Source organism: Flavobacterium melibiosi, assembly GCF_048158545.1.
Lineage (GTDB): Bacteria > Bacteroidota > Bacteroidia > Flavobacteriales > Flavobacteriaceae > Flavobacterium > Flavobacterium melibiosi.
The window spans coordinates 230,687-346,029 of record NZ_JBLNKU010000004.1; the positions used below are offsets into that span (position 1 = coordinate 230,687).

The following is a 115,343-nucleotide window of genomic DNA, read 5'->3' on the forward strand; positions in this document are numbered from 1 at the left end:
TTCACTCTCAGTAGAACGTTCCTTTAATCTTCTTTTGAGTTCATCCACGCTTGGTGGTTTCACGAAAACAGCTAAAGTTTCATCAGGGAATTTATGTTTGATACGCAATCCGCCAGATACATCAATATCAAAAATCACGTTTTTTCCTTTGGCCCAAATGCGTTCCACTTCACTTTTTAAGGTTCCGTAGAAATTATCGCGATAGACTTCTTCCCATTCTACAAAATCTTCGTTTTTGATGTGCGTTTTAAATTCTTCTAATGACATGAAATAATAATCTTTTCCATTTACTTCTTCGCCACGTGCTTCACGTGTCGCTGCGGAAATAGAAAATTCAAGATTCAAATCTTCTTTGCTTAATAAATGCCTAACTATGGTAGTTTTTCCAGATCCTGATGGTGCCGAAAAAACGATTAATTTTCCTCCTGTACTCATGTTGTTATTTAATTCTAGTCGCAATGAATGCTTCTATCTTTATGCATAAAGACGCGATGAATCGCGTCTCTACCTAATATGTTTTACAATACGTTCAATACCTGTTCCTTAATTTTTTCCAATTCGTCTTTCATCTGAACGACTAATTTCTGCATTTGTGCGTGATTGGATTTAGAACCCATCGTGTTGATTTCACGTCCCATTTCCTGGGTGATGAAACCTAGTTTTCTACCGTTGGCTTCGGTTCCGTTGATGGTTTCCAAGAAATAATCCAAGTGATTCGTCAAACGTACTTTTTCTTCGGTGATGTCTAATTTTTCTAAATAATAAATCAATTCCTGCTCAAAACGATTTTCGTCTACATTAACTTTAAGTTCTGAGATAGCAGTTTGTAAACGGTCTTTTATGGCTTGAACACGCTCTGGATCAAGTGCCAAAGCTTCGGTCATGTATAGACGAATATTGCCAATTCGCAATTGAAATTCTTTTTCAAGAGACATTCCTTCATCTCTTCTAAAGTTCAAGATATTTTGTAACGCTTCTTCGATAACAGTTTGGATTTGAACCCAGTCGTTTTCATCAATTTCATCACGTTCTATTTTCATGGTATCCGGCATGCGAATAGCCATTTTCATTAATTCAGTTTCATCAGCATCAGCATAAACTTCTCTCAACTGGTTAATGTATGCTTTTATAATTGGCACATTAACTTTGGTAGAAGTTTGTTCAGCGGTACTTTCGATAAAAATAGAAAAATCTACTTTTCCTCTTTCCAGTTTTAGGGCAATTTGGTTGCGTAAACCCAATTCCATTTCGCGGTACAGCGAAGGCATTCTCACATTCAAATCCAAACCTTTACTGTTTAAGGATTTTACTTCTACCGTGATTTTTTTGGTTGGTAATTGCAAAGTCGCTTTACCAAAACCCGTCATTGATTGTATCATATAATTTTCTAAAAGAGGTCAAAGATAATAAAAAAGTGGTCAGTGGTCAGTTTTCAGTTGTTTTTGAACAGATTGGATTTGTTTAAAGCTTCTATTTTTTCAAATGCCTTCTATGGTTAAATTTTTAATGTGTTTTTTAAACATATAAGAAATGAAAGGACATTTAAGAAGAAATGTTTTTTATTAAGGGAATTTTATCAGGTATCTTTTTTGGTTTTTTACCGAGATTGAAAACTAATTTTTTCTTCTGTGTTACCAAATAAACGCCGACAAATATTAAAACTGCGGAAACAATTTTCACCAAACTCAATTCGTCTTTGCCTAAGCTTATCGCAAAAATAGTTGCGAATAGCGGTTGTAAATAAATAAAAACGGCAACCGTGGTTGGTTTTAATTCTTTCATCGAAAGCAAATTCAGCAAATAGGTCAGGAATGTTGAAAAAACAACCACAAATCCTATTTTCCAGCAAATATCCATTGGAACCAAAGCCCATTCAACAGTTTGAAATTGGCTCCAGCCAAAAGGCAAAACCATAATAAATCCGAACAAATAAATCCATTTTACAAAGGTAAAGGCATTGTATTTATCCATTAATTTCTTGACGATAATCAGGTAGAATCCATAGGAAATGGCGTTGACCAAAACCAGAAAATTCCCCAATCCGGCGTTTGTGGCGGTGCCAATGGATTTCCCATACAGAATGAGAAATGCAGTTCCTATCAGACCAAGGATAATCCCAAAAACCATTCGTTTTTGCATGCGTTCCTTCATAATCAATGCCGAAAGCGTCAAAACAATCATCGGTGTCGAAACCATGATCACCGCAGCACTAATGGGAGAAGTAAGGCTTAATCCTTTGAAAAATGTAAGCATATTAAACGCCACACCAAAAAATGCGGCTGCAATAATTCGAGGAAAATCATTGAGCGCAATTTTCTCGTTGCGAGTAAGGCGAAGCAATCTCATTATAAACCAAATTAGCCAAAACAAAATCATCGAACCACCAGCGCGCAACAAGATAAAGCCATAGGCGTCAATGTACAAGGGCATGACATCTTTGGCAATGGTAAACGTAACGCCGTAAATCAAGGAAACAATGGTGGCACAGATAAGCGCAATGTTTCTTTTGGACATTATGCCAAAGCTTTCATTACTTGTAGCATGTTTTGTTGCGTATTACCTATGAAAATTTTGCCATCAATAATAAAAACTGGACGACTCAAAAAAGTATAATGCTCAAGAATATATTTTTTGAAATCATCTTCAGTTAAAGATTTATTCTTAAAATCCATTGATTTGTACAATTGTGCTTTTTTGCTGAAAAGCGCTTCGTAACTTCCGGAAAGTTCGCGCATTTGCTCCAATTCTTCCACTGTAATTGGATCTTGTTTGATGTCGTGAAACTTAAAATCATGGTCTTTCGGTAATGATTTTATGATTTTCCTGCAGGTATCGCAAGAAGCGAGATAATATATTTTGTCCATGTAAATAGCGATTTCTTTGTGCAAAGAAAAATCATTTGAGACGTAAAATGATTATTTTTATCAAAAAATTAGAAAAATGAATCAAACATTTGACGTCAACGCTACCAGCAGAAATATGGTTTCAAAATTTCTGGCTGGTTACACTTTAGAGCAACTCAACACGATTCCTGAGGGATTTAGCAATAATTTGATTTGGAATATTGGCCACATTATCGTGACGCAGCAACTGTTAGTGTACAAACTCTCAGGTTTACCCATGATGATTTCAGACGAATTAGTGGAAAAATATAAAAAGGGAACTAAGCCGGAACATATTGCCATACAAACTGAAGTAGATGAAATAAAATCTTTATTATTTGAAACTATTAATCAAACCAAAGCTGATTATGACAATCAAATCTTCAAAAATTACAATGAATATCCAACCTCTACTGGTTTTATTTTAAAAAGTGTTGAGGATGCCTTAGCTTTTAATAATCTCCACGAAGCGCTTCACATTGGGATTATGATGAGCATTAGAAAGTTTATTTAGGAGTTATTTTCGGTATAATCGATATTATAGTCTCGTTAAAAAAACGAGACTATAAATAGGATTTTCGCTGTATTGCGACTAAACATATTGCAACTTCCGGCATTTTTCAATTCTTCAGCAAAGTTTTGTTTTATTTTGCGAGTAAATAATCATTTACTTCTTTATAAGAGAATAACAATTCTTTTGGTCCGTCAGCATACGATGCCGCTTCATAGGAATTGTAATAAAGGAGTAATCCTTTATCGGTATAAAAAATATTTTGGGGCAGATAAAATTTCTCATCCTCAAACATCAATCCAGTTGAATTTATAGATTTGTTTTCCGGAATTTTATATTTGGCTCTGAATTTTTTTTCGGCGAAAGCGGTAAAAGCATTCTTATCTTTAAATAATTTATTGTTCGAAATAAATTTTCCGGTGTTAGGATCAAACAGCAGCGAACGCAACCCCTGATAGCCATGAGCGCCACCAGTATAGGTGTAATGTTTTATTTCTATATTCAATATACTGTCGGATTGGTATTTTATACTTCCTTCAATGTCGGCTTCCCAACCAAATTTGTCATTCGGAAATTCTTTCTGAATTTTTTCATAGGAACCGATAAAAGAGGTTAACAGTCCGTTATAATTCGTTGAAGTATATGGCTTTTCGCCAAAATAAATAATCTCCTTCAATACTGAAAACACTTTTTTATTGATGCTGTCCGCAACAACGGGAACATCCTTTGCGACAGGAATTTTTACAGTTATCTGAGGGCAATTTTCCTTGCAGGGCAAAGTCGTTTTTTTCTTGAAAGATTGGTCTTCAAAAACCAATTCGTTAGAACAACGCGCCACAGAAAAAAGTAATAAGGAAAAAAGGATAAAGTGTTTCATTTCAAAATTGTTAATTATATACAAAGGTATCAACTTGTGACTTGGTTAGAATAAATTAAAAGGTAAATTTGTAAAACAATTCAGCATTTGAAAATTAAACGATATGAAATCGCCATGATTCAAAATCACAAAATAATAATGAAAAATGGCGATACCATATTCCATTAAAAAATAAATATTATCTACATATGAAATTTAATACTAAAGTTATTCACGGTGGTCAGCATCATGATCCTAGTACGGGAGCAGTAATGCCACCAGTATATCAAACGTCAACATTTGTACAAACAAGTCCTGGGCATCCTATAAATCCGGATTATGAATACAGTAGGGCTGCAAATCCAACTAGAAGCGCGCTTGAAAACGCATTGGCAAGTATTGAAAACGGAACACGAGGATTGGCTTTTTCATCAGGATTAGCAGCCACGGATTGTGTTTTACGTTCTTTTAAAGCTGGTGACGAAATCATAGCGATGGATGATTTGTATGGCGGAACCTATAGAATGTTTACCCGTATTTATAAAAATTCAGGTATAAAATTCCATTTTGTAGATATGAATGACATCGAGAAATTCAAGTCATTAATCAACGAAAACACAAAATTGGTTTGGGTTGAGACACCTACGAATCCTTTGATGAAATTAGCCGATATTCAGGAAATTGCAAAAATTACTGCAGCCAATAAAATCCTTTTTGCAGTAGACAATACTTTTGCAACTCCCTATTTACAAAAACCATTAGATTTAGGAGCTGATATTGTGATGCACTCTGCGACCAAATATCTTGGAGGACATTCTGATGTTATTGCAGGAGCATTGATTGTAAAAGACGAAGCACTGGGAGAACAATTGCATTTTCAACAATTTGCAACGGGAGCAACACTTGGGCCAATGGATAGTTTCTTAGTGCTTAGAGGAATAAAAACCTTGCATTTACGCATGGAAAGACATTGTGAAAACGGTGGAAAAGTGGTGGAGTTTTTAAGTAAGCATCCGAAAATTAAAACGGTTTATTATCCGGGATTACCGAGTCATCCGTATCATGAAATTGCCAAAAAGCAAATGAGTGGTTTTGGAGGTATGGTTTCGTTTACTTTTGTTTCGGGTAAAAAAGAAGATGCGATTGATTTTCTGGAGAAACTGAAAGTTTTCACCTTAGCAGAATCGCTTGGTGGAGTGGAATCATTAGCGAATCATCCCGCGTTAATGACGCATGCATCTATTCCGGAAGACAAACGAAAAGAAGTTGGAATCACTGACGATTTAGTTCGATTGAGTGTTGGTATTGAAGACGCCGAAGATTTAATCGAAGATTTAAAACAAGCATTAGCTTAAAAATATAGTTAAAAAAGAAACCCCAATTCTAATTTTAGAATTGGGGTTTCTTTTTTAAACGCTTGTGTTGCTATTGTAAGTAATAAATATAACCCACATTCAACCAAACTAACCAGTCGTTCGCTTTGTTTTCTTTAAAAAATTCGGGATTAGGATTTAAGCCATCTACCCAATTGGAAAAATAATATTGGAATCTTAAATCGATCATTAAATCTTGTAAAGGAGTCAGTTTATAACGGGATCCTACACTTGATACTACTGACCAAACCGATCCGCCTTCAGTAGAAAATCCATAAGGACGATCATCAGTAGGGACTAGATATTTAGGAAATGTAGTTAAAGGTGTTCCTAAAGTTCCCATTGTTGAATAAGCTTCGGCATTATAATAACTGAATTGGGCTCCAAGACTTACGAACGGCCCTATACTACCAATTCTTGCGGTAAAGTCTCTAATACTCAATGGGAAATATTCCAGTTGCATTCCAATATTTGTAACGGCGGTACTTCCTTTCATTGCACGTAATTGATCTGCTCCAAGAGAGGTTTTATTTGGTTCGACCCATTCTCCAAAATGCTCTAATTTGGTTTTATTATAAGAAAGTTCAGATCTTAATTTGAAATGGTCGTTAAAATAAGTTTCTGGAGTATAACAGTTACATTCGGCTTTATAAGAAAAGTTTAGGTAATGAATAATTCCAATTCCTATACCTGTATTTCCGGAGTTAGTGTCTAAATCGTAACGTTCACCATAGTCGGATTGAAAGGCCACAGGGCCAGCGATAATCCCTACTTCATGAGAAAATCCAAATTGTGCGCTTGAAATATTTGAAAATCCAAATAAAATAAATAAAGTAAAAATTGTTTGTTTGATCATTAGATGAAAAATTGTCAAATCTTGACAAATATATAAAAACATCATTCATTAAATTTAAAAAAGGAAGATTAAAAAATAAGTAAACAAATTCGTATTTACTTATGGAAACTATAACGATTTCGTAATAAACACTGTTGTAAATGTAGATTTCTTTAAAATAGGTTAATAAATAGATAATTCTATTGATAAAATAAAAATTTTACGCCAAATATTCTTTTTAGATGTATCTTTGTGAACACAAACGAAAACGTTTTCTTAAATGTTTATAATCTAATTATTATGTCACAAAGCATTACTACTTTTATCGAATCGGTTGCCAAAAAAAACCCGAACGAGCCGGAATTTATGCAAGCAGTTGTAGAAGTTGCTGAAACAGTAATTCCTTTTATCGAAGAGAATAAGAAATACCAAAACAAGATGCTTTTGGAAAGAATGGTTGAGTCAGATCGAATTATTACGTTTCGTGTAACTTGGATTGATGATAAAGGAGAAATTCAAGTGAATAGGGGATATCGTATTCAGATGAATTCTGCAATTGGACCATATAAAGGAGGAATTCGTTTTCATCCTTCAGTGAATTTAAGTATTCTGAAGTTCTTGGCTTTCGAACAAACTTTCAAAAATAGCTTAACTACATTGCCAATGGGTGGTGGAAAAGGTGGAGCAGATTTTGATACAAAAGGGAAATCGGATAATGAAGTGATGCGTTTTTGTCAAAGTTTCATGACGGAATTATGCAAACATATTGGTGCAGATACGGATGTTCCTGCTGGAGATATTGGTGTTGGAGGAAGAGAAGTGGGTTATATGTTTGGTCAATATAAAAGAATCAGAAACGAATTTACTGGTGTTTTAACAGGTAAAGGAATCTCTTTTGGAGGATCATTGGTTAGGCCAGAAGCAACAGGTTATGGAGCAGTTTATTTTGCTCAAAGTATGTTGGCTACAAAAGGGGATAGTTTTACAGGAAAAACAGTTGTGATTTCCGGTTCTGGAAATGTAGCACAATATGCTGCTGAAAAAGCGACTCAATTAGGAGGAAAAGTAGTGACCATGTCAGATTCAGGAGGGTATATTTATGATGCTGATGGAATTGATGTTGATAAATTAGCTCATGTAATGGTAATTAAAAATGAGTTAAGAGGTAGGATTAGTGATTATATCACTAAATATCCAAATGCAAAATACGTTGCAGGAAAACGTCCTTGGGAAGTAAAATGTGATGTTGCATTGCCATGTGCTACTCAAAACGAATTGAATGAAGACGAAGCAAAAGCTTTAGTGGCACACGGATGTATCTGCGTAGCCGAAGGAGCAAACATGCCAACAACGCCAGATGCAGTACTCGTTTTTCAACACGCAAAATTATTATTCGCACCAGGAAAAGCATCTAATGCAGGTGGAGTTGCAACTTCGGGTTTAGAAATGTCTCAAAACTCATTAAGACTAAGCTGGAGTGCTGAAGAAGTTGACGAAAGATTAAAAGGAATTATGTTGAATATTCATGCTTCTTGTGTGAAATATGGTTCTGATGCTAATGGTTATGTTGACTATGTAAAAGGAGCCAACATTGCAGGATTTGTAAAAGTAGCTGATGCTATGCTAGCTCAAGGAGTGGTATAGATCAGGTTTAATTATAATTTAAAATGCCTTCTACCTACTTAAGGATAGAAGGCATTTTTTTGTGTAACAAAATTCTAATACTTTCGTTTGTTCTATATTTGTAAACCAATATTTATGCAAATAATGAAAAAGAGCGTTTTATATTTTTTGCTTTTACTTTTTACCCAAATGTGTTTTGCCCAAAGTAATCTGTTGTGGCAAGGATATTTCTCTTACAATGAAATTAAAGATCTATCAGAATCTACTTCCGCAGTTTTTGCTGCTTCAGAAAACGCCTTGTTTTCTAAAAATATAGCGACAAGCCAAATTAAAACCACCAACACTGTTGATGGGCTTTCCGGAGAAACTATTTCGGCATTATACTATAGCGCAACATTTAATAAAACAATTGTAGGATACGAAAACGGGTTGATAATAGTCATCAATGAAGCCGATGGAAGCATGCTCAATGTGGTCGATATTATCAATAAACAACTTCCTTCAAACATAAAAAAAATCAATCACTTCATGGAATTTGAAGGTGTTGCTTATGTTTCCTGTGATTTTGGAATTGTTCAATTCAATTTGGCTACCATGCAATTTGGGGATACCTATTTTATCGGTACAAATGGAGCTGAAATAATGGTGAACCAAACAACATTATTTAATGGTTTTGTTTATGCAGCTACAAATAGTGGTATAAAAAGAGCCGATATCTCCAATAAAAACTTAGTTGATTTCAGCCAATGGGAAACAATTGCTGCCGGAAATTGGTCTGGTGTAGCAACATTAGGCACAGATTTATTTGCTGTTAATGCTGCAGGGTACATTCATAAATACGATGCGGATGCTAATTTGTTTATGGGATATTTAGCACTATCATCACCAGCTTTAGATATGAGAGCAACTACTGGTTATTTGTTAGTAACGACTCTAAACAGTATTTATATTTACAACAGTCAGATGGCAATGGTGCGTCAAATAAGTACAAACCAAATTACGGAAAGAACTCCAAGTTTTAATTGTGCGACAATAATAGGGGATGCTATTTTTATTGGAACAACAGAAAATGGATTGATTACTACTTCCCTTTCTTCAGCTACGACTTTCGAAAATACGACTCCAATTGGTCCTTCTCGGAACAATATATTTGCGCTTGAAGCTACGACAAGTTCACTTTGGACGGTTTACGGAGATTATTCAGCAGATTATAATCCGTATCCGCTAGACAGTTATGGTATAAGTAAATTTAGTGCAACAGGATGGTTGAATATCCCTTATGAAGAAGTTTTAGGGGCACAATCGATGACCCGAATTACTGTTAATCCAAGCAATGAAAACGAAGTATATGCGAGTTCTTTTTTTTCGGGTTTGCTAAAAATTGAAGATGATACCCCTACAATTTTGTACAATCAAACCAATAGTGGTCTTGAGTCTTTGACCTTTGTAGGTCCTAATTATATAGATATAAGGGTTAACGGAACGGCATTTGATAAATCAGGAAATCTTTGGGTTACCACCAGCCGAATAAAAAATGGATTGAAAGTGTTCAAATCTAATGGACAATGGCAAAGTTATGCGATGGATGCTATTCTGGATTCGGCTATTGACAATAATTTTGGAACAATAGCTATTGATAAAAATGGAACTAAATGGCTTTCTACTAGTGAAGATGGGGTTATTGGTTTTAATGAAAGCAACAATGTCTTCAAAAAAATAACAACTGGACCAGATACTGGAAATTTGCCTGTTTCAAATGTAAACGTAGTTGCGGTAGATAGTAGAAACCAACTTTGGATAGGTACCACAAAAGGATTGCGGGTTTTGCGGAATGTAGGTAGTTTTCAAACAGAAGATCAGATGACGACGGACCCCATAATTATTTTAGACGATAATCTGGCGCAAGAATTATTATACGAACAATTTATTACTGATATTGTTGTTGACGGAGCAAATAATAAATGGATTGGCACCGCCGATTCGGGTTTGTTTCTTGTTTCGCCAAACGGTCAGGAAACCAAATATCATTTTACGATAAATAATTCGCCGTTGCCCAGCAATGTTATAAATGATATTGATATCAATAGCGCTACGGGCGAAGTTTTTATAGCAACAGCTAAAGGTTTGGTTTCTTTCAAAGGAACTGCGACTGCGCCAAATGATGATTTAAGCAATGCCTTTGTGTATCCAAATCCAGTGCGGCCGGAATACCAAGGAACCGTTAAAATTGCCGGATTGTTGGATAAAGCCCATATTAAGATCACGGATATCGAAGGGAATCTGGTTCATGAAACCATTTCTGAAGGCGGAACAATAGAATGGGATACCACTGCTTTTGGAAAACACAAAGTAGCTTCGGGTGTGTATATGATTTTTATTTCGGCGCAAGACGGAGTGGAAACAAAAGTTAAAAAAGTAATGATAATTAGATAGTGGTCAGTGATCAGTCCCGAAGCTTCCGGATAGTGGTCAGTTCTCTAAAATCTAAAAATCTAAGAAGTCTAATAATCTAAAAATCTAAACTTGTTAGTAAAAACTAAAGCGATTGTTCTTTCATCTTTAAAATTTCAAGAAAAAAGCTTGATTGTGAAATGCTTTACGCTGTCACATGGTTTGAAATCTTATTTCGTTCGGGATGCTTTTTCGAGTCGAAAAGCCAATCAGAAAATTGCTTATTTTCAACCATTGACCATTCTCGAAATTGAAGCAGTTCATAAGAACAAAGGCACTTTAGAAAATTTCAAGGAAATAAAAATAGGATCTCCTTTTCATTCCATTCATTCGGATATTTATAAAAGTACGATTGTGATGTTCATTTCGGAAATGCTGCATCATTCGATTCATGAAGAAGAAAAAAACGAGCCGCTGTTTACCTTTTTAGAAACCGCTATGCATTGGCTGGATAACCACGATGAAATTGCTAATTTTCATTTGATTTTATTATTGGAAACTACAAAATATTTGGGCTTTTACCCCGATATTTCTGATATGGATATGCCTTTTTTCGAAATGAACGAAGGTGTTTTCACGCCCTTTCATGCCATTAGTTCACTCACGGAACATGAAAGCAATTTATTCAAAAAATTGATTGATTTAAAATTTGATAATAATCAAAAAATATTCCATGTCATTGAAAGACAAATCGTTTTGAGAATACTGATTGATTACTATAGTTTTCACTTGGATGGCTTTAGAAAACCAAAATCGCTGGATGTTTTAAAAGAAGTTTTCTCATAGAAATTTGGGCGTGACCCTACGTAAAAACTTCGGGTCGGGCTGTTCGTTTCAATCTTTTATTCCGTAAACTCCATAAAAGGATTTCCTCTTCCATCCCTCACGCAAAAACTCATAACTCATAACTCATAATTCATAACTATTTCTTACTTTCGCACCTCGATTTAGAAAAGGATAAAATGAGCACAAAATTTACTGAATACAAAGGACTTGACTTACCAACTGTAGCGTCAGAAGTACTTGATTTTTGGAAGAAAGAAAATATATTCGAGAAAAGTGTAACCACTCGTGAAGGAAACCCACCATTCGTGTTTTTTGAAGGTCCGCCTTCGGCAAATGGTTTGCCTGGAATTCACCACGTAATGGCGCGTGCGATTAAAGATATTTTTTGCAGATATAAAACTCAAAAAGGGTTCCAAGTGAAGCGTAAAGCGGGCTGGGATACGCATGGTTTGCCAGTGGAACTGGGTACTGAAAAAGAATTAGGAATCACCAAAGAAGATATTGGAAAGACCATTTCCATCGAAGAATACAACGAAGCGTGTAAAAAAACTGTGATGCGTTATACCGACGTATGGAATGATTTGACCGAAAAAATGGGATATTGGGTTGATATGGAAGATCCATATGTGACGTACAAATCCAAATATATGGAAACGGTTTGGTGGATTTTGAAACAAATCTACAACAAGGATTTGATGTACAAAGGCTACACCATCCAACCGTATTCTCCAAAAGCAGGAACAGGATTATCTTCTCATGAAGTAAACCAACCGGGAAGTTATAGAGATGTGACGGATACGACAGTTGTCGCACAATTTAAAGTAATCGAAGCACATAGAGAATTGTTGTTCTCTAAGTTTTACGATTATATCACTTCAAAAAACTTACAGCATTACAAATTAGAAGCTTTAGATTTAGAGGAAATCTATTTCTTGGCTTGGACAACAACGCCTTGGACATTGCCAAGTAATACGGCTTTGACTGTAGGTCCAAGAATCGAATATGCTTTAGTAAAAACATTCAATCAATATACTTTTCGTCCGGTAACATTGATTTTGGCTAAAAATTTAGTTGGAAAACAATTTGGGAAAGGGTTCTTCGAAAGTGCTGAACCCGCTGATTTTGAAAATTTCAAAGAAGGCGACAAGAAAATTCCATATCAAATCCTTGCTGAATGCAAAGGAGCGGATTTAGTTGACATTCGTTACGAGCAATTATTGCCATTTGTGTTACCGTATCAAAATCCAGAAAATGCTTTTAGAGTAATTTCAGGGGATTTCGTTACTACAGAAGATGGAACAGGAATTGTACATACTGCGCCAACATTTGGTGCGGATGATGCCAAAGTGGCCAAAGAAGCTACGCCAGAGGTTCCACCAATGTTAGTTTTGGACGAAAATGGAACTCCAGTTCCGTTAGTAGATTTACAAGGAAAATTCACTTCGCATATGGGTGAATATGCCGGTAAATATGTGAAAAACGAATATTATAACGATGGTGAAGCGCCGGAACGTTCTATAGATGTTGAGATTGCCATTCGATTAAAAGAAGAAAATAAAGCCTTCAAGGTGGAGAAATACGTGCACAGTTACCCACATTGTTGGAGAACAGACAAGCCTATTTTATATTATCCTTTGGATTCGTGGTTTATAAAAATTTCTGAAGTTAAAGACAGAATGTTTGACCTGAACGAAACCATCAACTGGAAGCCAAAAGCGACTGGAGAAGGACGTTTTGGGAATTGGTTGAAAAATGCCAATGACTGGAATTTATCGCGTTCAAGATTCTGGGGAATTCCGTTACCAATTTGGAGAACTGAAGAAGGAACCGAAGAAATCTTAATAGGTTCCGTTGAAGAATTGTATAACGAAATTGAAAAATCAATCGCTGCAGGTTTCCAAAAAGAAAATCCTTTCAAAGGTTTCGAAATCGGAAATATGGCGGAAACAAATTATGACTTAGTTGATTTACATAAAAATGTAGTCGATGAAATTACTTTGGTTTCTGCTTCTGGAAAACCGATGACGCGTGAAGCGGACTTGATTGATGTTTGGTTTGATTCGGGTTCCATGCCTTATGCGCAATGGCATTATCCATTTGAAAACAAAGATAAAATTGACGAAAACAAAGATTTTCCTGCTGATTTCATTGCAGAAGGGGTGGATCAAACCCGTGGGTGGTTTTATACTTTACACGCTATTGGAACTTTGGTCTTTGATAAAGTAGCGTATAAAAATGTAGTTTCTAATGGATTGGTTTTAGACAAAAACGGACAAAAAATGTCCAAACGTTTAGGGAATGCAGCAGATCCATTTGAAACATTAAAAGAATATGGTCCAGATGCGACGCGTTGGTATATGATTTCCAATGCGAATCCTTGGGACAACTTGAAATTTGACCTAGAAGGAATCGCTGAGGTTCGCAGAAAATTCTTTGGAACATTGTACAACACGTATTCGTTCTTTAGTTTGTATGCTAATATTGATGGTTTCAAATTTGAAGAAGCGGAAATTCCGTTAAATGAAAGACCCGAAATTGATCAATGGATTATCTCGGAATTGAATACCTTGATAAAAGATGTTGATAGTTATTATGCGGATTACGAACCAACAAAAGCGGCCCGAGCAATCTCTGAATTTGTACAGGAAAACTTGAGTAACTGGTACGTTCGTTTGTGCAGAAGACGCTTCTGGAAAGGGGAATATGCACAGGACAAAATCGCGGCTTATCAAACCTTATATACTTGTTTGTTAACCATAAGTAAACTGGGAGCGCCTATCGCTCCGTTCTTTATGGACAAACTTTACAGAGATTTAACTTTAGCAACACAGTCGGAAAAATACGACAGTGTACATTTGGCGGAGTTTCCAAAACACGTTGAAAACTTTGTTAATAAAATGTTAGAGAGCAAAATGCAGAAGGCGCAGACCATTTCATCACTGGTTTTATCACTCCGAAAAAAGGAAATGATAAAGGTGCGTCAACCATTGCAAAAGGTAATGATACCAGTACTTGACGAGAATCAGAGAGCTGAAATCGAGGCCATTTCTGACCTTATAAAAGCAGAGGTAAACGTAAAAGAAATCGTACTTTTGGATGATGCTTCGGGTGTTTTGGTGAAACAAATTAAACCGAATTTTAAAGCGCTCGGACCACGTTTTGGAAAGGATATGGGGTTGATTTCTAAGCAAATACAAGGGTTTTCTAAAGAGCAGATCAGTCAATTGGACAAGGAAGGAAGCCTGGATATTGTTATTGCAGGAAATAACGTAACTTTAACATTAGAAGATGTAGAAATTACATCACAAGATATTGAAGGCTGGCTGGTGGCCAATTCTAACGGAATAACGGTTGCGCTTGACATTACAATTTCTGAAGAATTAAAGCAAGAAGGAATTGCCAGAGAATTGGTAAACAGAATTCAGAATATCCGTAAAGATTCAGGATTTGAAGTTACTGATAAAATTAAAGTTCAGCTGAAAAGAAATGGACTTTTAGAAGAGGCAATTCTTAAAAATGAAGCGTATATAAAATCAGAAACATTAACCAGCGATTTGGTTTTTGTAGATGAAATAGAAAACGGTACGGAAATTGAATTTGACGATATAAAAACAATGATATTAATTTCAAAATAATATAAAAATGGTAGATGAAGCTACAAGATACTCAGAAGCTGATTTAGCAGAGTTCAAAGAGATAATCCTTAACAAAATTCAAAAAGCACAAGCAGATTTAGATTTGATAAAAAGTGCTTACATGAATGATTTGAATAATGGGACTGATGATACTTCGCCTACATTTAAAGCCTTTGAAGAAGGAAGCGAAACGATGTCAAAAGAGGCAAACTCACAACTGGCAATTCGTCAGGAAAAGTTTATTCGTGATTTGAAAAATGCACTTTTCCGTGTAGAAAATAAAACATACGGAATTTGCAAAGTAACAGGCAAATTAATCGGTAAGGAAAGATTGAAAATCGTTCCTCATGCAACAATGAGTATCGAAGCAAAAAACTTGCAACGATAAACCTCTTGTTAAGCAATATTTAACGCTCCATTGGGAGCGTTTTTTTTGATTAAATTGTTACTTTTGCGCCATTAAAATTTATAAAATGTCATTAAGAAAAGCGTATCTCCTTATTTTTATCATATTACTTGTCGATCAAGTTTCAAAAATATACATCAAAACTAATTTTATTTTAGGCGAAGAAGTTGAAGTATTCAAATGGTTCAAAATTCTTTTTATTGAAAATGAAGGGATGGCATGGGGAACTAAAATCCCGGGAGCGTATGGAAAATTATTTCTGACACTTTTTAGATTGGCTGCTGTTGGCGGAATTGGGTATTGGTTGTGGGATTCTGTAGAAAGAAAACACAGTTCTACTTACTTAATTGTAGCCATAGCATTAATTCTTGCAGGTGCTTTTGGGAACATCATAGATTCTGTTTTCTATGGAGTTATTTTTGATGACAGTCACCAGCAATTGGCTACTTTATTTACTGACAAACCTTATGGAACTTGGTTTCATGGTCAAGTTGTCGATATGTTTTATTTTCCTTTTTGGCATGGAATTTTACCAAGTTGGGTGCCAATTTGGGGTGGAAACGAATTTACTTTTTTCAACGCTATTTTCAACGTTGCCGATATGGCTATTTCAACAGGAGTTGGAATCTTAATTTTTTTCAACAAAAAAGCATTTCATCACAAAACAGCCTAAATTTTCAACTAAGAATTCACAAAATAAAAATGACCTATTTCATATTTGAATAGGTCATTTTCTTTTATGGATTTATTTGTTTTGTCCCGGAGCATAACGTTTAGCGCTTTTTCCACCATATATTTTTTTAGCTTGTCCCGGTGGAAGTTTTTTGGCTTTATATGTTGATCTGCTGGTTCCGGTGTGAATGCTACAGTTTGAAAATGAAACTGCAAATAGAATAACCATAACGCTTACGGCAAATCTTGAATTTTTAAATGTTCTCATAACTTGATTAGATTTTATCTGTTGCGAAAGTACGGATTAAAAATTAAAACAAGTGAACTTCATTCGGAGTCACACAATAATCCAGTTTTATATCGCCTTCAAAAACATCGGTGATCAATTCTTCGGGTTCAAAGAAAGAAAGACCAATTTTGATTACATCCGGTTTGCATTCCGATAAAAATTTATCGTAAAAGCCTTTGCCGTAACCCACGCGATGTCCTTTTTTGTCGAAAGCCAAAAGCGGTACAAAAACCACATCAATTTTATGCGAAGGAACTTCAATTCCATCTACAGGTTCCGGAATGTTATATTCATTTTTTTTGATTTTGGTGTTGTCCGTCAAAAGATAATGAACCAAATTACAAGTTTTAAAATCACATTTGGAAAGAACGATTTCCTTGTCTTTTCCGGATAACAAGTGTAGAATAAATTCGGTGTTCACTTCCTTGTGTTCCGTAATGGGAAGGAAAATATGGAAATAGGTTTTCTCCCAAATAGGAAGCGTTAGTACTTTATTGGCAATAGCCAAACTCATTTCTTCTAATTCATTTTCTGAAAGTGAATTTCGCAAGGCTTTGTGTTTTAGTCTTAATTCTTTTTTATTCGTCATCTTCTTCATTAGTGTTTGACATGTGGTAAATAGCATCGCCTTCGTAAACAATAGGCGAATGGTTGGCATTAATTACGTAACCGTCATTTGGCGCTTTTACTTTTCGTTCAAACTTTCCATAAGGATCCGTTATCGTCGCAAGAATAGTCCCTTTTTTTATAAATTTCCCAATTGTATTATAGTCGTGCAACAATCCGGAACACTTAGCTCTTATCCAGCCAGATTTTTCAATATAAATGGTGTGAGATTTTTGTTTGACTACGGTATGCTTCGGGTCCAGCATATCAAGGTGAGCTAATAAACGCTTTGCGCCATTTACACCTTCATCGGCTATATCATTATTAATATCTAGTGATTTTCCGCCTTCAAAAAGCAACATTTTGACATTCATTCTTTCACTTGAGCTCCTAAAAGAACCCATAATGTTTCTGGAATACAAGGTAAAAGGTGCATTAAAAACATCGGCTAGTACTTTTAATTCCTCATTATTGTGAGCCACACGAATTTGTGGTGCGTTGAAACGGCTCGCTCCACCAGCATGAAAATCTACAGCATACTCTACAAGTGGCATGATTTCAGCTAAAATATGAAATGCAAAACGGCTTGCTAAAGAACCAGTTTTACTTCCGGGAAAGACTCGATTTAAATCACGACCATCAGGGAATTCTCTGGACTTATTAACAAATCCATACACGTTTATTATTGGGATACAGATGATTGTACCTTTTTTAGGTTTGTTTATTTTTTTATGGATAAGCTGTCTGACAATTTCTACACCATTAATTTCGTCGCCATGAATTCCTGCTGAGAAAAGCACGATAGGGCCATCAAATTTGGATCTTCTGACGATTATAGGAATGTTTAGTTTTGTTGTGGTATGTAATCTGGCAATTTCCACATTGATGGTTTTGTTTTCGCCAGGAATAATGCTTTCGCCAAAAAGGACTATAGGTGTGGTATTGATTTTTATCATAAGATATTGAAAAGATAAAAATAAGGATAATAACGAATTAGAAAGTAAAATTCTGATAAAACTTTTATAGGAAAGATTTCGAGGGTATTGATTTGTATTTCGTGATTTTTGAGATTAACTTTGTTACATGAATCTAACAACTTTAGCCTTACAGATACAGACTTTGCCTGATAATCCCGGCGTATATCAATATTACGACAAGGAAGGGAAGATTTTGTATGTAGGCAAAGCCAAAAATTTAAAAAAGAGGGTTTCTTCCTATTTTAATAAAATTCATGACACGGCCAAAACGAATGTATTGGTTAAGAAAATTGTGACCATAAAACACATTGTGGTTCCTACAGAAACCGATGCGCTTTTATTGGAAAATAATCTGATTAAAACCTTGCAGCCCCGTTATAATGTATTGTTAAGGGATGATAAAAGTTATCCGTGGTTATGTATTAAAAAAGAACCTTTTTCGCGCATATTTGCTACTAGAAGAATGGTTAAAGACGGGTCGGAATATTTTGGGCCCTATACGAGTTTCAAAACGGTGAATACTATTTTAGAACTAATTAAAGAATTGTACCCACTGCGAACTTGTAACTATGATTTGAGTAAAAGCAATATTGATAGCGGGAAATTCAAGGTTTGTCTCGAATATCATATTGGAAATTGCATGGGGCCTTGTGAAGGTCACGAAACTTTAGAAAATTACCAAGCTCAGGTTGACGCGATTCGCGAAATCTTAAAAGGGAATTTCAAGGAAAGCATGAAAGATTTCAAACGGGTGATGACGAATCTGGCTGCTGATATGCATTTTGAAGAGGCGCAAAAAATAAAAGAGAAAATAGAAATTCTTGAAAATTACCAATCTCGTTCTACAATTGTGAATCCAAAAATCACCAATATCGATGTGTTTTCGATAGTTTCGGATGAAAGTGCTGCCTATGTGAATTTCTTGCAAATTTCTCACGGTTCGATTATTCGTTCGCATACGATGGAGATCAAAAAGAAACTAGACGAAACGGATGAAGAGTTATTAGAATTAGCGATTGTTGAATTGAGAGAGCGTTTTCAATTATTGTCTCGAGAGGTAATCGTTCCATTTCCTGTTGACCTAGGTGAAAATATAAAAATCACTGTTCCGCAATTGGGAGATAAAAAGCAAATTTTGGATTTATCCATTCGGAACGCAAAGTTTTACCGAATTGAACAACTCAAACAAATGCAAATTGTAGATCCGGATCGCCATACGAAAAGGATTATGGCGCAAATGCAAAAAGATTTACGATTGCCAGTGGAGCCACGGCATATCGAATGTTTTGATAACTCGAATATTCAAGGAACAAATCCTGTTGCGGCTTGTGTGGTTTTTAAAGATGGGAAGCCCAGTAAAAAGGATTACCGCCATTTTAATATAAAAACTGTCGAAGGGCCGGATGATTTTGCTTCGATGACCGAAGTAGTTTACAGAAGATATAAAAGATTGCTGGATGAAAATGAATCTTTGCCTAATTTAATCATTATTGATGGTGGGAAAGGACAATTATCCTCGGCACTGAAAAGTATTGATGAATTGGGTCTGCGGGGAAAAATAGCTATTATTGGAATTGCCAAAAGATTGGAAGAATTGTTTTATCCTGGTGATTCTATCCCTTTATATTTAGATAAAAAATCAGAAACCTTGAAAGTAATCCAGCAATTGCGCAACGAAGCACACCGTTTTGGGATTACGCATCACAGAGATAAAAGGAGTAAGGCAGCACTAAATTCGTCGATAGAAAGTATTCCAGGTATTGGAGAAAAAACGATGTTGACTTTGATTCAGCATTTTAAAAGTGTTAAAAGATTAAAGTTGGCGTCAGAAAAAGAAGTTTCTGACGTTATAGGTATATCGAAAGCCAAGAAAATTACCGAATTTTACAAGGCAACAAATCAATAATTAATACCACCGAATTCTATTACTACCAAATTGCTGTTTATGAAGAAAATTGCGCTGTTGTTCATTGTTTTTAGTTTTAGTTCGACTTTGTTTTCACAAGAGCAGAACAGACCAAAAGTAGGTTTGGTTTTAAGTGGAGGTGGAGCAAAGGGCTTTGCGCATATTGGTGTTTTGAAAGTACTTGAAGAAGCAGGAATCAAAATTGATTATATTGGTGGGACAAGTATGGGAGCAGTTGTTGGAGGTCTATATGCTTCGGGATATAATGCAAGCCAGATTGATTCCATTTTTCAGGCGACTAATTTTGATGAGTTATTAAATGATTTCATTCCCAGATCTTCTAAAAATTTTTATGAAAGAAGAAACGACGAATTATATGCGTTGGTGTTGCCGTTTAATAAACTAAAAATTGGAATCCCTGAGGCATTATCAAAAGGGATGTATAATTATAATTTATTGAGTAGAATTACTAGAAACGTTAGACACATAAAGGACTTCAACCAGCTTCCAATACCTTTTTTATGTATCGGTACCAATATAGAAACTGGCGAACAGGTTTTATTGAATAAAGGAAATTTAGCTCAGGCTATGATTGCCAGTTCTGCATTTCCATCTTTGTTTTCTCCTGTGGAAATTGATGGAAAACTATTGGTGGATGGCGGCGTTGCAAATAATTATCCAATTGAAGAGGTTAGGCAACTCGGAGCGGATATTATTATAGGTGTTGATGTTCAGAATGATTTATTGGACAGAACCCAACTTAAAGATGCGACACGGATTTTGGTGCAAATTACCAATCTTCAATCCATAGAAAGAATGAAGAGAAATGTAAAAGACACGGATATCTATATAAAACCGGATATCAAAAATTATGGTGTCATATCATTTGATAAAGGAAAAGAAATCATTAGAAAAGGAGAAGAAGCAACATTTTCTGTTTTTGAAAAATTAAAACTGTTGGTTGATGAGCCAAACCCTTATAAGAAGCCGGCGCTTAAAATAGTAACCGATAGTTTAAAAATTAAAAATATAAACTGTAATGAATTGGAAAATTATACAGAGGATTATGTTATTGGAAAACTACGATTTAAGCCAGGAGTAAAAACCACCTACAATGATTTACTCAAGGGGATAAATAATATTAATGCAACTCAAAATTTTAGTGCTATATCGTATTCGTTAGATGCCAATAATCAAGAAGAGGATTTAAATATCGTCTTGAAAGAAAATCCCACAAAGACGTATTTGAAATTTGGTTTGCACTATGATAATTTGTTTAAAAGCGCTGTTTTGGTTAATTTGACACGTAAGAGAACACTTTTTAAAAATGATATAGCCTCAGTTGACATTGTTTTAGGGGACAACATCAGATTTAATTTAGATTATTATGTGGAGAATGGATTTAAAATGAGTTATGGTTTTAAATCTCAGTTCAATCAATTTAATAGAAATGTAGCTAAAGAAATTACTAATTTGAATTTAAGTGAAGTAAATTCAATCAATATTGATTTTACCGATCTGACTAATCAAGCTTATTTTCAATCTTTATTTGTGCAAAAATTTTTAATAGGAGGCGGAGTAGAACTTAAATTTTTAAAAATAAAATCGGAAACATTGGCTAATGTGGATCCAATAATAGATAATAGTAATTATTTAAGTGCTTTTGGGTATATGAAATTCGATTCCTTTGATAATAAATATTTCCCTAAAAAAGGGTGGTATTTCTCAGGAGATATTCAATCCTATTTGCTATCTTCAAATTATACTGGAGATTTCAAGCCATTCTCTATTGCAAAAGGTGATTTTGGAATAGCTGCGACGCTTTTTAAAAATACCACAGTAAAATTTCAAACGGATGCGGGATTTTCATTTGGTAACGAAAGTGTAGCCTTTTTTAATTTTATTTTGGGGGGCTATGGCTACAATCCTATAAATAATTTTAAATATTTATATGGTTATGATTATTTAAGTGTGGCTGCCAATAGCTATATAAAATCAACCGGAACTATTGATTATGAGTTTTACAAGAACAATCATCTCAATTTTTCAGCAAATTTCGCCAATATTGGGGATAGAATTTTTGAAAAAGTCGATTGGATTTCAATGCCAAAATATTCAGGATATGCAGTTGGTTACGGTCTTGAAACGGTAATCGGACCTATAGAAATAAAGCATTCCTGGTCTCCTGAAACCGCAAAGGGATATACGTGGTTCAGTATTGGGTTTTTGTTTTAATTGTAAAATATATCAATAATAATTCCGACATTTGTTACAATGAAAACAAAATGGCCAGGTTTATTAGATTATCTTCAATTCCTCATCAAGAGAAATCCTGAGTAAGTGACCTTTTTTTGATTTAACATAGCACATTATAAAGTAATCTCAACTTTAATCTGTTACACTTTTAAACAAAAAATCATGCCTATATATCATAAATTGGGAAATTTTCCCCAAAAGAGACACACGCAATTCGAAAAGCCAAACGGTGGTTTGTACTACGAGCAACTTTTTGGGACAGAGGGATTTCATGGTCATTCGTCATTATTATATCATGTTCACAGACCAACACAAGTAAAGGAAATTCTTAATTCCTACTCCGTTGAACCAAAAATTGCCATTGGAAAAAACATAAAATCGTTATTGTTAAAAGGTTTTGAGTTAAAACCTGAAGACGATTTTCTGGACAGTCGCAAAGCCATGTTGGTCAATAAAGATTGTACTATTGGATTAGCTGCTCCAAAACAATCCTTACGGACGTATTTCTATAAAAATGCCGATGCTGATGAGATGATTTTCATTCACAAAGGGAAAGGAAAATTGCGCACCATGATGGGGAATATACCGTTTAAATACGGTGATTATCTTATCATTCCACGTGGGATGATTTATCAAATCGATTTTGAAACCTTAGAAAATCGATTGTTTTACGTAGAGTCATTTGCTCCATTTTATACTCCAAAACGGTATAAAAACGAATCTGGACAGCATCTTGAACATTCTCCGTTTTGCGAACGAGATTTCATTCTACCAAACGAGTTAGAAACGCACGATGAAAAAGGTGATTTTCTTATTAAAATCAAAAAAGAAGGCATGATGCATGAAGTAATTTACGCTTCACATCCTTTTGACGTTGTGGGTTGGGACGGCTATAATTTTCCTTATGGATTTAGCATTCATAATTTTGAACCTATAACTGGTCGCGTGCATCAGCCGCCACCGGTTCATCAAACATTTGAAACTTCGACTTTCGTGGTTTGCTCGTTCGTTCCAAGATTGTACGATTACCACCCAAAAGCAATTCCGGCACCTTATAATCATAGCAACATCGACAGCGATGAGGTTTTGTATTATGTAGATGGCGATTTTATGAGCCGCAATAATATTGAGCAAGGTCACATTACGTTACATCCAAAAGGGATTCCTCACGGACCGGCACCAGGAGCAATGGAGCGCAGCATTGGTCAAACCATAACGCACGAATTAGCCGTTATGGTCGATACATTTCGCCCATTAATGGTAACCGAAGAAGCAATGGGACTTGATGATGGACAGTATTATAAATCTTGGGTAGAATAACAAGGAGCTATTTCCTGCTGTACACTTTATCTTTTCCTGGCTAAAGAAGCCAGAAAAAGGATGCCGTTCCCATCAGGGCTAGGGCTTTAGGGTAAACAACAACATGTTCTTAAATTAATAAAATCAGCATAAATCTATTGTAGCAGCGTCATCTGCGTTCCAAAATTAGATTTGCCGAATCAAAAAATAAATCACAATGAGCAAAGAAGTAAAATCAGTAGAATACGGACTAGAAAAAATATTTGAAGGAGCGCAAGATTTCCTTCCGTTATTAGGAACCGATTATGTAGAATTCTACGTAGGAAACGCAAAACAATCCGCACATTATTATAAAACAGCTTTTGGTTATCAGTCTTTGGCTTATGCAGGATTAGAAACCGGAGTAAGAGACAGAACGTCTTATGTATTAAAACAAGATAAGATTCGCATCGTATTGACCACGCCATTAACGCAAGATTCTCCCATACATGAACATTTGAGAAAACATGGAGACGGGGTAAAAGTTGCTGCGCTTTGGGTAGAAGATGCCACTAGTGCTTACGAAGAAACAATGAAACGTGGTGCTCGCTCTTTTATGGAGCCTACAGTGGAGAAAGATGAATTTGGAGAAGTAGTACGTTCCGGAATTTATACCTACGGGGAAACCGTTCATATTTTTGTAGAGCGTAAAAATTACAATGGTGTTTTCTTGCCAGGTTATAAAGAATGGAAGTCTGATTATAATCCGGAGCCAACAGGATTAAAATACATAGACCACATGGTGGGTAATGTAGGTTGGAATGAAATGAATACCTGGGTTAAGTTCTATGAAGAAGTAATGGGATTTGTAAATTTCCTTTCCTTTGATGACAAACAAATTAACACCGAATATTCGGCGTTGATGAGTAAAGTAATGTCGAACGGAAACGGAAGAATTAAATTCCCAATTAACGAACCTGCCGAAGGAAAGAAAAAATCACAAATCGAGGAATATCTGGACTTTTATGGCGGACCTGGAATTCAGCACATTGCTATAGCAACGGATGATATTATCAAAACGGTAACACAATTGAAAGCAAGAGGGATCGAATTTTTGTCAGCTCCACCGCATACCTATTATGAAGCAATTCCCGAGCGATTGGGAGAGCATATGAAAATGATGAAAGAGGATTTAAATGAGATTGAGAAATTAGCTATTATGGTAGATGCAGATGAGGAAGGGTATTTATTACAAATTTTCACAAAGCCTGTACAAGACCGACCGACATTGTTTTTTGAAATTATACAAAGAATGGGCGCCAAAGGTTTTGGAGCAGGTAATTTTAAGGCGCTTTTTGAATCAATAGAGAGAGAACAGCAATTGCGAGGAACGTTATAAAAGTGGGTTATTTTTATGTTATGTTAAAAAATAATCAGTGAACGGCCTGTTTTTATGCAAATGTTGTGTTAAACTTTATTTAGAAGCTTTTAAAACTAGTTTTATTAATTAACTTTGCACTCGCAAAACAGGAAGGGGTGGTTTCCTTCCTATATTGATATAAATTTCATAATTTATAGTTTTTTGGTTAGTTAATAGCATAAAAACTCAGTCATTATTTGACTGAGTTTTTTTGTTTTAATATATTTGGAACAAAATTTGCTATTACAGTCAATAAATTGACAAAAAAGTAATGAAAAAAATAATCCTACTCTTTATATTTATAACAACAGTAAGCTTTGATTCTCAAAAAGAAGATGCTTACGATGTGGGCGAATATTTTAAATTTCGAATCCATTACGGTATAGTGAATGCAGGATATGCAACACTTGAAGTCAAAGACGCTGTGATAAACAACAAAAAAACGTTCCATGTTGTGGGGAAAGGATATACAACTGGAATGTCTCGATTTTTCTTTAAAGTGGATGATTTGTACGAGAGTTATATTGATAAGGAAACCAGAAACCCATATCGATTTGTAAGGAAGATTAATGAAGGAGGCTATACTAAAAATCAGGAAGGTTTTTTCAATCAAAATACCAATAGAATTCTTGTAAAAGATTACAAGCATAGAAACGAAAAAACAATCGTCATTCCGAAAAACACGCAAGACATTTTGTCAACCTTCTATTATTTGAGAAATTTTCCAAACATTGATAAAATCAAAATTGGAGAATCAATATCAATTGACATGTTCTTCGACGATGAGACGACAAAGTTTAGGATGAAATTTATAGGTAGAGAAGATATTACAACTAAATTTGGTATTGTTTCAACAATGATTTTTAGACCTTTGGTGCAATCAGGACGCGTTTTTAAGGAACAGGAAAGTCTAACGGTTTGGATTTCAGACGATGATAATAAAATACCCTTGCGAATTAAAGCAAGTTTGGCTGTAGGATCAATCAAAGCAGATTTAGATCAATACAAAGGATTGAAGAATCAGTTTAAAACAAAATATAATGGACAATAATGAGAATTCTGAAGCAATTTTAAAAGAAATTGAACTTAAATACCAAGCAATTAACCAAAAAACAGAAACACATTTAGAAGGACTGCTTTGGTCTAAGCCGATAACTTATTGGGATTATATTCATACAGATGCATTATTGAGTCTTCAAATTCAAAGAACCACCCTTCCGGATGAAATGGTTTTTATTATGTATCATCAGGTTAATGAATTAATATTCAAGATGATACTTTGGGAAATGCGCCAGATTTCTTATTCTGAGAATATAAAGACTGATTTTTTTACCGAAAGGTTAATGAGAATTAGTCGTTATTTTGATATGTTAACCACTTCTTTTGGCATTATGGAAGATGGGATGGAGGTCGATCAATACATGAAATTTAGGAATACCCTTACTCCGGCAAGTGGTTTTCAAAGCGCGCAATATAGATTAATAGAGTTTTCTTCCACGGATCTGATAAATCTTATAGATCATCGTTATAGAAATTCAATTGATAGGAATACTCCTTTCGAATTTGCTTTCGAACACTTGTATTGGCAAGCAGCCGGAAAGGATTATCACACAGGTAAAAAATCATTTTTACTAGAGGAATTTGAAAGAAAATACAAAGGAATGTTTTTGAAACATATGGAGGAATACAACATCATAAACATTTGGCAAAAATTTAAGCAGCTTCCTGATTTAGATCAAAAAAATGCAGAGTTAATTAAAGCGATGCGTCATTATGATCATACCGTAAATATTACTTGGGTCATGCAGCATTTGAATGTAGCCATTAAATATATAGATCAAAGCGGGAAAGGAAATGGGGAAGCTACTGGTGGAAGTGACTGGAAAAAATACATGCATCCAAAATACCAACGCAGAATATTTTTTCCGGAATTATGGTCGGCTGATGAGTTAGCGCATTGGGGAGAAGAAAAATAATTTGAATAAAAAAACATAGTTTGAAACAAGTATTATTAGCAATTATAGTATTATTTTCTTTGATTTCTTGTAATAAATCTGAAGAGATTCTAGAAAAAGAAATTATAAAACCAGCAGTTAAAAAGATAGAGTTTGGGTTTAAATATTCTGATTTTAATGTCCTTCAGGATACTATAAAAAAGGGAGACACTTTTGGTACTTTATTAGAAGAGCAAAATATTGGAGAGCGAGAAGTATATGATATTATCGCTAAAGTAAAAGACACTTTTGATGTGAGAACTATCAGGATAAATAAGCCTTTTACAATGCTTCGGTCAAAAAACAAGAAGAATGATTTGCAGGTTTTTATCTACCAGCCGGATGCGTTAAACTATTATGTAGTTGATTTACGCGATACTGCTGTTGTTGTTTATAAAAAAACGAAACCCATTACGATTAAGCGACGCACTATTGGCGGAGTTTTGAAAGAATCATTATCAGAAACTTTAGGCAATGCCAAGATTGAAGGAGCATTAGCTAGTAAAATATCTAAAATTTATGCCTATTCCATTGATTTTATGAAACTCAAAAAAGGAGATCGTTTTGCGATAACTTTTACGGAGCGATTCATAAATGATACTGTTTATGACGGAGTGGAAGAACTGGAAGCTTCATTTTTTGAATACAAAGGGAAAATTATTTACGCATTTCCTTTTGCCCAAAATCCGGACTCAGATAAAATAGAATATTACGATGAAGATGGAAAAACGTTGAAAAATTTCTTTCTTAAGTCTCCAATAAAATTCAGTAGAATATCCTCTCGTTTTTCAACCAGTAGATTTCATCCTGTTCAACACAGATGGAAAGCGCATAAAGGAACGGATTATGCAGCACCACGCGGTACACCTATTACCGCAACGGCTGGCGGAGTTGTGGAGCAAAGTGGTTTTACTGCCGGAAACGGGAATTTTGTAAAAGTGAAACACAACGGAACCTATTCGACACAATACTTGCACATGTCTAAAATATTAGTGAGGCGAGGGCAACGTGTCAGTCAAGGACAGGTTATTGGTTTAGTAGGAAGCACAGGTTTGGCAACAGGCCCGCATGTATGTTATCGATTTTGGAAAAATGGAGTACAAGTTGATGCATTGAGATTAAAATTACCTACCGGTGAACCTATGAGTGGAAGAAATAAAGATCGATATATTAAAACTATAGCTCCATTAAAATTCCAATTAGATAGTGTTGCTAATTTGTAATTCGACAATGTAAATTAACTAAAAAGATTTATTTGGTTTTAAAAATAGAAATGCTTAATGTGATCATATCATGACCACTATTTAGTGTTTTTCCTGCTAAATTGTTATATAATCGAAAACTCATTTAGCATTAAAACTAATTTCAGTATTTTTGCCAAAAATTAAACAAAACTACAATCCAAATATAAATGGCTTTAAATACAATAAACCCAACAGAAACAGTAGCTTGGAAGAAACTTCAAATGCATTACAGTGAAATGCAAAAAGCTTCAATGCAAGAAATGTTTCAATCAGATGATTCAAGAGCAGAAAAATTCAACTTGAAATGGAATGATTTTTTAATTGATTATTCAAAAAATATCATCAATCAGGAAACTCTTGAATTATTACTTGAGTTGGCAGAAGAAGCAGGACTTAAAAGTGCTATCTTAGACTATTTTGATGGAGGAATTATCAATCAAACGGAAAACAGAGCGGTGCTTCATAGTGCTTTAAGAGCCAAAGAATCAGCTGTTGTAAATGTAGAAGGACAAAATGTAGTTCCTGAAATTTATGAGGTAAAAAATAAAATAAAAGCCTTTACGAACGAAGTAACTTCAGGGGTAAGAACTGGTTTTACAGGAAAACCTTTTACTGATATTGTAAATATAGGTATTGGTGGTTCAGATTTGGGACCGGCAATGGCTGTAGAAGCATTACAATTTTATAAAAATCATTTAAACGTTCATTTTGTATCGAATGTTGATGGGGATCATGTAAATGAAATTATTAAAAAACTAAATCCGGAAACTACGCTTTTTGTTATTGTTTCTAAAACATTTACAACACAGGAAACATTAACTAATTCTGAAACAATAAGAAAATGGTTTTTACAAGCAGCGAAACAAGAAGATGTTGCTAAACATTTTGTTGCGGTTTCTACCAATATTGCAAAAGTAACAGAATTTGGGATTAATCCGGATAATGTATTCCCAATGTGGGACTGGGTTGGAGGTCGTTTTTCTTTGTGGAGTGCAGTAGGACTTTCAATAAGTTTAGCGGTAGGTTTCGAAAATTTTGACGAATTATTAAGTGGTGCAAACGAAATGGATGACCATTTCAAAACTGCTGATTTTGACAAGAACGTACCGGTAATTTTAGCTTTATTGAGCGTTTGGTACAATAATTTCTTTGGAGCAGAAAGCGAAGCTTTAATTCCTTATACACAATATTTACAAAAATTAGCACCTTACTTACAGCAAGGAACGATGGAAAGTAATGGGAAAAGTGTTGGTCGTGACGGGAAACCGGTAAACTATCAAACAGGAACTATTATTTGGGGTGAGCCAGGAACCAATTCTCAGCATGCTTTTTTTCAACTAATTCATCAGGGAACAAAATTGATTCCTACTGATTTTATTGGATTTATAAAACCGCTGTATGGCGATGAAGACCATCATGATAAATTGATGTCTAACTTTTTCGCACAAACTGAAGCCTTGTTACATGGAAAAACCAAGGAACAGGTTCAGGCAGAATTTGACAAACAAGGACTTGCCACAGATAAAGCAGCATTTCTTTTGCCATTTAAAGTTTTTACAGGGAACAAGCCTACGAACACCATTTTGATACAAAAATTGACGCCAAGAACTTTGGGCTCTTTGATTGCGTTGTATGAGCACAAGATTTTTGTTCAGGGAATTATCTGGAATATATTCAGTTATGACCAATGGGGTGTTGAACTTGGTAAACAATTAGCCAACTCAATTTTAGAAGAGATTAACACTAAAAAAGTAAAAAACCACGATGCTTCAACTGCATTTTTATTGAATCATTTTCTTTCGAATAAATAAAACAGTTTTAAATTTGATTTAATTAGGAAGATTCAAAATGACTCTTGTTAGTTTTTAAATTTTTAAATACTTAAAAGCCCCGATTTTATAAAAAATCGGGGCTTTTTTATGTAAGTAATTCAGTGATAGTGAGTTTTTGATAATGATTTCTATTTTTTAACAAATTGGTTTTTATAATATTTTTATTAGATGAATATATATAATTGTTAAAAAACAATAATTAAATTATTTTTTAACAATTATGTTGCAATAATCACTTTAAAGCAAAAAATTGTGATTTAGACGGATTTTCTTAACGTTTTCATAACAGTATGCAGTTTAAATGTTATAATTTTGCTAAAAATTAATAAATTAAACAAAAAACAAAAATGAAGAAAATTATTTTTATTTTGATTATTTTTTTATCAGCTGTTGGTCATTCGCAGGTTACTAGTTCTGCAATGTCTGGTACTGTTAAATCAAGCACCGGTGAAACGCTACCAGGTGCTTCAGTTGAAATTGTTCATAAACCTACTGGAACAAAATATTTTTCAACAACAGGTTCTAACGGGGGATATGCTGTTCAAGGAATTAGACCAGGAGGTCCTTACACTGTAAAAGTTACTTATGTTGGTTACAAAACAACTGAAATTACTGAGATTAATGCACCTTTAGGTAATAATATAACAATAAATATTGTTGTTGATGAAGAGTCAAATGTTTTAAGCGAAGTTGTAGTAGTTTCTACGAAATCAAAAGGGACTTTCAATAAAGGAAGAACTGGAGCTTCTCAACAATTTTCTAATAGAGAGATCACAGCTGTGCCAGTAACTGGTGCACGTTCAATAAATGCTATCACAAAGTATAATGCCAATGCAGGTAGTAATGGTACTTTTGGAGGGCAGGATTCAAGATTAAACAATTTTACTATTGATGGATCTGTATTCAATAATGGTTTTGGTTTAGGGAGTGACTCACAAGCAGGAGGAAGAACAGGTTCAACGGCTATATCTTTAGATGCTATTGAGCAATTGCAAGTAAGTATTGCTCCTTATGATGTACGTCAGTCAGGATTTTTAGGATCTGGAATAAATGCAGTTACTAAAAGTGGAACAAATGAGATAGAGGGATCAGTTTATAATTCATTCCGAAGTAACAAAAAAGATTTCATTGGAACTAAAGCTGGAGACAGAGTAGTTATTCCCGGAAAATTCGAAGAAAAAATTTGGGGAGCAAGAATTGGAGCGCCAATCATTAAAGACAAATTGTTTTTCTTTGGAAATTTTGAAACATTAGAAAACATAAGCCCAGCTACAACTTGGACATCTACAGGTTCTCCACAGCAAAGTGCTCAGGTTTCAGCTCCTACTTATGCGGAAATGCAAACACTTTCTAATTTTTTACAAGATAAATTTAATTATACTACTGGGCCTTGGGAAAACTATGATGCTGAAAGAATTTCAAAAAAATTCCTTGCCAGAGTTGACTGGAATATTAATGACAATCATCAATTGACAGCTCGTTATGTTTTTCACGACTCTAATTCTGATGAGTTGACTTCAAACTCAAATTCATTAGGTTTTGGTAACAGAAGGACTAGTACACTTGCAATGTCTTTTAAAAACAGTGGTTATGTTATTTTAGATAATACTAGATCAGCTGTTATAGAGTTGAATAGTAAATTAAGTAATTCATGGTACAATAACTTCATTGCGGGTTACGACAAACAAATTGAAGATAGAGCTTTACAAGGGGGTGGTTTATTCCCAACAATTGATATACTAAACGGAGCAAATACATATATTTCAGCTGGTTTAGATCCATTTACACAAGGGAATAAACTTTCTTATTCTACATTACACTTTACAGATAATTTGACTAAAACTATAGGAAAGCACTCTTTATTGTTTGGTGCTAATTTTGAGTATTTCAAATCAAGTAACTTGTTTTTCTCCGGGTCAAACGGTGTTTATGTTTTTAATTCACTAACTGATTTTTATGCAGCGGCTAATCAATCTGCTAACACAGGAGGAATTCCATCTACAACGGCACTTCCTGCACGTTTTCAATTTAGATATTCAGCTTTACCAGGAGCTCAAGAGCCATTACAAATATTTAAGTCTAATAAATTAGATTTATATACTCAAGATGAAATGAAGTTGAGTGATAGATTCAAATTAACAGTAGGTCTTCGCGCTTCAGCAGTTTGGTTTGCTGATACAGCCCTTGAAAACCCTGCAGTTACGGCATTAACTTTTGGACAAGGACAAAAGTTTAATACAGGTGAAATGCCTGATACTCAGTATTTGTTTGAGCCAAGAGTTGGTTTCAACTTAGACTTAAATGGAGATTCAACTACTCAACTTCGTGGGGGTAGTGGTATATTTACAGGAAGAGCACCTTCAGTTTATTTATCTAATGCTATTGGAAACAATGGTGTTCTTACAGGTTTTGTTGATGTAAGTGGTTCGGCATTAGCTTCAGGTGGGTACGGTTTTACTCCAAATCCTAATGATCATTTCATTCCGGAAACTCCAACTCTTCCTACTACTTTTGAATTGGCTTTTACCGATAAAAAATTCAAATTTCCACAAGTTTGGAAAACTAATATAGCTGTTGATCAAAGACTTCCTTTTGGTTTTGTAGGGACAGTAGAAGGTATTTTTCAAAGAAATATTAATGCGATACATTATTATAATGCTAATTTTGATGCTCCTGTTGGAACTTTCAGCGGTTCGGATAACAGACCAAGATATGCTCGTACCGATGCAGGTGTTCGTGTAAATGATAATGTTTCTAGTGCAGTTGTTTTAACAAACACTGATAAAGGATATTTTTATTCTACAACTTTTAAATTAGAGTATCCATATAAAAAAGGTCTTTGGGGATCTTTCGCATATACGCATTCAAGTGCTAATGATTTATTATCTCCTGGTTCTATTGCTTCTGGTTCATGGACAGGTGCTAGATCTGTAAATGGAAATAACGACTTACCATTAGCATTGTCTAACAATAATACACCACATAGATTGGTGGGTATTATAGGATACAAAATTGAATATGGTAAAAATGTTGGAGCAGCTACTTCAATCAACTTAGGATACATTGGGGAGCAAGCTGGACCATTTTCTTACTCTTACGGAGGTGATATGAATGGGGACAGAGTAAATAATAACGACTTGATTTATGTTCCTAAAAGTGCTAATGAAATTCGTTTCCAATCACTTTCAGTAACAAATGGTACTGTTGTGACAGATTATACTGAAGCACAACAACGAGCCGCTTACGATGCTTACATCAATCAAGATAAGTATCTTTCTACAAGAAGAGGACAGTATGCAGAGAGAAACGGAGGAGTTTTACCTATGTTGCATAGATTAGATTTATCAGCAACCCAAGATTTTTATATTACAATCGCTGGTAAAAAGAACAATTTCCAATTCAGAGCTGATATCTTAAACTTTACAAATTTCATTAATAAAGATTGGGGTGTTACGCAAAGAGTTACAAATGCGAATGTTTTGAATTACAGAACAACGACTGCTAATGTTCCTTTTTTCCAATTAGCGACTCAAGTAGAAGCTGATGGAAGTAGAATTTTAATTAAAGATACTTTCCAAAAAAATGCTTCAACTTTTGATGTTTGGCAAGCACAGTTTACACTTAGATATATTTTTGGTAAATAATACCTAAACAAAATGTCAAAAAATAAAAACCACGCTTTAATGCGTGGTTTTTTTATGCCTTTTTTTCTTATATTTGTTAAAACAAAAACATTATTTATGTACGAATTTCTTCAAAAATTTCATTCCGGTTGGGCTTATTTAGCACTTTTAGTATTAGTGGTTGCAGTTATTAATTCCTTTATTGGAATGTTTTCTAAAAAAGAATTTACTTCAAAAGACAGAAAGATTGCATTGTTCGCATTAATAGGTACACACACACAATTATTGCTTGGTTTAATTTTATATTTTGTTTCACCATTAGGATTGGCTTCATTAGGACAAATGTCAGATAAAGCTTTGCGTTTAACGTCATTAGAGCATCCATTAATAAATATTATTGCAATTACTTTGATTACAATAGGATGGTCAAAACATAAAAAACTCACTGCAAGTGAGTCAAAATTCAAAACGTTTTCTATTTTTTATGGTTTAGGATTGTTGCTTATTTTAAGTAGAATTCCATGGAAAATGTGGTTTTAAAAAACCGTTTAAAGCTCTAGAAATAGGGCTTTTTTTATCTAGGTATGGTTTTTGTAAAATAGATTTAACTAAATAGATATACATGAAAAAATCAATAACATTATTTTTTTTGTTGGCAATTATTAGCATAGTCAGTAGTCAAAGTTCCTTAGATAGACAAAAAGCTACAGTACAAAAAGACAGTCTAAAAAAGAACAAAATAGCAGTTGAACAACAAGAAAATAAATTAGACTCTTTAATTACATCACTAGGAAAATTTAAAATCTATAAAAAAGAGGCGCATGCGTCTTATTATGCCGATAAATTTAATGGAAGAAGAACCACAAGCGGCAGAAAATTCGATAACAATAAATATACCGCAGCACACAAAAAACTCCCATTTGGAACAAAAGTGAAAGTGACTAATGAAAAAAATGGAAAGTCCGTAATTGTCGAAATTACTGATAGAGGTCCATTTGTAAAGTCTAGAGAAATTGACCTTTCAAAACGCGCATTTATGGATATTGCGTCCAATAAAAATAGTGGAGGATTACAAGTAACAATAGCAGTATTAAGTAATTAAATTACCATTTTTTATATGGATTGTTGCTTAGGTAAGCATTGTAATAACGTGTATCATTAGTCACTTCAACTCCTAGCCAAGCTGGTTTTTCAAAAGGCTCCATTTCAGATTCAAGTTCAATTTCGGCAACAATCAATCCTTCATTTTCGCCATAAAATTCATCAACTTCAAATACGTGATTCCCTCGCTGTATCTCAAAACGGGTTTTGTCGATAACGCCTTTCTCACACAAAAGTAATAATTCTTTAGCTTCGGTAACAGGAATTTCTTTTTCCCATTCAAATCGAGACATCCCAGTATCATTTGAAACGCCTTTTATAGTCAAATACCCTTTGTCGCCTTTTATACGTACGCGCACGGTGCGTTCTGGAACCGAGCTTAAATACCCTTGCGCAATGTGGTTTTGGGTGAAAGCGGCTGCCTTAAATGAATTGTCTTTAACTAAAAATTTTCTTTCTATTTCAATCATTTTATGTTGGATTTGTCTAAGTATTTGGAGCTATTACCAGCTATCCGTTTCAATTTCTCAATCATAAAACTTTTTTTCTATTTTAAAAAAGGAGCTTCTTTAGTCGCTCTTTTTTAAAAGAAAAAATAGTTTTTTTCAATCGAAGATTTCCACTGCTATCCGGGCTAGTCCCGTAATTCAAAGGTACCAAATATTTCTCTTCTGTTGGTTTTTATATCTTTTAGCACCGTTTAAAATTGCTTGTCTCGAATTGTTTTTTGAACAAGTACATGGTTTTTAATCATACAGTTTGATTTTTTCGTTTTTTTTAATGAACAGCTTCGCTTTTATATAAATACTTTAAAGTTCAGTTATTTTATGAATAAGTTAGTGAAAGTTCATGTGTCGATTTGTATTTTTACAAAAACAGAACAAATTCAACTATGCCATTTTTTAAAGTAAAATCTAAGCCAACACCTTCAGGACTACTAACTGAATTTTTTGGAGAAAGTCAATCGTGGCGTGAAACAGATGATAACTTAGAACCTTTAATCCAACTAATTCGGTTGATTCGACCTTTGAAAACTAAAAACGTGGAAATGGTAGATTTACAGGTGATAATTTCTTTTTTAAAAGAAAATTATTCCTGTCGGAAACAGCTTTCGATGTATCTCGAAGAAATTTTAAAAGATAAAAAATTCAATAAAATCCTTTCTGATGCAGCTATTTTACAGGATGTAGATTTTATTTTTGAAGTTAAAAAAAGAATTTTCGCTAAATTTTTACCGTATCAGCCACAAAAAGACACATTAGAATATATTCTCAATCAAGTTTTCTATCTGGATAATGATACGATCTGGATTAACAAAATTCCATCCAATCAATTGGAGGAATTGTATGGACTTTTAAAATTCAAATCGATTTATGAAAGTACGGAACCCAATTCAGTCTTGTCGGAACTTTTAGTGGCAATGCATTTGATAACACAGCGAATTAGTGGTCGTGCTATGGAAACGGATGTTATCAAAATGGTTCCGGAATTTGATGATTATGAGAGTCCTTTCTCTGCTTTTGAAAAGGAATTGTTCCAAATTGAGGACAAAATTAGAAATTCTGAAAAGCATTTTTTAAAATCGAATGATTTGTTTTATGCACAACTATTGGTTTTGCACAAGCAGTGTGAAGAATTTGTTGATCGAGCGTTTCATAACAGTTCTAAATATGGAATTTCACTTCGGGTAAACCAGAATTTATTAAAAATCAGACAGCAATTAGAACGGTTGAAGTTTTTATTTCCGTTATTGATTGTAGATAAAGAGATCCAAAAAAGAGGTAATGGAATTACATTGGCTTTGCAATTAATTAAATACAATTGTTATAAGAATAATGTTCGAAAGTTTATTGGTGAAAGTACGCAACTCATTTCTTATGAAATAACACAACATACGGCTAAAACAGGGGAACATTATATTACTGAAAGCCGAAAGGAGTATTTTAAAATGTTTAGAACCGCTCTGGGTGGAGGATTTATTGTGGGAATATTGTGCATCATTAAAGTCTTGCTTTCTAAGGCAGATACGAGTTTTTTTGGTCATGCTTTTCTTTATAGTATGAATTATGCTTTTGGTTTTATTGCTATTTATCTTCTGGGTTTTACTTTGGCAACAAAACAACCTGCCATGACGGCTTCTGCCTTGATAAAAGCGCTGGAAGAAGGAGTAATAAAACAAGGTAAAGATGCCGAAAAGTATAAAGCTTTTGCTATTCTTTTTGCACGTGTTTTTCGCTCTCAGTTTATAGCATTTGTGGGGAATGTGATTATGGCTTTTCCGGTTTCATTACTTGGAATCTGGTTGATTGATTATTTTTTAAATTATAATATTGCTACGACCAAATGGGAGTCTTTACTTATTGATTTAAGTCCTATACATTCGTTAGCGATTGTTCATGCGGCTATTGCAGGAGTGTTTTTATTTTTATCCGGAATCATTACAGGAAGTGTTGCTAACAGAGACAAACACAACCAAGTTTTTTTCCGCATCACGGAACATCCCGCATTGAAAAGGAGTTTAGGAAAAGAGAAAACACTCAAATTAGCTAAGTTATATGAAAAAAGATGGGCTGGTATTATTTCAAATTTTTGGTTTGGTATCTTTATGGGAAGTACGGCGTCAATTGGTTTGTTTTTAGGATTGAATCTCGATATTAGGCATATTACTTTTGGTAGTGGAAATCTAGCCTTAGCGTTATACGGTGCAAATTATGTGGTGAGTGACTCGATGTTATTCTGGGGTATATTTGGAATTGGTATCATTGGGTTGGTTAACTTTATGGTGAGCTTTAGTCTATCATTAGGTTTGGCATTTCGATCAAGAGCCATCTCGTTATTTGAATTGCGATTTGTTACTGTTTCCATTTGGAATCATTTCAAATCCAGACCAATTAGTTTCTTTTTTCCAACAGAAAATAAAAATAAATCGGTAGTAGTCGAAAATTATTTACATGTAGAGGACACAAAATAATTAGAGAATAGTAAACCATTCGAAATAGGAATGGGTATGCAATTAGTTTAAGATGCAGGAATTAATTCCAAATAGAAAAATCATACATGTCGACATGGACGCTTTTTATGCTTCGGTGGAGCAGATGGACAATCCATTGTTACGAGGAAAGCCTATTGCTGTAGGAGGTTCTGAAAACCGTGGCGTTGTTGCGGCAGCGAGTTATGAGGCTAGAAAATTTGGTGTTCGTAGTGCTATAAGTGGAGTTATGGCTAAGAAAAACTGCCCCGAACTCATTTTTGTAAGGCCCCGATTTGACAGATATAAGGAGATTTCAACTAAGATTCACAAAATTTTTCATGACTATACGGATTTGGTGGAGCCATTGTCACTCGACGAGGCGTATTTAGATGTAACCAATAACAAAAAAGGGAATCCTAGTGCTACTTTATTGGCACAGGAAATAAGACAGCGTATTTTCAATGAAGTAGGTTTAACGGCTTCGGCTGGAATATCAGTCAATAAGTTTGTGGCTAAAATTGCCAGTGATTATAATAAACCCAACGGACAGAAAACGGTTAATCCTGATGAAGTCATTTCATTTCTGGAAGAATTACCCATTCGGAAATTTCATGGTGTTGGAAAAGTCACCACCGAAAAGATGTACCAACTTGGGATTTTTACCGGCCTCGAATTAAAAAGTAAATCATTGGAGTTTTTGGAGAAACATTTCGGTAAGTCCGGAGGTTTCTATTATAATGTTGTGAGAGGGATTCACAATAGCGAAGTGAAATCTAATCGAATTACAAAGTCGGTTGCAGCAGAACACACTTTTGATGTTAATCTTTCTTCTGAAATTTACATGTTAGAACAGCTTGAAACTATTGCCAGTGCATTAGAAAGAAGGTTGAAAAAATACAATGTTGCAGGCAAAACAGTCACTTTAAAAATTAAATACAGTGATTTTACACAACAAACCCGAAGCAAAACATTGCCTTATTTTATTTCTGATAAAGCATTGATAGTAGAAGTCGTAAAAGAACTATTGTATCAAGAACGGATGAAAGATTCCGTTCGGCTACTTGGGATTTCATTAAGTAATTTAAATACCGAAGAGAAGAAATTTGTTGTAGTGCAGTTAAAATTTGATTTTTGATTGATAATTGACCTCGTTCAACAATGGTTAAAGTCTGAAATTTATAGTTTTGTTTTTATAAATAAAATTACATTTGGTTTTTAATACAAAACAGCATGAGTAATTTTCAAGAATATGATGGAGCTATTGCGAAGTATCACAGTTGCTTGAACGTAAAAAAACCGCCAGTTTTTTCTTGGGATTTCCATCACGAATTTTTATATGAATTAAAGAATTCCTTTCTGGATTTAAATAAACTCAACTCAATTGCTGTTCAAAATAAATGGGATTGTGACAACTGGGATTTAAAAATAAGACTCAAAGAGGAAGTAATAATTGTAACGGATATTAAATTGACTATTGTTTTTGCTTCGCATAACATAGTAAAAATGAGTGGCTATGAGCCAGCAGAAGTTTTGGGTAAAAGTCCTAAGATGTTTCAAGGTGAGGAGACTAGCTTGGTTACTTCGAATGAAATCCGGAAAGCAATAGAGCTTCAAGAACCTTTTGAAAAAACAGTCTTAAATTATAAAAAGAATGGAGAGGTTTATGCTTGTTTGATAAAAGGATTTCCTATTTTCAACTTGAAAGGACGTTTAAGCCACTACATAGCTTTTGAGAAAGCAGCATAAAACGAAAAAAAACCTCTCTGAAATTAGAAAGGTTTTCTCATTATTGAAATATCTTACAATAGACTTAGTTTTTACTGTTCAATTTAGATAACAATCTTAAAAATTCTATATACAACCAAACCAGTGTAATCATTAATCCCATCGCGCCATACCATTCCATGTATTTTGGCATTTTTTGTTCGGCTCCTTTTTCTATTCGGTCAAAATCTAAAAATAGATTTAAAGCAGCAATAACTATCACAAAAATACTGATTCCGATGCTCATCATCGAGTTGCCATAATGCACGGGAACAAAACTCGTAAACATAGAAAATACCCAAGATATAAGATAGTAAGTTGCAATAGCAAGCGTAGCTGCCACAACAACGGATTTAAACTGCTCCGTTACTTTTACAATTTTATATTTATACAATCCTAAGCAAACCATAAACGTTACAAAAGTTGCACCTACTGCTTGAATTACGATTCCAGGATACATTGCTTCAAATATTGCCGAAATTCCACCAATAAACAACCCTTCGAACAAGGCATATCCAGGAGCTAAATAGGGAGAATATTGTGGTTTGAATGCTGAAATCACGACTAGAATAAGTCCAACAATAGCACCGCCAATTGCTGGAACCATTGGATTCATTCCATTAAAAGTCAACCACCAAATTACCATTGCTGAAGCTGTAAGAAGTAAAAATAGAATTAAACTCTTATTGATGGTTCCTGACAAAGTCATTTCTTGATTGTAATCAATTAGAGTTGCTTGATGTACTTCGTCTTTTTTTGAAACAGCTGTTGATGAAAAAGTCTTATTATTTAAAAATGGATTTTTAGAATTGAAACTCATAGTTGGTGGGGTTATTTGTTCATCAAATATAAATTTTATTTTATAGAAGAATGTTTAATTGTTCTTAATTTTTTTTGAATAGAAATGGCGACGCCCATTCTTCAAGAAAGGATCTAAATTTTAATAAATTGATTTCAAATTCCAAAAGATGAAATATCACTAAAAGTGGGTATTGCGGATAAAAAATAATAATCCTAATGTTGCAGGAATATTTTGTTGTAATAAGCTGCAGAACAGAAATAAAATCAGCACATTTTTATCTTTTCCTTATAATTAATTCAAGTTGCTAGTTGAAATAACATAAAAAACAAAGCAGAGGTTAAGTAAATTTGTTTTGCTAACCAATAAACAGCCCCAATGCTTTGTAAAGACAAAATTATATCAATTTTTTGTTTAATAGATGATATTTTGCAAGGAATTAATCATGTAGAAGATGTGAGAAGACAAGTTTGTGATAGTGAAATTATCTTGACTGCAATTGTTTCTTCAACAAGTTTTTATGGTAATCATTCGTCAGCTATAAAGTTTATGAAGCAGTATGGATTTATTTCCAATATGCTGGATAAAAGCAGATTCAACAGGCGATTACATAAAATAAGTAAACTTTTATATGAGTTATTTGAGATTGTAAGTTCTTATTATAAAGACTTTTGTTGTGAAATGCACTATATCATAGATTCTTTTCCAGTTGCAGTATGTAACAATATGCGCATTGCAAACGGCAAGATTCTTAAAGATAAAAAATGGAGAGGCTACACTGCTAGTATGCGAAATTATTTTCATGGGGTTAAAGTACAATTACTCACCACAAAAGATGGAATTCCAATAGCTTTTCATTTTACACCAGGTAAAACTGGTGATGCAAAAGCATTAGGAAAATGATAGATAAATTACCTGCAGAAGCCTCATTATATGGCGATAGTGCCTATACAGATTATGGGTTAGAAGATATTGCTCTGGAGAGAAAATGCATCTTATTAAAGATTCAACGCAAGTCAAACGCTAAGAGAATAGATACATTGGAACAAAAAAATGAAAAGCTAAAAATGAGAAAAAGAGTAGAAACAGCAATAAGTGACATCAAGAAAATGTTTCCAAGAACAATACTTGCAGTTACACTTGAAGGTTTTCTGATAAAGCTAACTCTATTTGTCTTTGGACTACAATTAAACAAATCGATTAACTAGCAACTTGAATTAATTAATTTGAATATGAAAAGACTTTACTTATTACTGCTACAATTATTTTACAAGGAACATCATATAGAAATAATCATGTCGATCACTTTCTAGATAGAAAATATTCCTGCTAATTATGTATTTATTTTCTGTAAACCCCTTGCTTACAGAAGAAAATCCATCAAAAGGGTCTACTTCACTTTGTATACAATCAAATAGATAAGGTATAATAAATCAATCACAAAGTAAATTTTACATTACAAAAAACATATTATTATGAAAAAAATAATACTAATAAGCTTAATATTCGTAAAAAAATAAAAGCAGTTTCTGCAAAGAATCAAAATCAATAGAGGAGATATCAAATAAAAAAGACATTTGGAAGGTTCTCTGACATTGCTTGCTTAATAAAATTGAAAAACACGAAAAAAAAGAAATTACAAAACCAATCTGATTAATTGTTTGGTTGAGGTTATTTTGCAGGAGAATAAAAGGAATTTAATTAAAAAACAAAACATTTATGAAAAAGAGTATTTTATTAGTAGCTATTTTGGCTACATCATTGTCTTTTGGGCAGAATACATTTCCAGGTATTGGTAATGTGGGTATTGGCACGACAAATCCGAAAAGCAACTTGGAAGTTACTGCTTGGACTACAGCATTAACTATTGGCTCCACGAAAAACACCGAAGCAATGGTAGACAATGAGGTGCTTAGCGCTATTAATTTTTACAAACACTATAATTTAGGTTATGCAGCGGCTATAAAATTATTGCAAGCGGGAGATGGAAATCAATATTCTCCGGCACATTTAGCTTTTTATACAACCAGTGGAGGAAGTGTTTTTACAACAGTTCCAGAGGAGAGAATGAGAATTACATCTTTAGGTAATGTAGGAATAGGGACAATAAACCCAGATACAAAACTCACCGTAAAAGGCAAAATACATGCCGAAGAAATAATAGTAGATTTAGCCGTTCCAGCCGATTATGTTTTCCAAAAATACTACACCGGAAAATCGGAATTGAAATCGGATTATTCTATGCCAACACTCGCCGAAATTGAAAGTTTCACGAAGAAAAATCATCACTTGCCTAATGTGCCATCGGCGCAAGAAGTGCAACAAAATGGCGTGTCACTGGGAATGATGTCGAATGTTTTGCTCCAGAAAGTAGAGGAATTGACGCTTTATGCCATTGAGCAACAAAAGAAACTGGAAGTGCAAAACAAAACCATAGCAACCCTAGCGGCAAGACTGGCAAGTTTAGAAAAAAAATGATTGTAAAATATTTCTTCAATATCTAAAAAATATCCCGCTGTACAAAGCACCCGTTTGTACAGGTAATTATAAAATCTACTATATAAAACGTACTATAATACTATGAAAACACAAAAAACATTTCTAGCATTTACATTCCTTATTACTTCACTATCATTTGGACAAACTAATACATTTCCTCCTACGGGCAATGCGGGTATTGGTACGACAAATCCAAATTCTACTTTACAAATAGGTGATAGTAATAATTCAGGCAGTCCTAGTACAGAGGTTGAGATTAAGAGATTGTCATTAGCACCAGTAACACATTCTGGTTCAGATTGGTTTTTTACAACTAGAGACAATAATCCTTATGCTAATTTAGATATTGGATATTCAGACAATAAGACACTTACAATAAGGCACGATGGCAACGTAGGCATTGGCACCACAACCCCACAAGCAAAATTGCAAGTAGAAGGATTAATTAAAAGTTATGTACCCGATGTTTTAGGAGGAAATTTGAATAACTTTCAATTGTTGGATGAGAGAGCAGGTAACGTAACTTCAAATCGTATCTATAATAGATTATGGACATTGAGGGATGGAGGACCAAATAACTGGCTTGGAGCTAGATTACACTATGGCATTTCTGTGGATGTAAGTTTTGCTACTCCTCATGTCGATACAAGAACGTGGTGGGAAAGAGATCCATATGACAACATACAATCTTGGGGTAATGCTGGAGATACTTATTTGACAATAAATAAAGGTAAAGTAGGTATCGGCTCAACAAACCCAGACCAAAAACTCACCGTAAAAGGCAAAATACATGCCGAAGAAATAATAGTAGATTTAGCTGTTCCTGCCGATTATGTTTTCCAAAAATACTACACCGGAAAATCGGAATTGAAATCGGATTATACCCTGCCAACACTTGCCGAAATTGAAAGTTTCACGAAGAAAAATCATCACTTGCCTAATGTGCCATCGGCGCAAGAAGTACAACAAAATGGTGTGTCACTTGGCACTATGTCGAATGTTTTGCTCCAGAAAGTAGAGGAATTGACGCTTTATGCCATTGAGCAAAATAAAGTTATTGAAGAATTAAAAGCCCAAGTCACAGCTTTGATGGCCAAAAAGCAATAATTAAAGTTTAATCTAAAAAAATATATTATGAAAAATTATATACTAGTCCTGTTTTTAGGGTTTTCGTTATTTGCTGAAGCTCAAAATAAAATAACTTTTGATTATGATATGGCAGGCAATCAAATTAAAAGAGAATTGTGTTTAAGTTGCACTAATCCGAATTATAAAATTGCTGTTCCCAAAGAAATCACAGCACTTCAAAAGGAAGATTTGCAAAAATTTTTTCCCGAGGATGCCATTTCCTATTACCCCAATCCAGTAAAGGAAGAATTGTATATTAAATGGGAACTCGTTGCAGGCAAAACAGTCACTTCCATCTATTTGTACGATTTGAATGGACGAGTGTTACAAACCTATAATAATCTCGAAAAAACAAATACCCTAAACATTCCATTTTTTAATTATCCTACAGGAGCTTATCTTGTTGTTTTGATTTATAATGACGGGGAACAAAAAACAATAAAAATTATTAAATAGTAACTATTTTATTTATGAAAAAACAGTACCTAATCTTTATATTTTTTATTACCCATTTAATTTCAGCCCAAAACTTTACTGATACGAAGGGAGAATTGCAAATTTCTAATTCGGGATCAGCAACCTATAACTTACCCATAGCGATGCCCCCGAGTATCAAGAGTGTAGCACCTATCATAAATCTTACGTATAGCAGCGGTGTTAGAGGTGGTATAGCAGGACAAGGATGGAACATCAACAGTATTTCTACCATTAGCCGTATGGCTACAAGAAGAGATATTGATGGTTTTGTGGATGGTGTCGATTTTGACGACAATGATAAATTGGCTCTTGACGGACAGCGATTATTATTAAAAACAGGAACCTATTGGGCAGATGGTTCTACTTATGAAACCGAATACAAAAGCAACACCAAAATTGAATTAAAGATTGAAAACGGAGGTGCTTCTACTTTTTTCATAGTAACCAGCCCGGATGGATCCAGAACATGGTATGGATCTAAGGGTTCGGGTACGTACCAGAATGCAACCTCAGTAAATGCATGGTTCATAGTTCGATTTGAAGATGCAAATGGTAACAATATAGAGTACAATTATGCTAATGTAGTTTATAACAGTACAAACCAATTATATATAGATAATATTACATTTAGTGCTAATCAAGTGGTTGGCATCGCAGCACAAGATAAGATTATTTTTACTTATAGAGATGCTAAACGAGTAGAAAGAGATTATATAAAAGGCGGACCAGTTTACGCCACAAAAATTCTTGACAATATACAAGTATTGGCTAACAATGCTCCATTCCGAAAATACCAACTTTTTCAAACTCCTGATCTAGATTCAGGATACGAAAGAGTAACAAAAATACAGGAATCTAATGGGCAAAATGAAGCTTCCAATCCGGTAATTTTTGAATACAATACTCCTACTCCAACGACCACTAACAGAAAAATAAAAGACTATACCAACAACCTTAATTTTAATGAAACTGATTTAGCTGGGGATTTTGATGGTGATGGAAGGTTAGATTTTGTGGCTAATAATCAAATTTTTACAAATTTATTTAATGAAAGTAGTGGTAATGCACCAATTAACTTGCCATTTACAGGAAATAAAAGACAAGAATTCGTCGCTACCACATTGACAAGTAATAAACTAAATCAGTTTCAATCGATTGTTTATGCAAATGAAACATTAAATAGTATAGAATTTAAAATCCATAATCTAACATCTGGAAATGTTATAACTTTAAGTAATACTAAAACAATAAATTTTGACAATAGTATATATCATGATACTAGTTCAGAAACTTATTCTTTTTTTGGTTGTAATCCTCCTCCTTTAATTAAAGTATCAAATGAATATTTAGAAGGAGACTTTAATGGCGATGGTATAAGTGAAGTATTGTTATGCAGTACAATAAATGAAAGATATTATAATTATTATGCTAATATTGTAAATGACGAAGGGGATTATGAATCTAATGCTTGTGTTACAGAAGTTAAATCTGACGGAAAAGAATCCTATTTATTAAATTTAGACCCTAATGCTTCAACAATTCTTGGAGGAAGTGGTTTTGTAAAGCTACAAAATACTATAGTTTTACAAGGGGATAAAAAATTTGTTGTCGATTTTAATTCTGATGGAAAGTCAGATATTTTAATAGTCAACAATGACAAAACCTACAAAATAGTTAGTTTTAAACAACTTAATGTGTCTCCTTGGGTTGAATTAGAATTAATTGGTTCAGGGACATTAGACAAATATTCTCCAACGAAACAAATCCTTTTTGGCGACTACAACGGTGATGGAAAAACTGATATTATGTTACCCGATACTGAAGGTGGGATTAATAATACCTTATGGCATACCTATTACAGCAATCCAAAACCTGCCGGGGGAGATTTTTTTGTTAAAGAATCTCAAAATATTGTTGAATATTGGCCAAATACTGGAACTTATTACTCAACCCAAACCGACATTAGCAGTTATTATGCTATGGATGTCAATGGTGATGGGAAGTCAGATTTAGTAAGAGTTTGGAGGAAATATTATAAACCGCAATGGACTATCAACAACCATAATACCCAATGGCGGGTAACCGCTTTTACCAACAATATTGGTAAGATTTCGAGTTCTGGTTTTATTCAAACCTATGATTCAGGGATTTTTGATTCTCCATCCCCAGACATCCCAATTCCTATAACCTCTAATTACAAATACCAAGGAGCAAATACGGAATTAGTCATTGTGAGAGGGCATTATAATAAAATTGAATACTACCAATTCAATAAAGATTTTGATACTGATAACAGGTTAATACATGTAAAGGAATCAAATGGTAAAATCATACAAGTCATTGAATATAAGCCAATGGAAGCCATTGGTGGCGGTTTAGGAAACGTCGCTACTGATTTTTATTCCTCAAGCAACACATCTATTTATCCTAATATCGAAATCATTCGGAATACGGGTAGTTTTTTAGTGTCTAAACTTACCGCTATCATAAATAATGTTTACAAATACCAAGATTTTAAGTATTATGGCTATGTCTCTAATTTTAATTATGGTACTGTTGGTTTCAAGCGAATATCAAGAAGTAGCTGGTATTTACCATCGTCTACAGACCCCAAAATCTGGACGACCTATAACAACGACATAAACCTGCGAGGAGCTAATACCATAACTTGGTCCAGTACCAATCCCGAGACGGTTTTTGCCACTATACCGGATAATTTGTTGAGCACGAAAACGAATTATTTTGCTACTTATACCCAAGGCACAAGTATGTCTTCGAGTAACGGTCAAAATGATATTGTAATTACAGATCCCGTTACCATCAATCAGACGTATATTGCCAATAATTCCATTACCGCTTCATCAGTAGTCAATGATGGCGTGATTGCCAATTATAAAGCACCACAGATTATTTTGAAACCTGGATTTAGTGCAAAACCTAGTAGTACAGGCGAGTTTAGAGCTGTTCCAGTTGCTGCAGGAAGTAGTGCCACTATTCCAAAAAATTATGTGTATAATGTATTGCTAACCAAGCAAACCACCAAAGACCACTTGAGTGGAGTAATATCAGAAACCAGTTTTACTTACGATGGTTCGGTTAACTCAGACAATTACTTTGGTTTGCAAACCCAAAGCGTTGCCAAACAATACAGCGGAACAACATTGCAAGGCACCACCACTAGTAGCACTACTTACGAAAATAACCCAACAGGATCGGGGGCTGCTTACTACATAGGAAGACCTAAAACAGTAAACACAAGTACCACTATTTACACTGGCGATACCCGAACTTCTAGCGAAGTTTACACTTACTCTGGGAGTAACTTAAGCAAGACCGAAAAAACAGGACACAAAACTTACCCTATTGTAGAAGATATGACGTATGATGCCGTGGGTAATTTGCTGACCAAAACTGTATCAGCACCTTCCGCACCAACACCAATTGCAGCAAGAACCATTACTGATGAATACGATGCCACCAAACGTTTTGTGGTCAAGAAAAAAGACCATCAGCTTTTCGAAACCAACTTTGTTTACAACACCCTAGGACAAGTCACACAATCGACCAATTATTTAGGCGTCGTTAGCGATTACATCTTTGACAATTGGGGTAAACTAAAGAATAGCAAAACTACAGGAGCATCGACAATACCATTGGAAACGACCATTACTTATGTCAAATTATCGGATGGCGGTTATACCACCACCAGCCAAAATACGGTGGGTGATCAAGCCAAATCAATAACTCAGTATGATGTTTTGGGAAGAGCCATTGTAAGTACTACCAAAGGTTTTGCACTCAACTCCACCATTTCAAAACAAGTGGTGTATGATGGATTGGGCAGAAAACAAAAAGAAAGCGAACCTTATTTTTCCTTTCCAAGCAAATGGACTTCGTATGAATACGATTATTTGCAACGTCCCACAAAAATAACAACGTCCACAGGAAGAATTCAAACACTGAGCTATTCAGGTCTTACCACCACAAGTATTGATGATGTGAAAACAACGACAGCCACCGTTGATGCCTTGGGCAACAAAACCCAAACTACCGACGAAGGAGGTACTATCAACTTTACCTATTATGCTACCGGACAGCTCAAAGAATCCAATTACGAGGGACATAAAGTAAGCATCAGTATTGATGGTTGGGGCAATAAAATAGCGATGAACGATCCCAATGCAGGGAATTACACGTACGGTTATGATGCTTTCGGACAAATAACAAAAGAAACCACTCCAAAAGGGTACACCGATACTACTTATGATGTCTTTGGACGAGTACTCAAGAAAAAAATATCAGGCGACGGAGCAGATTTTGAAACCGATTATGTCTATAATTCCTTCTCCCAGCTTATTTCTGAAACCAGCAAAAAAGCCATTGGAACGCCAATAGATAGTTTTACGTATGGTTATGACAATCTGCACAGATTGGAAACCACCACCGAGAGCAATGCCAGTTTCACTCATACCAAAACCGTTAGCTATGATACTTTTGGACGACCTATTACGGGAACCAATGCCACGCAAGAACTCACAACGGGATTAAGCACGTCCATAACCACCAAGAACAACTACAATGCCTACAACGGTATTATGGATAAAATGACCGATGCCAATGATAACGTTTTGTGGCAACTCAATACAGCCAACGAAAAAATGAAATCGTTGACCGAAACATTGGGTAATGGTGTAACGATTACCAATGCCTACAACGCCGATGGCTATTATACTTCACAAAAACACTCTAAAAACAGTGTAGATGTCTTGTACAACACCTATGATTTTAATGCCGTAAAAGGAACATTAAACAACAGACAAAACCAAGTATTGGGCACCAACGAGGTCTTTACGTACGATACCTTGGACCGATTGATACAATGGACGAATCCATTAACCAATTCTCAAGACTCCAATGGATATGATACTAGAGGTAGAATAACCAACAATAATAAACTAGGAACGGTAAACTACAACACTGATACAACTACAGGTATTTACCGAAAAAAATCGATAAACTTAACCACCGATGGGGTTGGGTATTACAACAACCTGCCGAAACAAGTAGTAAGCTACACGATGTTTAAAAGTCCTATCTCGATAAATGAAAGTGACAAAGGCAGTACGGCTTTTGTCTATAATTCGCATTTGTCCAGACAAACAATGCAGTATGGCTATCAACCTAATCCTGGAGCAACTGGAATTTATACCAAGACCAAAAGTTATACCGATGATGGCAGTGTAGAAATACTCAAAACGCCTACTACTATCACGATACGAACCTACATAGGAGGCGATGCTTACACGGCGCCGTTGTATATTGATAAAGTAAAGACATTAAATACAGGAGCAATTGTTGACAAAAAACAGTATCTTCACAGGGATTATTTAGGAAGTATAATAGCTATTTCTGATGATACAGGCGTAGCCGTAGAGCGCAGACAATTTGACGCTTGGGGCAATTTGGCTAAATTGCAACAAAATGGTATTGCAATAGCATTGCCTACAGACGGAACAGCTGCTGGACTAATGATGCTCGACCGTGGCTACACGGGTCACGAACACCTAGCCGAAGTAGGACTCATACAAATGAACGGTCGTTTGTATGACCCGACATTACGTTCTTTCTTGATGCCGGATAATTTTATACAACAACCGGAGAATACGCAAAATTACAATAGGTATGCCTATGTGTTGAATAACCCACTAATGTATACCGACCCAAGCGGGGAGGAATTCATATCACTTGGAGTAGCTGTGATTATAGGTGCAGCAATAGCGCTAACCACTTATACAATGACAGCCCTCTTAACCGATGTACCCTTTACAGTGGGTGGGCTTGCGAAAGCAACCTTTATTGGTGCTGCAAGCGCGGCGGTGACGTTTGGGATAGGAACTGCGGCAGGAAACCTATTTACGAATTTCTTCTCCAAAGCGGCGTTTCAAGCGGTAGCACACGGAACTTTTCAAGGGACTATGTCTGGCTTACAAGGAGGTAATTTTTGGAGTGGTTTTGCAGCGGGAGCGTTAAGTAGTATTGCTAGTAGTTTGTATAGTGGTGGATCTAGTATGGATGGTTTGGGGAAAAATGCACACGCTATTCCAGGTACTGGTTTAAATAGTATAGGTGATAATCTTGGTGGTGCTGGCATGATTGCCTTTGGTACAGTTGCTGGTGGTGTAGGAGCAAAACTTACCGGTGGTAACTTTTGGCAAGGTGCTGCTACAGGACTCGTGGTTAGTGGACTGAATCATTTGGCGCATCAACAGCCAGATCCTAATAAGGAATTGGCAAGAAGGATTGCAAAGCAATATGGTGGGAATGCAGGTGAAATTCGTGAATGGTTAGACAATCATCCATTTGAACTAACTCATGAGGGAGTTAAGTTTAAAGGATTGGATTTAGAAGCAAAATATATAAATGAACCAGGTACAAATGTAAAAAATGCAATTAATCAAGCACCTCAAATGGTAGCAGAGGAATTGGGTACAAAGGCGTTAGAATTTATATTTAGAGGAGGTCCAGTTGGACAGCTTTTAAGCGATGGTGGTCTGGCAAATACTCCGTCACCTTCAGATATAGCTCAACGTCAAATTAGAATAGAAGGGGCGAAAAATGCTTTAATCAGACATGTTTTTATGCCACAAGGGCAACAAACACCAAGTATGAGTAATGGATTTAATCCTTATTCGGGATATAGCAGATATAATTTGTTTTATAAAGTAAAATAAAGAAACATAAAAATGAAAAAATTTTATTTGTATATCATTTGCACAATGATTGTTTCGTATTTTGACATGAAGTACAATTTAAAAAGTATTTTGCTTTTTACGTTTTTTGTAATATCATTACCATTTTTTAATGATGCAAAAAGTTATTTCAGAATTCCATTTTTTAAAATAGATAAAATATTTGTTGTATATGTATTAATGTTTTCTTTAAGTTTCACCTTTTTTTTTAGTTTATTACCATTCTTGATTTTTAGAGATTACAGTGTTGATAAAATAGAAAATTATACTAATTATGGTATTTTAAAGGTTTTGTTAGTATCTCCACTATTGGAAGAATTAATTTTTAGAGGAAGTTTACTGCCCTTATTGATAAAAACAGAATCGCCAAAAAAAGCGATTTTACTATCCTCATTAGGATTTTCCTTGGCTCATTATCTTTCTGGTTCAAGTTTATTTGCGGCTTTTGTATTAGGGGTCTTTCTTGCTTATGTTTATTTAAAAACAGAAAGTGTATTTTTATGCTTCATAGCACATGCTTTAAACAATTTTTTAGCTTTAGTTTTTTCCCCTTTTTTAATTTCCACATTAAAAATTAAAGAGACGAGTTGTTATCTATTAACAATTATAATCATGAGTAGCATAATAATGTTATTTTCATCGTTTAAGATTTATAAACAAAACAAAAATTGAATTATTAAGAAATGGATACAAATAGAAAATCTCAAAACAAAAATTGGTTAAAAACATTAGTTCATTTTTTGTTTAGGCTGATTCTAAGGTTTTGAAGGGTATTTTGAACCTTGACTGGGGGTAATTTTTGGCAGGGAGCTGTTACGGGCTTGGTAGTTAGTGGGCTGAATCACGCGTTTCATACTATTGACCCGCCGGGAGGAAAGAAACCTAAAGTAGTTGACAATAATAAAGAAGCTGTAGAACATTACTACGAAGACGGAAGCCCTGTTGAGCTTGGTCCAAATACCAAATTAGCGTTGTTAAATGATAAAGATTATAGAAGAGTTTTAGGTGCTTTGAAAGCAGGGACAGCTGTAAGCAGGACAGATAAATTTGATATTCATTTTACTTGGAAAGTTTTTCACATAGGAGATAGCAATGTTAACTATTCAACTTCTTGTACAACGGGTAATTGTACAACAAGGTTTAGTGCTTTTGTTGGCGATGGGTTTAGAGATCCGTTAGATTTAGGTTTCGAAACTTCTTTTAATTCAGGCGATGTCAATTTTATGGCTAAACCATACAATTATATTCCCTATAATTTTTCAGTAAGTTATCCTAATCCAGGCTATCCAGTTGGTACTAACATTAAATAATCAAACAAAGATGAAAAAAATAAGAGTAGTTGGTATTATTTGGCTTAGCATATTAAGTGTCTTTTTGTATCTAGACAGCAAAGCATACTATTATGGATTCGGACAAGGTTTTTTGAGTGCTAAAATACCTTCTAGATTTTCTGTTCTTTTTGCTGGATCTGATCTTGGAAATCAAGGGATGGTTTTGAAAGAAAAAGATTTGAACTTATGGATTATAAATTGCAATGATTCTATTTTCATGAGTGATACCGAAAAGAAAATAATGATTAAAAAATTTGTAGGATATTGGTTTAATAATAAAACCATAGTGGCGAAGGTGAAAGACAACAACAATAAAAACAGGTATATTGAAATTTATGAAGAAGTGACCAATGCTTTGTATTCTAATTTTATTTGCAAAGAAATGAGATATCCTCCTGATGAATATGATGATTTGAAATATATAGACTTAGATAAAAGTTTAGTTTATTTTAAAAGATTCAAATTGATTAAAAATTTAACTATAGTATTATTTGTATTTATGTCATTATATGGATTAAGATTGTTTTATCTGAGGCGTAAAAAAAGTAAAACATAAGGTTATATAGTGGACTGAATCACGCGATGCATAAGATGAGTGATGATAGTGAGATTGACCCTAATAATCCTGCGTTTGCAGTACCAAAAAACTAAAAAAAATGAAGCAATATAATTATTTTCTATTTCGTTTGTATTGGATATTTAGAGACTTCGCGAAAGAGGGGCATAAAATGTCTTTAATTTCTACCCCCACTGGCTCTCGTTTGCCCACATTCTCTGGTGCTTGCCTGCGGCGAGTACCTACATAAATTAAAAGATAAAACATAGCGTTTGCAACGCGGATAACTAAAACAGAAGTAATTTTAAACAAGCTTACTCCCGCTGCCCGAAGACTTCCAAAAAAAGCAAATGTTCTTAAATTTCGGGGGTTGCTGTGCGAAGTTTCCCGACTTCGTACCGTTTCCAATGGACAACAAACGAGGGCAACATACACAAGTCTTAAAATAAGTAGATTAAAATTGTAACGGCATATAGCAATGGGTACGAAGTCGGGAGACTTCGTACAGCACCAGACTTCTAATGATATTTTCGTTTTCGAGTAAGACTTCGGGGAGCGGATTACTGTCATGCAAAATGCTAAAACACCGGATTATTGTACGATAGCTTCCAATAGTTTGTGTAATACTGATTATACCCCCACTGGCTCTCGTTTGCCCGCATTCTCTGGTGCTTGCCTGCGGCGAGTACCTACATAAATTAAAAGATAAAACGTAGCGTTTGCAACGCGGATAACTAAAACAGAAGTAATTTTAAACAAGGGTACTTCTGTTTTTTATACAATTGTTTTCAGAAAATATTTGACACAAAAAAATCCGTCTTGTTATTAAACAGGACGGATTTAATATATTCGAAGAATTTAAAACTATTCTATTTCAGAAACTCTTAAGGTGTTTACCATTCCTTTATCTTTAATAGGCATTGCTGCTAAATTGATAAGGAAATCACCTTTTTGTACAAAACCTTTTTGTTTTACAATTTCGTTTATGTCAGTTACAGTATCATCTGTGCTTACATCTTTAGAGTACATGAAAGATTTTACTCCCCAAAGTAAATTAAGTTGTGTAAGGATTCTTTTATTAGAGGTGAAAACTAAAATATGTGCATTTGGTCTCCAAGCCGAAATTTGGAAAGCGGTATAACCACTATTAGTCAATGTACAGATTGCTTTTGCTTTGATAACATTAGCCATAGTTGCAGCATGGTGACAAATTGTTTTAGTAATAAAACGTTTTGTTTTTATCTGTGGTGTATTTTGTGGAACATGAATAAGCGGAGAATCCTCAACTGCTTCAATAATTTGAGTCATTTTTTGGATTACTTGAACTGGATAATTACCGGTAGCTGTCTCTCCAGAAAGCATTACAGCATCTGCACCATCCATAACTGAATTTGCAACGTCATTCACCTCTGCACGTGTTGGCGTAAGGCTAGTGATCATTGTTTCCATCATTTGCGTAGCAACGATAACCGGAATACGAGCTGTTTTGGCTCTGCGAATTAATTCTTTTTGAACTAAAGGTACTTCATGAGCGGGAAGTTCTACTCCTAAATCTCCACGGGCAACCATTAAAGCATCACAATAAGCAACAATTTTGTCAATGTTTTCTAATGCTTCTGGCATTTCTATTTTGGCAACAATTGGAATTTTATATTCTGAGTGCTCTGCAATTAATTCCTGTAAGTCTTGTAAATCTCTTGGTGTTTTTACAAATGATAATGCAATCCAATCTACATTTTGTCCAATGGCAAAAATAGCATCTGCTATATCTTTCTCAGTCATTGCTGGAAGAGAAATTTTTGTATTAGGCAGATTTACTCCTTTTTTAGATTTCAATTCACCACCTTGAATTACTCTTGCTATAACTTCTGATTTTTTATCAGTTTCCACGATTTCGAAAATAAGTTTCCCATCATCAAGCAAAATTCTTTCTCCTGGATTAACATCATTTGGAAAGTTTTGGTATTTCATGAATACTTTCTTTGCAGTTCCAAGGATATCTTCGGCTGTAGTAAATGTAATTAAGTCTCCGTCATGTACTACAACTCCTTCTTCCATAACTCCTACACGAAGTTTAGGTCCTTGTAAATCTCCTAGGATTGCAGTAGTGTAGCCAAATTCCTCATTCAGGCCGCGTATCAGATTTATTTTTTCTTTTACATCTTCGTAGTCAGCATGTGAAAAATTCACTCTAAAAACATTTACACCCGCATCAATCATGTCTTTAATGATTTCTCTTGTACTACATGCAGGCCCAAGTGTGGCTACAATTTTGGTTTTTTTGTTTGTAAGCATTGGTATTAAAAAATTAAATTGTTTTTTGATTTGATTTGATTTGTATCTACTGTATAAAGTGTAGATATGTTATCGATTTTATTTAATATAGTCTGTATTGTTGATACACTCATTGTATCTTCAATATTCTCTATTTTTAAGAAATAATCTACTTTTTTAAACTCAGGAAGTAAAAAGACTTTTGTTGCCACTTCCATTGTAACATTTGAAAATAAATTTTGGCTAATTCCCTTTTTCTGTTGAATAACCTCATTTTTATTTTGAATCAAATTCCAAGTGATTGCTTTTTCATTATCATAATAATAAAATCTAGAAAAATTTGTCTCCCCTTCTTCTATATTAATATGAATTTCATTTGTGCTTTTACTTAAATTTATTGGCAGTAATTGATTAATAAAAAAAGCTAATCGATAGTCTTCTAATGAAGTATGAATAGCAATGAGATAGTAATCTATTTCGTCAAATTCTCCAAGATCCAGTTTGTGAATAGCCATTTCATGAAAAAATAAGTTGTAAATATAGTATTTCTATCGAAGTTCTGACCTATCTAAATAGGATGTTTTTGTTAAATTGCCAACGAAAACGTTATAGGTTTAAGAAAATGATGTTATTTTCTATCCATTTTTTCTTGAAATGCAAAATAAGCGCGTTGGGATGCTTTTTCTTCAGCCTTCTTTTTAGATGTTGCTCTGGCTTTTGCAATTACTTTATCATCGATGCTGAGTTTAACGCCAAACAAGCGTTGTCCATCTATTGCATTGTCCTCAAAAATGTCATAATGAAATATTTTCTTCTCTTTTTGACACCATTCTATAATCAAGCTTTTATAGCTGATTACTTTTCCTTCCAGCCTGGCAATATCTACATAGGGGATAATAACTCTTTTCTGAATGAATTTTTCACAGTAGACATAACCTCTGTCTAAATAGATTGCTCCAACTAGCGATTCAAAGATATTACCATGTATGTTTTCGCCAAAATGTTGTAACGGTACTTTGCTTTCTATATACTGAACCAGATTTAAATCTTTTCCTAATTCGTTCAGGTGTTCCCTGCTTACAATTTTCGAACGCATTTTAGTCAAATAACCTTCGTCTCCCGCTGGTGCTTTGCTAAATAAATGCGCTGCAATTACTGCGCTCAGCATAGCGTCGCCTAGAAATTCCAATCGCTCATAGTTAATCGGGTTTCCTAAAACATCCAGTCGATTAGAGGAACGGTGCGTAAAAGCTTTTTTATAGTAATCCAGGTTATTTGGAGCGAAGCCCAAAATTTTCTGAATAGAATCAAAAAAAATCCCGTCTTCTAGAGAACGGGATTTCGAAAATATTTTTCTAATTATACGCATATAATTAGATATCTAATTTTTTAACCAATACACAAGCATTGTGTCCTCCAAAACCAAAAGTGTTACTCATGACAACATTCATTTCTCTTTTTTGAGGAACGTTGAAAGTAAAGTTTAATTTAGAGTCAATGTTTTCGTCATCGGTAAAATGATTTATTGTAGGAGGAACTATTCCGTGTTTCATCGAAAGGATGGAGGATATAGTTTCAATTGCACCAGCAGCACCAAGTAAATGGCCGGTCATTGATTTTGTTGAATTTAAATTCATAGTGTAAGCATGTTCGCCAAAAACATGCAATATTGCTTTAGATTCGGCAATATCACCAAGTGGTGTAGAAGTTCCATGCATATTTACACCATCAACATCACTGGCTTGTAAACCAGCATCTCTCAAGCAATTCAACATTACGTTTTTGGCACCTAATCCCTCAGGATGTGGCGCGGTAATATGATAGGCATCTGCTGACATTCCGCCACCGCCAATTTCGCAATAAATTTTTGCGCCACGAGCTATAGCATGTTCGTATTCTTCAAGAATTAGAGCTCCTGCTCCTTCGCCTAAAATAAATCCATCTCTGTCCTTATCCATCGGTCTGGAAGCTGTTTTTGGATCGTCATTTCGAGTAGATAAAGCATGTAAGGCATTGAATCCTCCCATACCTGCTATAGTTACAGCAGCTTCAGAACCTCCAGTTACCATTGCATCTGCATGACCTAATCTGATATAATTGAAAGCATCAATAATTGCATTTGTAGAAGAAGCACAAGCAGAAACGGTTGCGAAGTTTGGACCTCTAAAGCCGTATTTTATTGAAATATGACCACAAGCAATATCCGAAATCATTTTTGGAATAAAGAAAGGATTGAATCTAGGTGTTCCGTCGCCTTTAGCATATTCCAGCATCTCGATTTGAAATGTTTCTAAGCCACCAATTCCTGAACCCCAAATAACGCCGACTCTGTCTTTGTCTAATTTTTCAAAATTGAAACCAGCATCAAGTACAGCTTCATCAGATGAAACCATGGCATACTGTGCGTAGCGGTCCATCTTTCTAGCTTCTTTTCTGTCTATAAAGTCCTCAACATTAAAGTTTTTCAATTCGCACGCAAATTGAGTTTTAAATTTTGAAGCATCAAAATAAGTTATTGGTGCAGCTCCACTAACGCCGTTAATGAGTCCGTTCCAATACTCTTCAATATTATTTCCAATAGGAGTAAGAGCACCTAAACCTGTTACAACAACTCGTCTTAATACCATAAATTCTTTATTTTGTTATCTTTAAACAAATAAAACCCATGCTTTCTTTACTGTATTTTTATTACTAAAGAGCCATGGGTATTACAATAAATATTTTTTGATTGAAATTCAATCTCGAATTTAATTTTAAAAAAAATAATAACACCCGTTTACAAGATTGCAAACGGGTGTGTACTTTATTATTTTTTAGCTTCCTCGATGTAAGAGATTGCTTGACCTACAGTAGCGATGTTTTCTGCTTGATCGTCTGGAATTTGAATGTCAAATTCTTTTTCGAATTCCATAATAAGCTCAACAGTGTCTAATGAGTCAGCTCCTAAATCATTAGTGAAGCTTGCTTCTGTTACAACTTCGTTTTCGTCAACACCTAATTTGTCTACGATAATCGCTTTTACTCTTGATGCAATGTCTGACATAATCTTTAATTTTAGAATTTAATTTGTTGGCAAAAATAAAAAACTTTATTTTAAAACAACTATTTAGTTAATAAATGTGACAACTAATTTATAAAATATATTTGACAAAGCCTTCGCAATGTTATTTAATTTCATTTTTTATGCCTTTTTTTGCATAATAAAAAAGGGTTTAATTATGAAAAAAATAGTGATTTTCGCTTCTGGATCGGGGACTAATGCTGAAAACATCATCAAGTATTTCGCTGCGACAAAAATTGGAAGCGTTGAAGCGGTGTTTACAAATAACCCAAATGCTAAGGTGATTGAAAGAGCAAAGAAATATGAGATTCCAACGGAAGTTTTCTCGAAAACAGAATTAAATGAAAGTAAAGTACTACATATTATAAATAATATTCAACCTGATTTGATTGTTTTAGCTGGGTTTTTATTAAAATTTCCTGAAAATATTATCGCAGCCTATCCTAATAAGATCATAAATATTCATCCGGCATTGTTGCCAAAATACGGTGGAAAAGGAATGTATGGTATGCATATACATAGAGCAATTGTAGGGAATAAAGAAAAAGAGACTGGAATTACTATTCATTTTGTAAATGAAAATTATGATGAGGGGAATATTCTTTTTCAAAAAAACGTTGTTTTATCACAAGATGAAACTCCCGAAGAAGTGGCCGAAATAATACATGAATTGGAGCAAAAATATTTTCCGGAAGTGATTGAAAAAATCTTAACAAATAGTTTGTAATTTTGAATACTCACGATGTAAATATTTATACTGATGGCGCAGCCAAAGGAAATCCCGGTCCCGGTGGCTACGGTGTTATAATGGAATGGGTAGGAAAACCGTATAAGAAGGAATTCTATGAGGGTTTTCGTTATACCACTAATAATAGAATGGAATTGCTGGCAGTAATTGTCGGATTGGAAAAACTTAAAAATCCCAATACGAGAGTTTTAGTGGTTTCAGATTCTAAATATGTGGTGGATTCCGTTGAGAAAAAGTGGGTTTTAGGTTGGGAAAAGAAAGGGTTTGTGGATAGGAAAAATTCCGATTTGTGGAAACGTTTTCTGGTTGTTTATAGAAAACACAAAGTCAACTTCAAATGGATAAAAGGACACAATAACCATGTTCAAAACGAAAGATGCGACGAGTTGGCAGTTATGGCTTCGATGCAAAAGCAACTTTCTGTAGATGCTTTTTATGAAAAAGAAGAAGGGAAGTTGTTGTAAAACAATGGATTCCAGTGAAATAAATTAGCAAAACTTTACGACTGGGACCCTTTGCTATTTTATAACTTATGAACTATCTTTGCGCTTTATTTCCAAACACATAAAATGAAATGAGCTTAACATAGGTTTTTTATAAATATCAAATGTTAATAAGCGAATTCCATATTCCTTTAAAAAGAAAATAATATCTACGTATGAATAAATTATTGATTGTTGGAACTGTAGCTTTCGACGCAATTGAAACTCCTTTTGCAAAAACAGATAAAATCTTAGGCGGCGCAGCAACATACATCGGACTCTCAGCTTCTTATTTCAATTTACAATCGGCAATAGTTTCTGTAGTTGGCGATGATTTTCCACAAGAATATTTAGATTTATTAACCGCAAGAAATATAGATATTTCTGGTATTGAAGTTGTAAAAGGCGGAAAAACTTTCTTTTGGAGTGGTCGCTACCATAATGATTTAAATTCAAGAGACACTTTAGACACTCAATTAAACGTTTTGGCAGATTTTCAGCCAAAGGTTCCTCAAAATTTTAAAAATGCTGATGTGGTGATGTTAGGAAACTTGCATCCGTTAGTACAAAGCAGCGTTTTAGACCAAATGGAAACACAACCTAAATTGGTAGTTTTGGATACTATGAATTTTTGGATGGACTGTGCTTTACCGGAATTATTGGATGTGATTAAGCGTGTAGATGTTATTACCATAAATGATGAAGAAGCAAGACAACTTTCGGGAGAATATTCTCTAGTGAAAGCTGCTGCAAAAATTCATGCCATGGGACCAAAATACGTGGTGATTAAAAAAGGAGAACACGGTGCTTTATTGTTTCATAATAAAGAAGTTTTCTTTGCTCCGGCATTACCTTTAGAAGAAGTTTTTGATCCAACAGGAGCGGGAGACACTTTTGCAGGAGGATTTGCAGGATTTATTACACAGAGTGAAAATATTTCATTCGAAAACATGAAGAATGCAATTATTCAGGGTTCTAATTTAGCTTCATTTTGTGTAGAGAAATTTGGAACAGAAAGAATGATTGATTTAGATAAAGAAGAAGTGCTATCAAGATTGAAACAATTCAAATCATTGACACAATTTGATATAGAATTATAATGCTTAAACCTCGGAAACGAGGTTTTTTTTTAAATAAATTGGCAAGAAATTACAGGATTTAATTTTGGCCTAATTATAGATGTTCTTTTAAGGACAATAATTAGTGTATATCAACAAACACAACAACAAACAACAACAACACAATGAGCGACGCTTTACAACACGAATGTGGAATAGCCCTAGTTAGACTACTCAAACCGCTTGAATTTTACAAAGAAAAATACGGAACTGCTTTCTACGGAATACAAAAAATGTATCTCCTTATGGAAAAGCAACACAATCGCGGGCAAGACGGAGCTGGTTTTGCAAGTATAAAAATGGATGTTGAACCTGGTGAGCGATATATAAGTCGCGTGCGATCGAATCATTCTCAGCCTATTCAGGATGTGTTTAAACAAATAAATGAAAGAATAAATGAAGAAATGGCATCTCATCCTGAATATGCAGATGATGTTGCGCTTCAAAAAGAAAATATTCCTTATATAGGAGAGTTGTTTTTGGGACATGTGCGTTACGGAACTTTTGGAAAGAATAGTATCGAAAGCGTTCATCCATTTTTACGTCAAAGCAATTGGATGCATAGAAATCTGATATTGGCTGGAAATTTCAATATGACCAACGTGAAAGAACTTTTTCAAAATTTAGTAGAACTGGGTCAGCATCCAAAGGAAATGGCGGATACGGTTACAGTTATGGAAAAAATCGGACATTTTCTGGACAAAGAAGTGATGCAATTGTATCAAGATTGTAAAGAAGAAGGTTTGTCTAAAAGAGAAGCATCTCCGGTTATTGCGGAACGATTAGATATTGCTAAAATTTTAAGACGTTCTTCTAAAAATTTAGATGGAGGTTATGCAATGGCGGGACTTTTAGGACACGGAGATTCATTTGTGTTTAGAGACCCTGCAGGGATACGCCCAGCTTATTTTTATCAAGATGACGAGGTAGTTGTTGTAGCTTCTGAAAGACCGGTTATACAAACCGTTTTTAATGTGCCTTTCGAAAAAGTACAAGAAATAGAGCCAGGTAATGCATTAATAATTAAGAAGAACGGAACGGTTTCTATGCAGGAAATCCTTCCTCCAACGGTTAAAAAAGCATGTTCTTTTGAACGTATTTATTTTTCAAGAGGGAGTGATGCTGAAATCTATCAGGAAAGAAAAAATTTAGGAAAACTTATTTTGCCTGCTGTTTTGGAAGCGATAGACGAAGATACAGACAATACTGTTTTTTCTTATATTCCAAATACTGCTGAAACTTCCTTTTACGGATTAGTGGAAGCTGCTCAAGATTTTTTAAATCAAAGAAAGAACAATTACATTCTTGAAAACAGAAATACTTTAACGAAGGATTCTTTACAAGAATTACTTGCAGTAAAAATCCGTACGGAGAAAGTAGCGATTAAAGATGCGAAACTGAGAACATTTATTACGGAGGACAGTAGCCGTGATGACTTGGTTGCCCATGTTTATGATGTAACTTATGGCGTTATCAAACCAACAGACAATTTGGTAATTATTGATGACAGTATCGTGCGTGGAACTACGTTGAAAATGAGTATCATTAAGATGATGGATCGTTTGAATCCAAAACGAATAGTAATTGTTTCATCAGCACCACAAATTAGATATCCGGATTGTTACGGAATTGATATGGCTAAACTGGAAGGTTTAGTGGCATTTAAAGCAGCTTTGGAGTTACTAAAAGAGAGAAACTTATACCACATTGTTGATGAGGTATATTTGAAATGTAAAGCACAGGAAAATTACATTGACAGTGAAGTTGTAAATTATGTAACGGCAATCTATGAGCCTTTTCAACCACAAGAAGTTTCAAACAAAATTGCCGAAATGTTAAGCTCTCCTGAAATCAAGGCTGAAGTGAAAATAATATTCCAAACAGTAGAAGATTTACATATTGCTTGTCCTAAAAACTTAGGGGATTGGTATTTTACTGGAGATTATCCTACACCTGGAGGAAATCGAGTAGTAAATCGAGCATTTATGAATTTTTACGAAGGAAAAGATGCTAGAGCATACTAATAAATGAGTGAATTTAGTTCTTAATCGGTTTTATGTGTTGTTTGTCTAATTTATTTGTTTTGATTAAACAACTACTATAAATTTGAATCACCATAACATTAGTAGGTTAAGTTTATGGTAGATTTGGGGCAAAAAAGGTGGAAGAGATTCCACCTTTTTTATTGGAATAAAGTCAAGGATTTTTATAAAAGAGAAAAAGATAATGGACAAAAAAATAGACGAACAAACTTTTGAAAAAGTCTATTCGTCTATCATCTAAAAGTCTATTGCCTTTCTGACTATTTCTCTAAAGCGTATCTTCTGGCTACTTCAGTCCAGTTAATTACATTGAAAAAAGCTTCAATATAATCTGGTCTTCTGTTTTGATAATGCAAGTAATAAGCATGTTCCCAAACATCCATTCCTAAAATTGGAGTTCCGCCACAACCTACACCTGGCATCAAAGGATTGTCTTGGTTAGGAGTGCCGCAAACATCTACTTTTCCACCATTATGAACACAAAGCCAAGCCCATCCTGAACCAAATTGAGTAGCTCCAGCTTTACTGAAACTAGCTTTAAATTCTTCAAAAGTTCCAAAAGCTGCTTCGATAGCAGTCAATAAATCTCCAGTTGGAAGTCCACCACCATTTGGCGTCATAACAGTCCAATATAGATTATGATTGTAAAAACCACCGCCGTTGTTACGAACTGGCATGTTTTTCATGTCAAGATTAATCAAAATATTTTCAATCGTCTTACCTTCCATATCCGTCCCTGCAATAGCAGCATTTACGTTGGTAATGTAAGCGTTATGATGTTTTGTATGATGAATTTCCATCGTGCGTGCATCAATATAAGGTTCTAATGCGTCATACGCATAAGGTAATTGTGGTAATTCAAAAGCCATAATATGATTGTTTAATGATTTATAATAATTTATTCAAATTTATACATTTAAGTTTGGAATCGGAAATTCTATTTCGTTATAATTTCATTAAATTAATTGATAGTGTGCTCTTTGGAATTGTAACAGACTTGTTTTCAGGAGCTGTTTCCTGCTTTCCACTGCAATCTTTTTATGCGCCGAAAAGGCGGATAAAAAGGATTTTCGTTGCAATCAGGGCTAAAAACGACTGTGTTTTATAGCACTATTTTGATTTTAATACAAAATTAGGTTTAGAATTTTTTTATCAGGATTGTGCCATAGCCATGCAAACTATACTAATTTTAACACCTGGAATTTTCAATAATGCACGAGAACAAGCTTCTAATGTGGCTCCGGTTGTTATGACGTCATCAATTAAAAGAAAATGTTTATTGTGATTTTTTTCCGTAAAGGAAACATCAAAAATAGTTTCGATTCCTTCCGTTCTTCCCAAAAGGGTTTTCTTGGATTGGGTTTTTGAATATACATTCCGAATCAACAGCGAGTCATTATAAACTACATTTAAACTCGAAGAAAGCGCTTTTCCAAAAGCGGTAACTTGATTGTATCCTCTTTCTTTTAACTTTTTTCGGTGCAATGGAACTGGAATAATTTCATCTACAGATTGTAATAATTCGATCGTTTTTAAATCCTCGGCGTACCATTCGCCAAGAATTGTTCCTATTTTCTCGTGTCCTTTGTATTTTAAATTATGAATGAGCTCTTGGACGATTCCTTTTTTATGAAAATAAAATAATGCTGAGGTATGAAGTACAGGAATTCGTCCGTAAAACTTTTTGAAAGCATCATTCTCTGGATTTAAATGATGATTCGTCAACGGAATATTGTGTCTGCAAACCGTACAAATCACATTTTCATTGGTCAATAAAAAGGAGCTGCAACCGGAACAGACTTTTGGAAAAAAGAGATTTATAATGCTTTCAAACATATAATCAAGGATTTATTTATAAAAATAGACAAATCAATGCTTCAATCTTTAACAATTTTCTTTTTTTTAAGTTCACTTTTTATATTTTTGCACTATTATGGCAAAACAAGAAGATTTATTTAAGAATGTAATTTCGCACGCAAAAGAATACGGATTTATTTTTCCGTCAAGCGAAATATACGATGGTTTAAGTGCAGTCTATGATTATGCACAAAACGGAGTAGAGTTAAAAAAGAACATACGCGAATATTGGTGGAAAGCAATGGTTCAAATGAACGATAACATTGTTGGTCTTGACGCGGCAATATTGATGCATCCAACCACTTGGAAAGCATCTGGTCACGTAGATGCCTTCAATGATCCATTGATCGATAATAAAGATTCGAAAAGAAGATATAGAGCTGATGTCTTGATTGAAGATTATGCCGAAAAGCTAAATCAAAAAGCAATCAAAGAAATCGAAAAAGCACGTGCTCGTTTTGGTGAAGCTTTCAACGAACAGGAATTTGTGACTACAAATGCCCGTGTTATGGAGTACAAAGCCAAAGAAAGAGAAATTCTGGAAAGAATGGCTCGTTCTTTAGGTAATGAAGATCTTGAAGATGTAAAAGCACTAATTGAAGAATTAGAAATAGCTTGCCCAGAATCGGGTTCAAGAAATTGGACTGAAGTGCGTCAATTCAACTTGATGTTCGGTACTAAATTAGGAGCTTCTGCAGATTCTGCAATGGATTTGTATTTACGTCCGGAAACGGCTCAAGGTATTTTTGTGAATTTCTTGAATGTGCAAAAATCAGGAAGAATGAAAATTCCTTTTGGAATTGCACAAACAGGGAAGGCCTTTAGAAACGAGATTGTAGCAAGACAATTTATTTTCCGTATGCGGGAATTTGAACAAATGGAAATGCAATTTTTTGTGCGTCCAGGCGATGAAATGAGATGGTACGAACATTGGAAAACAGCTAGACTTAACTGGCATTTGTCACTTGGTTTAGGAAGAGAGAATTATCGTTTTCACGATCATGAGAAATTAGCACATTATGCTAATGCAGCGGCTGATATTGAGTTTAACTTTCCTTTTGGATTCAAAGAATTAGAAGGAATTCACTCGCGTACTGATTTCGATTTGAAAGCACATGAACAATTCTCAGGTAGAAAATTACAGTATTTTGATGCTGAATTGAATCAGAATTATGTACCTTATGTAGTGGAAACTTCTGTAGGATTAGATAGAATGTTCTTGGCAGTTTTTGCAACTTCATTAAAAGAAGAAACTTTAGAAGATGGTTCAACAAGAACAGTTTTAAAATTACCGGCAGTTTTAGCGCCAACAAAAGCGGCGATTTTGCCATTGGTTAAAAAAGACGGTTTGCCAGAAATCGCACACAAAATCATTGACGATTTACGTTGGGATTTCAACGTGGCGTATGACGAAAAAGATGCGGTAGGAAGACGTTATAGAAGACAAGATGCGTTGGGCACTCCTTTTTGTATTACTGTGGATCATCAAACTATCGAGGATCAAACCGTAACGATTCGTCATAGAGATACAATGAAACAAGACCGTGTTAAAATCACGGATTTGAAATCAATTATTGAGAATGAAGTTTCGATGAAAAATTGGTTGATGAAAATGTAATTATTTTTTTTCTTTATATAAGAAAAGCTTTCCGAAACGGAGAGCTTTTTTTTTAAACATAATCTATGGATTCTATTTTTTTAGTGCATAAATCATTATACATTAGATTTTGGACGTCTCTAAATCACATATTTATGCGCTTTATCGGATTTATTTGCGCTTCATCTTAATGTATCAACATTTATTAAAAACATATTAACAACATCTGTTAAAAAATGGTTAAATGCTTATTTTTAGACGATTAAATAAGAGTTTTTATGCAATATTTTATGCTTTTTTTTAATTAGTTTCCCAAAACTACCAATATTACTTAATAATTTGAAGTGCATTTTACTTTGGAAATCGGATGTTATGCCTAACAATTTTAGGAATAGCCATTGATGAATTACTCGTACATTATTATTGACGATGATCAAGAAAGTGTTTCGAAAACGAAAGCCATTGCTGATAGTTTTTCGGAGCTTACTTTTGTGGCATCAGCAAATAATTACACGGATGGCTTAAATCTTATTTTAGAACACACTCCTCAATTAGTTTTTCTTGAAATTGACCCTGCCAATGCGGCCAGTAATTTATCGTTAATACTCATTAATGAGTTGTATCGGTACCTTAAAGTAATCCCGAAGATTATTGTTACTACCACTAAGAAAGATTTGGCTTTTGAAGCTATTCAATATGAAGTGGCAGATTATTTATTAAAACCATTAGCACGTATCGATATTGTAAAATCAATTTTAAAATTGAACAAATCGAATAACGCAGAAGAAGTTCTTTCGAAACAATCACCAACTCTTGATAAAGAACCTTTAGTTTCGGTTAGACATGAAACGCCAAATCAAGAACAGCCTCTTATTTTATGTATAAAATCATATGGTGATTATAGGTATATAGATGCTAAAGATATTTGCTATTTCCAAGCGGATAATAATTCTACTGACATACATCTAAATAATGGTGAAATGATAACTGCTTTCAAAACTTTAAAGCATTTTGAAGGAATTTTATCTTTCCCTTTTATTAGAATTCATAACAGTTATATTGTGAACAGAAATTATATTTCTAGAATTCATACGGGAAATACGGTATGTTACATTAAAAACACCACTACAAAGCTTCCTTTCTCCAAATCGTATAAGGCAAATGTTGACCTTATTATTTCCGATTTCTCTAACGGAAATTACTTGGAAATTTAAAAAATAGTCATTTACCATAATTTGAGTATCATTCACTACCAAACGGCTATGTTCTACCATAAACGCCTTTTTTTGTAGGAAATTTTAAGAATGCTTATGTAGTTTTACTAAACAATTTCCTGCAAAAGGAAGCGAAAAATAAGTAAAAAACATAACACCATAAAAATCCCAAATTATGAAAAAAGCAATCTTAACAATCGGTTTATTCTCTTTAGTAATGATCTTAACATCATTCACTACACCAGAAACAAATAACACTGTAAAATCTGATACTAATGTTAATATTATTGGAGGAAACTCAGCAGGAGGAAATGTTAAAATAGATATCATTGGAGGAAATTCAGCAGGAGGAAATGTTAAAATAGATATCATTGGAGGAAACTCAGCAGGAGGAAATGTTAAAGTGGATATCATTGGAGGAAACTCAGCAGGAGGAAATGTTAAAGTAGATTAACATTTCAAATAATCTTCTTAAATAAATATTAAGGTTGCCAATTTATTTGGTAACCTTTTTTTATGTCAATAGTTTTATTTTACTATTTTTGGTTAAATTCATTAGCGGCTATTGAAAAATAAATACTACATACTTATATTATCGTTTCTGATGTGTGTTTTTTTTGGTTGTTCCAAAAAAAACACAAAGAAAATTCCTATTACTTCATCAGAGGATAGTCTTTCATCTTATTTTTCATTGGCAAATGATTTTAGTTTGCCTCGCCAAAAAAGACAAGAATATAATCAGAAAGCGTTTGATATTGTTGTGAATCATGAGAATGATTCGTTAAACCGAGTCAATCTGTTCAAAGTAGCCAATCGATATTATAATATAAATAATTGGAAAGATTTTAGTAAAGCGGTACATCTTGTTTTAAAGAAGTCAGAAAGTGCTAAGGATACTATAAATATAGCAAAAGCCTTTACCTATTTAGGGGATTATTATGAGTCGCAAGCAATAACAGACAGCGCTTTTTTGTTTTATTATAAAGCAGAAAAGATGTATAATAAGCTAAGTGATAATATTAATTTAAGTAAAGCACTAATAAATAAAGCAACTTTGCAATTTAAGTCAGGAGATTTTTTAGGAAGTGAAAAGGCAGTTTTTAATGTATTGAGAATAATTAAAGGAGAAAAACAAGTAAATAGTATTTTATACGATGCTTATAATCTTTTAGGTATAACGTATAGTGAACTTGGGGAATTTGACAAAGCTATTGAATATAATAATAAAGCATTATCAGTTATTGATGATGAAATTATACCCGTAGAGTTTCAGTCTAGAGCCACTTCTTATAATAATATTGGTTTTCTCTATCTAAATTCGCAAAAGTACATACTTGCAAAAGAATATTTTCAAAAGGGATTAGAACAAAAAAAGCTAAATATTCAAAAACCAGCATTGTATGCAATGTTATTAGATAATTTAGCATATTCAAAATTTAAATTGAAAGATTCAGATAGACTCCCGGAACTTTTTTATGAATCACTTAAACTGAGAGATAGTCTTCAATTGACTTCAGGAATATTTGTTAATAAAATCCATTTATCAGAATATTTTTCTTCAAGAAAGGATACTATCAAAGCTCTAAAGTATTCTAAAGAAGCACTTTTACTATCACGAGAAACCAAAAACTCTCGTGATATTTTAGTTGCACTGAAACAATTAGCTGTTATACAACCCCAAAAAGCTTCTGTTTATTCAAAAGAATATATTCGAATCAACGAAGAGCTGCAAAAAGCAGAACGAAAAATTGGTGATAAATTCTCTCGTATAGAATATGAAACAGATCAAATAAAAGGTGAGAATACGGATCTGGAAACTAAAAATAGGAATTTATTATTTGGGTTTAGTGCTTTCACGATGTTAGGTTTATTTCTGTATATTATTAAAGCTCAAAAAACTAAAAACAGAGAATTGTTGTTCAAACAAGAGCAACAAAAAGTCAATGAGGAAATTTATAATTTAATGATTTCACAGCAAAGCACTATTGAAACGAATAGAATTGTGGAGAAAAAAAGAGTCGCACAAGAGTTACATGATGGAGTACTAGGAAGAATGTTTGGAGTACGAATGAACTTAGATGGTTTAAATAAATTCAATGATGAAATGGCCGTTAATCAAAGAAATAGTTATTTATCAGAGTTAAAAAATATAGAGCAGGATATTCGTGAAATTTCACATGATTTGAATAGAGAAAAATCAGAATTAATTAATAACTTCGTTGCGATTGTAAATAATTTATTTGAAGAACAAAAAAAGACATTTGAACCAAAATTAGTTACTATTATTGATTCAGCCATAAAATGGGAGTCGTTAAGTAATGCAGTTAAAATAAATTTATACCGAATTATTCAGGAGTCACTTCAAAATATTAATAAGTATGCTAACGCAAATACTATTAAAGTTGAAATCAAGAAAAAAGGAGATGATTTATTTTTGTCAATAAATGATGATGGAGTTGGGTTTAACGTAAACAAAGCTAAAAGAGGTATTGGTATACAAAACATACAATCCCGAACAAATGAATGTGACGGAACGGTAGAAATCAAATCAAATAAAGGAGAAGGGACAACCATTACAATTACAGTCCCAATAGAACAGAAACAAATACTTACAGAGAAATGACAATTGCCTCAACTGAAAAGACAATGATTCAAAATAATATATTAATAGTTGATGATCACCCTTTTATTATTGAAGGGTATAAAAATGCAATTACAAGATATAATCCTAAGGATTTTCAGTTTTTTATTAGTCAGGCTAAAGACTGTAAATCAGCATATGATTTGATTACAAATCCTGATACTTTAGCTTTTGACATCGCTTTTTTAGATATTAGTATGCCGCCTTATGAAGAAAAAGGTATTTATTCTGGGGAAGATTTGGCTAAATTGATTAATGAAACCATGCCTACTTGCAAAATCATTTTGCTGACTATGTATACAGAATTGCTTAAAATAAAAACTATTATAAGTACTATAAACCCAAACGGATTAGTAATAAAAAACGATCTGACATTTGATGAATTACTTTTTGCTTTTGATAAAGTCATAAATAATAAAATCTATTACAGTCAGTCCGTTCAAAAAATGTTAGACTTGGCAGAAAAGGATACAATAGAAATTGATCAATTTGATAAACAAATTTTATTTCATTTGTCAAAAGGTACTAAGCTGAATGAGATTCCGCAATACATTCCAATATCTTTGGGCGCAATAGAAAGAAGAAAGTTAAACCTAAAAGAATTATTGAAAATTGTAGATGGAAGCGATATTGATTTAATTCGCGAGGCAAAAAATCAAGGATTGCTTTTTTAGCTATTAAATGAACTTCAAATAAAAAACGACACTCTCACAAGTGTCGTTTTTTGTTGGTTTAATGTATACTTTATTCGCTCAAAGCATCCCAGCCACGGGCTTTTAAAGCAATTTTTGTATTGGCACGAGTAACTAAATGAATGCCTTCACTTTCTTGTGTCATGTGGCCAATAATAGTGAAATTTGGATTGCCTTTTATTTTTTCAAAATCTTCCATGGCAATAGTAAAAAGCAATTCGTAATCTTCTCCTCCGTTTATCGCAACGGTTGTACTGTCGATATTGAATTCTTCACAAACATTAATAAATTGTGGATCGATTGGTAATTTGTCCTCATATAAATTACAACCCACTTTAGACTGTTTGCACAAATGCATAATTTCCGATGACAATCCATCTGAAATATCAATCATTGAAGTTGGTTTTATTTCCAAAGCGTGCAATAAAGTACGGACATCTTTTCTGGCTTCTGGTTTCAATTGACGTTCTATCAAATACGTATACGCATCCAAATCTGGTTGTGAATTTGGATTAACCTGAAAAACTTGCTTTTCTCTTTCTAAAACTTGCAATCCCATATAAGCAGCTCCAATATCTCCAGTAACAACCAATAAATCAGTTTGTTTGGCGCCATTTCTATATACGATTTCTTCTTCATCAGCTTCGCCAATAGCAGTTATACTGATGATTAATCCTTTTTGAGATGAAGTCGTATCACCACCTATAACATCTACATTATATTCACGGGCTGCATGTGTAATTCCTGCAAATAATTCATCTAATGCTTCCAAAGGAAAACGATTGGATACTGCAATGGAAACCGTTATTTGTGTTGGTTTGGCATTCATGGCACAAATGTCAGAAACATTGACCACGACAGCTTTATAGCCCAAATGTTTTAGCGGCATGTATGCCAAATCGAAATGCACACCTTCAATCAACAAATCAGTTGAAACGACTACTTTTTTATCTTTGAAGTCCAAAACAGCAGCATCATCCCCAATTCCTTTTAAAGTCGAAGGTTGATTGATTTCAAAGTTTTTTGTCAAATGGTCTATCAATCCAAATTCTCCTAATTGTGCGATACTTGTACGTTGTGGGGTTTTATCTTCAATCATTTTTTTGTTGTTTTGAGGTTGCAAATATACAAAGAAATTTTCGCCTTGAATTGTATCAATTTTCGCCATTTTTTCGCATCTTTAAGTTATTAAATTCATAAACAATGGAATCATTTGATATCGTTACTATAACAGTTAATCCTGCTTTGGACAAAAGTGCTCATTTCAAAGGTTTGGTAGCTGAACAAAAAATTCGATGTGAAGAACCGCGATATGACGCCGGAGGAGGTGGAGTGAATGTCTCTAAGGCGATTTCTCGATTAGGGGGAACGTCTTTAGCTGTATTTACTTCTGGTGGGCCAATGGGTAAAATGCTTGAGGAATTGGTGGCTAAAGAATCAGTTGAATTTAAAGCAATCGAAGTCCAGACTTGGACAAGGGAAAGTTTTGTCGCTGTGGATGACAACACCAATTCACAATACCGATTTGGGTTTACGGGCGGAAAAATTACGGCAGAAGAAAGTAATAGAATATTAGAAACCATAGCTAATTTTAAACTAAAATTCCTAGTAGCCAGTGGTAGTTTGAATGAAGGTTTATCAGTAGATTTTTATCAGAAAATTGCTGAAATCGCAAAAAAATCAAATGCTAAATTAATTGTGGACACCTCTGGTGAATCATTAAAAAAAGCATTAGAAATTGGTGTTTATATGATCAAACCCAATGTTGGAGAACTGGCAAAATTAATAGGTGTGGAGCGATTGGAACTGGAAGAAGTAAACGAAGCCGCAAAACAAATAATTGCTAAAGGCGGCGCCGAAATCGTAGTCGTTTCCCTTGGTCCACAAGGTGCAGTTTTGGTAACAAAAGATTCTTATGAGTTTGTTCCAGCTCCTAATGTTGCCAAAAAAAGCACAGTAGGTGCCGGTGACAGTATGGTTGGTGGGATGGTTTGGGCACTTTCGCAAAATAAAAGCATGAAAGAAGTTATCCGTTGGGGTGTAGCCTGTGGATCAGCAGCAACGATGAATGAAGGAACCCAATTGTTCAAATTCGAAGATGCAAAACGATTATTTGATTGGTTGAAGGATAAATAAAAACAAAGAAACCTGACAATTTTCATCATCAGGTTTTTATCTTAATACTTTGTCTTAAATCTTAATACTCAAAAAATACTAGTCATTCAACTTCAAAACAGCCATAAACGCTTCTTGTGGGATTTCAACATTTCCAACCAGTCTCATACGTTTTTTACCTTTTTTCTGTTTTTCCAATAATTTACGTTTACGGGAAATATCTCCACCATAACATTTGGCGGTAACGTCTTTACGTAACGCTTTTATCGTTTCACGAGAAATCACTTTTACCCCGATAGCAGCTTGAACAGGAATGTCAAATTGTTGGCGTGGTATTAATTCTTTCAGTTTTTCACACATTTTTTTACCAATAGAATACGCATTATCGGCATGCATCAAGGATGATAAAGCATCCACAATCGTTGCGTTCAATAAGATGTCTACTTTAACCAAATTAGAAGTTCGCATCCCAATAGGTGTGTAGTCAAAGGAAGCATATCCTTTAGAAACTGTTTTCAAACGGTCGTAAAAATCAAATACAATCTCTGCCAACGGCATATCAAAAGTCAACTCTACGCGTTCCGTAGTCAAATACGTTTGATTCGTAATCAACCCCCGTTTTTCTATACACAAGCTCATTACATTTCCAACATAATCAGATTTGGTAATGATAGTTGCTTTAATAAAAGGTTCTTCAACATGGTCTAAACGAGAAGGCTCCGGCAAGTCCGAAGGATTGTTTACTATAAGTGGTGTTGTAGGATCTTTTTTGGTGTAAGCCAAATAGGAAACGTTGGGAACGGTAGTAATTACAGTCATGTTGAACTCACGCTCCAAACGCTCCTGGATAATTTCCATGTGCAACATTCCCAAGAATCCGCAACGGAAACCAAATCCCAAAGCTGCCGAACTTTCCGGTAAAAATACTAATGAAGCATCATTCAACTGCAGTTTTTCCATAGAGTTTCTCAACTCTTCATAATCTTCAGTATCCACAGGATAAATCCCTGCAAAAACCATTGGTTTTACATCTTCAAAACCATGAATTATATTTGTTGTTGGCGTTTTTGCATCCGTCAACGTATCTCCTACTTTTACTTCTTTTGCTTCTTTAATTCCAGAAATTAAATACCCAACATCTCCTGCTGAAATGACTTGTTTCGGAACTTGGTTTAGTTTCAAAGTACCAATCTCGTCCGCAAAATATTCGTTTCCGGTAGCCATGAATTTAATCTTCTGGCCTTTTTTAATCTGTCCATTTTTCACACGAAAAATAACTTCGATTCCTCGAAACGGATTGTAGTGCGAGTCAAAAATCAACGCTTGTAAAGGTTCGTCAACATTTCCTGATGGAGGCGGAATTCTTTCAATAATTGCTGCCAAAATATTTTCTACACCCAAACCAGTTTTACCTGAAGCATGAATAATATCTTCCAGTTTGCAACCTAATAAGTCTACGATATCATCACTTACTTCCTCTGGATTGGCACTTGGTAAATCCACTTTATTCAAAACCGGAATAATTTCCAAGTCATTCTCTAGAGCCAAATATAAATTCGAAATTGTTTGTGCCTGGATACTTTGCGCTGCATCTACAATCAAAAGTGCGCCTTCACAAGCCGCAATTGAACGAGAAACCTCATACGAAAAATCCACGTGTCCCGGAGTATCAATCAAATTCAGGATGTATTCTTGTCCTTTATACGTGTATTCCATCTGGATTGCGTGACTCTTAATCGTAATCCCACGTTCGCGTTCCAAGTCCATGTTATCAAGCAATTGCGCTTTTTCTTCACGAGCGGTAACGGTTTGTGTGGCACCAAGTAATCGGTCAGCAAGTGTGCTTTTCCCGTGATCAATATGTGCAATAATGCAAAAATTCCTTATGTGTTTCATTTTCTGTTTATATCAAATTTATTTTGGTTTACCCTGAATTTATTTCAGTGCGTGACCACAAGGGTCGGGCTATCCGTTTCAAGTCCTCGCAAAGTTCCGCTGTCGCTGCACTTTGCTGTGGGCTTTCCACTGCTATCCCTCACGCAAAAACCAATTTATTTTAAATTACCTGACAGCCACTGGCTGTCCTCCTCTTAATCTCAAATCTCACGCTAAACTACCGCTTGTCACAAAAGCTAGTTTGGAAAGCGACAATTAATCTGCAAATATACGCTAAATTCAACAGTTTCAAAGTCTCAAAACAGCAAACTAGTCGGTTTGTATAAAGTCTTTCCGTATTTAATAAACTAGCCCAATAGCTTTTAACATAATTATCTAAAATCACGAGTCTATTCGTCTATTATCTTTAAGTTTATTATCGTTTCGTCTAAAAAGCGTAATTTTGCAAAAAATTAAGCAGATGGTCAAGATTGGCAACATAATATTACCCGAATTTCCTTTACTTCTCGCACCTATGGAAGATGTGAGCGATCCGCCTTTTCGCAGATTGTGCAAAGCCCATGGCGCCGATTTGATGTATTCGGAATTTATTTCTTCCGAAGGACTAATTCGCGATGCCATCAAAAGCCGAATGAAATTAGACATCTTCGATTACGAAAGACCTGTAGGCATCCAGATTTTTGGCGGTGACGAAGAGGCAATGGCCATGTCCTCCAAAATTGTTTCTGCTGTAAACCCCGATTTAATAGATATTAATTTTGGTTGTCCTGTCAAAAAAGTCGTTTGCAAAGGGGCCGGAGCCGGTGTTTTGAAAGATGTTGATTTGATGATTCGTTTGACTCAGGCTGTCATCGATAGTACCCATTTACCTGTAACCGTAAAAACCCGCTTGGGTTGGGACGATAATTCCATTAATATTGATGAAGTTGCGGAGCGTTTGCAAGACATTGGTGTTGCAGCTTTGAGCATACACGCCAGAACTCGTGCCCAAATGTACAAAGGCCATTCCGACTGGTCGCACATTGCCCGAGTAAAAAATAACCCAAGAATCACAATGCCTATTTTTGGAAATGGCGATATCGATTCTCCGGAAAAAGCGCTACATTATAAAAATGAATACGGTATTGATGGTATCATGATTGGTCGAGCTGCCATCGGTTATCCTTGGATTTTTGACGAAATTAAACATTACTTCAAAACGGGAGAACATTTACCGAAACCCACTGTTGTTGATAGAGTCGAAGCAGTTCGAAATCACCTCACTTGGGCAATGGAATGGAAAGGGGAAAGATTAGGGATTGTAGAAACTAGACCACATTACACTAATTATTTCAAAGGAATTCATTCTTTTAAACCGTACAAACAACAATTAGTAACCCTAGATCGTCCTGAAGAGTTGTTCGCCGCTTTGAATGAGATCGAAGAAGCGTATGTAGGATACGAGGTTGTTTAACTAGATATTTCAAACACAAATTCTACTAATTAGCACAAATTATTTCGTGTAAATTAGTGGAATTTGCGTTTTATTTTTTTAAATCTGAAATCAAAAATCGTTAATCTTCAATCTGAAATCTTACTCTAACAACTTTTTACTCACGCGGCTACTTGCAATCAGCGAAGCGATAAAACCAAGCGTGACAATTGTTCCCATAACAATCAGTACATTTTCGAGAGAGAAAACTACGGGATACGCCAGTGTAGGCGTAATCATAACCAGTTGAAAATGTTGTTGCAGTAACACAATTATAATCCCTAAAACCAGTCCGATAATTCCGCCAAAAACACTCAATAAAGTGCCTTGAAGCAGGAATATTTTTCGTAAATCTTTGATTTCAGTTCCTAGATTGAACAAGGTTTTTAGGTTTCCTTTTTTATCTAAAATCATCATTATCAGTGCGCCAATCAAGTTGAAAAGCGCCACAACTATCACTAAGGTAAAAATTAAATACACCGCAATATTCTCGGTATTCAGCATTTTATACAAGGATTCATTGAGTTGTGCTCTGTTTTTTATGGTGACTTTATTGTTGAAAATAGTCTGAAGTTGGTCCTTGACGGCACTCTCATCAGCGCCAGCTTTTTCTTTGATTTCAATCCCCGAAATCTGATTGGTTTTGTATTCCAATAATTCTTGCGCTAAACCTAAATCGGCAAAAACATATTTGGAATCTAAATCTTCGCTTATGGCGTAAATCCCAACAGGAATCAGATCCGTTTTGTTAAACGCTTGTTCGGGATTTTCTATTGTCCCTTTCCCGGGTTTTGGAACTAAAACTTCCAGTTGACGATTAAAATCTAACAATCCCATCGAGAATTTTTGTGCAATTCCATACCCTACAACCACTTGATATGTATCAGTTTTTAGCCATTGTCCATTGAAAAGTTTAGATTCTATAGCATTTACTTTGCTGAAATTGGCATCAACACCTTTCAAGTACGTAACTTCCTGTTTCCCGTCAAAAGTGAATAAAACACGCTCTTCAATAATTTTAGTATACGAAACCAAGCCGTCTATTTTCTTGATTTGGCTTTCTTGATTTGGAGAAATCAAAAAGGATTTTCCTAGAGTGCTGCTTATTTTTAGATCGGGATCAATGTCATTTGTGAAGGAAAGACTAAAAACTTTCAACCCGCTAAAAACAGATAAAACCACAAACAAAGCCATGGCGCCAACAATAATTCCCATGCTGGCAATGCGATTGATGATATTTATAGCATTATTTTTACTATTGCTAAGAATGTAGCGTTTGGCTATGTAAAGGGGGAAATTCAAATTTTATTGAAATCTACGTTTGTCCAAAAGATCTCTGTTTTCTATAGGATTATCTCTATTGGCTAAGGCATTGTCAATTTTTTCAATGTAATCTAAAGAGTCGTCAATAAAGAAAACCAAATTTGGAACTTTTCTTAATTGCAAACGAACACGTTGTGATAAATCATGCTTAATGTTTTTAGCATTGGACTTCACCGCCTCTAAAATCTCTTTTGCTTTTTCCTGAGGAAAAACACTTAAATGCACTGTGGCTACTGATAAATCTGTAGTCACAGTAACCTTGGATACCGAAATGATTAAATTAGCCAATCCGTTTTTTCTCACTTCACCTTGCAGAATATCAACCAAATCTTTTTGGATAACCCCACCTATTTTTTTCTGTCTATTTGTTTCCATGCTGCAAAAATACTACTTTTAAGTTTTATACGAACAAATTTTAAAAGTAACCTAAAAATTGTTGTGTTTTTAGAAGCTATTTCCTGCTGTTCACTATATCTTTTTATAAGATGATGAAAAATCACCTTATAAAAAGGATGCCGTTTCCATCAGGGCTAGGGGATTTGGGAAATTAGAACGCTAATTCTAAATCAGAAATCTAAAATCGTTAATCAGAAATCTAAAATCTTAATGCAAAGACCTTCATTCTCCATATACGATGCATCGGCCGGATCCGGAAAAACCTATGTGCTTGTCAAAGAATACCTGAAAATTATCCTTGTCGCGCCAAAAAATGACGCCTATCGCAACATTCTCGCCATCACGTTTACCAATAAAGCGGTACACGAAATGAAAAGCCGAATCGTAGGCAGTCTTTCTGAATTTGCCAAAGACGAACCTAGTTCAAAAGCGCAAGATTTAATGCAGGATTTAGCCATAGATACGGAATTGTCTATTATTCAAATCAAAACCAAATCGCAGCAAATCATCAAGCACATTATTCATAATTATGCCGCTTTTGATATTTCTACAATTGATAAATTTACGCACAAAGTGATTCGTGCTTTTGCCCATGATTTAAACTTACCCATGACTTTTGAAGTTACTTTGGATACCGAAAATTTATTGATAGAAGCCGTCGATGCCATCATCGCGCAAGCCGGAGAAGATGAAACATTAACAAAACTGCTCATCGATTTCACGATGGAAAAAACCGATGATGACAAATCTTGGGATATTTCTCGAGAAATCCTCGAAACCGGTCGGTTGGTTTTAAACGAAAATAACCGAAATGAAATCACCCATTTTCAAGACAAATCCATCGCTGAATTTGTCGAAATAAAAAACAAACTTTCTGAAGCCTGCAAAGACTTAGAAAAGCAAACTATTGTTTTTGCAGAAGAAGCGCTAACCTTAATTGATAAAAACGGAATTGATATAAAATCCTTTTCTAGAGGTACTTTTCCAAATCATATTACTAGTATTCAGCAAGGAAAATTCAATCCCAAGAATAAAACTTTTCATGAGTTTGATGATATTGCTATCAATAAAACAGCAAAAGATCGTGCGATTATCGAAAATCTAATTCCTGAATTTTTACAAATTCTGACTAAAGTTTATTCCACTTTCGAAAAGATAAATTTCTATAAAGCGTTCCTAAAAAACATTACGCCTTTGTCATTGCTAAATACGGTGAGTAATGAATTAGCCAAAATTCAGGAAGAACAAAATGTACTTTCCATTTCAGAATTCAACGCCATTATCCATCGGGAGATTCAAAATCAGCCGGCTCCTTTTATATACGAACGATTGGGCGAGCGCTACCGTCATTTTTTCATTGATGAATTTCAAGATACTTCCGAAATGCAATGGCAAAACCTGATTCCGCTGATTGATAATGCGCTTTCGGGTCAGGATGATTTTGGAGTAAAAGGAACTTTGATGATTGTGGGTGATCCAAAACAATCCATTTACAGATGGCGTGGCGGAAAAGCAGAACAGTTTATTGAATTGAGTAAAGACCAAAATCCGTTCAATAATCCGGATAAAAGACTCGAGCATTTAGATAAAAATTATCGCAGTTATTCGCAAATAATCGAATTCAATAATGATTTTTTTAAATTGTTATCGAATGAATTCGAACATTTAGATTATAAAGATTTGTATGAAAACCACAGCCATCAAAAAATAAACGACAAAACAGGTGGCTACGTAAATATTTCTTTCATTCCAAAAGTAGAAACATCGGAAGATCCCGACACTTCGGGAGAAGAAGCTTTGGACAAAACCGATTTGTATGTTTTAGCTACTTTAAATACGATTCAAAAAACATTAAAAGAAGGCTTTCAATACAAAGACATTGTGATTCTGACCAGAAAACGAAGCCAGGGAATTGCGATTGCCAATTATTTGACAGAACAAAAAATTCCGCTTTTGTCATCAGAAACCTTGATGATTCAAAATGCCACGGAAGTTAGATTGATTATTCATTTATTGAAATACTTGAAAAACAACGCCGATTTGGAAGCGAAGGCTTATTTCTTGCACTATGTTGGAGAGCATATTCAGGATAAAATGCCAGTTCATGATTTCATTGCTAAAGGAATGTTTTTATTTCAGGAAGCTGATTTTGAAGAGTGGTTGATGAGTTTTGATGTTTCACTTTCGTTTCAAAACATTAGAAAAAAATCATTGTATGAAGCGGTGGAGGTTATTATTTCGAAATTCCTGAATCCAAAATTAAGTAATGCTTACGTTCAGTATTTCTTGGATATTGTTCTCGAGCGAGACATTCGCAACCAAGCAGGAATTTCAGATTTCTTGAATTTCTGGGATAAAAATGCAGAGAAATTCAGTATTCCGTCTCCAGAAGGGACTAATGCAGTTCGGATTATGACCATTCATAAGTCGAAAGGATTAGAGTTTCCAGTTGTAATTTTTCCTTTTGCCGAAGAGGATTATACCAGAAAACCAAAAGATAAATTATGGCTGAATGCGGAAGAACAGGATTTTGGTTTGCCAAAGGTTTTAATAGACAATAGCAGTGCGGTAGAAGGATTTGGAGAAGAAGCTGCTGAGGTTTATAATCAAAAGAAACAGGAGGAATTATTGGACAATATAAATGTTTTGTACGTGGCTTTAACGCGTGCCGAAGAACAATTATATGTTATTTCGAACATGAATTTATCCAGTAAAGGCGAAATTCCAAAGAATAATATGTGTAGTTTTTTCATTAATTATTTGGGTAACAAAGGCGAATTCGATGAAAATAAATTAGAATATGAATTTGGAAATGTAACGAAATTATCTTCAGCAAAACAGCACGTCGATACTTCAAAAACAATTCCTTTAGTTACAGAAATTCTAAATCCAAAGAATATAAAAATCGCACAGCGAGAAGCATTAATGTGGGGAACGCATCAGCAGGAAGCTATAGAATACGGAAATGTAATTCATGAAATTTTATCTTTTGTAAAAACTAAAAACGATATTGATTTGGCAATTACAAAGTCTATTGAAAACGGATTGATAACTTTTGGTCAAAAAGAGACGGTTTTTAATACGATTCAAGAAATTGTTAATCACAGTGAATTAGAGATTTGTTTTACTGAAGGGAATGAGGTTTTGAACGAGCAAACTATTATTCAAAAAGAAGGTAAAACCATTAAACCGGACCGAATGGTTTTAACAAAAAACAAAGAAGTATTGTTGCTGGATTATAAAACCGGAACCCATAATGTTAAATACCAACAACAATTAGAGAATTATCAAGATGCTATTGAGAAAATGGGATACAAAGTAGTTAAAAAGGCATTGATATACATAGGGAAAGAAATCGATGTAGTAAATTTGTAAGCTAATATTGAAATGAATAAATAACGGCTTTAATAAACATATAAAATGTACGGAAAAATTAAAGAATACTTACAGTCAGAATTGCAAACTATTGAAGATAATGGAATCTTCAAAGCGGAGCGAATTATCACTTCTCCGCAAGGAGCAGAAATTACTATCGCTACAGGTGAGAAAGTTTTAAATTTTTGTGCCAATAATTATCTTGGATTATCATCGCACCCAGAAGTGATTCAGGCTGCAAAAGACGCGTTGGATACACATGGTTTCGGAATGTCATCAGTACGTTTTATTTGTGGAACGCAGGATATTCATAAAACACTGGAAAGAAAGATTTCTGAATTCTACGGAACCGAAGATACTATTCTTTACGCTGCAGCTTTTGATGCTAACGGCGGAGTTTTCGAACCATTATTAGGAGAAAATGATGCAATAATTTCAGACAGTTTGAATCACGCTTCTATCATAGATGGTGTTCGCTTGTGTAAAGCAGCTCGTTATCGTTACGAAAACAGTAATATGGAAGATTTGGAGCAACAACTTATCAAAGCTAACGAAGCTGGAAGTCGTTTCAAATTAATTGTTACTGATGGTGTTTTCTCTATGGATGGCGTTGTAGCTCCTTTGGATGAAATTTGTGATTTAGCAGATAAGTATGACGCGATGGTTATGGTCGATGAATGTCATGCTGCAGGTTTTATAGGAGCAACCGGAAAAGGAACGCTCGAGGCAAAAGGTGTAATGGGAAGAGTAGATATCATTACCGGAACATTAGGTAAAGCGCTTGGAGGCGCGATGGGTGGCTATACTACTGCCAAAAAAGAAATTATCGAAATATTGCGTCAACGTTCAAGACCTTACTTGTTTTCTAATTCTTTAGCGCCTGCAATTGTTGGTGCATCTATAAAGGTATTTGAATTATTAGAAAAGGATACTTCATTACGTGACAAATTGGAATGGAATACAAATTATTTCAAAGCAGGAATGAAAAAAGCAGGTTTTGACATCATTGACGGCGATTCTGCAATTGTTCCTGTGATGCTTTATGACGCGAAATTGTCACAAACTATGGCAAATGAACTTTTAAAAAGAGGTATTTATGTTATTGGTTTCTTTTTTCCGGTGGTCCCTAAGGATAAAGCGAGAATTAGGGTACAACTATCTGCAGCCCACACAACAGCGCATTTGGATAAGGCAATTGGTGCTTTTGTTGAAGTTGGACGTTTATTAGATGTTATATAATTTCCGTCGGATGTTATATAATTTCCACTTTACCGCCATATTATCGTTTTTTTTTAACATTTCATTTTGTAGTTAAAAATTTACGAGTTACTTTTGTCTGTAATTAACTAAATTGTAATTAAAAAAATTAAGTATGAAACATCTTAACAAACTTCTAGTTGCTGTGATGATGGTGATGGGTTTAAGCTCTCACGCACAGGACAGTAACAATCCATGGGCAATCTCTTTTGGGGTTAATGCCGTTGACACTAAAACTAGTGCTGGTGGTGGGCATAATTGGTTAGACAAACATTTTTCTCAGCCATTCGCTGTGAAAGATAACTGGAACATTCTTCCTTCTGTATCATACATTAGTGTATCTAGATCTTTAGGAGATAATTTCTCTTTTGGACTTACTGGTTCTGTAAATAAAATTGATAAGTATGTGAAATTTGCTCCAACTGCTGCTGGTCATGATTCTCGTGGTTATGTAGTTTCTAATCCTGGAGATTTAATGTATTATGGTGTTGATGCAACTATCAAATACAGTTTGATGAACTTAATTAACTCTAAAGTAATTGATCCATCATTATCAGTTGGTGGAGGATATACATTCTTTGGTGATAGTAGCTATGGAACTGTTAATCCAGGTGCTGGTCTTACTTTATGGTTTACTGAAAATATTGGATTTGAACTTGCAACAAAATATAAAAAATCTTTTGGTGATAGAGAAGATGCTTCTGGAACTCCAGACGCTCCATCTCATTTTCAACATTCTGCAGGTCTTATTTTCAAATTTGGAGGTAAAGATACTGATGGTGATGGAATATATGACAAAGATGATGCTTGTCCAGAAGTTGCTGGTTTAAAAGAATTCAATGGATGTCCTGATACTGATGGAGATGGAATTCAAGACAGTGCTGATGCTTGTCCAGAAGTTGCTGGTTTAGCTGCATTGAACGGATGTCCTGATACAGACGGAGATGGAATTGCTGATAAAGATGATGCTTGTCCAGAAGTTGCTGGTTTAGCTGCATTGAAAGGTTGTCCAGATGCTGATGGCGATGGAGTTGCTGATAAAGATGATAAATGTCCAACTGTTGCAGGCCCTAAAGAAAACGCAGGTTGTCCTTGGCCAGATACTGACGGAGATGGTGTTTTAGATAAAGATGATGCATGTCCTGAAGTAAAAGGTACTGTTGCTAATAACGGTTGTCCTGAAATTACAGAAGAGCAAGTAATGAAATTAAATACTTATGCTAAAACAATTTTGTTCAACAGTGGTAAATCTACTTTTAAAGAAGAAACTTACCCTGTATTGCAAAACATTGTAGCTATCTTAAAAGAATATCCTACAGCAAAATTCATGATTGAAGGTCATACTGATAGTGATGGTAGTAATGCTATGAACCAAACGTTATCTGAAAACAGAGCTGCCGCAGTTAAAAATTATTTAATTGAAAACGGAATTGCTGCTGATAGACTTAGATCTACAGGTTTTGGTGAAACTAAACCAATTGACACTAATAAAACTGCTAAAGGAAAAGCTAAAAACAGAAGAGTTGAAGTGAAATTGATCAAAGAATAATTTCTTTCAAATATTTATAGAAAACGCCTCGATTTATCGGGGCGTTTTTTTTATTTTTATGAAATGACAAATACTTCTTTTTTAGATAAAATAGCCACAGTTTTAATTGAAAATTACTCTGACAATCTTTCCAATACGATTGTTGTTTTGCCAAACAAACGAGCCAAAATATTCTTAATTGAAGCTCTAAAAAATCAAGTTTCAACGAATATACTTTCTCCTGAAATTATAAGTATCGAAGATTTTGTTCAAAACATAGCAGGAATCCGCACTATAGATCCTATCGAATTATTATTCGAATTCTACGAAGTGTATTTGTCTATAACCGATAAAGCAAACCAACAGACCTTTGAATTATTAGCCAATTGGGCCAAAACACTATTACAGGATTTCAATGAAATTGACCGCTATTTATTAGAACCATCCCATGTTCTTTCGTATTTGAAAGATATCGAGGATATTAAAAAATGGGGTATTGAAGTCGAAAACAAAACTGCCTTATTAGAGAAATATATTGATTTTTGGAAATTACTGCCCAATTATTATCAATCACTATATACTCATTTGTTGAATAAAGGAATCGGGTATCAAGGATTGATTTATCGTGAAGCGGTTAACAATCTAAATCATTTTTCGAATTCTGTACAAGACAAACAATTCCTGTTTGCTGGTTTTAATGCGTTGAATGCCGCTGAAGAAAAAATAATCCAACACCTTATTGCTTCTGATCAGGCAAAAATATATTGGGACGTAGATCAAACCTTTCTCAATGATCCGTATCACGATGCAGGACTGTTTGTGAGACGTTTCAAAGAAAGTTGGAAATATTACAAACAGCATCCGTTTGAATGGATTGTAAATGATTTTTCGCAGACTAAAAACATCCAGGTTATTGGAACACCCAAAACAATTGGTCAGGCCAAAATAACTGGAAGCATTATTGAGAATGTCATCAATGAATCCCGAAGCCTCGGGACTGAAGGGAAGCTTGATAAAGTGGCTGTGGTTTTAGGCGAGGAAAATCTTTTGGTGCCGCTTTTATATTCGTTGCCGTCAAGCGTTGGTGCTTTGAATATCACGATGGGGTATTCCAGTAAGAACAATCCAGCCCAAATTTTGATTGCGAAATTATTCAAAATGCACACGAATGCGTTGTCCAGAAATGCCAAAAGTTATGTGTTGTATTACAAAGATGTATTGGATATTTTGACGCATCCTTTGGTGGAACCGTATGCGAAAACCAGCGCGCTTGTCCATACGATTAATCAAAATAATTATACTTTTATTACGCATCATAAATTGATTGAATTGAATGTAATTCCAAGCGAATTGTTTGTTTTATTATTCCAAAAATGGGAAAATGGTTCGATTCCGGTATTAGAGACCATTTCTAAATTATTGCAAACCATAAAAGAAAATTTAAGCAACGATAACGAGGAAGAAAAAATCACCAAGGCTTTTGTTTTTGCCATTTTCAAAGTCATCAATAAACTGATTAATTACTATTCGAAGCACGAACATATCGATAAAATAGAAACGCTTTATGCCATCTACAAACAAGTCATTGATTTGGCCGAAGTTTCTTTTGAAGGAGAACCGTTGAATGGTTTGCAAATTATGGGAGTGTTAGAAAGCCGTGTTTTGGATTTTGACACCGTTATTGTCACTTCGATGAATGAAGGAAAATTTCCTGCGGGAAAATCGCAAAATTCCTTTATTCCGTATGATGTGAAACGCGAATTGGGTTTACCTACATTCAAAGAAAAAGATGCGATTTATACGTATCATTTCTATCATTTATTGCAACGGGCCAAAAATATTTACTTGCTGTATAACACCGAAAGTGAAGGTTTAGATGCAGGTGAAAAAAGCCGATTCATAACGCAACTCGAAGTCGAAAAGCAAAAAAATCATACGCTTACGCACGAAATTTATAATGCTGTTTTGCCTGAAACAGCGTATCAACCGATGGTAATTCCAAAGTCGGAAAGTGTGATGGTACGATTGAAAGAAATTGCTGAAAAAGGATTTTCTCCATCGGCATTGACGAGTTATATCCGAAATCCGATTCAGTTTTATTTCCAGAAGATTTTGCGTATCAGCGAAGTCGAAGAAGTCGAGGAAAATATTGCCTTGAATACTTTGGGAACAATTATTCATGAAACTTTGAAAGTTTTATATGAACCTTTCATTGGCAAATTTATTTCGGAAAGTGATATTTTAAATTGTTTCAAAAAAATTGACGCTGAGGTTTTGAAACAATTCAAATTGGTTTACAAAGAAGGCGAAATCAAAAAAGGAAGAAATTTACTGGCGTTTGAAGTAGCCAAACGTAATGTTTCGAATTTCTTGAAAGTGGAACTGGAAAGTATTAAGAACGGCGATGCGATAAAAATTCTGGCGTTAGAACAAACTTTCGAACGACCATTACATCATCCTACTTTGCCTTTTCCGATATTGATAAAAGGAAATGTAGACAGAATTGAAGAGCGCAACGGAATTATTCGAATCATTGATTACAAAACCGGAAAAGTAGAAAAAGCAAGTGTCACTTTGAAATCTTGGAAAGGATTAACCGAAGATATTAAAAGCGATAAAATCATTCAGGTGCTCGCGTATGCTTATATGTATGAACACGAAGCGAAAGGAAAACCCATTGAAGCTGGGATTATCTCTTTTAAGAATTTAAAAGCAGGTTTTCTTCCGTTCAATTTTAAAGAAGACAAAGAGATAAATTCTATTATAAATGAAGAAATTTTGAGTAATTATTTAGAGCAAATGGTTCTTTTATTGAGCGAAATTTTAGATGAGAATATTCCTTTTGAAGAGAAAGTAATTTAAATAAAATTCCCAATTAGAAAATTAGCCAACATCTTCGCGTTTTACAAAAGCACTTTGACGATAAACATGTCAATAAGTGTTTTGGCATGGTTTTTTGGTGGATTTGAAACTTTCAAATACGTACTTATTATTTTTGGTTTCTTTATAAGTATTTTGATAAAAGAAGTGAATGCTAAAAATGAATACCTGTTTTATTACAACAACGGAATCTCTAAATTGCATTTGTTTGTGTATGGTTTTATACTGAATTTTGTTTTTTCGCTGGTGCTGATTTTAGTCATTAATATACTACTGAAATTCGTATGACAAAGAGTGTTTTAGAAGTGGATAGTGTTCAAAAACAATATGATGGGAAAATCATAGTTTCTGATGTGTATTTGAAATGTGAAACGGATGATATCATTGGCATTTTAGGAAGAAATGGTTCCGGAAAATCGACTTTGTTAAAAATAATTTTCGGAATTGTAACAGCCGATTTTAAATTTGTTCGAGTTGATGGCGTAGTGAAATCAAAAACTAGCGATTTACTAAATCAAATCAGTTATTTGCCTCAAGATAATTTTATTCCAAATTCATTTTCGATAAAAAAGACAATTCTATTGTCTATTACCAAAGATAAACTGCAGGAATTTTATGCTGATGAAATGATTCAATCGATGCTTAACAAAAAAATAAAGCATTTGTCCGGCGGAGAATTACGGTATTTAGAAATTAAATTAATCCTGAATAACGCCTCAAAATTTGTTTTATTAGACGAGCCTTATAATGGTTTGTCGCCCATAATGATTGAAAAAATTAATGGATTAATCACTGCAATGTCCAGTGTAAAAGGCATTATTATCACGGATCATTGATTAAAGTCTCCACAAAACTGGCATTGATGAAAGAAGGAAAAATGCACCATTTACAAGACAAAAGCGAGTTAGTGGAAAAAGGATATCTGAAATCAGGAATGATTTAGATGCTTTTGAAAAAAGCTAACAATACGCTTAATAGCTCCTCTTGGTTTTCTATATGACTCATGTGTCCGCCCGGAAAAGTCACCAGTTTTACCGCTGTGTTTTCTATCTGTTCTTTGGTTTCTTCGTAATTTAGAACAGGATCTTTTTCGCCTAAAATTAATAGTTTTGGATAAGGTGTCAGATGCAACAACACTTCCCGGTCTTTTCTTATTTTCATTCCTTCGAGTGAGGCAACGATTCCTTGAAGTGGCGTTTTTAAAGCTTCTTTTTTTACGCTTTCAATTTCTGATGAAAGTCTCTCTCTATTGGATTCGCTGAACAAATTGGCTATGGATAGTGAAACAAAATTCATGAAAGATTGTTTTACAGCTTTAATAGCTCGGTCCCGATTTGTTTTTCGTTCCTCGCTGTCGGCTCTTGCAGTCGAGTTTAATAAAACCAATCCTTTTATCGTGTCTGGATACAATTCGGCGAAAGCCAAAGCCACGTAACCGCCCATAGAATGTCCGACAAAAATGGCTTTCCGGATGCGTAATTCCGATAAAACAGCGTGAACCGCATTGGCATTATCTTCCATCGTTTGTACGTAACTCAAACATTCCGTTTCTCCATGTCCCAATAAATCAATCGTAATGACGCGGTTTTTTTTAGCAAACTCCGGAATGTAAAAATCCCACATGTCTTTGTTTTCCAAGAAACCATGAAGCAAGACAATAGCGGTTCCTTTCCCGGTATCGGAATAGGATATGTTGGTGTTTTTAAAGAGAATTTGTTTCAAAATGGAAATTTAGTCTACAAAAGTAACATTTTATTTTTTTATGATTTTCCATTATATTAGCCGTTTAAAAGGGTTGTCGCGAATTACACGAAAAAACACGAAGTAAAAATGAAAAAATAGCTAAAGAGAATAATAAAACAAAATGTGTTTTTTTACCATTTAAGGAATTTAAGTTCATTTAAGAATTACTACTATGTCCTTATATTTCTTATATGGTTTAAAAAAAGGCTCCCATTTCTGAAAGCCGTTTCTGAAATTTAAAATCGTCTGTCGCCATCGAGCAAACTTCCTAATCCGCCCAATAAACTACCTTCATCGCGACTGTTTCCGCCAGCTCTTGGTGCGGATGCAATGATTCTATCGGCGAGTCGGCTGAAAGGCAAGGATTGTACATAAACCGTTCCCGGACCGCAAAGTGTCGCGTAAAACAAACCTTCACCCCCAAAAATAGAATTCTTGATGCCGCCAATAAACTCAATATCATAATCGACATCTTTGGTAAAACCTACGATACAACCAGTGTCCACTTTTAGGATTTCGCCTGCTGCTAATTCTTTTTTGGCCAATGTTCCACCGGTATGCACAAACGCCAGGCCGTCACCTTCGATTTTTTGCATGATGAAACCTTCGCCACCAAACAATCCACGACCGAGTTTTTTAGAGAATTCGATTCCAACGGAAACGCCTTTGGCAGCGCAGAGAAAAGAATCTTTCTGGCAAATGAATTTACCGCCAAATTGCGTTAAGTCAATAGGGATTATTTTTCCGGGATACGGGGAGGCAAAGGAAACTTTGCTTTTGGTATTATTTTGATTGATGAAGGCTGTCATAAAAAGACTTTCGCCGGTCAGGACTCTTTTTCCGGCACTTAAAAGTTTACCAAACAATCCGTTTTCCTGTCCGGAACCGTCTCCAAAAATGGTTTCCATTTGGATATTATTGTCCATCATCATAAAACTTCCCGCTTCGGCAATTACAATTTCCTGTGGGTCTAATTCTATTTCCACATATTGCATTTCCTCGCCATATATGTGGTAGTCTATTTCGTGTGCTTGCATGATTTCTGTACTTTAAGTTTTGTTCTCAAGATTCAAGTTATAAATGCAACTTCTTCTTTGGTTGTTAATTCATATAAATTTACTTGATTTGGAGTTTTAAAACCAAATATTTTTCTTGGTTTATTATTAAGTTTTTCTTGAATTTCAATAATTCTCCCCTGGGTCATTTCATCAAATGATATTGAATTGGGGATATATTGTCTTATTAATTGAACAAAGGGTTATTTTTCTTGGTAATATAAAAAGATATAGTTTACAGCAGGAAATAACTCCTAAAAAAAATTACTTTTTGAATTGTGATAACGCTTTTCTGGTAAAATCAGACAACACCAATTTACCCGAAATAGCGGCGCGTTCCAACAACAATGTATCCCAATGTTGCGTACCTTCCCATAAAACCTTTTTCATTTCCAGTAAAGCTTCAGGATTATAACTGGACAATTTAGTACTAAAATCAGCTATTGCGGTATCAAGGTCTTCAATAGTTTCAAAAGTATTGGCGTACAATCCCTTTTCTTTTGCCCAATCAGCGGTTTTCCATTCTTGCGCTGCGAGCGTCATTTCGGACATGGCAGTTTTACCAATTTTCTTAGAAACGACAGGTTCTATTACAAAGGGACCAATGCCTATTGCCAATTCCGATAGTTTTATTGATGCGTTTTTTGTCGCCAATGTATAATCACAGGCAGAAGCAATTCCTACGCCGCCGCCAACTGCTTTTCCGTGAACGCGACCTACAATAAGTTTGGAACACGAACGCATGGTATTGATTAAATGCGCAAATCCGGAGAAAAATTGGGTTCCTGCTGCTTCATCCGAAACGGCCAAAAGTTCATCGAACGAAGCGCCTGCACAAAAAGCTCCCGAACCTTCACTTTGTATAACAATCACCGAAATGGCTGGATTCGTGCTCAAAATATTGAACTCATTCGTTAAACGATCTAACAATTCTCTTGGGAAAGAATTGCTCGCCGGATGACCAAATGCAACGGTTGCGATTTTATTTTCGATTGTTGTGAAGAGCGAACCTGTTGAATTTTCTGATAGCATAGCGGGGATTTTGATGTAAAGTTAAAAAAAAGTAAAGGAGGATTTGACTTTTTTTAAAATAGAATGAATTTGTATTTTTGAAATTTGCTTTTTGGAAAATTTATATGTTATATTTGCGATCTAGTTTGGGGGATTAGCTCATTTGGCTAGAGTACTTGCCTGGCAGGCAAGGGGTGACCGGTTCGAATCCGGTATTCTCCACAAAACAAAACCGTAAATTCTTTTAATTAAGAGTTTACGGTTTTTTATTTTTACTAAAAAGAAAGATAGCTATAAAACGGGTTTAATATTCGATTCTACCCACATGTCGCATCACGCGTACAATTTTAGCTTTTCGTCTGTTGATATACGAGGAAGAACTGGTCGCCGAATATTTTCTTGGATTGGGTAATATTGCAGCTATTCCTGCTGCCTGCATCGGTGTGAGACTGGAAGCATCTTTTCGGTACCAATGTTCTGTGGCTGCTTGTGCTCCATACACACCATTTCCCATTTCAATACTATTCAAATACACTTCCATGATGCGTTCTTTACCCCAAATGATTTCTATAAGAACGGTGAAATACGCTTCAAGTCCTTTTCTCAAATAACTTCGGCCTTGCCAAAGGAATACATTCTTGGCCGTTTGTTGCGATATAGTGCTTCCACCTTTTATTCTTCGGCCTCTTTCATTGCTTTTATACGCTTTTTGCATTGCGATAAAATCAAAACCATTGTGTTTCAGGAAAGTTCCATCTTCACTGGCGATTACGGCTTTTTGAAGATTCATGGAGATGTTTTCAATTGGTTCCCAGTCGTGGCTGAAAAAAACTTCTTTTCCGGCTACTTTATTTTCAATCGCCCGAATCACCATTAAAGGCGTAAACGGAACAGGAACAAATTTAAAAAGTACCACGAAAAACAAAGAGAGTCCGAAGAACCATAAAAATACTTTGAATAAAAAACGAGTTAGTTTGCTCATAAAAGAGGTAGGTTCTTTTTTAACGGGTTGTCTTGATTTTCTTGGTGTTATTTTCGTTGCCATTATACTAAATCTGCTAATTCTGTTCCAATTAAACTTCCTATTGCCACTCCCATTCCTCCCAATCGTACACCACAATAAACATTATCCGACAGTTGTGAAACGATAGGATTCTTACTGTTACCAATACCCATGATGCCGCTCCAACGGTGTGCAATTTCGAAATCCTGATTCGGCAAAATTACTTCTTTTAATAATTGTTCCAATTTTTTTTGGACGATTTCTGTTTGACCAAATTCGGTTGTTGTTTCCGTCTCAAAATCAAGGTTTCTTCCGCCGCCTAACAATATTCGGTCTCCAATATTCCTAAAATAATAATAGCCTCTATCTAGGTGAAAAGTACCTTTTATATCTAAATTTTTAATTGGTTCCGTAATTAAAACTTGTGCTCTGGCAGGCTTTACTGCACCATTCGTCAGTGTATTTGCAAAACCGTTCGTAGCAAACAATAATTTTTTGATGGTAAAAGTAAAGTCATCAAGCGCTACTTCAATATTGTTTCCTTTGTCTAAATAAGAAGTCACCGTTTGTTGATTTAGAATTAAAATATTTTCAGAAATTACTTGTTTTAACAAAGCCTGCATCATATTTCCCGTGTCAATCTGTGCTTCAAAAGGATTAAAAATTAAATATTCCTGAATGCCGCCAAACCCAAAACGATCGACTTCCTTAGCAAAAACATCCGCTTTAAAAAGGGGTCTTAAAATTTCATTGATGAAAGGTAATTTTCCAATGCATTCTCCATAACTGTTTTCATCGGTATTCAAAAACAATTCATAACCACCGTAGGGCTTGAAATCAATTGTTTCGTCACCCAATCTTTTACGCAACAACTGCAAGCCTTTCCATCGTTTTTGAACGAGATGAATCACTTCCTCTTCCGAATGGGATTTTAAATCGTCTATAATTTCCGATAGACTCCCAAAACAAGCGAAACCGGCATTTTTTGTACTGGCTCCTTGCGGCAACATCCCTTTTTCCAAAACCAGAATTTTACTTTCAGGGAATCTTTCGCGCAAGCGTAATGCAGCATGCAAGCCCACAATACCGCTGCCCACAATCGCATAATCTACGTCAGTAAACCAGTTTTTTAATTCCCAATAACTCAAATCCATGTCCAAATATTTTTTATAAAAATAATAATTTTTAGGAGCTAATCCCGCTATCCGTTCTAAATAAATTCACTGAACTCCAATTAAAATAAAAGTAGTGTGAAGTAATCTTTTATTTTTTTAAAGAAAAAAAATAAAAGGATTTCCACTATTATCGGGGCTAAAAAGCAATTATTAAAACGACAAACATCAAATTAAATTGGCTATTTTTATGGCTCAGAAAAAAATATATTTTAATTCGTTTATATGCTATGGTACAAGATGTGATGACACCCGAATTGCTTTGGAAATTAGGAAGAATAACTCCTTTAGGTATTTCCAAAGACGAAAAAAATGTAGTTTATAAAGTAGAAACCCCTTCTGTCGTAGAAAATAAATTAGATACAACATTTTACACCTTACCAATAAATGGGGGAAATCCAACCGAAATAAAAGACACCGCTGCCGTATTAAAAGACAAGAACATTTCTCCAGACGGGAAATATATTGTGTATAATGAAGAGGTGAAGGTGGAGAAGGTTCTTGGAAAAGATTTTTATCCAGAACTGGGAAAATCGGAAGTTCAAATCTACAACGGATTGAATTACCGTCATTGGGATACTTGGAATGAAGGTAAATTCAATCATGTTTTTTACAAAGAAAATAAAGAAGGTGCTGTTGGAATTGACATCCTAAATGGTGAAAATTTCGATAGCCCGCAAAAACCTTTTGGCGAAGACGAAGATTATATTTGGTCGCCAGACAGCAAAAACATTTTATATGTTTGCAAGAAAAAAACTGGAACGGAATATGCTACTTCTACCAATACTAACATTTTCGAATACAATCTGGAAACTGGAAAAACAAGTAACAGAACCGAAGAAAATTTAGGGTATGATACTGCTCCACAATTCTCTCCTACAGGAAATTTAACTTGGTTACAAATGAAACGAGACGGTTATGAAGCCGATAAAAAAGACCTGATTGTAAGTCTCAAAGGTATTAAGATAAACTTAACTGCTGAGTGGGATGGAACCGTGGATCATTTCATTTGGAGTACTGATGAGAAAAGAATCTTTTTTATTGCACCAATAGATGGAACAAAACAGTTATTTGAAGTTAATTTTCCGGGGTTAACTAAAATTGCAATTAATGTCCGTCAAATTACCAATGGCGAGTTCGATGTCAATGATTTAGTTGGGTTCTATGGTGAAAATATCATAGTAACGAGAACAGACATGAATCATGCTGCAGAAATTTTTTCTTACAATCTACAGAAAAATACTTGGAAACAATTATCTAATGTTAATACAGTAACCTATAATTCTTTGACGTTAAGCAAAACCGAAAGAAGATATGTGACCACAACCGATGGTGAAAAAATGTTAGTTTGGGTAATTCTTCCTCCAAATTTTGATGCATCAAAAAAATATCCAACACTTTTATTTTGTCAAGGAGGACCACAGGCTCCATTAACACAAGGCTATTCATTTCGTTGGAATTTTCAGTTAATGGCTGCTAACGGTTATATTGTAGTGGCGCCAAACCGTCGTGGTATGCAAGGTCGTGGTGTGGATTGGAATGAGCAAATCAGCAAAGACTGGGGAGGACAAGTAATGAACGATTACCTTTCGGCTATTGACGACATAACGAAAGAAGAATATGTCGATGGAGCACGTTTGGGATGCGTGGGTGCCAGTTATGGTGGTTATTCTGTATTTTACTTAGCGGGAATTCACCACAACCGATTTAAAACATTTATTGCTCATGACGGTGTTTTTAATACCCAAAGTATGTTCGGAACTACCGAGGAAGTTTTCTTTTGTAACTGGGACTTTGGTGGCGCTTATTGGGAAAAAGACAATACTGTAGCACAAAAAGCCTATACTACATTCAACCCAATAACAATGGTCGAGAAATGGAATAAGCCTATTTTAATTATTCAAGGCGGTAAAGATTTTCGTGTACCTATAGGACAGGGCCAAGAAGCTTTTCAAGCGGCACAGTTGCGGGGAATAAAGAGTAGGTTCTTATATTTTCCAGAAGAAAACCATTGGGTGCTGAAACCACAAAACGCTCAGATTTGGCAAGGTGAGTTTTTTAAATGGCTGAAAGAAACTCTTTAATTGAATTACGTTTATAAAACAAAAACCTCACTTTCGTGAGGTTTTATATTTTGAATTGAATATTTTATTATTCTGGATCATTCATTTTGAAAGTATCCATAAAAGCAGTTGTGTAATCTCCTGCAATGTATCTTGGATCGTCCATTAATTGTCTGTGAAATGGAATGGTAGTTTTTATACCTTCAATCACAAATTCGTCTAATGCTCTTCTCATTTTACTGATTGCTTCTTCTCGTGATTGTGCAGTTGTAATCAACTTTGCAATCATTGAATCGTAATTTGGCGGAATGGTATAACCTGAATAAACATGTGTGTCTAAACGAACACCGTGTCCTCCTGGCATATGAAGTGTTGTGATTTTTCCTGGAGATGGACGGAAATCATTATAAGGATCTTCCGCGTTTATTCTACATTCAATGGCGTGCAATTGTGGTAAATAATTTTTACCAGAAATAGGTATTCCTGCAGCAACCATAATTTGCTCGCGGATTAAGTCATAATCAATAACTTGTTCTGTAATAGGATGCTCTACCTGAATACGAGTATTCATTTCCATAAAGTAGAAATTACGGTGTTTATCAACCAAAAATTCTACAGTTCCAGCACCTTCATATTTAATATATTCTGCTGCTTTTACAGCTGCTTCACCCATTTTTGCACGAAGTTCATCCGTCATAAATGGAGATGGAGTCTCTTCGGTCAATTTTTGATGACGTCTTTGAACTGAACAATCTCTTTCTGAAAGGTGACAAGCTTTTCCATAAGAATCACCTACTACTTGAATTTCAATATGACGAGGCTCTTCGATTAATTTTTCCAGATACATTCCATCATTTCCAAAAGCTGCAGCAGATTCCTGACGGGCTCCTTCCCAAGCTTTTAGTAATTCATCTTCTTTCCAAACTGCTCGCATTCCTTTTCCACCACCACCAGCAGTTGCTTTAAGCATTACTGGATAACCAAAATCTCTGGACAGTTGCAGGGCTTGTTCATACGATTCTAAAATTCCTACTGAACCGGGAACACATGGAACGCCAGCTTCAATCATAGTCGCTTTTGCGGAAGCTTTATCACCCATTCTATCAATCATTTCAGGAGATGCCCCAATGAATTTGATACCATGTTCTTGACAAATTTTAGAAAATTTTGAGTTTTCAGAAAGGAATCCATACCCTGGATGTATTGCATCTGCGTTAGTAATTTCGGCAGCGGCAATAATATTTGACATTTTCAAATAGGATAAGTTACTTGGAGGTGGCCCTATACAAACCGCTTCATCAGCAAACTTTACATGCAGACTTTCAGCATCAGCAGTAGAATAAACAGCTACTGTTTTTATACCCATTTCCTTGCATGTTCTAATTACGCGAAGCGCAATTTCTCCCCTATTTGCAATTAATATTTTTTTAAACATCTTCTTGAAATTATAAATTATAAATTATAAATTTTAAATTATTTGAATGATCGAAAAACAATTTCTCATTCAAAATTCATCATTCAAAATTTCTTATGATGGATCTACTAAGAATAATGGTTGGTCAAATTCTACTGGAGACATATCGTCAACCAATATTTTTACAATTTTACCAGAAACTTCAGATTCAATTTCATTAAATAATTTCATTGCTTCAATAACACAAAGCACATCTCCTTTAGAAATTGTTTTACCTACTTCAACAAACATAGGTTTATCTGGTGATGGCTTTCTATAGAAAGTTCCAATAATTGGAGATTTTATAGTGATATAATGAGAATTTTCTACTACTGGAGCTTCAACAACAGCTAGGACAGGAGCAATTTGTTGTGGAGCTGCTGCTTGTGGAAGTGCGCTTTGAGCTGGCATTTGTTGAACATACGTGGTCTCTGTTACATTGCCTTCTAAAGTTGTTCTAATGGTGATTTTAACATCATCCATCTCTAATTTAACTTCTGCAACACCTGAATTTGCTACAAACTTGATTAGATTTTGAATTTCTTTTAAATCCATAATTATTTATTTTAGTTTAAATTTATTTTTTATCGTATGCCCATTTTAAGTAAATAGAACCCCAAGTAAATCCTCCTCCGAAAGCTGCAAAAATAATAGTATCGCCTTTTTTAAATAAAGATTCAAAATCGTTAAGTACCAAAGGTAACGTTGCAGAAGTGGTATTTCCGTATTTTTCTATGTTCATTAAAACTTTCGAATCTTCTAAATTCATTCGGCTTGCTGTAGCGTCAATGATTCGTTTGTTTGCTTGGTGAGGAACTAACCAATCTACGTCGTCATTGGTCAAATTATTTCTTTTCAAAATTAGTTCACTGGCATCAGCCATATTTGTAACTGCATATTTGAAAACAGTTTTACCATCTTGGATGATATTGTGTCTATTGTCTTGTACAGTTTGGAAAGTTGTAGGAACTAAAGAACCACCAGCCGGAATTTTCAAAAAGTCACGACCTACACCATCACTGCGCAAATATTCGTCTTGCAATCCAAGACCTTCGTAATTAGGTTCGAATAAAACTGCTCCGGCACCGTCTCCAAAAATAATACAGGTTGATCTATCCGTATAATCAACGATAGAAGACATTTTATCTGCCCCAATCAAAAGTACTTTTTTATAACGTCCAGATTGTATGTAAGCTGCGGCTGCGGACATTCCATATAAAAAACTGGAACATGCCGCTTGTAAATCGTAAGCGAAAGCATTTGTAGCGCCTATTTCAGTGGCCACATATACTCCTGTTGCTGCTACGGGCATATCCGGTGTGGCGGTTGCCATTATTAATAAATCTATTTCTAAAGGGTCAATATTTGCTTTAGCCAATAAATCCTTTGCTGCCATAATGGCTAAGTAGGAAGTTCCTTTATCTTCATCTTTAAGGATTCTTCTTTCTTTTATTCCTGTACGAGAGGTAATCCACTCATCATTTGTGTCAACCATTGTTTCCAGCACTTTGTTTGAAAGTACAAAGTCTGGCACATAGGCTCCAACTGCGGTAATTGCGGCTGTAATTGTATTCATTGTATTCGATTATTTCTTATCAAATGCTACCATTTGAAAATTTTTTAAAAGACTTGAAAATTACAAAAAAAATCCCAAAGCATATTGATTTAGAACTTCTTATTTAATGAAAATTATAAACAACAAAAAAACTCTCACGATGTGAGAGTTCGAATATCATTTACAAAAATGTATTAAGCAACAGCTACAGATTTATCTATAACAACTTGCCCTCTGTAATACATTTTTCCTTCATGCCAGTAGGCTCTGTGGTATAAATGTGCTTCCCCAGTGATTGGGCAAGTAGCGATTTGTGCTACAGTAGCTTTGTAATGTGTTCTTCTTTTATCTCTTCTTGTTTTGGAGATTTTTCTCTTAGGATGCGCCATTTTACTATATTATTTATCCGTTAATAGTTGCTTTAATTTGTCCCAACGCGGGTCAATATTTTCTTCTTTTTGTTCTTGTTTATGCTCTTTTTTTTGTTCTTTAATTGTTAGTTCTTTCAGTTTTGTTAAGGCTTCCGTATTTAAACTTCCGTCTTTTATTCCTGGATGAACTCGTCTTAGAGGTACGGACAGCACTATCATTTCATAAATATATTGTGCAATATCTATTTCAAACTCTCCGTGTGGCAAAATCAACAATTCTTCATTGTCATTATTATACATTTCTCCAAATCGAACAATCAATTTCATTTTACCTTTAACAGGCAAATCAAAATCTTCACTGGTAAGATCGCAAGGGACATTTACAGTTCCCTTATGTTTTAAACTTAATTCCAGTATTGTGCTTTTTTTCTCTAAAACTACATTTACTTTGATGTCTGAATTTTGAAATTCATGATAATCAAAGATTTCAAAGAACGCATTACTTATTTGATATTCAAATTGATGTTTTCCTAGCTTTAATCCTACGAAAGGAATTAAATATTCTTTTGTCTTGTTCATTTCAACAACAATTTACCCTAAACTTCGGGAGTGCAAAGATATAAAATTATTACAAATCTAATAATGTTATTCACCTTTTTTTGTTCACAACTGTTTTTCTTTTGTTTTCAAAGGTTTTTGACTGATTTCCTTGTATTGATTTCTCGAATGAAAGATATCTATAGCAAGATAAACCGCTTCCTTAAATGAGTTATAATCCGCCACCCCTTTTCCGGCAATATCATAAGCGGTACCGTGATCTGGCGAGGTTCTAATTTTATTTAAACCTGCAGTATAATTCACTCCTTTTCCAAAAGATAATGTTTTGAAAGGAATTAATCCCTGATCATGGTAAGTTGCAATAATAGCATCATATTTCTCATATTGATTACTTCCAAAAAAACCATCCGCAGCAAAAGGACCAAAAACCAACGTTCCTTTATCAAATAGCTTTTTCAATGCCGGTTTTATTATCAAATCATCTTCTGTACCTATAACCCCTCCATCCCCACAATGCGGATTCAATCCTAAAACAGCAATTTTTGGCTTATTAATACTAAAATCCTGAATTAGTGATTGTTTTATAGTATCTATTTTTTGTTTAATCAACTCTTCTGTCAAATGTGATGCAACTTCATTTAAAGGAATATGATCTGTCAACAAACCAACTCTTAAATTATCCTGCACCATCAACATTAACGCATTCCCTTCTAGCTCTTGATTTAAATAATCCGTATGACCCGGAAATTTAAACGTTTCGGATTGAATATTATACTTATTAATTGGAGCTGTTACTAACACATCAATCAATCCTTCTTTTAAAGCTTTGGTTGCGGCAACAAAAGATTTTATGGCATACTGACCTACTTTTTCGTCATTTGTGCCCGGATTTAAATCAACACCTTCTTTCCAAAGATTCAAAACATTAATCTTTCCCAGAACAATTTGATCCAACCTGTCAATTCCATGAAGCGTTGAAGTAGACTCAAAACTCTTTTTTACAAATGACATTATTTTAACATTAGCAAAAATAACAGGCGTACAAAGCTCCAGCATGCGCGAATCCTCGAATGTTTTTAGTACCACTTCGCTTCCAATACCGTTCAAATCTCCTATAGAAATTCCTACGATTATATTTTCTGCTTTTTTCATCATGACCTCACGTTATTTATTGCTAATTTTGAAGTGCAAATTTAGTAAAATAAAATAGAAATGTTTACAGGAATCATAGAAACCCTTGGCATAATCCAAGAAATAAAAAAAGAGAAAGACAACATTCATATTACAATGAATTCTTCAATCACCAGTGAATTACAAATAGACCAAAGCGTGGCTCATAACGGAATCTGCTTAACGGTAGTTGCCTTAAATGACACTTTATATACCGTAACTGCTATTGACGAAACGATAAAGAAAACGAATTTAGGGTATTGGCAAGAAGGGGATAGTGTAAATCTTGAAAGAGCAATGAAACTGGGTGACAGACTAGACGGCCATATAGTTCAAGGACACGTTGATCAAATAGGAACTTGTATCGTAGCAGAAGAAACTAATGGAAGCTGGTATTATACTTTTGAATACGACGAAACACTCAACAATATCACTATCGAAAAAGGATCCATTACTGTAAACGGAGTAAGCTTAACCGTAGTAAACTCGAAGAAAAATCAGTTTAGCGTAGCCATTATTCCTTATACGCATGAACACACAAATTTTAATTCTTTTAAAATTGGCACAAAAATCAATCTTGAGTTTGATGTGATTGGCAAATATGTTTCCAGGCTATACTCCAACAAATAGAAAATCACAAAAACCTATTAAAAACAAAAACTCCAATTTAAATTGGAGTTTTTGTTTTTAATTTAAAGCTATAAATGATATAAATGCCAAATAAGATTGCAATTATCATTAAAATAAAAATATTTTCATCAATAGGTAAGCCGGGAGGCGGAGGCGGACCAAACTCATTAACCGCAGAAGATTTAGCTGTAGGCGCAGGAGGACCTGTGCCAGAACCCTTGCCAGCAAAAACATCCATAATCCCAAAAAAGATAATGAATATAAAATAAAATCTGTTTAGCACCGTCTTCATAATTTTCAAAAATAAAAAATCAATAAGTCTTAAAAAAAATATTTTATTTGATATTTATTTTTTTTGTAAAAAATCTCTCTAACAAAAACAACTGTAATCGTTACAAAAGTATGATTTTTTTATATGAAATATGTCTTTTATGTTCTTATAAAAAAAGCCCTTCAATTACTTGAGAGGCTTTTTAAACTTAAAGTGTGGTCCCACCTGGGCTCGAACCAGGGACCACCTGATTATGAGTCAGGTGCTCTAACCAGCTGAGCTATAGGACCGGTTAAGAGTGTGCAATATTACCACTATTTTTCATTTGCTCCAAATATTTTTGACTTAGATTTTAATATAGTTCAATTATTAACTTATTTCAAACAGAAACCAACTGAATATTAGAATACTACCCCATTTATCTGCATTAAATTATTTTATTTCCTGACATAGTTCGATTAGAACACCATTAGTGCTTTTTGGATGTAAAAATGCAACTAGCTTATTATCAGCGCCTTTTTTTGGAATTTCATTCAAGACTACAAACCCTTCCTTTTTCAATCGCGCTATTTCTGAAACAATATCTTCAACATCAAAAGCGATATGATGAATTCCTTCTCCCTTTTTTTCTATAAACTTGGCAATGGGGCTTTCTGGGTTGGTTGCGGCAAGAAGTTCAATTTTATTGGGTCCATTCATAAAAAAAGAGGTTGTCACCCCTTCAGTTTCCACATCTTCAAATTTATAGGCCGGAACACCAAAGAGTTTTTCGAAAACTAAATTTGACACTCCTAAATCTTTGACCGCAATTCCTATATGTTCTATTTTTCTCATTATTTAAATATTCAACTGAAAATTAATTATAAAATTTAAAGACAGAAAAATTGTATTTTTTAAAATTCACCAGCCTTAAAGCCATGTAAAATTAAACATTAAAAATCATAAAAAACAGGAAGAATTATAAAAATTAGCCTAGTTAAATACCTCATAATAATTCGATAAAAAGTTTCGATTACATTAATTATAATTGTTATTTTGTAAATTCTAATTTTGATTTGATATGTTGAAAAACAATTTAAAATATATTTCTTTGCTGTTGCTTTTAATAATGATGGGTTGCGCGAAAAGAGGAACTATTACCGGCGGCTTAAAAGACACTCTTGCACCCGTTTTAAAAATGAGTTTCCCAAAAAATTTCAATACTAATTTTAAAGGGGACGAAATTAAATTAGTGTTTGACGAAAATATCAAATTAAGGAACCTAAACAAGCAGTTGATTATTTCACCTCCAATGAAAAATGAACCTTTGATTTTACCTACCACTGCCAGTAAATTTATTACAATTAAAATAAAAGACACGCTGCAGCCCAACACGACTTACAGCTTCAACTTTGGTCAGAGTATAGCTGATAATAACGAAGGAAATCCATTTAGTCAGTTCAAATATGTGTTTTCAACCGGTGACTATATTGATTCTTTGTCTCTCGGCGGAACTGTAAAAGATGCTTATGACAAAGAAGTAGAATCATTCGTTTCAGTCATGTTGTATGAAATAAATGACAACTTTAAGGATTCAATTGTGTATAATAAAAACCCCAGATACATAACAAATACCTTAGACAGTCTAAAAACATTTCGTTTAGAGAATTTAAAAGCCGGAAAATACCTTCTTGTAGCAATGAAAGACTACAATACCAATAATAAATTTAATCCAAAAAAAGACAAAATTGGATTTAACAGACAATTTATCACTATTCCAAATGACACGGTTTATGAATTAGCATTATTCAGGGAAGTTCTGGGATTCAAGGCTTACAAACCAAGTCAGGCATCCGGGAATAGATTAATTATGGGTTACGAAGGAAAAGTGAATTCAGTAAATGAAAGACCAAAAGTAACCTTGAAGAACAATAATGATTCCGAAGCTTCGGGACTATCTACAATTGTTACACAATTGCCTAAAAAGGATTCCCTTCAAATATGGTACAAACCCATAAAAGCAGATTCGTTAGCTTTGGCTGTAGCCAAAGACAAATACAACGTAAATTTCAGCTTCAAAATTAAAGACCAGAAAAAGGATACTCTAAATATAAGTGCTGTACAAAGTGGTGTATTAAATTTGAGAGATCGATTCACATTAGAGACTGCTACGCCATTAGTGAATTTTGATAATTCTAAAATAAAATTAATTAACAAAGGGGAGACCTCAATCCCTTTTACTACTGAATATGACGAATTTAATCAGAAACTGCATTTCGATTTTCAGAAAGAACCTTCAGAACAATACACTATTTCCATTCTGCCTGGCGCACTAACTGATTTTTTTGAAAAATCAAATGATACGTTGACTTATAAAGTAACTACAAAAAATACTGCTGATTATGGAAATCTAAGTGTGTCTTTACAAAATGTAAAACGATTTCCTGTTATTGTAGAATTGACCAATACAAAAGGAGAAGTTTTAGCTACTGGATACACTGAAAAAAATACAACAATTGACTTCAACCTAATTGAACCTGCGCTTTATACTCTTAGAGCCATTTATGATGAAAACAAAAACAAAGAATGGGATTCGGGAAATTATTTAGAAAAACGTCAAGCGGAGGAAGTGGTCTATTTTTCTAAAGAAATAGATGTTCGCGCTAACTGGGATGTAAACCAAGTATTTGATCTGAGTCTTCCTTACATTCCTGAACCCAAAAAGAAAACGGATAAAAAAGTAGGGATTTTAGAATGATGATTAACGATTTTTGATTTCTACAACATCTGAAATCAAAAATCGTTAATCATGCACAAATATTTTATTCTTTTATTTCAAAAGCATCCCTGTCATTCAAAAAACCTAATTTTTGTCTTGTCAACATCATTTTTTCTTTATTTAATTCAGCATAGAAAATACTTTCAGATTCTGCGGGTTCAACCATAGAATTTCCAAGAAAATCAACCACTTGTGAGTGTCCGGTATATTGATATCCATTATTGTCCTCGCCTATTCTGTTGACCCCAATCGTATAACACATGTTTTCTATTGCACGCGCTTTAAGTAATGCATCCCAAGCATTTATTCTTATTTTTGGCCAACTTGCAACATAAATTAGCAAATCATAATCCTCTGAATTTCTGGAGAATACCGGGAATCTTAAATCATAACATACCTGCAGGCAAATTTCCCAACCTAAATAATCTACAATGATTTTTTGGGTTCCGCTAGTGTACACTTTATCTTCTCCTGCCAGAGTAAATAAGTGTTTTTTATCATAGAATTGGATTTCTCCTGATGGAAAAACGAATACCATTCTGTTATAGAAATTACTGTTTTCTTTTATAACTAAACTTCCTGTAATAGCACTGTTTTTGGCTTTCGCCAACACTTTAAGCCATGATACCGTTTCACCCTGCATCGTTTCCGCAACATTTTCTGGATTCATAGTAAATCCGGATGTAAACATTTCCGGAAGTACAATCAAATCAATATCATCATTAATTGTATTGATTTTTTCTTCGAAATAGTCTCGATTTTGTTTTGGGTTTTCCCAATATAAAGATGATTGTATAAGTGCAATTTTCATTTGAAATCATTTTTATAAAGATAAAAAAAAACGCATTCAACTTTTACATTGAATGCGTTTATTAATTAGATTTATTAGGTTTTATCCTTTCAAGCTTGCAGACATATATTCTCTGTTCATTCGAGCAATGTTTTCAAGAGAAATCCCTTTTGGACATTCTACTTCACAAGCTCCAGTATTGGTACAGTTACCAAAACCTTCAGCATCCATTTGGCTAACCATATTTAAAACTCTGTCAGTAGCTTCAATTCTTCCTTGTGGTAACAAAGCATATTGAGACACTTTTGCAGCGACAAATAACATAGCCGATGAGTTTTTACAAGTCGCAACACAAGCTCCACAACCTATACAAGCAGCTGAATCAAAAGCAGTATCAGCATCTTTCTTGTTAATTGGAATTGTGTTTGCATCAATTGTATTACCAGATGTATTTACAGATATAAATCCACCAGCATGTTGAATTCGGTCAAAAGAACTTCTGTCGACAACTAAATCTTTAATTACTGGAAATGCTTTTGCTCTAAATGGCTCAATAAAAATGGTATCGCCATCCTTGAACATTCTCATGTGCAATTGACACGTTGTAACACCTCTGTCTGGCCCGTGAGCTTCTCCATTGATATACAAAGAACACATTCCGCAAATTCCTTCGCGACAATCGTGGTCAAATGCTACAGGCTCATCCCCTTTCATGATTAATTCATCATTCAAAATGTCAAGCATTTCAAGAAATGACATATCTGGTTCAATATGATCTATAGGATATTCTACTATTTTTCCTTCTGTAGCGGCATTTTTCTGACGCCATATTTTTAATGTAAGTTTCATCTTTTTTTAAGTATTAAGTATTAAGAGTAATCTTCAAGACTTTTCTCGAAATACTATTTATAACTTCTTTGAACTAATTTCACGTTATCAAACACCAACGGCTCTTTATGCAAAACAGCTTCACTTGGTTTTCCAGTGTATTCCCATGCCGCTACGTAAGCGAAATTCTCATCGTCACGTTGCGCTTCACCTTCTTCTGTTTGGTATTCTTCACGGAAATGTCCTCCACAAGATTCATTACGATGTAAGGCGTCTTTAGCGAACAATTCTCCCAATTCAAGGAAATCAGCAACACGAGTCGCTTTTTCCAATTCCTGATTGAATCCTTTATCAGTTCCTGGAACCTTAACATCTTTGTAAAACTCTTCACGTAAAGCAGCAATTTCTACTATTGCTTCATTAAGTCCTTTAGCGTTACGGGCCATTCCAACTTTATCCCACATAATTTTTCCTAATTTCTTGTGGAAATAGTCAACAGAATGAGTTCCGTTATTGTTCATGAATTTATCGATCTGGTCTTTAACCGCTTTCTCAGCAGCTACAAACTCAGGTAAATCTGTGGATATTGTTCCCATTTTAATATCTGGAGCTAAATAATCACCTATTGTATAAGGTAATACAAAATAGCCATCAGCTAAACCTTGCATCAAAGCCGAAGCTCCTAAACGGTTGGCTCCGTGATCTGAGAAGTTTGATTCTCCAATGGAGAAACAACCCGGAATTGTAGTTTGCAAGTTATAATCAACCCAAGTACCTCCCATTGTATAATGCACCGCAGGGTAAATCATCATTGGAGAAGTATAAGGATCCTCATCTACAATTTTATAATACATTTGGAACAAGTTCCCGTATTTACTTTTTACAAGTTCAGTACCTAATTTAGTTACTAATTTAGTATCCTTAGTATCTAATCCTTTTACATACGCTTGCTCATTTCCGTAACGTTGAATAGCTGCGGCAAAATCCAAATAAACTGCTTCGCCTGTCTTGTTTACTCCAAAACCAGCATCACATCTTTCTTTGGCAGCACGTGAAGCTACATCACGAGGAACTAAGTTACCAAAAGCAGGATACCTTCTTTCTAAGAAATAATCTCTTTCGCCTTCTGATAAATCAGTTGCTTTTTTCTTTCCTTCACGAATCGCTTGCGCATCTTCTAATTTTGCAGGAACCCAGATACGTCCATCATTACGCAATGATTCTGACATTAATGTCAATTTCGATTGGTGATCTCCAGAAACCGGAATACAAGTTGGGTGAATTTGTGTGTAGCAAGGATTTGCGAAGAAAGCTCCTTTTTTGTGGATTTTCCATGCTGCAGTAGCATTAGATCCCATTGCATTGGTTGACAAGAAGAAAACGTTTCCGTATCCTCCAGAAGCAATAACAACAGCATGAGCAGAATGTCTTTCTATTTCACCGGTAACTAAGTTACGAGCGATAATTCCTCTTGCTTTTCCGTTTACGACTACTAAATCCAGCATTTCGTGACGGTTGTACATTTTTACTTTACCACGCCCAATTTGACGGTTCATTGCTGAGTAAGCACCTAAAAGCAATTGTTGACCTGTTTGCCCTTGTGCATAAAATGTACGAGAAACCAAAGTTCCTCCAAAAGAACGGTTATCTAACAATCCGCCATATTCACGAGCCAATGGAACACCTTGTGCCACACATTGGTCAATAATATTAGACGAAACTTCAGCCAAACGGTGTACGTTAGCCTCACGAGCACGATAATCGCCACCTTTTACTGTATCGTAAAACAATCTGTGAACAGAGTCACCGTCTCCTTTATAATTTTTTGCAGCGTTGATTCCACCTTGTGCAGCAATTGAGTGCGCACGACGTGGTGAATCTTGAAAGCAAAATGCTTTTACGTTATATCCTAATTCTGCCAATGTTGCAGCAGCAGAACCTCCAGCTAATCCTGTACCAACAATAATAACGTCTAAATTACGTTTGTTAGCAGGATTTACTAAATTAATATGATCTTTATAATTTGTCCATTTGTCCGCAATTGGACCATTTGGAATTTTTGAATCTAATGCCATTATAATTGAATATTAATGATTGAAATGATGAAAAAGTGCAATAAAAATAAATCCGATAGGAACTACATAAGCAAATCCTAATCCGAAATTTTTCAATCCTCTAGAATATTTATTATTGAATCCTACAGATTGAAAAGAAGAACTAAATCCGTGTTGTAAGTGTAAAGCCAGCAATACAAAAGACAAACTATATAATGCTGTACGAACCGGGCTTTCGAATTTCGCAACTAGTTCATGAAAATACCTTGTTTCATCTAACGGATTACATTCTACATACTTGTACACCATTTCCGGAAACCAGAAATCATAAAAGTGCAATCCTAAAAATGCCAAAATTACTGAACCCGAAATAATCATATTTCTTGAAGCCCAAGAAGAATTTGCAGCTCCGTTATCCTTTGCATAAGCAATTGGTCTGGCGCTTCTGTTTTTAAAATCCAAAACAAAACCCATAATAAAGTGAAAAACTACACCTACAATTAAGATTGGTTGAATTACGAATTGAACTAATGGATTATTTCCCATAAAATGGGAAATCGAGTTAAAAGTATCGGGACTAAAGACCGATGTCATATTGATAAAAAAATGCTGTGCTAGAAACAACATCAAAAAAAGTCCTGAAAGTGCCATAGCTACTTTTTTTGCTATTGACGATTTCAATAATGCAGATTTTGCCATAAGTTTTATATAATTTGTTTTAAAAAATTCTACAAAAATAGAGCAATTAGACAGTAACTACAACCTTTTCGTTGTTATTTATAATGATTTTAAAGTGTTTTACACAAAATACCAAGAAATCCTTAAAAATCAAACAAAATTGAAAAAATAGTCTGAAAAACGGTTAAACAAAAAAGAAAAAAATCTTAAATAAGACGTAACGAAATTGAGTGAAAATCAATCTGCAAACAGGCTAAAATTACTGATTCTATAATTTTTATTATTATTTATTTCTAAATCAATAAAAACGACAAATGCTATCATTTTATATCCCTAAAATAATTGCAGCTTGACAATGCGTTTTTAACTTTACACTTTAAAAATTCAATAATGAAAACAGGAATTGATTCCATCTCTTTTGATGTTGCTAAAATACATTTACCTATTAAAACTTTGGCGAAAGCCAGAAATATTGAACCTGAAAAATTAGAAAAAGGTTTGGGTTTAATCAAAATGACATTGCCGGACACACATCAAGATACTGTAGTTTTTGGCGCCAATGCGTTGACAAAATTAATTCTAGACAACAACATCAATCTCAACGAAATCGCACGAATTTACGTAGGAACCGAAAGTGCAATTGACAGCTCAAAACCAATAAGCTCGTTTTTAATTGCATTGATGGAACAAAAATTTGGAGAAAACACTTTATCAGAATGTGATGTAGTTGACTTTACTTTTGCCTGTATTGGCGGAGTTGATGCCATGCAGAACTGCATTGATTTCGTCACTCTAAACCCAACCAAAAAAGCAATTGTTATTACTACTGATTTTGCGAAATACGATTTAAACTCTACCGGAGAATACACCCAAGGTGCAGGTGCTTTAGCAATGTTGATTACTTCAAATCCAAGAATTATTGCTTTCGAAAACAATTGGGCAACCAGCACCAAAGGAGTTTTCGACTTTTTCAAACCGTACCGAACGATTTCAAAAACAGCAATTACAGGAAACGTAAATAACGAATCGTGGTTTGAAAATTTAGAAAGTGAAGTTGAAATCCACAAAGACCAACCGGTTTTTGACGGGCAATATTCGAATCAATGTTACATGGATCGAACAAGAGACGCTTATTTTTCATTCAAAAAATTAAGAAACACCACCGAAACTGTTTATGATTCCTGGAAAAGTATCGTCATGCATTTGCCTTATGCTTTTCAAGGACGCCGAATGTTGTCTGAAATTTATGCTTTGGATGCTTCCAATAAAATAATATCCGGAGACGAAGATGCTTCGGAATACCAAAATAAGCTGAAAGAAATTAGTAAATCTGAAGCGTACAAACAATTTGTTAATGAAAAATTAATGCCGGCAGAAATTGCTTCTTCTTTAATAGGTAATTTATATACTGGCTCCATTTTTATGGGATTGCTTTCGACTTTGGCACATTTTTATGATACTGAAAAAGAAATAAGCGGTAGTAAATTTGGTTTTTTGGCTTACGGTAGCGGGTCAAAATCGAAAGTTTTTGAAGGAACGATTCAAGCTGATTGGAAATCAGCAATTGCTGGTATAAACCTTTTTGAAACGATAGAAAAAAGCTTCGAAATTGATTTCGAAACATATAGTAAACTACATAAAAAGGAACAAAAAATCAGCATTCAAACTCCAAAAAAGGAGTGGGTTTTAGACCAAATTGAAAATGAAATTCCTAATTTAATTGGCGCGCGTTATTACAAATGGGTTGATTAGATTTATATTCCTATTGAAAAAAGCACCGAGAATTCATACTTGAACTTTCGGTGCTTTTTACTTAAACAGAGTATCCGTTTAACTGAATTTGCTCATATATTGTTGTACAATTAAATCTGTGTTTTCATTTCGAGTCTTTTGCTCTAACTGAATTGGAGGTGAAGCTCTTTCCAAACAATTTTTCACCGCACAAGTTTCACAAGTCACCCCAACAATTTGTTTTTGGATGGATTTATTGTCAATGAATTTAAATTTTTTCTTGACACTTGGCGTAATCAATATGCCCACAGTTATACTTCTCAAGCAATCTTTTTTGAAAGGATCTAAAGTCGCTGAAGAAAATACTAAATACTCATTATTGCTATTATCATAACGCGAAATTTGCGCATCAAAGAAGTGACTTTTATTTTGTCTCATTGCATTCTCAATGGTTTTGATTGATACCCATCTTCTGCAATAATGCTCATTCATTTCATTAGCATGCGGCTCCTGTTGATTGGTAATGTGTAATTCTTTTTTAATTTGATAGGTTTCCGCGCCAATTTTATGAGACAACCGAAGGAAAAACAGGTTTTTTAGCTGAAAGTCCTTTGGTAAAATATTCGTCAGTCTTTGATAGAAAGATTCAGGCGAAACATTGAATTTCCCCATAAGCTCAATCATTTCTTGCGGTTGTGGATCTGTTTTTAATAAAAATAAATTCAACTCATCAATCAGTTTTTGTCTAGGAATAAGTAATGCTCCGGCAAAATAAGAAGCGTAAAAATTATTAAGTACCTGGTCGAAATTGTCAAATTTTATCCAACTGAATGTGTATAGTCTTTCGGTGATTTCAAGGTAATTATAGGCAATCTCTTTTGCTAGAATAAAAGCTTTTTGAGGTTCGTCAATATCTGACGAAAGCAATAAAGTCTTGCTTTTAGGAACGAATATCGACCTTAAATCACCCAATTCTTCTTGTTCCGAAAAAATAATTTCATTAATGGTATAGCCATATTCTTCAATTAATATAGCTGATAATTCTTCAATAGAAATTTTAGCGTCAATATTTACGTGAAACGCTTTAGAGAATTGCAACACTTTTAATTCTAAATCTTCAAAGTAATTATTGTGCGCTTCCTGATACGAACGCAATGCGGCTAGAAAGAAGCTTTCACGGGTTAAATTATAATGCTGTGCGATTTCAATAATCGTACTTATAAATGCATTCACTTTAGCGGGTGCATTGGCAATAATATCAATAAGATCGTTTTCTTGAATCCCAAAAATTTCTAAAGGAATTTCTTTTAGAATTCCCGATTTTAAGATTTCACCTATAGGAGCCAGATTATTATCCAGCTTTAAAGATACCATATGATCGTATGAAACATCTAATTTTTCCGACAAAAGAATAATCTTGTCTGTTTTAGGATATTTTTTTCCTTTTTCAATTTCGTTTAAATACGATTTTGAAAGGTCGGTAATTTTAGCCAAACCAAATAGTGACAAATTCTTACTTGTTCGAGCCTGCTTGAGTTTTAGGCCAAAAATTAACTTGATATAATCCTTTTCTATATTCATAGAATCAAAGATACGCTAAAAAACAAAAAAGGCAAAAAATATTTTTTTACATTTTTAGCGTACGTTCGCTTGTTTTGTAAAAAACTTTTTTATAATATTGTCATGTAAAACATATTAACCATGATACACCAAGCACAAACAACCGAAAGAGAGTTCCAGTTTTCTACTGAAACGAATCAACATTATCCTGAAATATTGACGGATGAAGCCATTGAATTTTTAACTGAATTGCATCAAAAATTCAATAACAAAAGACTTTTGTTATTAGAAGAAAGAAAAACACAACAAGTCAAATTTGATACTGGCGCTTTGCTTTGTTTTCCAAACGAGACAAAAAGCATTAGAGAAAGCAATTGGCGAGCAGCCACAACTCCAAAAGATCTATTAGACAGAAGAGTGGAAATAACAGGTCCTGTTGATAGAAAAATGGTCATCAATGCGCTTAATTCTGGAGCAAAAACTTTTATGGCCGATTTTGAAGATAGCACTTCCCCTACATGGAGCAACTTAATGACTGGACAACAAAATCTGAAAGATGCAGTAAATAAAACCATCACTTTAGATGATCCTTTAAAAAACAAGAAATATTCTTTAAATGAAAATACTGCCGTTTTAATTGTTCGTCCAAGAGGATTGCATTTATCAGAAAAAAATATTTTGATTGATGGTCAACAAGCTTCGGGTTCCCTTGTTGATTTTGGTTTGTACGCTTTTCATAATCACAGAGAACTGACAAAAAATGGAACTGCACCCTATTTTTATTTACCAAAACTGGAACATTATTTAGAAGCAAGGTGGTGGAATGAAGTTTTTGAATTTGCACAAGAATATTTAGGAGAACAAAACGGGACTTTCAAAGCAACGGTTTTAATCGAAACGATAACTGCCAGTTTTCAATTGGACGAAATAATCTTCGAATTGAGGGATCATATCGTAGGTCTTAATTGCGGAAGATGGGATTATATTTTTTCTTACATCAAAAAACTAAGAAATAATCCCTCTTTTATTGTTCCAAATAGAGATCAGGTAACAATGATTTCTCCATTTATGAGCGCATACTCACAACTGGTTATTCAAAGATGCCACAAGCGCAACATACATGCAATAGGAGGAATGGCAGCTCAAATTCCGATAAAAAATGATGAGGAAGCCAATACAATTGCTTTCAACAAAGTAATTGCCGACAAAGAACGTGAAGTGAAAAATGGACATGACGGCACTTGGGTAGCACATCCGGATTTGGTTTCAATTGCCATGACAGTATTCGACAAATACATGCCAACGAAAAATCAAATTCATGTAAAAAGAGACGACGTACACGTTAGTGAAAAGGATTTACTGGAAACGCCAGAAGGAACGATTACAGAGGAAGGTGTTAGAAAAAACATTAGCATTTCCGTTTTATACATCGCTTCATGGCTCAACGGACATGGTGCTGCCGCTTTACATCATTTAATGGAAGATGCCGCTACTGCCGAAATTTCCAGATCACAATTGTGGCAATGGCTCAAAAACGAAGTGGTTTTGGATAATCAAAAAGTATTAAACGAAAAATATTATCACAGAATAGCGATGGAGGAATTTGAAAAAATAAGAAAAACTGTTGGAGATGAAAATCATGAAAAACAGAAATACAGAGTAGCGGAACAACTACTGGACAAGCTTGTTGTAAACGATAATTTTATCGAATTCTTAACCATTCCAGGTTATCAATATATCTAAAATAAAAATAAACCAAACAAACCATATAAATTAGTATGAAAACAACAGAAACCAGAATTCAGGAATTAGTTACAGATTGGATAACAAACCCAAGATGGGAAGGAGTTGAACGCCCATATACAGCTGAAGAAGTTGTAAAATTGCAAGGTTCTTATGTTATAGAACACAGCGTTGCTAAAATTGGCGCCAATAATTTATGGAAAAAACTTAATTCTCAGGATTTTGTTGCCGGACTTGGTGCTCTTACCGGAAATCAAGCGATTCAAGAAGTGGAAGCTGGATTAGATGCGATTTATTTGAGCGGATGGCAAGTTGCCGCTGACGCAAATGTTGCCGGCGAAATGTATCCTGACCAATCTTTATATCCTGCAAACAGCGTTCCGTTGGTTGTAAAACGAATCAATAATGCGCTATTACGTGCCGATCAAATACAAGTTGTAAATGGAACGACCGAAAAGAAACAATACTTAGTTCCTATTGTTGCTGATGCCGAAGCTGGTTTTGGAGGTAATTTAAATGCATTCGAATTAATGAAATCGATGATTGAAGCGGGCGCAGCGGGCGTTCACTTTGAGGACCAATTGAGTTCTGCTAAAAAATGCGGACACTTAGGCGGAAAAGTATTAGTACCAACACAAGAAGCCATCAATAAATTGATTGCCGCACGATTAGCAGCCGATGTAATGGGGACGCCAACATTAATTGTTGCTCGTACAGATGCTGATGCGGCGAACTTATTGACAAGTGATATTGACCCAAGAGATACAAAATTCATTACTGGAGAAAAAACGGGGGAAGGATTTTTCTATGTGAATTGTGGCGTTGAACAAGGAATTGATAGAGGATTGAGTTATGCTCCGTATGCTGATTTGATTTGGATGGAGACCAGTAATCCTGATTTGGCTTACGCAAAACAATTTGCCGACGCTATCCATAAACAATTTCCAGGCAAAATGCTAGCGTACAATTGCTCGCCATCTTTCAACTGGGCTGCTAAATTATCTGTTGGCGAAATGGAAACTTTCAGAGAAGACTTAGCTGCAATGGGATACAAATTTCAATTTATCACTTTGGCTGGATTCCATGCATTAAACACAAGTATGTTCGAACTATCTAAAGCATACAAAGAAAGAGGCATGGCTGGATATTCTGAGTTACAGGAAAGAGAATTTGCATTGCAAAAACACGGTTTCAAAGCAGTAAAACACCAAGGTTTTGTAGGGACATCCTATTTTGATGCGGTTCAAAACACCGTTACAACTGGAAAATCTTCTACAACAGCCATGAAAGATTCTACTGAAGTAGCACAGTTTTAAGGAAACTTTATTTCATAAAGAACACAAAGCGTACCAGTTTAAAATGTAAATTTTATTCTTCTGCGCTTTGTGTTTTTTTAATTTAAAATTTGACGAATTCATAACAAAAAACGGTTTAAACTTAGTATTTTTGAGTAATTAAAAGTTTAAATCGAATTGTTATGAAATACCATCAAATTGACCGGGATTTATTTATAAAAAATCGCACCAAATTCATGGCTCAAATGAAGCCGAAAAGTCTAGCTGTTTTCAACTCTAATGATATTTATCCAATAAGTGCCGATAGCACAATGCCTTTTGCACAACACCGAGATATCTTTTATTTAAGCGGAGTGGATCAGGAAGAAAGTATCTTATTGCTTTTTCCGGATGCGCCTTACGAACATCAAAGAGAGATGGTATTCTTGAAAGAAACCAGCGAGCACATTGCGATTTGGGAAGGTGAAAAACTGACTAAAGAGCGTGCTTTTGAAGTAACAGGAATCAGAACCGTGTATTGGTTACAGGAATTTGAAAAAGTATTATTCGAAATGATGACGCACGCTGACACGATTTACATCAATACGAACGAACATTATCGCGCCACTGTAGAAACTGAAACACGCGAAGCCCGTTTTGTAAAATGGTGGAAAGAGAAATATCCGGCACATGCTGTCGCAAAAAGTAATCCAATATTGCAACGCCTTCGTTCAGTAAAAGAGACTGAAGAATTGGATTTAATCCAAAAAGCCTGTAATATTACCGAACTCGGTTTTAGAAGATTATTGCCTTTCGTGAAACCAAACGTTACCGAATACGAAATCGAAGCCGAGTTAATTCACGAATTTGTTCGCAACCGTTCCCGTGGTTTTGCTTACACGCCAATTATCGCTTCCGGAAACAATGCCAATGTGTTGCACTACATCGAAAACAACCAACAATGCAAAGCCGGTGATTTAATTTTACTGGATGTTGCTGCTGAATATGCGAATTATTCCAGTGACATGACACGAACAATTCCTGTTTCAGGAAAGTTCACCAAAAGACAAAAAGA

General features: G+C 34.6%; 93 protein-coding genes, 2 tRNA genes and 1 pseudogene (2 of these 96 running past the window's edge). 56 read left to right on the forward strand and 40 right to left on the reverse strand.

Going from position 1 to position 115,343, the window contains the following annotated elements:
- The 4 genes from gmk to ACM55F_RS06790 all read right to left on the reverse strand — a co-directional run.
- Nucleotides 1-435, reverse strand: the 5' portion of a protein-coding gene (gene gmk, locus ACM55F_RS06775; RefSeq protein WP_416853028.1) for a guanylate kinase. Its footprint begins 138 nt before the window's first position; only the first 435 of its 573 coding nucleotides appear in the window; it begins with the start codon at nucleotides 433-435; its stop codon lies off the left edge, out of view.
- An 83-nt stretch (nucleotides 436-518) separates the two neighbouring features.
- On the reverse strand, nucleotides 519-1,379 hold the full coding sequence (locus ACM55F_RS06780) for a YicC/YloC family endoribonuclease (RefSeq protein ID WP_416853029.1): 861 nt from the start codon (nucleotides 1,377-1,379) through the stop codon (nucleotides 519-521).
- Between the two features lie 163 nt (nucleotides 1,380-1,542).
- Nucleotides 1,543-2,514 carry a DMT family transporter gene (locus ACM55F_RS06785; RefSeq protein WP_416853031.1) on the reverse strand — a complete coding sequence of 324 codons (972 nt, stop codon included), beginning with the start codon at nucleotides 2,512-2,514 and terminating at the stop codon, nucleotides 1,543-1,545.
- A complete protein-coding gene (locus tag ACM55F_RS06790; protein ID WP_416853032.1) occupies nucleotides 2,514-2,864 on the reverse strand; it encodes an arsenate reductase family protein in 351 nt (116 codons plus the stop codon). Before ACM55F_RS06790 ends, ACM55F_RS06785 begins: the two co-directional genes overlap by 1 nt.
- 76 nt (nucleotides 2,865-2,940) lie before the next feature.
- Here ACM55F_RS06790 and ACM55F_RS06795 point away from each other — a divergent pair, with 76 nt between their 5' ends.
- Nucleotides 2,941-3,396, forward strand: a complete 456-nt coding sequence (locus ACM55F_RS06795; RefSeq protein WP_416853034.1) for a DinB family protein — start codon at nucleotides 2,941-2,943, stop codon at nucleotides 3,394-3,396.
- 130 nt (nucleotides 3,397-3,526) lie between these two features.
- Here ACM55F_RS06795 and ACM55F_RS06800 read toward each other — a convergent pair whose 3' ends face one another.
- The gene (locus tag ACM55F_RS06800) at nucleotides 3,527-4,270 is read right to left on the reverse strand and encodes a DUF3298 and DUF4163 domain-containing protein (RefSeq protein WP_416853035.1); all 744 of its coding nucleotides are present in this window, start codon (nucleotides 4,268-4,270) and stop codon (nucleotides 3,527-3,529) included.
- 188 nt (nucleotides 4,271-4,458) lie between these two features.
- On the opposite strand from ACM55F_RS06800, the gene ACM55F_RS06805 reads away from it, so the two are divergent.
- Nucleotides 4,459-5,604 (forward strand): cystathionine gamma-synthase, encoded by a 1,146-nt coding sequence (locus ACM55F_RS06805; RefSeq protein ID WP_416853037.1) that lies wholly within the window; start codon nucleotides 4,459-4,461, stop codon nucleotides 5,602-5,604.
- 70 nt (nucleotides 5,605-5,674) lie between these two features.
- On the opposite strand, the gene ACM55F_RS06810 is transcribed toward ACM55F_RS06805, so the two are convergent.
- Entirely contained in the window at nucleotides 5,675-6,478 is an 804-nt protein-coding gene (locus ACM55F_RS06810) for a THC0290_0291 family protein (protein ID WP_416853039.1), read from the reverse strand.
- Nucleotides 6,479-6,757: 279 nt separating this feature from the next.
- Here ACM55F_RS06810 and gdhA point away from each other — a divergent pair, with 279 nt between their 5' ends.
- From gdhA to ACM55F_RS06840, 6 genes are all read left to right on the forward strand, one after another.
- Complete coding sequence (gene gdhA, locus ACM55F_RS06815) at nucleotides 6,758-8,101, forward strand: NADP-specific glutamate dehydrogenase (RefSeq protein WP_416853040.1); 1,344 nt, start codon at nucleotides 6,758-6,760, stop codon at nucleotides 8,099-8,101.
- A 123-nt stretch (nucleotides 8,102-8,224) separates the two neighbouring features.
- Nucleotides 8,225-10,513, forward strand: coding sequence for a type IX secretion system anionic LPS delivery protein PorZ (gene porZ, locus ACM55F_RS06820; RefSeq protein WP_416853041.1), 2,289 nt, complete (start codon nucleotides 8,225-8,227; stop codon nucleotides 10,511-10,513).
- 90 nt (nucleotides 10,514-10,603) lie between these two features.
- Complete coding sequence (gene recO / locus ACM55F_RS06825; RefSeq protein WP_416853042.1) at nucleotides 10,604-11,317, forward strand: DNA repair protein RecO; 714 nt, start codon at nucleotides 10,604-10,606, stop codon at nucleotides 11,315-11,317.
- Nucleotides 11,318-11,493: 176 nt separating this feature from the next.
- Nucleotides 11,494-14,952, forward strand: coding sequence for an isoleucine--tRNA ligase (gene ileS / locus ACM55F_RS06830; RefSeq protein WP_416853043.1), 3,459 nt, complete (start codon nucleotides 11,494-11,496; stop codon nucleotides 14,950-14,952).
- Nucleotides 14,953-14,959: 7 nt separating this feature from the next.
- Complete coding sequence (locus tag ACM55F_RS06835) at nucleotides 14,960-15,340, forward strand: TraR/DksA family transcriptional regulator (protein WP_416842345.1); 381 nt, start codon at nucleotides 14,960-14,962, stop codon at nucleotides 15,338-15,340.
- Between the two features lie 85 nt (nucleotides 15,341-15,425).
- Complete coding sequence (locus ACM55F_RS06840) at nucleotides 15,426-16,031, forward strand: lipoprotein signal peptidase (protein WP_416853044.1); 606 nt, start codon at nucleotides 15,426-15,428, stop codon at nucleotides 16,029-16,031.
- A gap of 72 nt (nucleotides 16,032-16,103) precedes the next feature.
- On the opposite strand, the gene ACM55F_RS06845 is transcribed toward ACM55F_RS06840, so the two are convergent.
- Genes ACM55F_RS06845 through ACM55F_RS06855 form a run of 3 tightly spaced genes read right to left on the reverse strand, consistent with a single transcriptional unit; the run spans nucleotide 16,104 to nucleotide 17,881 of the window.
- Complete coding sequence (locus ACM55F_RS06845) at nucleotides 16,104-16,298, reverse strand: hypothetical protein (RefSeq protein ID WP_099714110.1); 195 nt, start codon at nucleotides 16,296-16,298, stop codon at nucleotides 16,104-16,106.
- Between the two features lie 43 nt (nucleotides 16,299-16,341).
- Complete coding sequence (locus ACM55F_RS06850) at nucleotides 16,342-16,908, reverse strand: 5-formyltetrahydrofolate cyclo-ligase (protein WP_416853046.1); 567 nt, start codon at nucleotides 16,906-16,908, stop codon at nucleotides 16,342-16,344.
- Nucleotides 16,898-17,881: a succinylglutamate desuccinylase/aspartoacylase family protein gene (locus ACM55F_RS06855; protein ID WP_416853047.1), complete on the reverse strand. Its 984-nt coding sequence runs from the start codon at nucleotides 17,879-17,881 to the stop codon at nucleotides 16,898-16,900. The genes ACM55F_RS06850 and ACM55F_RS06855 overlap by 11 nt, the downstream gene beginning before the upstream one ends.
- A gap of 127 nt (nucleotides 17,882-18,008) precedes the next feature.
- Between ACM55F_RS06855 and uvrC the strand changes: the two genes are divergently transcribed.
- The 11 genes from uvrC to ACM55F_RS06910 all read left to right on the forward strand — a co-directional run bounded on the left by uvrC (nucleotide 18,009) and on the right by ACM55F_RS06910 (nucleotide 34,557).
- On the forward strand, nucleotides 18,009-19,808 hold the full coding sequence (gene uvrC / locus ACM55F_RS06860; RefSeq protein WP_416853048.1) for an excinuclease ABC subunit UvrC: 1,800 nt from the start codon (nucleotides 18,009-18,011) through the stop codon (nucleotides 19,806-19,808).
- A gap of 39 nt (nucleotides 19,809-19,847) precedes the next feature.
- Entirely contained in the window at nucleotides 19,848-22,043 is a 2,196-nt protein-coding gene (locus ACM55F_RS06865) for a patatin-like phospholipase family protein (RefSeq protein ID WP_416853050.1), read from the forward strand.
- 183 nt (nucleotides 22,044-22,226) lie between these two features.
- Nucleotides 22,227-23,384 carry a homogentisate 1,2-dioxygenase gene (locus ACM55F_RS06870; protein WP_416853051.1) on the forward strand — a complete coding sequence of 386 codons (1,158 nt, stop codon included), beginning with the start codon at nucleotides 22,227-22,229 and terminating at the stop codon, nucleotides 23,382-23,384.
- A gap of 196 nt (nucleotides 23,385-23,580) precedes the next feature.
- The gene (gene hppD / locus ACM55F_RS06875) at nucleotides 23,581-24,741 is read left to right on the forward strand and encodes a 4-hydroxyphenylpyruvate dioxygenase (protein ID WP_416853052.1); all 1,161 of its coding nucleotides are present in this window, start codon (nucleotides 23,581-23,583) and stop codon (nucleotides 24,739-24,741) included.
- A 292-nt stretch (nucleotides 24,742-25,033) separates the two neighbouring features.
- Nucleotides 25,034-25,813, forward strand: coding sequence for a DUF3108 domain-containing protein (locus ACM55F_RS06880; protein ID WP_416853054.1), 780 nt, complete (start codon nucleotides 25,034-25,036; stop codon nucleotides 25,811-25,813).
- A complete protein-coding gene (locus ACM55F_RS06885) occupies nucleotides 25,803-26,738 on the forward strand; it encodes a tryptophan 2,3-dioxygenase family protein (RefSeq protein WP_416853055.1) in 936 nt (311 codons plus the stop codon). Before ACM55F_RS06880 ends, ACM55F_RS06885 begins: the two co-directional genes overlap by 11 nt.
- A gap of 20 nt (nucleotides 26,739-26,758) precedes the next feature.
- Nucleotides 26,759-27,979: a M23 family metallopeptidase gene (locus ACM55F_RS06890; protein WP_416853056.1), complete on the forward strand. Its 1,221-nt coding sequence runs from the start codon at nucleotides 26,759-26,761 to the stop codon at nucleotides 27,977-27,979.
- Nucleotides 27,980-28,167: 188 nt separating this feature from the next.
- On the forward strand, nucleotides 28,168-29,811 hold the full coding sequence (gene pgi / locus ACM55F_RS06895) for a glucose-6-phosphate isomerase (RefSeq protein WP_416853057.1): 1,644 nt from the start codon (nucleotides 28,168-28,170) through the stop codon (nucleotides 29,809-29,811).
- Nucleotides 29,812-30,179: 368 nt separating this feature from the next.
- A complete protein-coding gene (locus tag ACM55F_RS06900; RefSeq protein WP_416853058.1) occupies nucleotides 30,180-33,476 on the forward strand; it encodes a TonB-dependent receptor in 3,297 nt (1,098 codons plus the stop codon).
- A gap of 96 nt (nucleotides 33,477-33,572) precedes the next feature.
- Complete coding sequence (locus ACM55F_RS06905; RefSeq protein ID WP_416853059.1) at nucleotides 33,573-33,995, forward strand: hypothetical protein; 423 nt, start codon at nucleotides 33,573-33,575, stop codon at nucleotides 33,993-33,995.
- An 82-nt stretch (nucleotides 33,996-34,077) separates the two neighbouring features.
- Nucleotides 34,078-34,557 (forward strand): septal ring lytic transglycosylase RlpA family protein, encoded by a 480-nt coding sequence (locus ACM55F_RS06910; RefSeq protein ID WP_416853060.1) that lies wholly within the window; start codon nucleotides 34,078-34,080, stop codon nucleotides 34,555-34,557.
- Between the two features lies 1 nt (nucleotide 34,558).
- Here the strand turns inward: ACM55F_RS06910 and ACM55F_RS06915 are convergent, their stop codons facing one another.
- Nucleotides 34,559-35,026: a CYTH domain-containing protein gene (locus tag ACM55F_RS06915; protein WP_416853061.1), complete on the reverse strand. Its 468-nt coding sequence runs from the start codon at nucleotides 35,024-35,026 to the stop codon at nucleotides 34,559-34,561.
- Between the two features lie 422 nt (nucleotides 35,027-35,448).
- Between ACM55F_RS06915 and ACM55F_RS06920 the strand changes: the two genes are divergently transcribed.
- The 3 genes from ACM55F_RS06920 to ACM55F_RS06930 all read left to right on the forward strand — a co-directional run bounded on the left by ACM55F_RS06920 (nucleotide 35,449) and on the right by ACM55F_RS06930 (nucleotide 39,273).
- The gene (locus ACM55F_RS06920) at nucleotides 35,449-37,527 is read left to right on the forward strand and encodes a recombinase (RefSeq protein WP_416853062.1); all 2,079 of its coding nucleotides are present in this window, start codon (nucleotides 35,449-35,451) and stop codon (nucleotides 37,525-37,527) included.
- Between the two features lie 52 nt (nucleotides 37,528-37,579).
- Entirely contained in the window at nucleotides 37,580-38,662 is a 1,083-nt protein-coding gene (dinB, locus tag ACM55F_RS06925; protein ID WP_416853063.1) for a DNA polymerase IV, read from the forward strand.
- 95 nt (nucleotides 38,663-38,757) lie between these two features.
- A complete protein-coding gene (locus tag ACM55F_RS06930; RefSeq protein ID WP_416853065.1) occupies nucleotides 38,758-39,273 on the forward strand; it encodes a PAS domain-containing protein in 516 nt (171 codons plus the stop codon).
- Between the two features lie 64 nt (nucleotides 39,274-39,337).
- Here ACM55F_RS06930 and ACM55F_RS06935 read toward each other — a convergent pair whose 3' ends face one another.
- The gene (locus ACM55F_RS06935; RefSeq protein ID WP_416853066.1) at nucleotides 39,338-40,111 is read right to left on the reverse strand and encodes a Bax inhibitor-1/YccA family protein; all 774 of its coding nucleotides are present in this window, start codon (nucleotides 40,109-40,111) and stop codon (nucleotides 39,338-39,340) included.
- 357 nt (nucleotides 40,112-40,468) lie between these two features.
- Between ACM55F_RS06935 and ACM55F_RS18760 the strand changes: the two are divergent.
- The 8 genes and pseudogenes from ACM55F_RS18760 (at nucleotide 40,469) to ACM55F_RS06980 (ending at nucleotide 52,830) form a co-directional block, all read left to right on the forward strand.
- Nucleotides 40,469-41,298, forward strand: a pseudogene (locus tag ACM55F_RS18760) (IS982 family transposase).
- A gap of 511 nt (nucleotides 41,299-41,809) precedes the next feature.
- The gene (locus ACM55F_RS06950; RefSeq protein ID WP_416853070.1) at nucleotides 41,810-42,568 is read left to right on the forward strand and encodes a hypothetical protein; all 759 of its coding nucleotides are present in this window, start codon (nucleotides 41,810-41,812) and stop codon (nucleotides 42,566-42,568) included.
- Between the two features lie 102 nt (nucleotides 42,569-42,670).
- Nucleotides 42,671-43,696, forward strand: a complete 1,026-nt coding sequence (locus ACM55F_RS06955) for a hypothetical protein (RefSeq protein ID WP_416853072.1) — start codon at nucleotides 42,671-42,673, stop codon at nucleotides 43,694-43,696.
- Between the two features lie 27 nt (nucleotides 43,697-43,723).
- Nucleotides 43,724-44,173, forward strand: a complete 450-nt coding sequence (locus ACM55F_RS06960; RefSeq protein WP_416853074.1) for a T9SS type A sorting domain-containing protein — start codon at nucleotides 43,724-43,726, stop codon at nucleotides 44,171-44,173.
- A gap of 14 nt (nucleotides 44,174-44,187) precedes the next feature.
- Nucleotides 44,188-50,925: an RHS repeat-associated core domain-containing protein gene (locus tag ACM55F_RS06965; protein WP_416853076.1), complete on the forward strand. Its 6,738-nt coding sequence runs from the start codon at nucleotides 44,188-44,190 to the stop codon at nucleotides 50,923-50,925.
- 66 nt (nucleotides 50,926-50,991) lie between these two features.
- Entirely contained in the window at nucleotides 50,992-51,615 is a 624-nt protein-coding gene (locus tag ACM55F_RS06970; protein WP_416853078.1) for a CPBP family intramembrane glutamic endopeptidase, read from the forward strand.
- Between the two features lie 110 nt (nucleotides 51,616-51,725).
- Complete coding sequence (locus ACM55F_RS06975) at nucleotides 51,726-52,253, forward strand: hypothetical protein (protein ID WP_416853079.1); 528 nt, start codon at nucleotides 51,726-51,728, stop codon at nucleotides 52,251-52,253.
- A 10-nt stretch (nucleotides 52,254-52,263) separates the two neighbouring features.
- Complete coding sequence (locus ACM55F_RS06980) at nucleotides 52,264-52,830, forward strand: hypothetical protein (RefSeq protein ID WP_416853080.1); 567 nt, start codon at nucleotides 52,264-52,266, stop codon at nucleotides 52,828-52,830.
- Nucleotides 52,831-53,694: 864 nt separating this feature from the next.
- Here ACM55F_RS06980 and pyk read toward each other — a convergent pair.
- The 5 genes from pyk to ACM55F_RS07005 all read right to left on the reverse strand — a co-directional run bounded on the left by pyk (nucleotide 53,695) and on the right by ACM55F_RS07005 (nucleotide 58,147).
- Entirely contained in the window at nucleotides 53,695-55,125 is a 1,431-nt protein-coding gene (gene pyk / locus ACM55F_RS06985) for a pyruvate kinase (RefSeq protein ID WP_416853081.1), read from the reverse strand.
- Nucleotides 55,126-55,130: 5 nt separating this feature from the next.
- Nucleotides 55,131-55,619, reverse strand: a complete 489-nt coding sequence (locus ACM55F_RS06990) for an IPExxxVDY family protein (protein ID WP_416853083.1) — start codon at nucleotides 55,617-55,619, stop codon at nucleotides 55,131-55,133.
- Between the two features lie 113 nt (nucleotides 55,620-55,732).
- Nucleotides 55,733-56,473, reverse strand: a complete 741-nt coding sequence (gene rnc / locus ACM55F_RS06995) for a ribonuclease III (RefSeq protein WP_416853085.1) — start codon at nucleotides 56,471-56,473, stop codon at nucleotides 55,733-55,735.
- A 4-nt stretch (nucleotides 56,474-56,477) separates the two neighbouring features.
- Entirely contained in the window at nucleotides 56,478-57,731 is a 1,254-nt protein-coding gene (gene fabF / locus ACM55F_RS07000; RefSeq protein ID WP_416853086.1) for a beta-ketoacyl-ACP synthase II, read from the reverse strand.
- Nucleotides 57,732-57,910: 179 nt separating this feature from the next.
- A complete protein-coding gene (locus ACM55F_RS07005; RefSeq protein WP_007137004.1) occupies nucleotides 57,911-58,147 on the reverse strand; it encodes an acyl carrier protein in 237 nt (78 codons plus the stop codon).
- A gap of 175 nt (nucleotides 58,148-58,322) precedes the next feature.
- Between ACM55F_RS07005 and purN the strand changes: the two genes are divergently transcribed.
- The 4 genes from purN (at nucleotide 58,323) to ACM55F_RS07025 (ending at nucleotide 62,537) form a co-directional block, all read left to right on the forward strand.
- Nucleotides 58,323-58,892, forward strand: a complete 570-nt coding sequence (gene purN / locus ACM55F_RS07010; RefSeq protein WP_416853087.1) for a phosphoribosylglycinamide formyltransferase — start codon at nucleotides 58,323-58,325, stop codon at nucleotides 58,890-58,892.
- Nucleotides 58,893-58,894: 2 nt separating this feature from the next.
- Nucleotides 58,895-59,377: a ribonuclease HI gene (gene rnhA, locus ACM55F_RS07015; protein WP_416853088.1), complete on the forward strand. Its 483-nt coding sequence runs from the start codon at nucleotides 58,895-58,897 to the stop codon at nucleotides 59,375-59,377.
- Nucleotides 59,378-59,571: 194 nt separating this feature from the next.
- Nucleotides 59,572-60,495, forward strand: a complete 924-nt coding sequence (locus tag ACM55F_RS07020; RefSeq protein WP_416853089.1) for a PfkB family carbohydrate kinase — start codon at nucleotides 59,572-59,574, stop codon at nucleotides 60,493-60,495.
- A gap of 143 nt (nucleotides 60,496-60,638) precedes the next feature.
- Entirely contained in the window at nucleotides 60,639-62,537 is a 1,899-nt protein-coding gene (locus ACM55F_RS07025) for an amidophosphoribosyltransferase (RefSeq protein ID WP_416853090.1), read from the forward strand.
- Nucleotides 62,538-62,815: 278 nt separating this feature from the next.
- On the opposite strand, the gene ACM55F_RS07030 is transcribed toward ACM55F_RS07025, so the two are convergent.
- Nucleotides 62,816-63,424: a superoxide dismutase gene (locus ACM55F_RS07030; RefSeq protein ID WP_416853092.1), complete on the reverse strand. Its 609-nt coding sequence runs from the start codon at nucleotides 63,422-63,424 to the stop codon at nucleotides 62,816-62,818.
- Nucleotides 63,425-63,707: 283 nt separating this feature from the next.
- On the reverse strand, nucleotides 63,708-64,391 hold the full coding sequence (locus ACM55F_RS07035) for a ComF family protein (protein WP_416853093.1): 684 nt from the start codon (nucleotides 64,389-64,391) through the stop codon (nucleotides 63,708-63,710).
- A gap of 97 nt (nucleotides 64,392-64,488) precedes the next feature.
- Between ACM55F_RS07035 and ACM55F_RS07040 the strand changes: the two genes are divergently transcribed.
- The 5 genes from ACM55F_RS07040 to ACM55F_RS07060 all read left to right on the forward strand — a co-directional run bounded on the left by ACM55F_RS07040 (nucleotide 64,489) and on the right by ACM55F_RS07060 (nucleotide 70,538).
- Nucleotides 64,489-66,030, forward strand: coding sequence for a glycine--tRNA ligase (locus ACM55F_RS07040; RefSeq protein WP_416853094.1), 1,542 nt, complete (start codon nucleotides 64,489-64,491; stop codon nucleotides 66,028-66,030).
- 380 nt (nucleotides 66,031-66,410) lie between these two features.
- On the forward strand, nucleotides 66,411-67,223 hold the full coding sequence (locus tag ACM55F_RS07045) for a LytR/AlgR family response regulator transcription factor (RefSeq protein WP_416853095.1): 813 nt from the start codon (nucleotides 66,411-66,413) through the stop codon (nucleotides 67,221-67,223).
- A gap of 175 nt (nucleotides 67,224-67,398) precedes the next feature.
- On the forward strand, nucleotides 67,399-67,677 hold the full coding sequence (locus tag ACM55F_RS07050; RefSeq protein WP_416853096.1) for a 3-oxoacyl-ACP reductase: 279 nt from the start codon (nucleotides 67,399-67,401) through the stop codon (nucleotides 67,675-67,677).
- A 150-nt stretch (nucleotides 67,678-67,827) separates the two neighbouring features.
- Nucleotides 67,828-69,846, forward strand: a complete 2,019-nt coding sequence (locus tag ACM55F_RS07055) for a tetratricopeptide repeat-containing sensor histidine kinase (RefSeq protein ID WP_416853097.1) — start codon at nucleotides 67,828-67,830, stop codon at nucleotides 69,844-69,846.
- Nucleotides 69,843-70,538 carry a response regulator gene (locus tag ACM55F_RS07060; RefSeq protein ID WP_416853098.1) on the forward strand — a complete coding sequence of 232 codons (696 nt, stop codon included), beginning with the start codon at nucleotides 69,843-69,845 and terminating at the stop codon, nucleotides 70,536-70,538. The genes ACM55F_RS07055 and ACM55F_RS07060 overlap by 4 nt, the downstream gene beginning before the upstream one ends.
- A 70-nt stretch (nucleotides 70,539-70,608) precedes the next feature.
- Here the strand turns inward: ACM55F_RS07060 and thiL are convergent, their stop codons facing one another.
- Nucleotides 70,609-71,655: a thiamine-phosphate kinase gene (gene thiL, locus ACM55F_RS07065; RefSeq protein WP_039109402.1), complete on the reverse strand. Its 1,047-nt coding sequence runs from the start codon at nucleotides 71,653-71,655 to the stop codon at nucleotides 70,609-70,611.
- Nucleotides 71,656-71,759: 104 nt separating this feature from the next.
- Here thiL and ACM55F_RS07070 point away from each other — a divergent pair, with 104 nt between their 5' ends.
- A complete protein-coding gene (locus ACM55F_RS07070) occupies nucleotides 71,760-72,692 on the forward strand; it encodes a 1-phosphofructokinase family hexose kinase (protein WP_416853099.1) in 933 nt (310 codons plus the stop codon).
- Between the two features lie 78 nt (nucleotides 72,693-72,770).
- On the opposite strand, the gene lepA is transcribed toward ACM55F_RS07070, so the two are convergent.
- Nucleotides 72,771-74,567 (reverse strand): translation elongation factor 4, encoded by a 1,797-nt coding sequence (gene lepA / locus ACM55F_RS07075; RefSeq protein WP_416853100.1) that lies wholly within the window; start codon nucleotides 74,565-74,567, stop codon nucleotides 72,771-72,773.
- 460 nt (nucleotides 74,568-75,027) lie between these two features.
- On the opposite strand from lepA, the gene dusB reads away from it, so the two are divergent.
- Complete coding sequence (dusB, locus tag ACM55F_RS07080) at nucleotides 75,028-76,020, forward strand: tRNA dihydrouridine synthase DusB (RefSeq protein ID WP_416853101.1); 993 nt, start codon at nucleotides 75,028-75,030, stop codon at nucleotides 76,018-76,020.
- A 120-nt stretch (nucleotides 76,021-76,140) separates the two neighbouring features.
- On the opposite strand, the gene ACM55F_RS07085 is transcribed toward dusB, so the two are convergent.
- Nucleotides 76,141-77,340, reverse strand: coding sequence for an ABC transporter permease (locus ACM55F_RS07085; RefSeq protein ID WP_416853103.1), 1,200 nt, complete (start codon nucleotides 77,338-77,340; stop codon nucleotides 76,141-76,143).
- Between the two features lie 3 nt (nucleotides 77,341-77,343).
- Nucleotides 77,344-77,736: a 30S ribosome-binding factor RbfA gene (gene rbfA, locus ACM55F_RS07090; RefSeq protein WP_091166278.1), complete on the reverse strand. Its 393-nt coding sequence runs from the start codon at nucleotides 77,734-77,736 to the stop codon at nucleotides 77,344-77,346.
- Between the two features lie 231 nt (nucleotides 77,737-77,967).
- Between rbfA and ACM55F_RS07095 the strand changes: the two genes are divergently transcribed.
- The 6 genes from ACM55F_RS07095 (at nucleotide 77,968) to ACM55F_RS07120 (ending at nucleotide 87,633) form a co-directional block, all read left to right on the forward strand.
- On the forward strand, nucleotides 77,968-81,132 hold the full coding sequence (locus ACM55F_RS07095) for a UvrD-helicase domain-containing protein (protein WP_416853104.1): 3,165 nt from the start codon (nucleotides 77,968-77,970) through the stop codon (nucleotides 81,130-81,132).
- A gap of 45 nt (nucleotides 81,133-81,177) precedes the next feature.
- A complete protein-coding gene (kbl, locus tag ACM55F_RS07100; RefSeq protein WP_416853105.1) occupies nucleotides 81,178-82,371 on the forward strand; it encodes a glycine C-acetyltransferase in 1,194 nt (397 codons plus the stop codon).
- A 133-nt stretch (nucleotides 82,372-82,504) separates the two neighbouring features.
- Nucleotides 82,505-83,938: an OmpA family protein gene (locus ACM55F_RS07105; RefSeq protein WP_416853106.1), complete on the forward strand. Its 1,434-nt coding sequence runs from the start codon at nucleotides 82,505-82,507 to the stop codon at nucleotides 83,936-83,938.
- A gap of 63 nt (nucleotides 83,939-84,001) precedes the next feature.
- Nucleotides 84,002-86,779 carry a PD-(D/E)XK nuclease family protein gene (locus ACM55F_RS07110; protein WP_416853107.1) on the forward strand — a complete coding sequence of 926 codons (2,778 nt, stop codon included), beginning with the start codon at nucleotides 84,002-84,004 and terminating at the stop codon, nucleotides 86,777-86,779.
- 66 nt (nucleotides 86,780-86,845) lie between these two features.
- Nucleotides 86,846-87,085, forward strand: coding sequence for a hypothetical protein (locus ACM55F_RS07115; RefSeq protein WP_416853109.1), 240 nt, complete (start codon nucleotides 86,846-86,848; stop codon nucleotides 87,083-87,085).
- Nucleotides 87,082-87,633 carry an ATP-binding cassette domain-containing protein gene (locus ACM55F_RS07120; protein WP_416853110.1) on the forward strand — a complete coding sequence of 184 codons (552 nt, stop codon included), beginning with the start codon at nucleotides 87,082-87,084 and terminating at the stop codon, nucleotides 87,631-87,633. Before ACM55F_RS07115 ends, ACM55F_RS07120 begins: the two co-directional genes overlap by 4 nt.
- Nucleotides 87,634-87,736: 103 nt before the next feature.
- On the opposite strand, the gene ACM55F_RS07125 is transcribed toward ACM55F_RS07120, so the two are convergent.
- The 3 genes from ACM55F_RS07125 to ACM55F_RS07135 all read right to left on the reverse strand — a co-directional run bounded on the left by ACM55F_RS07125 (nucleotide 87,737) and on the right by ACM55F_RS07135 (nucleotide 90,627).
- Nucleotides 87,737-88,519, reverse strand: coding sequence for an alpha/beta fold hydrolase (locus ACM55F_RS07125; protein ID WP_416853111.1), 783 nt, complete (start codon nucleotides 88,517-88,519; stop codon nucleotides 87,737-87,739).
- A gap of 257 nt (nucleotides 88,520-88,776) precedes the next feature.
- Nucleotides 88,777-89,577: a TIGR00266 family protein gene (locus ACM55F_RS07130; RefSeq protein ID WP_416853112.1), complete on the reverse strand. Its 801-nt coding sequence runs from the start codon at nucleotides 89,575-89,577 to the stop codon at nucleotides 88,777-88,779.
- Between the two features lie 282 nt (nucleotides 89,578-89,859).
- The gene (locus ACM55F_RS07135) at nucleotides 89,860-90,627 is read right to left on the reverse strand and encodes an enoyl-CoA hydratase/isomerase family protein (protein ID WP_416853113.1); all 768 of its coding nucleotides are present in this window, start codon (nucleotides 90,625-90,627) and stop codon (nucleotides 89,860-89,862) included.
- 127 nt (nucleotides 90,628-90,754) lie between these two features.
- On the opposite strand from ACM55F_RS07135, the gene ACM55F_RS07140 reads away from it, so the two are divergent.
- Nucleotides 90,755-90,828, forward strand: a tRNA-Ala gene (locus tag ACM55F_RS07140).
- An 82-nt stretch (nucleotides 90,829-90,910) separates the two neighbouring features.
- Here the strand turns inward: ACM55F_RS07140 and mtgA are convergent.
- Both mtgA and ACM55F_RS07150 read right to left on the reverse strand, forming a co-directional pair.
- Nucleotides 90,911-91,651 carry a monofunctional biosynthetic peptidoglycan transglycosylase gene (gene mtgA / locus ACM55F_RS07145; RefSeq protein WP_416853114.1) on the reverse strand — a complete coding sequence of 247 codons (741 nt, stop codon included), beginning with the start codon at nucleotides 91,649-91,651 and terminating at the stop codon, nucleotides 90,911-90,913.
- A complete protein-coding gene (locus ACM55F_RS07150; protein WP_416853115.1) occupies nucleotides 91,651-92,763 on the reverse strand; it encodes an NAD(P)/FAD-dependent oxidoreductase in 1,113 nt (370 codons plus the stop codon). Before ACM55F_RS07150 ends, mtgA begins: the two co-directional genes overlap by 1 nt.
- Before the next feature lie 248 nt (nucleotides 92,764-93,011).
- Between ACM55F_RS07150 and ACM55F_RS07155 the strand changes: the two genes are divergently transcribed.
- The gene (locus tag ACM55F_RS07155) at nucleotides 93,012-94,865 is read left to right on the forward strand and encodes a S9 family peptidase (protein WP_416853116.1); all 1,854 of its coding nucleotides are present in this window, start codon (nucleotides 93,012-93,014) and stop codon (nucleotides 94,863-94,865) included.
- 67 nt (nucleotides 94,866-94,932) lie between these two features.
- Here the strand turns inward: ACM55F_RS07155 and accC are convergent, their stop codons facing one another.
- The 6 genes from accC to pdxA form a co-directional block, all read right to left on the reverse strand.
- Nucleotides 94,933-96,279, reverse strand: coding sequence for an acetyl-CoA carboxylase biotin carboxylase subunit (gene accC / locus ACM55F_RS07160; RefSeq protein WP_035669422.1), 1,347 nt, complete (start codon nucleotides 96,277-96,279; stop codon nucleotides 94,933-94,935).
- A gap of 93 nt (nucleotides 96,280-96,372) precedes the next feature.
- Nucleotides 96,373-96,852 carry an acetyl-CoA carboxylase biotin carboxyl carrier protein gene (gene accB / locus ACM55F_RS07165; RefSeq protein ID WP_416853117.1) on the reverse strand — a complete coding sequence of 160 codons (480 nt, stop codon included), beginning with the start codon at nucleotides 96,850-96,852 and terminating at the stop codon, nucleotides 96,373-96,375.
- A 22-nt stretch (nucleotides 96,853-96,874) separates the two neighbouring features.
- A complete protein-coding gene (locus tag ACM55F_RS07170) occupies nucleotides 96,875-97,873 on the reverse strand; it encodes a beta-ketoacyl-ACP synthase III (protein WP_416853119.1) in 999 nt (332 codons plus the stop codon).
- 173 nt (nucleotides 97,874-98,046) lie between these two features.
- Nucleotides 98,047-98,241, reverse strand: a complete 195-nt coding sequence (rpmF, locus tag ACM55F_RS07175; RefSeq protein ID WP_007137315.1) for a 50S ribosomal protein L32 — start codon at nucleotides 98,239-98,241, stop codon at nucleotides 98,047-98,049.
- A gap of 9 nt (nucleotides 98,242-98,250) precedes the next feature.
- Nucleotides 98,251-98,802: a YceD family protein gene (locus tag ACM55F_RS07180; RefSeq protein WP_416853120.1), complete on the reverse strand. Its 552-nt coding sequence runs from the start codon at nucleotides 98,800-98,802 to the stop codon at nucleotides 98,251-98,253.
- Between the two features lie 84 nt (nucleotides 98,803-98,886).
- A complete protein-coding gene (gene pdxA / locus ACM55F_RS07185) occupies nucleotides 98,887-99,936 on the reverse strand; it encodes a 4-hydroxythreonine-4-phosphate dehydrogenase PdxA (protein ID WP_416853121.1) in 1,050 nt (349 codons plus the stop codon).
- Nucleotides 99,937-99,993: 57 nt separating this feature from the next.
- Between pdxA and ACM55F_RS07190 the strand changes: the two genes are divergently transcribed.
- Nucleotides 99,994-100,581 carry a riboflavin synthase gene (locus ACM55F_RS07190; protein WP_416853123.1) on the forward strand — a complete coding sequence of 196 codons (588 nt, stop codon included), beginning with the start codon at nucleotides 99,994-99,996 and terminating at the stop codon, nucleotides 100,579-100,581.
- An 83-nt stretch (nucleotides 100,582-100,664) separates the two neighbouring features.
- A complete protein-coding gene (locus tag ACM55F_RS07195; protein WP_416853124.1) occupies nucleotides 100,665-100,850 on the forward strand; it encodes a hypothetical protein in 186 nt (61 codons plus the stop codon).
- A gap of 218 nt (nucleotides 100,851-101,068) precedes the next feature.
- Here the strand turns inward: ACM55F_RS07195 and ACM55F_RS07200 are convergent.
- Together ACM55F_RS07200 and mce are read right to left on the reverse strand one after the other, a co-directional pair.
- Nucleotides 101,069-101,142 (reverse strand) — tRNA-Ile (locus tag ACM55F_RS07200).
- A 142-nt stretch (nucleotides 101,143-101,284) separates the two neighbouring features.
- Nucleotides 101,285-101,686: a methylmalonyl-CoA epimerase gene (mce, locus tag ACM55F_RS07205; RefSeq protein ID WP_416853125.1), complete on the reverse strand. Its 402-nt coding sequence runs from the start codon at nucleotides 101,684-101,686 to the stop codon at nucleotides 101,285-101,287.
- 226 nt (nucleotides 101,687-101,912) lie between these two features.
- Between mce and ACM55F_RS07210 the strand changes: the two genes are divergently transcribed.
- Complete coding sequence (locus ACM55F_RS07210) at nucleotides 101,913-103,589, forward strand: Ig-like domain-containing domain (RefSeq protein ID WP_416853126.1); 1,677 nt, start codon at nucleotides 101,913-101,915, stop codon at nucleotides 103,587-103,589.
- A 64-nt stretch (nucleotides 103,590-103,653) separates the two neighbouring features.
- Here the strand turns inward: ACM55F_RS07210 and ACM55F_RS07215 are convergent, their stop codons facing one another.
- From ACM55F_RS07215 to ACM55F_RS07230, 4 genes are all read right to left on the reverse strand, one after another.
- Nucleotides 103,654-104,421 (reverse strand): amidohydrolase, encoded by a 768-nt coding sequence (locus ACM55F_RS07215; protein WP_416853127.1) that lies wholly within the window; start codon nucleotides 104,419-104,421, stop codon nucleotides 103,654-103,656.
- Between the two features lie 81 nt (nucleotides 104,422-104,502).
- The gene (locus ACM55F_RS07220) at nucleotides 104,503-105,249 is read right to left on the reverse strand and encodes a succinate dehydrogenase/fumarate reductase iron-sulfur subunit (RefSeq protein WP_416834584.1); all 747 of its coding nucleotides are present in this window, start codon (nucleotides 105,247-105,249) and stop codon (nucleotides 104,503-104,505) included.
- Between the two features lie 53 nt (nucleotides 105,250-105,302).
- Nucleotides 105,303-107,303: a fumarate reductase/succinate dehydrogenase flavoprotein subunit gene (locus ACM55F_RS07225; RefSeq protein WP_416853128.1), complete on the reverse strand. Its 2,001-nt coding sequence runs from the start codon at nucleotides 107,301-107,303 to the stop codon at nucleotides 105,303-105,305.
- A 12-nt stretch (nucleotides 107,304-107,315) separates the two neighbouring features.
- Nucleotides 107,316-107,981 carry a succinate dehydrogenase cytochrome b subunit gene (locus ACM55F_RS07230; RefSeq protein WP_416853129.1) on the reverse strand — a complete coding sequence of 222 codons (666 nt, stop codon included), beginning with the start codon at nucleotides 107,979-107,981 and terminating at the stop codon, nucleotides 107,316-107,318.
- A gap of 369 nt (nucleotides 107,982-108,350) precedes the next feature.
- Here ACM55F_RS07230 and ACM55F_RS07235 point away from each other — a divergent pair, with 369 nt between their 5' ends.
- On the forward strand, nucleotides 108,351-109,712 hold the full coding sequence (locus ACM55F_RS07235) for a hydroxymethylglutaryl-CoA synthase family protein (protein ID WP_416853130.1): 1,362 nt from the start codon (nucleotides 108,351-108,353) through the stop codon (nucleotides 109,710-109,712).
- A 78-nt stretch (nucleotides 109,713-109,790) separates the two neighbouring features.
- On the opposite strand, the gene ACM55F_RS07240 is transcribed toward ACM55F_RS07235, so the two are convergent.
- Nucleotides 109,791-111,272 (reverse strand): helix-turn-helix domain-containing protein, encoded by a 1,482-nt coding sequence (locus ACM55F_RS07240; protein WP_416853131.1) that lies wholly within the window; start codon nucleotides 111,270-111,272, stop codon nucleotides 109,791-109,793.
- A gap of 120 nt (nucleotides 111,273-111,392) precedes the next feature.
- Here ACM55F_RS07240 and aceB point away from each other — a divergent pair, with 120 nt between their 5' ends.
- The 3 genes from aceB to ACM55F_RS07255 all read left to right on the forward strand — a co-directional run.
- The gene (aceB, locus tag ACM55F_RS07245) at nucleotides 111,393-112,994 is read left to right on the forward strand and encodes a malate synthase A (RefSeq protein WP_416853132.1); all 1,602 of its coding nucleotides are present in this window, start codon (nucleotides 111,393-111,395) and stop codon (nucleotides 112,992-112,994) included.
- A 35-nt stretch (nucleotides 112,995-113,029) separates the two neighbouring features.
- Entirely contained in the window at nucleotides 113,030-114,310 is a 1,281-nt protein-coding gene (gene aceA, locus ACM55F_RS07250) for an isocitrate lyase (protein WP_416853134.1), read from the forward strand.
- 161 nt (nucleotides 114,311-114,471) lie between these two features.
- On the forward strand, nucleotides 114,472-115,343 hold the 5' portion of the coding sequence (locus tag ACM55F_RS07255; RefSeq protein ID WP_416853135.1) for an aminopeptidase P family protein. It continues 421 nt past the right edge of the window; 872 of the gene's 1,293 nt are visible here — the first part of the coding sequence; its start codon is at nucleotides 114,472-114,474; its stop codon lies off the right edge, out of view.

Excerpts from the sequence above, each read along its gene's own strand:
- ACM55F_RS06780 (WP_416853029.1), bottom strand. The coding sequence starts at position 1,379 with ATGATACAATCAATGACGGGTTTTGGTAAAGCGACTTTGCAATTACCA.
- ACM55F_RS06785 (WP_416853031.1), bottom strand. The coding sequence starts at position 2,514 with ATGTCCAAAAGAAACATTGCGCTTATCTGTGCCACCATTGTTTCCTTG.
- ACM55F_RS06790 (WP_416853032.1), bottom strand. The coding sequence starts at position 2,864 with ATGGACAAAATATATTATCTCGCTTCTTGCGATACCTGCAGGAAAATC.
- ACM55F_RS06795 (WP_416853034.1), top strand. The coding sequence starts at position 2,941 with ATGAATCAAACATTTGACGTCAACGCTACCAGCAGAAATATGGTTTCA.
- ACM55F_RS06800 (WP_416853035.1), bottom strand. The coding sequence starts at position 4,270 with ATGAAACACTTTATCCTTTTTTCCTTATTACTTTTTTCTGTGGCGCGT.
- ACM55F_RS06805 (WP_416853037.1), top strand. The coding sequence starts at position 4,459 with ATGAAATTTAATACTAAAGTTATTCACGGTGGTCAGCATCATGATCCT.
- ACM55F_RS06810 (WP_416853039.1), bottom strand. The coding sequence starts at position 6,478 with ATGATCAAACAAACAATTTTTACTTTATTTATTTTATTTGGATTTTCA.
- gdhA (WP_416853040.1), top strand. The coding sequence starts at position 6,758 with ATGTCACAAAGCATTACTACTTTTATCGAATCGGTTGCCAAAAAAAAC.
- porZ (WP_416853041.1), top strand. The coding sequence starts at position 8,225 with ATGAAAAAGAGCGTTTTATATTTTTTGCTTTTACTTTTTACCCAAATG.
- ileS (WP_416853043.1), top strand. The coding sequence starts at position 11,494 with ATGAGCACAAAATTTACTGAATACAAAGGACTTGACTTACCAACTGTA.
- ACM55F_RS06835 (WP_416842345.1), top strand. The coding sequence starts at position 14,960 with ATGGTAGATGAAGCTACAAGATACTCAGAAGCTGATTTAGCAGAGTTC.
- ACM55F_RS06840 (WP_416853044.1), top strand. The coding sequence starts at position 15,426 with ATGTCATTAAGAAAAGCGTATCTCCTTATTTTTATCATATTACTTGTC.
- ACM55F_RS06845 (WP_099714110.1), bottom strand. The coding sequence starts at position 16,298 with ATGAGAACATTTAAAAATTCAAGATTTGCCGTAAGCGTTATGGTTATT.
- ACM55F_RS06850 (WP_416853046.1), bottom strand. The coding sequence starts at position 16,908 with ATGACGAATAAAAAAGAATTAAGACTAAAACACAAAGCCTTGCGAAAT.
- ACM55F_RS06855 (WP_416853047.1), bottom strand. The coding sequence starts at position 17,881 with ATGATAAAAATCAATACCACACCTATAGTCCTTTTTGGCGAAAGCATT.
- uvrC (WP_416853048.1), top strand. The coding sequence starts at position 18,009 with ATGAATCTAACAACTTTAGCCTTACAGATACAGACTTTGCCTGATAAT.
- ACM55F_RS06865 (WP_416853050.1), top strand. The coding sequence starts at position 19,848 with ATGAAGAAAATTGCGCTGTTGTTCATTGTTTTTAGTTTTAGTTCGACT.
- ACM55F_RS06870 (WP_416853051.1), top strand. The coding sequence starts at position 22,227 with ATGCCTATATATCATAAATTGGGAAATTTTCCCCAAAAGAGACACACG.
- hppD (WP_416853052.1), top strand. The coding sequence starts at position 23,581 with ATGAGCAAAGAAGTAAAATCAGTAGAATACGGACTAGAAAAAATATTT.
- ACM55F_RS06880 (WP_416853054.1), top strand. The coding sequence starts at position 25,034 with ATGAAAAAAATAATCCTACTCTTTATATTTATAACAACAGTAAGCTTT.
- ACM55F_RS06885 (WP_416853055.1), top strand. The coding sequence starts at position 25,803 with ATGGACAATAATGAGAATTCTGAAGCAATTTTAAAAGAAATTGAACTT.
- pgi (WP_416853057.1), top strand. The coding sequence starts at position 28,168 with ATGGCTTTAAATACAATAAACCCAACAGAAACAGTAGCTTGGAAGAAA.
- ACM55F_RS06900 (WP_416853058.1), top strand. The coding sequence starts at position 30,180 with ATGAAGAAAATTATTTTTATTTTGATTATTTTTTTATCAGCTGTTGGT.
- ACM55F_RS06905 (WP_416853059.1), top strand. The coding sequence starts at position 33,573 with ATGTACGAATTTCTTCAAAAATTTCATTCCGGTTGGGCTTATTTAGCA.
- ACM55F_RS06910 (WP_416853060.1), top strand. The coding sequence starts at position 34,078 with ATGAAAAAATCAATAACATTATTTTTTTTGTTGGCAATTATTAGCATA.
- ACM55F_RS06915 (WP_416853061.1), bottom strand. The coding sequence starts at position 35,026 with ATGATTGAAATAGAAAGAAAATTTTTAGTTAAAGACAATTCATTTAAG.
- ACM55F_RS06920 (WP_416853062.1), top strand. The coding sequence starts at position 35,449 with ATGCCATTTTTTAAAGTAAAATCTAAGCCAACACCTTCAGGACTACTA.
- dinB (WP_416853063.1), top strand. The coding sequence starts at position 37,580 with ATGCAGGAATTAATTCCAAATAGAAAAATCATACATGTCGACATGGAC.
- ACM55F_RS06930 (WP_416853065.1), top strand. The coding sequence starts at position 38,758 with ATGAGTAATTTTCAAGAATATGATGGAGCTATTGCGAAGTATCACAGT.
- ACM55F_RS06935 (WP_416853066.1), bottom strand. The coding sequence starts at position 40,111 with ATGAGTTTCAATTCTAAAAATCCATTTTTAAATAATAAGACTTTTTCA.
- ACM55F_RS06950 (WP_416853070.1), top strand. The coding sequence starts at position 41,810 with ATGAAAAAGAGTATTTTATTAGTAGCTATTTTGGCTACATCATTGTCT.
- ACM55F_RS06955 (WP_416853072.1), top strand. The coding sequence starts at position 42,671 with ATGAAAACACAAAAAACATTTCTAGCATTTACATTCCTTATTACTTCA.
- ACM55F_RS06960 (WP_416853074.1), top strand. The coding sequence starts at position 43,724 with ATGAAAAATTATATACTAGTCCTGTTTTTAGGGTTTTCGTTATTTGCT.
- ACM55F_RS06965 (WP_416853076.1), top strand. The coding sequence starts at position 44,188 with ATGAAAAAACAGTACCTAATCTTTATATTTTTTATTACCCATTTAATT.
- ACM55F_RS06970 (WP_416853078.1), top strand. The coding sequence starts at position 50,992 with ATGAAGTACAATTTAAAAAGTATTTTGCTTTTTACGTTTTTTGTAATA.
- ACM55F_RS06980 (WP_416853080.1), top strand. The coding sequence starts at position 52,264 with ATGAAAAAAATAAGAGTAGTTGGTATTATTTGGCTTAGCATATTAAGT.
- pyk (WP_416853081.1), bottom strand. The coding sequence starts at position 55,125 with ATGCTTACAAACAAAAAAACCAAAATTGTAGCCACACTTGGGCCTGCA.
- ACM55F_RS06990 (WP_416853083.1), bottom strand. The coding sequence starts at position 55,619 with ATGGCTATTCACAAACTGGATCTTGGAGAATTTGACGAAATAGATTAC.
- rnc (WP_416853085.1), bottom strand. The coding sequence starts at position 56,473 with ATGCGTATAATTAGAAAAATATTTTCGAAATCCCGTTCTCTAGAAGAC.
- fabF (WP_416853086.1), bottom strand. The coding sequence starts at position 57,731 with ATGGTATTAAGACGAGTTGTTGTAACAGGTTTAGGTGCTCTTACTCCT.
- ACM55F_RS07005 (WP_007137004.1), bottom strand. The coding sequence starts at position 58,147 with ATGTCAGACATTGCATCAAGAGTAAAAGCGATTATCGTAGACAAATTA.
- purN (WP_416853087.1), top strand. The coding sequence starts at position 58,323 with ATGAAAAAAATAGTGATTTTCGCTTCTGGATCGGGGACTAATGCTGAA.
- ACM55F_RS07020 (WP_416853089.1), top strand. The coding sequence starts at position 59,572 with ATGAATAAATTATTGATTGTTGGAACTGTAGCTTTCGACGCAATTGAA.
- ACM55F_RS07025 (WP_416853090.1), top strand. The coding sequence starts at position 60,639 with ATGAGCGACGCTTTACAACACGAATGTGGAATAGCCCTAGTTAGACTA.
- ACM55F_RS07030 (WP_416853092.1), bottom strand. The coding sequence starts at position 63,424 with ATGGCTTTTGAATTACCACAATTACCTTATGCGTATGACGCATTAGAA.
- ACM55F_RS07035 (WP_416853093.1), bottom strand. The coding sequence starts at position 64,391 with ATGTTTGAAAGCATTATAAATCTCTTTTTTCCAAAAGTCTGTTCCGGT.
- ACM55F_RS07040 (WP_416853094.1), top strand. The coding sequence starts at position 64,489 with ATGGCAAAACAAGAAGATTTATTTAAGAATGTAATTTCGCACGCAAAA.
- ACM55F_RS07045 (WP_416853095.1), top strand. The coding sequence starts at position 66,411 with ATGAATTACTCGTACATTATTATTGACGATGATCAAGAAAGTGTTTCG.
- ACM55F_RS07050 (WP_416853096.1), top strand. The coding sequence starts at position 67,399 with ATGAAAAAAGCAATCTTAACAATCGGTTTATTCTCTTTAGTAATGATC.
- ACM55F_RS07055 (WP_416853097.1), top strand. The coding sequence starts at position 67,828 with ATGTGTGTTTTTTTTGGTTGTTCCAAAAAAAACACAAAGAAAATTCCT.
- ACM55F_RS07060 (WP_416853098.1), top strand. The coding sequence starts at position 69,843 with ATGACAATTGCCTCAACTGAAAAGACAATGATTCAAAATAATATATTA.
- thiL (WP_039109402.1), bottom strand. The coding sequence starts at position 71,655 with ATGATTGAAGATAAAACCCCACAACGTACAAGTATCGCACAATTAGGA.
- ACM55F_RS07070 (WP_416853099.1), top strand. The coding sequence starts at position 71,760 with ATGGAATCATTTGATATCGTTACTATAACAGTTAATCCTGCTTTGGAC.
- lepA (WP_416853100.1), bottom strand. The coding sequence starts at position 74,567 with ATGAAACACATAAGGAATTTTTGCATTATTGCACATATTGATCACGGG.
- dusB (WP_416853101.1), top strand. The coding sequence starts at position 75,028 with ATGGTCAAGATTGGCAACATAATATTACCCGAATTTCCTTTACTTCTC.
- rbfA (WP_091166278.1), bottom strand. The coding sequence starts at position 77,736 with ATGGAAACAAATAGACAGAAAAAAATAGGTGGGGTTATCCAAAAAGAT.
- ACM55F_RS07095 (WP_416853104.1), top strand. The coding sequence starts at position 77,968 with ATGCAAAGACCTTCATTCTCCATATACGATGCATCGGCCGGATCCGGA.
- kbl (WP_416853105.1), top strand. The coding sequence starts at position 81,178 with ATGTACGGAAAAATTAAAGAATACTTACAGTCAGAATTGCAAACTATT.
- ACM55F_RS07105 (WP_416853106.1), top strand. The coding sequence starts at position 82,505 with ATGAAACATCTTAACAAACTTCTAGTTGCTGTGATGATGGTGATGGGT.
- ACM55F_RS07110 (WP_416853107.1), top strand. The coding sequence starts at position 84,002 with ATGACAAATACTTCTTTTTTAGATAAAATAGCCACAGTTTTAATTGAA.
- ACM55F_RS07115 (WP_416853109.1), top strand. The coding sequence starts at position 86,846 with ATGTCAATAAGTGTTTTGGCATGGTTTTTTGGTGGATTTGAAACTTTC.
- ACM55F_RS07120 (WP_416853110.1), top strand. The coding sequence starts at position 87,082 with ATGACAAAGAGTGTTTTAGAAGTGGATAGTGTTCAAAAACAATATGAT.
- ACM55F_RS07130 (WP_416853112.1), bottom strand. The coding sequence starts at position 89,577 with ATGCAAGCACACGAAATAGACTACCACATATATGGCGAGGAAATGCAA.
- ACM55F_RS07135 (WP_416853113.1), bottom strand. The coding sequence starts at position 90,627 with ATGCTATCAGAAAATTCAACAGGTTCGCTCTTCACAACAATCGAAAAT.
- mtgA (WP_416853114.1), bottom strand. The coding sequence starts at position 91,651 with ATGGCAACGAAAATAACACCAAGAAAATCAAGACAACCCGTTAAAAAA.
- ACM55F_RS07150 (WP_416853115.1), bottom strand. The coding sequence starts at position 92,763 with ATGGATTTGAGTTATTGGGAATTAAAAAACTGGTTTACTGACGTAGAT.
- ACM55F_RS07155 (WP_416853116.1), top strand. The coding sequence starts at position 93,012 with ATGGTACAAGATGTGATGACACCCGAATTGCTTTGGAAATTAGGAAGA.
- accC (WP_035669422.1), bottom strand. The coding sequence starts at position 96,279 with ATGTTTAAAAAAATATTAATTGCAAATAGGGGAGAAATTGCGCTTCGC.
- accB (WP_416853117.1), bottom strand. The coding sequence starts at position 96,852 with ATGGATTTAAAAGAAATTCAAAATCTAATCAAGTTTGTAGCAAATTCA.
- ACM55F_RS07170 (WP_416853119.1), bottom strand. The coding sequence starts at position 97,873 with ATGAATACAATTACAGCCGCAATTACCGCAGTTGGAGCCTATGTGCCA.
- rpmF (WP_007137315.1), bottom strand. The coding sequence starts at position 98,241 with ATGGCGCATCCTAAGAGAAAAATCTCCAAAACAAGAAGAGATAAAAGA.
- ACM55F_RS07180 (WP_416853120.1), bottom strand. The coding sequence starts at position 98,802 with ATGAACAAGACAAAAGAATATTTAATTCCTTTCGTAGGATTAAAGCTA.
- pdxA (WP_416853121.1), bottom strand. The coding sequence starts at position 99,936 with ATGATGAAAAAAGCAGAAAATATAATCGTAGGAATTTCTATAGGAGAT.
- ACM55F_RS07190 (WP_416853123.1), top strand. The coding sequence starts at position 99,994 with ATGTTTACAGGAATCATAGAAACCCTTGGCATAATCCAAGAAATAAAA.
- ACM55F_RS07195 (WP_416853124.1), top strand. The coding sequence starts at position 100,665 with ATGCCAAATAAGATTGCAATTATCATTAAAATAAAAATATTTTCATCA.
- mce (WP_416853125.1), bottom strand. The coding sequence starts at position 101,686 with ATGAGAAAAATAGAACATATAGGAATTGCGGTCAAAGATTTAGGAGTG.
- ACM55F_RS07210 (WP_416853126.1), top strand. The coding sequence starts at position 101,913 with ATGTTGAAAAACAATTTAAAATATATTTCTTTGCTGTTGCTTTTAATA.
- ACM55F_RS07215 (WP_416853127.1), bottom strand. The coding sequence starts at position 104,421 with ATGAAAATTGCACTTATACAATCATCTTTATATTGGGAAAACCCAAAA.
- ACM55F_RS07220 (WP_416834584.1), bottom strand. The coding sequence starts at position 105,249 with ATGAAACTTACATTAAAAATATGGCGTCAGAAAAATGCCGCTACAGAA.
- ACM55F_RS07225 (WP_416853128.1), bottom strand. The coding sequence starts at position 107,303 with ATGGCATTAGATTCAAAAATTCCAAATGGTCCAATTGCGGACAAATGG.
- ACM55F_RS07230 (WP_416853129.1), bottom strand. The coding sequence starts at position 107,981 with ATGGCAAAATCTGCATTATTGAAATCGTCAATAGCAAAAAAAGTAGCT.
- ACM55F_RS07235 (WP_416853130.1), top strand. The coding sequence starts at position 108,351 with ATGAAAACAGGAATTGATTCCATCTCTTTTGATGTTGCTAAAATACAT.
- ACM55F_RS07240 (WP_416853131.1), bottom strand. The coding sequence starts at position 111,272 with ATGAATATAGAAAAGGATTATATCAAGTTAATTTTTGGCCTAAAACTC.
- aceB (WP_416853132.1), top strand. The coding sequence starts at position 111,393 with ATGATACACCAAGCACAAACAACCGAAAGAGAGTTCCAGTTTTCTACT.
- aceA (WP_416853134.1), top strand. The coding sequence starts at position 113,030 with ATGAAAACAACAGAAACCAGAATTCAGGAATTAGTTACAGATTGGATA.